Annotated in this window: 127 protein-coding genes, 1 tRNA gene and 1 other annotated feature (2 of these 129 cut by a window edge); of the genes, 22 read left to right on the plus strand and 106 right to left on the minus strand. The window is 48.5% G+C overall.

Features of this window, described 5'->3' with window-relative positions; all coding sequences use genetic code 11:
- On the minus strand, window positions 1-1,161 hold the 5' portion of the coding sequence (locus LAJLEIBI_RS09235) for an NAD(P)/FAD-dependent oxidoreductase (protein ID WP_006441546.1). The gene continues 588 nt to the left of window position 1, outside the view; only the first 1,161 of its 1,749 coding nucleotides appear in the window; it begins with the start codon at window positions 1,159-1,161; its stop codon lies off the left edge, out of view.
- A 174-nt stretch (window positions 1,162-1,335) separates the two neighbouring features.
- Here LAJLEIBI_RS09235 and LAJLEIBI_RS09240 point away from each other — a divergent pair, with 174 nt between their 5' ends.
- Window positions 1,336-1,899, plus strand: coding sequence for a TetR/AcrR family transcriptional regulator (locus tag LAJLEIBI_RS09240; protein WP_006441547.1), 564 nt, complete (start codon window positions 1,336-1,338; stop codon window positions 1,897-1,899).
- Complete coding sequence (locus LAJLEIBI_RS09245; protein ID WP_006441548.1) at window positions 1,896-2,879, plus strand: amidohydrolase family protein; 984 nt, start codon at window positions 1,896-1,898, stop codon at window positions 2,877-2,879. Before LAJLEIBI_RS09240 ends, LAJLEIBI_RS09245 begins: the two co-directional genes overlap by 4 nt.
- Here the strand turns inward: LAJLEIBI_RS09245 and LAJLEIBI_RS09250 are convergent, their stop codons facing one another.
- The 5 genes from LAJLEIBI_RS09250 to LAJLEIBI_RS09270 all read right to left on the minus strand — a co-directional run bounded on the left by LAJLEIBI_RS09250 (window position 2,880) and on the right by LAJLEIBI_RS09270 (window position 5,835).
- Entirely contained in the window at window positions 2,880-3,461 is a 582-nt protein-coding gene (locus LAJLEIBI_RS09250) for a glutathione peroxidase (RefSeq protein ID WP_334296302.1), read from the minus strand.
- Window positions 3,462-3,487: 26 nt separating this feature from the next.
- The gene (locus LAJLEIBI_RS09255) at window positions 3,488-3,922 is read right to left on the minus strand and encodes an MOSC domain-containing protein (RefSeq protein ID WP_006441550.1); all 435 of its coding nucleotides are present in this window, start codon (window positions 3,920-3,922) and stop codon (window positions 3,488-3,490) included.
- Window position 3,923: 1 nt separating this feature from the next.
- Window positions 3,924-4,901 carry a GTP 3',8-cyclase MoaA gene (moaA, locus tag LAJLEIBI_RS09260; RefSeq protein WP_040435283.1) on the minus strand — a complete coding sequence of 326 codons (978 nt, stop codon included), beginning with the start codon at window positions 4,899-4,901 and terminating at the stop codon, window positions 3,924-3,926.
- A 2-nt stretch (window positions 4,902-4,903) separates the two neighbouring features.
- A complete protein-coding gene (locus LAJLEIBI_RS09265) occupies window positions 4,904-5,428 on the minus strand; it encodes a MogA/MoaB family molybdenum cofactor biosynthesis protein (protein WP_006441552.1) in 525 nt (174 codons plus the stop codon).
- 74 nt (window positions 5,429-5,502) lie between these two features.
- Window positions 5,503-5,835, minus strand: a complete 333-nt coding sequence (locus LAJLEIBI_RS09270; RefSeq protein ID WP_006441553.1) for a hypothetical protein — start codon at window positions 5,833-5,835, stop codon at window positions 5,503-5,505.
- Between the two features lie 157 nt (window positions 5,836-5,992).
- Here LAJLEIBI_RS09270 and LAJLEIBI_RS09275 point away from each other — a divergent pair, with 157 nt between their 5' ends.
- Window positions 5,993-7,024, plus strand: coding sequence for a 3-deoxy-7-phosphoheptulonate synthase (locus LAJLEIBI_RS09275; RefSeq protein ID WP_040434601.1), 1,032 nt, complete (start codon window positions 5,993-5,995; stop codon window positions 7,022-7,024).
- Here the strand turns inward: LAJLEIBI_RS09275 and LAJLEIBI_RS09280 are convergent.
- Together LAJLEIBI_RS09280 and LAJLEIBI_RS09285 are read right to left on the minus strand one after the other, a co-directional pair.
- Window positions 7,021-7,941 (minus strand): tyrosine-type recombinase/integrase, encoded by a 921-nt coding sequence (locus LAJLEIBI_RS09280; protein ID WP_006441555.1) that lies wholly within the window; start codon window positions 7,939-7,941, stop codon window positions 7,021-7,023. The two genes, LAJLEIBI_RS09275 and LAJLEIBI_RS09280, sit on opposite strands and share 4 nt — an antisense overlap.
- Window positions 7,942-8,045: 104 nt before the next feature.
- Window positions 8,046-8,957, minus strand: a complete 912-nt coding sequence (locus LAJLEIBI_RS09285; RefSeq protein ID WP_006441556.1) for a S66 peptidase family protein — start codon at window positions 8,955-8,957, stop codon at window positions 8,046-8,048.
- Between the two features lie 141 nt (window positions 8,958-9,098).
- Between LAJLEIBI_RS09285 and LAJLEIBI_RS09290 the strand changes: the two genes are divergently transcribed.
- Window positions 9,099-9,171 (plus strand) — tRNA-Thr (locus LAJLEIBI_RS09290).
- Between the two features lie 68 nt (window positions 9,172-9,239).
- Here the strand turns inward: LAJLEIBI_RS09290 and LAJLEIBI_RS09295 are convergent.
- The 18 genes from LAJLEIBI_RS09295 to LAJLEIBI_RS09380 form a co-directional block, all read right to left on the minus strand.
- Complete coding sequence (locus LAJLEIBI_RS09295) at window positions 9,240-9,989, minus strand: GNAT family N-acetyltransferase (RefSeq protein ID WP_006441557.1); 750 nt, start codon at window positions 9,987-9,989, stop codon at window positions 9,240-9,242.
- Window positions 9,990-10,026: 37 nt separating this feature from the next.
- Window positions 10,027-10,902 (minus strand): mechanosensitive ion channel family protein, encoded by an 876-nt coding sequence (locus LAJLEIBI_RS09300; protein ID WP_006441558.1) that lies wholly within the window; start codon window positions 10,900-10,902, stop codon window positions 10,027-10,029.
- 20 nt (window positions 10,903-10,922) lie between these two features.
- Entirely contained in the window at window positions 10,923-11,756 is an 834-nt protein-coding gene (pgeF, locus tag LAJLEIBI_RS09305; protein ID WP_006441559.1) for a peptidoglycan editing factor PgeF, read from the minus strand.
- Between the two features lie 9 nt (window positions 11,757-11,765).
- Complete coding sequence (locus tag LAJLEIBI_RS09310; RefSeq protein ID WP_006441560.1) at window positions 11,766-12,116, minus strand: YraN family protein; 351 nt, start codon at window positions 12,114-12,116, stop codon at window positions 11,766-11,768.
- A gap of 31 nt (window positions 12,117-12,147) precedes the next feature.
- Window positions 12,148-12,807 (minus strand): ribonuclease HII, encoded by a 660-nt coding sequence (locus LAJLEIBI_RS09315; protein ID WP_006441561.1) that lies wholly within the window; start codon window positions 12,805-12,807, stop codon window positions 12,148-12,150.
- Window positions 12,800-13,357 carry a signal peptidase I gene (gene lepB, locus LAJLEIBI_RS09320; RefSeq protein WP_006441562.1) on the minus strand — a complete coding sequence of 186 codons (558 nt, stop codon included), beginning with the start codon at window positions 13,355-13,357 and terminating at the stop codon, window positions 12,800-12,802. Before lepB (LAJLEIBI_RS09320) ends, LAJLEIBI_RS09315 begins: the two co-directional genes overlap by 8 nt.
- A 40-nt stretch (window positions 13,358-13,397) precedes the next feature.
- Entirely contained in the window at window positions 13,398-14,246 is an 849-nt protein-coding gene (ylqF, locus tag LAJLEIBI_RS09325; protein WP_006441563.1) for a ribosome biogenesis GTPase YlqF, read from the minus strand.
- Between the two features lie 10 nt (window positions 14,247-14,256).
- Complete coding sequence (gene lepB, locus LAJLEIBI_RS09330) at window positions 14,257-14,847, minus strand: signal peptidase I (protein WP_006441565.1); 591 nt, start codon at window positions 14,845-14,847, stop codon at window positions 14,257-14,259.
- 128 nt (window positions 14,848-14,975) lie between these two features.
- Complete coding sequence (gene rplS / locus LAJLEIBI_RS09335) at window positions 14,976-15,323, minus strand: 50S ribosomal protein L19 (RefSeq protein ID WP_138263992.1); 348 nt, start codon at window positions 15,321-15,323, stop codon at window positions 14,976-14,978.
- 123 nt (window positions 15,324-15,446) lie between these two features.
- A complete protein-coding gene (locus LAJLEIBI_RS09340; RefSeq protein WP_006441568.1) occupies window positions 15,447-16,226 on the minus strand; it encodes an SDR family NAD(P)-dependent oxidoreductase in 780 nt (259 codons plus the stop codon).
- A gap of 28 nt (window positions 16,227-16,254) precedes the next feature.
- Complete coding sequence (gene trmD, locus LAJLEIBI_RS09345) at window positions 16,255-17,007, minus strand: tRNA (guanosine(37)-N1)-methyltransferase TrmD (protein WP_006441569.1); 753 nt, start codon at window positions 17,005-17,007, stop codon at window positions 16,255-16,257.
- The gene (gene rimM, locus LAJLEIBI_RS09350; RefSeq protein ID WP_006441570.1) at window positions 17,007-17,513 is read right to left on the minus strand and encodes a ribosome maturation factor RimM; all 507 of its coding nucleotides are present in this window, start codon (window positions 17,511-17,513) and stop codon (window positions 17,007-17,009) included. Before rimM ends, trmD begins: the two co-directional genes overlap by 1 nt.
- A 92-nt stretch (window positions 17,514-17,605) precedes the next feature.
- Window positions 17,606-17,836 (minus strand): KH domain-containing protein, encoded by a 231-nt coding sequence (locus LAJLEIBI_RS09355; RefSeq protein WP_006441571.1) that lies wholly within the window; start codon window positions 17,834-17,836, stop codon window positions 17,606-17,608.
- A 23-nt stretch (window positions 17,837-17,859) separates the two neighbouring features.
- A complete protein-coding gene (rpsP, locus tag LAJLEIBI_RS09360; RefSeq protein WP_040434602.1) occupies window positions 17,860-18,105 on the minus strand; it encodes a 30S ribosomal protein S16 in 246 nt (81 codons plus the stop codon).
- 40 nt (window positions 18,106-18,145) lie between these two features.
- Window positions 18,146-19,492 carry a signal recognition particle protein gene (gene ffh / locus LAJLEIBI_RS09365; RefSeq protein WP_006441573.1) on the minus strand — a complete coding sequence of 449 codons (1,347 nt, stop codon included), beginning with the start codon at window positions 19,490-19,492 and terminating at the stop codon, window positions 18,146-18,148.
- A 1-nt stretch (window position 19,493) separates the two neighbouring features.
- Window positions 19,494-19,838, minus strand: a complete 345-nt coding sequence (ylxM, locus tag LAJLEIBI_RS09370; RefSeq protein WP_242654894.1) for a YlxM family DNA-binding protein — start codon at window positions 19,836-19,838, stop codon at window positions 19,494-19,496.
- A gap of 69 nt (window positions 19,839-19,907) precedes the next feature.
- Window positions 19,908-21,347: a hypothetical protein gene (locus LAJLEIBI_RS09375; protein WP_147570414.1), complete on the minus strand. Its 1,440-nt coding sequence runs from the start codon at window positions 21,345-21,347 to the stop codon at window positions 19,908-19,910.
- Window positions 21,348-21,397: 50 nt separating this feature from the next.
- The gene (locus LAJLEIBI_RS09380) at window positions 21,398-22,309 is read right to left on the minus strand and encodes a S8 family peptidase (RefSeq protein ID WP_006441576.1); all 912 of its coding nucleotides are present in this window, start codon (window positions 22,307-22,309) and stop codon (window positions 21,398-21,400) included.
- A gap of 115 nt (window positions 22,310-22,424) precedes the next feature.
- Between LAJLEIBI_RS09380 and LAJLEIBI_RS09385 the strand changes: the two genes are divergently transcribed.
- Both LAJLEIBI_RS09385 and LAJLEIBI_RS09390 read left to right on the plus strand, forming a co-directional pair.
- The gene (locus LAJLEIBI_RS09385; RefSeq protein WP_006441577.1) at window positions 22,425-23,063 is read left to right on the plus strand and encodes a DnaJ domain-containing protein; all 639 of its coding nucleotides are present in this window, start codon (window positions 22,425-22,427) and stop codon (window positions 23,061-23,063) included.
- Between the two features lie 74 nt (window positions 23,064-23,137).
- A complete protein-coding gene (locus LAJLEIBI_RS09390) occupies window positions 23,138-23,407 on the plus strand; it encodes a hypothetical protein (RefSeq protein WP_040434603.1) in 270 nt (89 codons plus the stop codon).
- Window positions 23,408-23,463: 56 nt separating this feature from the next.
- Here LAJLEIBI_RS09390 and LAJLEIBI_RS09395 read toward each other — a convergent pair whose 3' ends face one another.
- The 5 genes from LAJLEIBI_RS09395 to LAJLEIBI_RS18075 form a co-directional block, all read right to left on the minus strand.
- Entirely contained in the window at window positions 23,464-24,315 is an 852-nt protein-coding gene (locus LAJLEIBI_RS09395; RefSeq protein WP_040435284.1) for a MetQ/NlpA family ABC transporter substrate-binding protein, read from the minus strand.
- 17 nt (window positions 24,316-24,332) lie between these two features.
- Window positions 24,333-24,992 (minus strand): methionine ABC transporter permease, encoded by a 660-nt coding sequence (locus LAJLEIBI_RS09400; RefSeq protein WP_006441580.1) that lies wholly within the window; start codon window positions 24,990-24,992, stop codon window positions 24,333-24,335.
- Window positions 24,979-26,016 carry a methionine ABC transporter ATP-binding protein gene (locus tag LAJLEIBI_RS09405; protein ID WP_006441581.1) on the minus strand — a complete coding sequence of 346 codons (1,038 nt, stop codon included), beginning with the start codon at window positions 26,014-26,016 and terminating at the stop codon, window positions 24,979-24,981. The genes LAJLEIBI_RS09400 and LAJLEIBI_RS09405 overlap by 14 nt, the downstream gene beginning before the upstream one ends.
- 138 nt (window positions 26,017-26,154) lie before the next feature.
- On the minus strand, window positions 26,155-27,066 hold the full coding sequence (locus tag LAJLEIBI_RS09410; protein WP_006441582.1) for a LysR family transcriptional regulator: 912 nt from the start codon (window positions 27,064-27,066) through the stop codon (window positions 26,155-26,157).
- Window positions 27,067-27,153: 87 nt separating this feature from the next.
- On the minus strand, window positions 27,154-27,297 hold the full coding sequence (locus LAJLEIBI_RS18075; RefSeq protein WP_167534337.1) for a hypothetical protein: 144 nt from the start codon (window positions 27,295-27,297) through the stop codon (window positions 27,154-27,156).
- A 127-nt stretch (window positions 27,298-27,424) separates the two neighbouring features.
- On the opposite strand from LAJLEIBI_RS18075, the gene LAJLEIBI_RS09415 reads away from it, so the two are divergent.
- Both LAJLEIBI_RS09415 and LAJLEIBI_RS09420 read left to right on the plus strand, forming a co-directional pair.
- Window positions 27,425-27,934 (plus strand): hypothetical protein, encoded by a 510-nt coding sequence (locus LAJLEIBI_RS09415; RefSeq protein ID WP_040434604.1) that lies wholly within the window; start codon window positions 27,425-27,427, stop codon window positions 27,932-27,934.
- Window positions 27,931-28,206: a hypothetical protein gene (locus LAJLEIBI_RS09420; RefSeq protein ID WP_138264002.1), complete on the plus strand. Its 276-nt coding sequence runs from the start codon at window positions 27,931-27,933 to the stop codon at window positions 28,204-28,206. Before LAJLEIBI_RS09415 ends, LAJLEIBI_RS09420 begins: the two co-directional genes overlap by 4 nt.
- A 43-nt stretch (window positions 28,207-28,249) precedes the next feature.
- Here the strand turns inward: LAJLEIBI_RS09420 and LAJLEIBI_RS09425 are convergent, their stop codons facing one another.
- A complete protein-coding gene (locus tag LAJLEIBI_RS09425; protein ID WP_040434606.1) occupies window positions 28,250-28,726 on the minus strand; it encodes an acyl-CoA thioesterase in 477 nt (158 codons plus the stop codon).
- Window positions 28,723-29,214 (minus strand): hypothetical protein, encoded by a 492-nt coding sequence (locus LAJLEIBI_RS09430; protein ID WP_040434607.1) that lies wholly within the window; start codon window positions 29,212-29,214, stop codon window positions 28,723-28,725. Before LAJLEIBI_RS09430 ends, LAJLEIBI_RS09425 begins: the two co-directional genes overlap by 4 nt.
- A gap of 179 nt (window positions 29,215-29,393) precedes the next feature.
- Here LAJLEIBI_RS09430 and truA point away from each other — a divergent pair, with 179 nt between their 5' ends.
- A complete protein-coding gene (gene truA / locus LAJLEIBI_RS09435) occupies window positions 29,394-30,131 on the plus strand; it encodes a tRNA pseudouridine(38-40) synthase TruA (protein WP_006441587.1) in 738 nt (245 codons plus the stop codon).
- 143 nt (window positions 30,132-30,274) lie between these two features.
- Here the strand turns inward: truA and LAJLEIBI_RS09440 are convergent, their stop codons facing one another.
- The 7 genes from LAJLEIBI_RS09440 to LAJLEIBI_RS09470 all read right to left on the minus strand — a co-directional run bounded on the left by LAJLEIBI_RS09440 (window position 30,275) and on the right by LAJLEIBI_RS09470 (window position 36,808).
- Entirely contained in the window at window positions 30,275-30,715 is a 441-nt protein-coding gene (locus tag LAJLEIBI_RS09440; protein WP_006441588.1) for an RbsD/FucU family protein, read from the minus strand.
- Window positions 30,709-31,092: a VOC family protein gene (locus LAJLEIBI_RS09445; RefSeq protein ID WP_006441589.1), complete on the minus strand. Its 384-nt coding sequence runs from the start codon at window positions 31,090-31,092 to the stop codon at window positions 30,709-30,711. The genes LAJLEIBI_RS09440 and LAJLEIBI_RS09445 overlap by 7 nt, the downstream gene beginning before the upstream one ends.
- Before the next feature lie 12 nt (window positions 31,093-31,104).
- Window positions 31,105-31,992: a 3-hydroxy-5-phosphonooxypentane-2,4-dione thiolase gene (gene lsrF / locus LAJLEIBI_RS09450; RefSeq protein WP_006441590.1), complete on the minus strand. Its 888-nt coding sequence runs from the start codon at window positions 31,990-31,992 to the stop codon at window positions 31,105-31,107.
- 105 nt (window positions 31,993-32,097) lie between these two features.
- Window positions 32,098-33,210, minus strand: a complete 1,113-nt coding sequence (locus tag LAJLEIBI_RS09455; protein ID WP_006441591.1) for a substrate-binding domain-containing protein — start codon at window positions 33,208-33,210, stop codon at window positions 32,098-32,100.
- 70 nt (window positions 33,211-33,280) lie between these two features.
- Entirely contained in the window at window positions 33,281-34,288 is a 1,008-nt protein-coding gene (locus tag LAJLEIBI_RS09460) for an ABC transporter permease (RefSeq protein WP_006441592.1), read from the minus strand.
- Window positions 34,281-35,294, minus strand: a complete 1,014-nt coding sequence (locus LAJLEIBI_RS09465) for an ABC transporter permease (RefSeq protein WP_006441593.1) — start codon at window positions 35,292-35,294, stop codon at window positions 34,281-34,283. The genes LAJLEIBI_RS09460 and LAJLEIBI_RS09465 overlap by 8 nt, the downstream gene beginning before the upstream one ends.
- Window positions 35,295-35,296: 2 nt before the next feature.
- Window positions 35,297-36,808 carry a sugar ABC transporter ATP-binding protein gene (locus tag LAJLEIBI_RS09470; RefSeq protein ID WP_006441594.1) on the minus strand — a complete coding sequence of 504 codons (1,512 nt, stop codon included), beginning with the start codon at window positions 36,806-36,808 and terminating at the stop codon, window positions 35,297-35,299.
- A 355-nt stretch (window positions 36,809-37,163) separates the two neighbouring features.
- On the opposite strand from LAJLEIBI_RS09470, the gene LAJLEIBI_RS09475 reads away from it, so the two are divergent.
- From LAJLEIBI_RS09475 to LAJLEIBI_RS09485, 3 genes are read left to right on the plus strand one after another with little or no spacing between them, the layout of a single operon-like run.
- Complete coding sequence (locus LAJLEIBI_RS09475) at window positions 37,164-38,105, plus strand: sugar-binding transcriptional regulator (protein WP_006441595.1); 942 nt, start codon at window positions 37,164-37,166, stop codon at window positions 38,103-38,105.
- Window positions 38,106-38,126: 21 nt separating this feature from the next.
- Window positions 38,127-39,689 (plus strand): autoinducer-2 kinase, encoded by a 1,563-nt coding sequence (gene lsrK, locus LAJLEIBI_RS09480; RefSeq protein ID WP_006441596.1) that lies wholly within the window; start codon window positions 38,127-38,129, stop codon window positions 39,687-39,689.
- Window positions 39,690-39,718: 29 nt separating this feature from the next.
- The gene (locus tag LAJLEIBI_RS09485) at window positions 39,719-40,057 is read left to right on the plus strand and encodes a cupin domain-containing protein (protein ID WP_006441597.1); all 339 of its coding nucleotides are present in this window, start codon (window positions 39,719-39,721) and stop codon (window positions 40,055-40,057) included.
- A 49-nt stretch (window positions 40,058-40,106) separates the two neighbouring features.
- Here LAJLEIBI_RS09485 and dhaL read toward each other — a convergent pair whose 3' ends face one another.
- The 5 genes from dhaL to LAJLEIBI_RS09505 all read right to left on the minus strand — a co-directional run bounded on the left by dhaL (window position 40,107) and on the right by LAJLEIBI_RS09505 (window position 44,085).
- On the minus strand, window positions 40,107-40,742 hold the full coding sequence (dhaL, locus tag LAJLEIBI_RS18340) for a dihydroxyacetone kinase subunit DhaL (RefSeq protein ID WP_006441598.1): 636 nt from the start codon (window positions 40,740-40,742) through the stop codon (window positions 40,107-40,109).
- Window positions 40,743-40,747: 5 nt separating this feature from the next.
- Window positions 40,748-41,749 (minus strand): dihydroxyacetone kinase subunit DhaK, encoded by a 1,002-nt coding sequence (locus LAJLEIBI_RS18345; protein WP_006441599.1) that lies wholly within the window; start codon window positions 41,747-41,749, stop codon window positions 40,748-40,750.
- A 24-nt stretch (window positions 41,750-41,773) separates the two neighbouring features.
- Window positions 41,774-42,163 (minus strand): VOC family protein, encoded by a 390-nt coding sequence (locus LAJLEIBI_RS09495; RefSeq protein WP_006441600.1) that lies wholly within the window; start codon window positions 42,161-42,163, stop codon window positions 41,774-41,776.
- A gap of 78 nt (window positions 42,164-42,241) precedes the next feature.
- Window positions 42,242-43,234, minus strand: a complete 993-nt coding sequence (locus LAJLEIBI_RS09500) for an aldo/keto reductase (protein WP_006441601.1) — start codon at window positions 43,232-43,234, stop codon at window positions 42,242-42,244.
- Between the two features lie 158 nt (window positions 43,235-43,392).
- Window positions 43,393-44,085: a GntR family transcriptional regulator gene (locus tag LAJLEIBI_RS09505; RefSeq protein WP_006441602.1), complete on the minus strand. Its 693-nt coding sequence runs from the start codon at window positions 44,083-44,085 to the stop codon at window positions 43,393-43,395.
- A gap of 174 nt (window positions 44,086-44,259) precedes the next feature.
- Between LAJLEIBI_RS09505 and LAJLEIBI_RS09510 the strand changes: the two genes are divergently transcribed.
- Window positions 44,260-45,153, plus strand: a complete 894-nt coding sequence (locus LAJLEIBI_RS09510; protein WP_195319332.1) for an NAD(P)-binding domain-containing protein — start codon at window positions 44,260-44,262, stop codon at window positions 45,151-45,153.
- Window positions 45,154-45,182: 29 nt separating this feature from the next.
- Window positions 45,183-46,595, plus strand: a complete 1,413-nt coding sequence (locus LAJLEIBI_RS09515; RefSeq protein ID WP_006441605.1) for a four-carbon acid sugar kinase family protein — start codon at window positions 45,183-45,185, stop codon at window positions 46,593-46,595.
- Window positions 46,596-46,668: 73 nt separating this feature from the next.
- Here LAJLEIBI_RS09515 and LAJLEIBI_RS09520 read toward each other — a convergent pair whose 3' ends face one another.
- The 6 genes from LAJLEIBI_RS09520 to mtnA are packed head-to-tail and all read right to left on the minus strand — an operon-like array spanning window position 46,669 to window position 52,159.
- On the minus strand, window positions 46,669-47,655 hold the full coding sequence (locus LAJLEIBI_RS09520) for a bifunctional HD family hydrolase/N-acetyltransferase (protein WP_006441606.1): 987 nt from the start codon (window positions 47,653-47,655) through the stop codon (window positions 46,669-46,671).
- 5 nt (window positions 47,656-47,660) lie between these two features.
- The gene (locus LAJLEIBI_RS09525) at window positions 47,661-48,065 is read right to left on the minus strand and encodes a secondary thiamine-phosphate synthase enzyme YjbQ (RefSeq protein WP_040434608.1); all 405 of its coding nucleotides are present in this window, start codon (window positions 48,063-48,065) and stop codon (window positions 47,661-47,663) included.
- A gap of 16 nt (window positions 48,066-48,081) precedes the next feature.
- A complete protein-coding gene (locus tag LAJLEIBI_RS09530; protein ID WP_006441608.1) occupies window positions 48,082-48,939 on the minus strand; it encodes a patatin-like phospholipase family protein in 858 nt (285 codons plus the stop codon).
- Between the two features lie 19 nt (window positions 48,940-48,958).
- Window positions 48,959-50,227 carry an amidohydrolase family protein gene (locus tag LAJLEIBI_RS09535; protein WP_006441609.1) on the minus strand — a complete coding sequence of 423 codons (1,269 nt, stop codon included), beginning with the start codon at window positions 50,225-50,227 and terminating at the stop codon, window positions 48,959-48,961.
- Between the two features lie 12 nt (window positions 50,228-50,239).
- A complete protein-coding gene (locus LAJLEIBI_RS09540; RefSeq protein ID WP_006441610.1) occupies window positions 50,240-51,070 on the minus strand; it encodes a purine-nucleoside phosphorylase in 831 nt (276 codons plus the stop codon).
- Window positions 51,071-51,085: 15 nt separating this feature from the next.
- Window positions 51,086-52,159, minus strand: a complete 1,074-nt coding sequence (gene mtnA / locus LAJLEIBI_RS09545) for an S-methyl-5-thioribose-1-phosphate isomerase (protein WP_050765452.1) — start codon at window positions 52,157-52,159, stop codon at window positions 51,086-51,088.
- 205 nt (window positions 52,160-52,364) lie between these two features.
- Here mtnA and LAJLEIBI_RS09550 point away from each other — a divergent pair, with 205 nt between their 5' ends.
- From LAJLEIBI_RS09550 to LAJLEIBI_RS09560, 3 genes are all read left to right on the plus strand, one after another.
- Window positions 52,365-53,999, plus strand: coding sequence for an ABC-F family ATP-binding cassette domain-containing protein (locus LAJLEIBI_RS09550; protein WP_006441612.1), 1,635 nt, complete (start codon window positions 52,365-52,367; stop codon window positions 53,997-53,999).
- 195 nt (window positions 54,000-54,194) lie between these two features.
- Window positions 54,195-54,773 carry a TetR/AcrR family transcriptional regulator gene (locus tag LAJLEIBI_RS09555; protein WP_006441613.1) on the plus strand — a complete coding sequence of 193 codons (579 nt, stop codon included), beginning with the start codon at window positions 54,195-54,197 and terminating at the stop codon, window positions 54,771-54,773.
- Complete coding sequence (locus tag LAJLEIBI_RS09560) at window positions 54,773-55,279, plus strand: flavodoxin domain-containing protein (RefSeq protein WP_006441614.1); 507 nt, start codon at window positions 54,773-54,775, stop codon at window positions 55,277-55,279. Before LAJLEIBI_RS09555 ends, LAJLEIBI_RS09560 begins: the two co-directional genes overlap by 1 nt.
- 62 nt (window positions 55,280-55,341) lie before the next feature.
- Here the strand turns inward: LAJLEIBI_RS09560 and trpS are convergent, their stop codons facing one another.
- A complete protein-coding gene (gene trpS / locus LAJLEIBI_RS09565) occupies window positions 55,342-56,346 on the minus strand; it encodes a tryptophan--tRNA ligase (RefSeq protein ID WP_040434610.1) in 1,005 nt (334 codons plus the stop codon).
- 19 nt (window positions 56,347-56,365) lie between these two features.
- Window positions 56,366-57,001 carry a histidine phosphatase family protein gene (locus LAJLEIBI_RS09570; RefSeq protein WP_040434611.1) on the minus strand — a complete coding sequence of 212 codons (636 nt, stop codon included), beginning with the start codon at window positions 56,999-57,001 and terminating at the stop codon, window positions 56,366-56,368.
- A gap of 202 nt (window positions 57,002-57,203) precedes the next feature.
- Here LAJLEIBI_RS09570 and LAJLEIBI_RS09575 point away from each other — a divergent pair, with 202 nt between their 5' ends.
- A complete protein-coding gene (locus tag LAJLEIBI_RS09575; RefSeq protein WP_006441617.1) occupies window positions 57,204-57,683 on the plus strand; it encodes an S-ribosylhomocysteine lyase in 480 nt (159 codons plus the stop codon).
- 19 nt (window positions 57,684-57,702) lie between these two features.
- Here LAJLEIBI_RS09575 and LAJLEIBI_RS09580 read toward each other — a convergent pair whose 3' ends face one another.
- Window positions 57,703-58,149: a GNAT family N-acetyltransferase gene (locus LAJLEIBI_RS09580; protein ID WP_242654895.1), complete on the minus strand. Its 447-nt coding sequence runs from the start codon at window positions 58,147-58,149 to the stop codon at window positions 57,703-57,705.
- Between the two features lie 78 nt (window positions 58,150-58,227).
- Between LAJLEIBI_RS09580 and LAJLEIBI_RS09585 the strand changes: the two genes are divergently transcribed.
- The gene (locus LAJLEIBI_RS09585) at window positions 58,228-58,893 is read left to right on the plus strand and encodes a YczE/YyaS/YitT family protein (RefSeq protein ID WP_006441619.1); all 666 of its coding nucleotides are present in this window, start codon (window positions 58,228-58,230) and stop codon (window positions 58,891-58,893) included.
- Here the strand turns inward: LAJLEIBI_RS09585 and LAJLEIBI_RS09590 are convergent.
- The 10 genes from LAJLEIBI_RS09590 to infC form a co-directional block, all read right to left on the minus strand.
- Window positions 58,890-59,375, minus strand: a complete 486-nt coding sequence (locus tag LAJLEIBI_RS09590) for a GNAT family N-acetyltransferase (protein WP_006441620.1) — start codon at window positions 59,373-59,375, stop codon at window positions 58,890-58,892. The two genes, LAJLEIBI_RS09585 and LAJLEIBI_RS09590, sit on opposite strands and share 4 nt — an antisense overlap.
- A gap of 12 nt (window positions 59,376-59,387) precedes the next feature.
- The gene (gene crcB, locus LAJLEIBI_RS09595) at window positions 59,388-59,756 is read right to left on the minus strand and encodes a fluoride efflux transporter CrcB (protein ID WP_006441621.1); all 369 of its coding nucleotides are present in this window, start codon (window positions 59,754-59,756) and stop codon (window positions 59,388-59,390) included.
- Window positions 59,744-60,325, minus strand: coding sequence for a GNAT family N-acetyltransferase (locus tag LAJLEIBI_RS09600; protein WP_006441622.1), 582 nt, complete (start codon window positions 60,323-60,325; stop codon window positions 59,744-59,746). The genes crcB and LAJLEIBI_RS09600 overlap by 13 nt, the downstream gene beginning before the upstream one ends.
- Window positions 60,322-61,176 (minus strand): hypothetical protein, encoded by an 855-nt coding sequence (locus tag LAJLEIBI_RS09605; protein WP_006441624.1) that lies wholly within the window; start codon window positions 61,174-61,176, stop codon window positions 60,322-60,324. The genes LAJLEIBI_RS09600 and LAJLEIBI_RS09605 overlap by 4 nt, the downstream gene beginning before the upstream one ends.
- Before the next feature lie 21 nt (window positions 61,177-61,197).
- Window positions 61,198-61,722, minus strand: coding sequence for a cysteine hydrolase family protein (locus tag LAJLEIBI_RS09610; protein WP_006441626.1), 525 nt, complete (start codon window positions 61,720-61,722; stop codon window positions 61,198-61,200).
- Window positions 61,723-61,877: 155 nt separating this feature from the next.
- Entirely contained in the window at window positions 61,878-62,354 is a 477-nt protein-coding gene (locus LAJLEIBI_RS09615) for an SAM-dependent methyltransferase (protein ID WP_006441627.1), read from the minus strand.
- A gap of 40 nt (window positions 62,355-62,394) precedes the next feature.
- The gene (locus LAJLEIBI_RS09620; RefSeq protein WP_006441628.1) at window positions 62,395-63,228 is read right to left on the minus strand and encodes a MerR family transcriptional regulator; all 834 of its coding nucleotides are present in this window, start codon (window positions 63,226-63,228) and stop codon (window positions 62,395-62,397) included.
- Window positions 63,229-63,375: 147 nt separating this feature from the next.
- Window positions 63,376-63,732: a 50S ribosomal protein L20 gene (gene rplT / locus LAJLEIBI_RS09625; RefSeq protein ID WP_006441629.1), complete on the minus strand. Its 357-nt coding sequence runs from the start codon at window positions 63,730-63,732 to the stop codon at window positions 63,376-63,378.
- A 32-nt stretch (window positions 63,733-63,764) separates the two neighbouring features.
- A complete protein-coding gene (gene rpmI, locus LAJLEIBI_RS09630) occupies window positions 63,765-63,962 on the minus strand; it encodes a 50S ribosomal protein L35 (RefSeq protein WP_006441630.1) in 198 nt (65 codons plus the stop codon).
- Window positions 63,963-63,996: 34 nt separating this feature from the next.
- Window positions 63,997-64,491: a translation initiation factor IF-3 gene (infC, locus tag LAJLEIBI_RS09635; protein ID WP_006441631.1), complete on the minus strand. Its 495-nt coding sequence runs from the start codon at window positions 64,489-64,491 to the stop codon at window positions 63,997-63,999.
- Window positions 64,492-64,822: 331 nt separating this feature from the next.
- On the opposite strand from infC, the gene LAJLEIBI_RS09640 reads away from it, so the two are divergent.
- The gene (locus tag LAJLEIBI_RS09640; protein ID WP_006441632.1) at window positions 64,823-66,196 is read left to right on the plus strand and encodes a sodium-dependent transporter; all 1,374 of its coding nucleotides are present in this window, start codon (window positions 64,823-64,825) and stop codon (window positions 66,194-66,196) included.
- A gap of 810 nt (window positions 66,197-67,006) precedes the next feature.
- Here LAJLEIBI_RS09640 and LAJLEIBI_RS09650 read toward each other — a convergent pair.
- From LAJLEIBI_RS09650 to LAJLEIBI_RS09770, 25 genes are all read right to left on the minus strand, one after another.
- On the minus strand, window positions 67,007-67,672 hold the full coding sequence (locus LAJLEIBI_RS09650) for a B3/B4 domain-containing protein (protein ID WP_006441634.1): 666 nt from the start codon (window positions 67,670-67,672) through the stop codon (window positions 67,007-67,009).
- A gap of 151 nt (window positions 67,673-67,823) precedes the next feature.
- Window positions 67,824-68,687: a DegV family protein gene (locus LAJLEIBI_RS09655; RefSeq protein ID WP_006441635.1), complete on the minus strand. Its 864-nt coding sequence runs from the start codon at window positions 68,685-68,687 to the stop codon at window positions 67,824-67,826.
- 3 nt (window positions 68,688-68,690) lie between these two features.
- Window positions 68,691-70,112 (minus strand): MATE family efflux transporter, encoded by a 1,422-nt coding sequence (locus LAJLEIBI_RS09660; protein ID WP_040434614.1) that lies wholly within the window; start codon window positions 70,110-70,112, stop codon window positions 68,691-68,693.
- A 135-nt stretch (window positions 70,113-70,247) separates the two neighbouring features.
- The gene (locus tag LAJLEIBI_RS09665) at window positions 70,248-71,609 is read right to left on the minus strand and encodes a spore germination protein (RefSeq protein WP_006441637.1); all 1,362 of its coding nucleotides are present in this window, start codon (window positions 71,607-71,609) and stop codon (window positions 70,248-70,250) included.
- A 167-nt stretch (window positions 71,610-71,776) separates the two neighbouring features.
- Window positions 71,777-72,292: a dCTP deaminase/dUTPase family protein gene (locus LAJLEIBI_RS09670; protein WP_006441638.1), complete on the minus strand. Its 516-nt coding sequence runs from the start codon at window positions 72,290-72,292 to the stop codon at window positions 71,777-71,779.
- Window positions 72,285-72,773, minus strand: a complete 489-nt coding sequence (nrdG, locus tag LAJLEIBI_RS09675) for an anaerobic ribonucleoside-triphosphate reductase activating protein (RefSeq protein ID WP_006441639.1) — start codon at window positions 72,771-72,773, stop codon at window positions 72,285-72,287. The genes LAJLEIBI_RS09670 and nrdG overlap by 8 nt, the downstream gene beginning before the upstream one ends.
- Before the next feature lie 3 nt (window positions 72,774-72,776).
- Window positions 72,777-74,906: an anaerobic ribonucleoside-triphosphate reductase gene (nrdD, locus tag LAJLEIBI_RS09680; RefSeq protein WP_006441640.1), complete on the minus strand. Its 2,130-nt coding sequence runs from the start codon at window positions 74,904-74,906 to the stop codon at window positions 72,777-72,779.
- Between the two features lie 221 nt (window positions 74,907-75,127).
- Entirely contained in the window at window positions 75,128-75,901 is a 774-nt protein-coding gene (locus LAJLEIBI_RS09685) for an ABC transporter ATP-binding protein (RefSeq protein ID WP_006441641.1), read from the minus strand.
- The gene (locus LAJLEIBI_RS09690) at window positions 75,894-76,775 is read right to left on the minus strand and encodes an ABC transporter permease (protein ID WP_006441642.1); all 882 of its coding nucleotides are present in this window, start codon (window positions 76,773-76,775) and stop codon (window positions 75,894-75,896) included. The genes LAJLEIBI_RS09685 and LAJLEIBI_RS09690 overlap by 8 nt, the downstream gene beginning before the upstream one ends.
- 36 nt (window positions 76,776-76,811) lie before the next feature.
- Window positions 76,812-77,828 (minus strand): ABC transporter substrate-binding protein, encoded by a 1,017-nt coding sequence (locus LAJLEIBI_RS09695; RefSeq protein ID WP_040434617.1) that lies wholly within the window; start codon window positions 77,826-77,828, stop codon window positions 76,812-76,814.
- 176 nt (window positions 77,829-78,004) lie between these two features.
- Window positions 78,005-78,253 (minus strand) — a binding site (T-box leader).
- Window positions 78,254-78,314: 61 nt separating this feature from the next.
- Entirely contained in the window at window positions 78,315-79,700 is a 1,386-nt protein-coding gene (locus LAJLEIBI_RS09700) for an alanine/glycine:cation symporter family protein (RefSeq protein WP_006441644.1), read from the minus strand.
- Window positions 79,701-80,200: 500 nt separating this feature from the next.
- Window positions 80,201-80,425: a hypothetical protein gene (locus LAJLEIBI_RS09705; RefSeq protein ID WP_006441646.1), complete on the minus strand. Its 225-nt coding sequence runs from the start codon at window positions 80,423-80,425 to the stop codon at window positions 80,201-80,203.
- A 105-nt stretch (window positions 80,426-80,530) separates the two neighbouring features.
- Window positions 80,531-81,688 (minus strand): CDP-glycerol glycerophosphotransferase family protein, encoded by a 1,158-nt coding sequence (locus LAJLEIBI_RS09710; protein WP_006441647.1) that lies wholly within the window; start codon window positions 81,686-81,688, stop codon window positions 80,531-80,533.
- A gap of 30 nt (window positions 81,689-81,718) precedes the next feature.
- Entirely contained in the window at window positions 81,719-83,011 is a 1,293-nt protein-coding gene (locus LAJLEIBI_RS09715) for a DUF4874 domain-containing protein (RefSeq protein ID WP_006441648.1), read from the minus strand.
- A gap of 47 nt (window positions 83,012-83,058) precedes the next feature.
- Window positions 83,059-84,045, minus strand: a complete 987-nt coding sequence (locus LAJLEIBI_RS09720; protein ID WP_006441649.1) for a glycosyltransferase family 2 protein — start codon at window positions 84,043-84,045, stop codon at window positions 83,059-83,061.
- A 12-nt stretch (window positions 84,046-84,057) separates the two neighbouring features.
- On the minus strand, window positions 84,058-85,122 hold the full coding sequence (locus LAJLEIBI_RS09725) for a glycosyltransferase family 2 protein (RefSeq protein WP_006441650.1): 1,065 nt from the start codon (window positions 85,120-85,122) through the stop codon (window positions 84,058-84,060).
- Window positions 85,123-85,126: 4 nt separating this feature from the next.
- Entirely contained in the window at window positions 85,127-86,620 is a 1,494-nt protein-coding gene (locus tag LAJLEIBI_RS09730) for a lipopolysaccharide biosynthesis protein (protein WP_006441651.1), read from the minus strand.
- Window positions 86,607-88,064 (minus strand): exopolysaccharide Pel transporter PelG, encoded by a 1,458-nt coding sequence (gene pelG / locus LAJLEIBI_RS09735; RefSeq protein WP_006441652.1) that lies wholly within the window; start codon window positions 88,062-88,064, stop codon window positions 86,607-86,609. Before pelG ends, LAJLEIBI_RS09730 begins: the two co-directional genes overlap by 14 nt.
- A complete protein-coding gene (gene pelF, locus LAJLEIBI_RS09740; protein WP_006441653.1) occupies window positions 88,064-89,485 on the minus strand; it encodes a GT4 family glycosyltransferase PelF in 1,422 nt (473 codons plus the stop codon). Before pelF ends, pelG begins: the two co-directional genes overlap by 1 nt.
- Window positions 89,482-91,137, minus strand: coding sequence for a hypothetical protein (locus LAJLEIBI_RS09745; protein WP_006441654.1), 1,656 nt, complete (start codon window positions 91,135-91,137; stop codon window positions 89,482-89,484). Before LAJLEIBI_RS09745 ends, pelF begins: the two co-directional genes overlap by 4 nt.
- Complete coding sequence (locus LAJLEIBI_RS09750; RefSeq protein WP_006441655.1) at window positions 91,134-91,880, minus strand: glycosyltransferase family 2 protein; 747 nt, start codon at window positions 91,878-91,880, stop codon at window positions 91,134-91,136. The genes LAJLEIBI_RS09745 and LAJLEIBI_RS09750 overlap by 4 nt, the downstream gene beginning before the upstream one ends.
- On the minus strand, window positions 91,877-94,096 hold the full coding sequence (locus LAJLEIBI_RS09755; protein ID WP_006441656.1) for a hypothetical protein: 2,220 nt from the start codon (window positions 94,094-94,096) through the stop codon (window positions 91,877-91,879). Before LAJLEIBI_RS09755 ends, LAJLEIBI_RS09750 begins: the two co-directional genes overlap by 4 nt.
- A 6-nt stretch (window positions 94,097-94,102) precedes the next feature.
- Complete coding sequence (locus LAJLEIBI_RS09760) at window positions 94,103-95,020, minus strand: hypothetical protein (RefSeq protein ID WP_242654896.1); 918 nt, start codon at window positions 95,018-95,020, stop codon at window positions 94,103-94,105.
- Between the two features lie 14 nt (window positions 95,021-95,034).
- On the minus strand, window positions 95,035-97,158 hold the full coding sequence (locus LAJLEIBI_RS09765) for an NAD-dependent epimerase/dehydratase family protein (protein WP_006441658.1): 2,124 nt from the start codon (window positions 97,156-97,158) through the stop codon (window positions 95,035-95,037).
- The gene (locus LAJLEIBI_RS09770) at window positions 97,155-97,541 is read right to left on the minus strand and encodes a DUF2304 domain-containing protein (protein ID WP_227055389.1); all 387 of its coding nucleotides are present in this window, start codon (window positions 97,539-97,541) and stop codon (window positions 97,155-97,157) included. The genes LAJLEIBI_RS09765 and LAJLEIBI_RS09770 overlap by 4 nt, the downstream gene beginning before the upstream one ends.
- Window positions 97,542-97,730: 189 nt before the next feature.
- On the opposite strand from LAJLEIBI_RS09770, the gene LAJLEIBI_RS09775 reads away from it, so the two are divergent.
- Window positions 97,731-98,453 carry a LytR/AlgR family response regulator transcription factor gene (locus LAJLEIBI_RS09775; protein ID WP_006441660.1) on the plus strand — a complete coding sequence of 241 codons (723 nt, stop codon included), beginning with the start codon at window positions 97,731-97,733 and terminating at the stop codon, window positions 98,451-98,453.
- Window positions 98,450-99,808, plus strand: a complete 1,359-nt coding sequence (locus tag LAJLEIBI_RS09780) for a sensor histidine kinase (RefSeq protein ID WP_006441661.1) — start codon at window positions 98,450-98,452, stop codon at window positions 99,806-99,808. The genes LAJLEIBI_RS09775 and LAJLEIBI_RS09780 overlap by 4 nt, the downstream gene beginning before the upstream one ends.
- 110 nt (window positions 99,809-99,918) lie before the next feature.
- Here LAJLEIBI_RS09780 and LAJLEIBI_RS09785 read toward each other — a convergent pair whose 3' ends face one another.
- The 17 genes from LAJLEIBI_RS09785 to metA form a co-directional block, all read right to left on the minus strand.
- Entirely contained in the window at window positions 99,919-100,260 is a 342-nt protein-coding gene (locus tag LAJLEIBI_RS09785) for a DUF4368 domain-containing protein (RefSeq protein ID WP_006441662.1), read from the minus strand.
- Between the two features lie 16 nt (window positions 100,261-100,276).
- Entirely contained in the window at window positions 100,277-101,221 is a 945-nt protein-coding gene (locus tag LAJLEIBI_RS09790) for a recombinase family protein (RefSeq protein ID WP_330362738.1), read from the minus strand.
- A gap of 31 nt (window positions 101,222-101,252) precedes the next feature.
- Window positions 101,253-101,402 carry a cyclophilin-like fold protein gene (locus LAJLEIBI_RS19765; protein ID WP_006441664.1) on the minus strand — a complete coding sequence of 50 codons (150 nt, stop codon included), beginning with the start codon at window positions 101,400-101,402 and terminating at the stop codon, window positions 101,253-101,255.
- 5 nt (window positions 101,403-101,407) lie between these two features.
- Complete coding sequence (locus LAJLEIBI_RS09795; RefSeq protein ID WP_006441665.1) at window positions 101,408-101,824, minus strand: cyclophilin-like fold protein; 417 nt, start codon at window positions 101,822-101,824, stop codon at window positions 101,408-101,410.
- Between the two features lie 26 nt (window positions 101,825-101,850).
- Window positions 101,851-102,699: an aldo/keto reductase gene (locus LAJLEIBI_RS09800; protein ID WP_006441666.1), complete on the minus strand. Its 849-nt coding sequence runs from the start codon at window positions 102,697-102,699 to the stop codon at window positions 101,851-101,853.
- Window positions 102,699-103,388: a DUF4405 domain-containing protein gene (locus LAJLEIBI_RS09805; RefSeq protein WP_006441667.1), complete on the minus strand. Its 690-nt coding sequence runs from the start codon at window positions 103,386-103,388 to the stop codon at window positions 102,699-102,701. The genes LAJLEIBI_RS09800 and LAJLEIBI_RS09805 overlap by 1 nt, the downstream gene beginning before the upstream one ends.
- Window positions 103,385-104,071 carry a carboxymuconolactone decarboxylase family protein gene (locus tag LAJLEIBI_RS09810; RefSeq protein WP_006441668.1) on the minus strand — a complete coding sequence of 229 codons (687 nt, stop codon included), beginning with the start codon at window positions 104,069-104,071 and terminating at the stop codon, window positions 103,385-103,387. The genes LAJLEIBI_RS09805 and LAJLEIBI_RS09810 overlap by 4 nt, the downstream gene beginning before the upstream one ends.
- On the minus strand, window positions 104,058-104,228 hold the full coding sequence (locus LAJLEIBI_RS09815) for a maltose acetyltransferase domain-containing protein (RefSeq protein ID WP_006441669.1): 171 nt from the start codon (window positions 104,226-104,228) through the stop codon (window positions 104,058-104,060). Before LAJLEIBI_RS09815 ends, LAJLEIBI_RS09810 begins: the two co-directional genes overlap by 14 nt.
- Window positions 104,229-104,244: 16 nt before the next feature.
- Window positions 104,245-104,715, minus strand: coding sequence for a flavodoxin (locus tag LAJLEIBI_RS09820; protein ID WP_006441670.1), 471 nt, complete (start codon window positions 104,713-104,715; stop codon window positions 104,245-104,247).
- Between the two features lies 1 nt (window position 104,716).
- Window positions 104,717-105,160 (minus strand): cupin domain-containing protein, encoded by a 444-nt coding sequence (locus LAJLEIBI_RS09825; RefSeq protein ID WP_006441671.1) that lies wholly within the window; start codon window positions 105,158-105,160, stop codon window positions 104,717-104,719.
- A gap of 17 nt (window positions 105,161-105,177) precedes the next feature.
- Window positions 105,178-106,623, minus strand: a complete 1,446-nt coding sequence (locus tag LAJLEIBI_RS09830; protein WP_006441672.1) for a flavodoxin — start codon at window positions 106,621-106,623, stop codon at window positions 105,178-105,180.
- 11 nt (window positions 106,624-106,634) lie between these two features.
- Window positions 106,635-107,333 (minus strand): flavodoxin, encoded by a 699-nt coding sequence (locus LAJLEIBI_RS09835; protein WP_006441673.1) that lies wholly within the window; start codon window positions 107,331-107,333, stop codon window positions 106,635-106,637.
- A gap of 21 nt (window positions 107,334-107,354) precedes the next feature.
- Window positions 107,355-107,708 carry a helix-turn-helix domain-containing protein gene (locus tag LAJLEIBI_RS09840; protein WP_006441674.1) on the minus strand — a complete coding sequence of 118 codons (354 nt, stop codon included), beginning with the start codon at window positions 107,706-107,708 and terminating at the stop codon, window positions 107,355-107,357.
- A 92-nt stretch (window positions 107,709-107,800) separates the two neighbouring features.
- A complete protein-coding gene (locus LAJLEIBI_RS09845; protein ID WP_006441675.1) occupies window positions 107,801-108,691 on the minus strand; it encodes a LysR family transcriptional regulator in 891 nt (296 codons plus the stop codon).
- Window positions 108,692-108,800: 109 nt separating this feature from the next.
- Window positions 108,801-109,070: a TnpV protein gene (locus tag LAJLEIBI_RS09850; protein WP_330362739.1), complete on the minus strand. Its 270-nt coding sequence runs from the start codon at window positions 109,068-109,070 to the stop codon at window positions 108,801-108,803.
- Window positions 109,071-109,483: 413 nt separating this feature from the next.
- Window positions 109,484-109,684, minus strand: a complete 201-nt coding sequence (locus LAJLEIBI_RS19770; protein WP_006441678.1) for a PF20097 family protein — start codon at window positions 109,682-109,684, stop codon at window positions 109,484-109,486.
- Window positions 109,685-109,764: 80 nt separating this feature from the next.
- On the minus strand, window positions 109,765-110,489 hold the 3' portion of the coding sequence (metA, locus tag LAJLEIBI_RS09855) for a homoserine O-acetyltransferase MetA (protein ID WP_006441679.1). The gene runs 196 nt beyond the window's last position; the window shows 725 of its 921 coding nt (coding positions 197-921); the start codon falls outside the window, past its right edge; its stop codon occupies window positions 109,765-109,767.

Consider the following 110,489-nt stretch of genomic DNA (forward strand, 5'->3'; position numbering starts at 1 on the left):
TTCCGCCGTCATCTTCTGTTTGGCAAACACTGCGTCAATGCTTTCCTGAATTGTGGCAAAGTTCTCCTTTTCATATGTCTCCTGCGCATTCGGACCTACGAGCAGGTTGCCGTGCACCGTATGGAGGATGCCCCCGCCCTTCGTGTGGGCCGTCTCCTGCCTTAAGGTCTTGACAGACGCGATTCCTCTTACTATATGGCCTGCCTTCTTATCGAGTATGGAATTTGTTCCCTTGCGCGGATGGATGGAATAAAACCGGTCGCCCGCCATAGCCGCGATATCCTCCGCGAATGTACCGGCCGCATTGACGACAATGGACGGATATATGCGTCCCCGGTTCGTACGTACGCTCTTTATCATGCCATCTTCCGTCTCCATACCGAGAACCGCTGTATCAAGGCTTATCTCTGCCCCGTTTTCTACTGCATTCTCACCGTAGGCTATCGTGAGGCCGTAGGGACATACACAGCCTGCACTTGGATTATATATGGCAAAGCAGATATCCGGGTTCAGTTCTTTTTCTTTTCTGCGCAGCTCTTTCCTGCTTAAAAGAACCGTATCCGTAACTTTGCATATATGCTTCCTGTGCCATACATAGGCAAGTACCGCCGGGTACATCCACCAGTGGGTGAACCCCACATACTGGCCGCACCGTTCAAAGGGTACGTCGAGTTCTCTGCAGATCTTCCCGTACATTTTGTTGCCGCGAAGCACATAATACTGCTTTCGTGTCCCCCTGCCCAGATCCACTCCCGGGTGCACCTCCCCGTCATTTCTGCCGGAAGCCTGCACCGCAAGGTCTGCTTCCTTTTCGACAAGCAGAATATCCAGCTTCCACTTCGTCAGCTCTCTGGCGATGCTGGCTCCCGATATCCCGCCACCGATGATGAGCACATCCGGCCTTCTTCCCTCGAGAGCTCCGTCACTTTGGACCGGCGTTCTCATACGCGGCATTGTCACACCTTCCAGGACAATGTCGTTGACCACATGCATCTTCGTCCCTTTCTGTACACACATACTGCAGGCATCCACAATATCCTGCCAGTTGGAAAGCGTCCCCGTCACACGGATGATATCCTCTTCTATACCGGCCCGGACTGCCGTCCCGTAATGTTTGTGCAGCTTTTTATTCAGCTTTTTTTCCAGTTCCTTTCTTCCCATTATGATCACTTCTTTCCCGACAGTCGTCCGCGCGACCGACTTCTTATTTTCATAGTAGCAAAGCAGTTTTTAATTGTCAATCAGAAAGCACTTTAATTTGAACGCATTCAGAAATTGACTTTACGCAAAACCGGCGGTACACTGGATATATACTAAATCATAAGGGGATATTATATGGCTGCACCTAGAAAAGAAAATGTAAAAGACCTGATAATAGAAGCTACGGAAGAACTGCTCCGGACGAAAAAGCTGTCCGACATCTCTTTGTCCGAGATCGCCCGCTTTGCCGGGATCTCAAAAGGTACTCTGTACTATCACTATAAGACGAAGACCGATATACTGTTTGACATCACGGATAAATACCTGGACCGGCAGTACAATGACCTCATTGAATGGACCGGGGACGCCTCCAAGGACACGTCCATGCACCGGCTCGTGAAATATATACTGGAGCGGGATATATCAACTGCCGGTATGAGACTTCATTTGTTTTATGACGCAATGCTCGGGAATGAAGCCATACGTAAAAAACTGCTGAACCGCTACAGTGAATTCGCGTCTGTCATCTCCGAAAAAATCAGAGAACGGACAGACCGGGTCCCCGCAGACTACTGTGCCTGGCTTCTTCTGCTTTTGTCCGACGGACTATTTATCCACCAGACGCTCGGAAACGAAGAGCTGGATCCGGCAAAGTTTATCCGGCAGTCGGAACAGTTCATACAGGAGGAATTCTTATGATCGATGCGCATATCCACTACGCCGCTTCTGTCGGACAGGATCGGCTGAATACGCTCATACACGAGGCACATCTCGAAGCGCTGGCGCTGCAGTGCATACCAAAAGGAGGCACACTGCCGGTGGAGGAAGATGCCTTTGCGTTTCAGGCACAGTGCTCTGTTCCTGTATATATCTTCGGCGGTCTTGACCGTTCTGTCTATGATACGGACCCCGCCCGCAGCGAAACCTCTCTGCTGTCCGAAAAGCTTGACAGCGAGGTGACAAGGCTTATGAATATGGGCTGCACCGGCATCAAGATGCTGGAAGGGAAACCGGACGTAAGAAAGAACTTCTGCGTCCCGGACTTTGACAGTCCGGTATGGGAGGCATATTGGGCGCGGCTGGAAACCGAACAGATCCCTGTCTATATGCACGTCAATGACCCGGAAGAATTCTGGGACGCAGAACATGTGGCAGACTATGTAAAGAGAGCCGGATGGTTCTATGACGAGACCTTTATCGGCAATGAGGAACAGTACCGTCAGATACTGTGTGTCCTTCATCGCCATCCCCGGCTCAGAATATTATTTCCTCACTTTTTCTTCCTCTCAAAACAGCTTGAAAGACTTGCCTGTATTCTCGATGCTTTCCCTGAGGTGAGGATCGATGTCACTCCCGGCATTGAGCTCTACTACAATCTGTCGGCGCAGGGCGCCAAAGCGAGAGAATTCTTCCTCACATACAAAGAGCGGATCCTCTATGGCACCGATATAGGCGCACGCGCGCTGATCAGATCAGAAAACGTACCGCTTGATCTTGATGAATGCCGGTCCCGCATTAAGCTGATCCGTGATTATCTTGAGACAGACGGCGGCTACCTTCTTGAATCCGACGGGCACTATGTCGCAGAAAGGCAGCCCGCCGTCATGCATGGACTCGGACTGCCGCAACCGGTACTTGATAATATTTATTCCCGGAATTTTCTCAACTTTATCAAATGACTATCTGCAGAGCTGCTCTACCGCCTGCTCCACTTTATCCATGCCGGCGGTCGGCTCAAAGCGGTCTACGACCGTACCGTCCCTGTTGATGAGAAACTTTGTAAAGTTCCATTTTACGTCGTTGTCGTTCTCATAATCCGGATCGTCGGCAGAGAGTATCTCATGGAGCTTTCCGCTCAGCGGATGTTCGCGGTCAAAGCCTCTGAACTCCTGCTTTTCCGTCAGTATACGGTAGAGCGGGTGGGCGTGCTCTCCCTTCACCTCTGTCTTGGAAAATACGGGAAAGCTGACTCCGTAATTCCTTCTGCAGAAAGCTTCTACCGTCTTGTCATCCCCCGGCTCCTGCTCCTTAAACTGATTGCACGGAAACGCCAGTATCTCAAATCCCTTCTCGTGATATTTGCGGTACAGCGCCTCCAGTTCTTCATACTGCGGCGTAAATCCGCATTTGCTTGCCGTATTGACGACGAGAAGGATCTTTCCCATGTACTGCTCCATATACTCCACCGTCCCGTCAATACGCTTTAATTCTATCTCATTCATATTCATCTGCTTCCATTCCTCCTCATATCTGTCTTTCACAATAGTATGAAGAGAAAACGCAGTTATTATTCTTTTATTATCTCCAGAACATCGCCGGCTTCAATGAAGCCGCCTCGGATGACTTTTGAAAATACGCCTTCTCTCGGCATGATGCAGTCACCCATCTTTTGAAATATTTCACAGCCGTGATGGCATTCCTTTCCGATCTGTGTCAATTCCAATATTACATCATTACAGGCGAAACGTGTGCCGACCGGAAGTTCGCTAAGCTCAATGCCGTCCACGACGAGATTTTCTCCAAACGCCCCGTTCCCCACAACGGCTCCCCGGCTGCAAAACTCCTCGATCTTACCGTATGACAGAAGGCTCACCTGCCGGTGCCATTTTCCTGCATGCGCGTCTCCTTTTATTCCATAGTCTTCAATAAACTCTGCACGTCCCACATTTTTCTTCTGTGTCCCCTTTTCGGGACTCGTGCAGACTGCAATGACTTTGCCCATCTCATCCTCCTATTCTGGACATTTCCATCTCTTCCATGCCGTCTGTGACCGGACTGTCAAAACTATGTCCGGCAGGCTTTCCGTACACCGCACGTCTGACCTGTTCTCTCAGTACACTGTCCGGAACCTGCCCCCGCAGCAGCGCTTTTACATCCATCCCGCCGGCATACTGGAGACACGGTTTCAGGTACCCTGCGGATGTGAGACGCACCCGGTTGCATCCGCCGCAGAACTTGTGTGAAAGAGCGCTTATGAAACCGATACGCCCCTTAAACCCTTCAAAACGTACATACACGCCGGGCCCGTTGCCGTGGTATCCCTGTACGGTCTTTTCTTCTCCATACGCCTTTCTCAGCGCCTCCAGGATCTCCTCCTGCGTCCTGCCGGCATGCTTTCGTCCAAGTCCGATCGGCATCATCTCGATAAATCTGACATCTGCCTCCTTATCTCTGGCAATGCCCGCAAGCGGCACCCATTCCCTGTCATTGACGCCGGCGAGCGGCACGCAGTTCACTTTCACCTTCAGCTGCGGACAGGAAAGCGCGGCGGCCAGTCCTCCGAGCGCGGCCCGCAGGCCGTTCCTTCTTGTGATCTGCTCATACAGCCGTTCATCCAGCGCGTCAATACTTATATTGACCGCATCCAGACCGGCATCGGCCAGCGCCGGCATGTGCTCTTTTAAAAGTGTGCCGTTCGTCGTAAGTGTCACCTGCTCTATATCCGGTATACTTTTCAGCATCGCGATCAGCTCTGGTATCCCTTTCCGTACAAGAGGTTCGCCTCCGGTCAGCTTCACCTTTGTAATTCCGAGTGATGCAAAAATGCCCGTGAGCCTCTTTATCTCATCATATGTAAGGATCTCGCTGTGCGGTATGGCCGCAACTCCTTCCTCCGGCATACAGTAAGTACACCTCATATTGCAGCGGTCCGTCACGGAGATTCTCACATAATCTATGTTACGTCCATACTTATCCCGCATCTTTACGCCTTTCCGTGCCGCTGCGCCAATGCGGCGCATTCGGATTCTCTTCCAGTAAGAATTCCAAGGCCGTGCCCAAGCGACGGCAGTATAAACGACAGATTTTCCCTGACAGCCTTCGGGCTTCCTGGAAGATTTACGATCAAGGTCTTCCCCCGGATGACCGACACACCGCGGCCGAGCATTGCTCGGGGCGTGATCTGAAGGGAAAAATAACGCATGGCATCGGCGATACCGGGCGCATTCCTGTCCGCCACGCAAAGTGTAGCTTCCGGCGTACAGTCGCGCTCCGCAAATCCGGTTCCTCCTGTCGTAAGGATCAGATCCATATGTTCCTCATCGCAAAGCCGGATCAGCTCCCGCTCGATCATAACCTGTTCATCCGGCAGAAGAATCTTTGCCGCAACGTCATAGTCTTCTGCTGACAGCAGTTCCTGAATAAGAGGAGCGCTTTTATCCTCCCGCTCCCGGCGGTATCCTTTATCGCTCAATGTGACTACCGCAGTTTTCCACCTGTATCCTTCCATGTGACTCCTCCTTTGTGCCTCTATTATAACGCGTATCCTGTCACCTGTACACACTGCTTTTTCTGGAAAACTAACTATCTGAGCATCAATGGTGTTCCTATTTTCACACAGGCCGAGACGGCTGTGAGCGTCCACGTAAGCCCCCGTTCCTTCCGTTTATCCTCACACAGGCTCTGTATGTTGTCATAGCTGTCTTTCATCCGCTCTCTGCCGGACAGAAGAGAGACCGCGATCTTGACCGCCGCCCACACCTGGCTTAATATGTAAAGTACAAGTGCCGTCTCTTTCAGCACATTCTGCCTTTTCTTTCCTGTCGTTTTGTCCAGCGCCCATATCCCTGCCGACAGACCGATAAATGTCGCCGTGTGGTGGATCCATGTACAAATTTTAAATTCGCTTTCCTTCATACCTTATGTACCCCTTATACCGATTTTCTTTTTCTCTATTATAGCTTATCCAAATGTCAAAATATAGTAAAAGCAATCGCAAGTATCTACATATTTTTACAAAACACGCCAATTGTGGTACAATCAATTCCGTAAAATACAGAAAGCAGGTGATCTAATGGGAATGACAGTAAACAAAGAACTTCCTCTGCCCGCGGACCTGAAATCCGAGGAGCCGCTGACTGCCGATATTATCGCGTTAAAGCAGAAACGGGACAGAGAGATAAGAGATATATTCACAGGTGCATCCGACAAATTTGCGGTGATCGTTGGGCCGTGTTCCGCGGACAACGAAGACTCCGTGTGCGAATATGTCAGCCGGCTGGCAAAGCTGAATGACTCCGTATCCGACAGACTTGTTCTGATCCCGAGAATCTATACAAACAAGCCGCGCACAACAGGCGCCGGATATAAAGGCATGCTCCACCAGCCCGAGCCGGACAAGGCCCCTGACCTTTTGGCCGGCATCATCGCGATCCGCAGAATGCACATACGCGCCATAAAAGAAAGCGGCCTCACTGCCGCGGACGAGATGCTGTATCCGGAAAACCGCAGTTATCTGGATGATATTCTCTCCTACGAGGCCATCGGCGCACGTTCCGTCGAGAACCAGCAGCACCGCCTGACGGCCAGCGGCATGGATATACCGGCCGGTATGAAGAATCCTACGAGCGGGGACTTCTCCGTCATGCTCAACTCCGTCACCGCGGCCCAGAGCTCACACAACTTCATCTACCGCGGACAGGATGTGACGACGGACGGCAATCCGCTCGCACACGTAATACTCCGGGGCGGCGTAGACAAATACGGCACATGCATCCCCAATTACCACTATGAAGATCTGATGCGGCTGCTTGCGCAGTATCAGAAGCGCGAACTTAACAATCCAGCGGCCGTCATTGACACGAACCACTCCAATTCCGACAAACAGTTCAAGGAACAGCTGCGGATCGTCAGCGAAGTGCTTCACAGCCGCGCCTATAATTCTGAGCTGAAAAAGCTCATCAAAGGCGTTATGATCGAAAGCTATATAGAGGAAGGCTGCCAGCCGATCGGCAGCAACCGTGTATATGGGAAATCGATCACCGACCCGTGTCTTGGCTGGGAGGATACCCGCCGGCTCATCCTGAAGATCGCAGAGGAGGCCTAAGATGCTGAAGAGCTGCCCCCGGGCGGCTCTACTTTCAGCTTCACAAGCTCATTGGCTTTCCGCATCATATTCTCCCGGTAGCTCCTGCCGCTGTACCGCCTGATCTGTGTCACTGTGATCCCGAGCTGCTTTGCCGTCTCTTGCGGCCCTGCCCCGTAGGCGAACAGCGTAAACGCGCATGAATTCTTCAGCGCCTGCGCGCTGTAGCACGGAATCCCGGCCATAAGCGTATATTTCTTCATAAGCCGGCTTATATACATTACATTCAGTTTCCTCCCGCGGCTGTTGGAGAACAGGTACTCTCCCGGCATTCTTTTTTCCATGTACCGTTCCAGCACTTCCACCGCGTCGCCCGGCACAAAACATGGTTCTTTCCGGTCTCCCGCGGCTGCATAGACTCCATCGTCGTAGGCCGTCAGATCCTCCGGGCGAAGTGCCGTGATCTCCGTTGACGACAGAGATACCCGGTACAGCAGGGTAAAGATCGTATAAGCCGTCAGATTTCCCTCCGCCGCCTTAAAAAGTGCGTCTACATGCTCTACCGGTATGGATCCGGCAAATCTTTCCTGTCTCTTAAGCGCTCCCAAAAGAGGAGAAAAACTGTCATGAAATCCTTCCTTTATTCCATATGCCGTCCTGTGTTTTTCTATAAATCCGGCAAAGGAATGAAGCTCTCTTATCTTTTTGGATACCGTCTGCGCTCCCAGACTGTTCTCTTTCATTTTTTTCTTGAGATACTGAAAATATCTTTCCGCATCCTGCTCCCCCGTGTCAAGAAAATCTTTCCCGCACAATTCCATAAATTCCTGTACATCCGCCCGGTAGGACGCGGCAGTCGTGCCGCTTTTAAAGTGCTTCACATAGTCCGGCCATATATCGTCTCTCAGCTTCACTGATGCATATTCTGTTTCCAGCATGTACTTCACAAGAACCCCTCCCCGCTTGTCCGCAAAAAGTTTTTAATTATGTTATTAGTATTATTCATACTATAACATAAAATATGATAAATAACAAGAGACGTCTATGTGACATCCCCTGCTATGATCACTCTGTTTTCTTCCATTTTTACTTCCGCGCCAAGCGGAAGCGTCAGCGGGTCGCACAGGTGTCCTGCGCGCACATTACAGACCACAGGTATCTCAACCTCTTTAAGTACCGAGCGGACGGCTTCTTCCCCGCTCCCGGGTCTGCCGGTATCGTCACATTCTGTGAGCCCTCCGACGATGATGCCGGCGGCATCCTTGAATTTACCGCCCAGTTTAAGCTGATACAGCATGCCGTGAAGACGGTACGGCTTCTCCCCCACTTCCTCCAGAAATATAATTTTACCGGCTGTATCTATCTCAAAAGGTGTTCCCATCAGCCGGCTGATCATCGTCATATTTCCTCCTGTCAGCCTTCCGTGCGCGGCGCCTTCTTTGATCGCACGAAACGGCTCACCGTTCAGATTGGACAACTCCCTGCGCTTCTTGGGCCGGGTCACCATCTCTATAAAGAGCTGGTGGGCCTTTGGTTCCACAGGGCGTTTGGGACTGTAGAGCGCCGGGCCGTGGAATGTCACAAGCCCTGTTTCTTTCTGTATGGCAGTATGTATAGCCGTGATATCACTGAAGCCGGAAAACACAGGACGGTTCTTTCTGACCGCCTCATAGTCGATCTTGTCGAGCAGCGGTATCGTCCCGTATCCGCCCCACATACAGAGCACCGCCCTGTTACGGCCGTCACGCAGCACACCGTTGAGCCGCTCTGCCCTCTCCCTGGCCGTTCCTCTCTTAAATGCCATATCCTCCGATATGACAACATGAAATCCCTCGCCCTCCAGAAAGGCCCTCGCATTGCGGACCCCCTCCTGCGTAAACGCATTGGCCGGATCGATCACACATACCTGGTCTCCTTTTCGTAACGGCCTGGGATAGATCACTCTGTTTTTCATCTTTATTCCTCATCTCATATGCTTTCATATACAGTCTATACTATATTTTAGCATATTCTGAAAAAAAATTGCAAAAAGTTCTTGCAAAACCTGACAAATACGCTATAATAATATTTGTGACTGCGGTCAAGCGGTCAGCACGCTGGAATAGCTCAGTCGGTAGAGCACTTCACTCGTAATGAAGGGGTCGTCGGTTCAAGTCCGATTTCCAGCTTATATATCAAAACAGCGCAAACCTGGTGTCAGCAGGGTTTGCGCTGTTTTTGTCTCAGACGGATCATCCTATTTTCTGAGGATTCTTTCCAGACCGGCGATATCCAGCAGATTCACCGTCTCAAACACCCCTTTATAAAATACAGCCCAGTTATTAAAAACACAGGGCAGTTCTTTCGCTTTCTGCAGCGTATCCACCTGAATCAAAGATGCCAAAATACCGTTCGTCTCACAGTACCGTCTTATCTTCTCTATATTCTGACTGACATAAGGACACTGCATATCGTAATAGATCGTCAGCTCTTTGCTCTCAATTCTCCCGTTTTTCGCATTGGGAGCAAACCGGGGCTCCTTCCCGTCAAAAGAAAGAGCAAGCAGTTCATATCCGTTTCCCGCAATGTCAACAGTCTTAAACCCGGACTTCTTTGCAAAGGACTGGTCAGAGAGCCACGCTTTCTGCTTTTCTGCTCCGAGCATACAAATGCCGGACTTTCCTTTTTCCTTCGCATCAGCGATACAATACTCCATCAGCGCCTTCCCGTATCCTTTTCCTTTGTAGCCGCCGGATACCCAGAGACAGTACAGATAATAATAATCGTCGCCATTTATGGGGACCCAGGCTGTCTCAAGAGGGGCATATTCAATAAAAACCACGGCTTTTTCGTTCAGCTTTCTGAAGACATGCCCCTCCTTAAGCCGCTCACGGAGCCACCGGCGCTTTGCTTCGATCCCCTGATGGGGCTTCCTGCTGCGTATAATACAGCATAAATGTTCTTTGTCAACGTTTTCCGCCGTCACGTTTATAAATTCTGCATTCATATGACTCCTTTCATACCGATACGTGCCGGTCCGTCCGCTATTTCTCCTGCTGTGACATGTGTACCGTCACCTGCTGGTACGGGATCTCAATACCTCTGGCGTCAAGCGTCAGCTTGATCTCCTCCAGAAGCCGCCATTTTGTAGGCCAGAAATCTTCGCTCTTCACCCACGCTCTGGCTCCGATGATGACAGCGCTCGCCGCCAGCTCATCCACAAAGACAACGATCTCTTCGTCTTTCAGGATACAGTCATCCTTTTTCAGCAGATTTTCAATAATATCTTTTGCCTTCCTTAAGTCCGCATGATATGAAATGTCAACCTTAAGGTCAAGGCGTCTCTCATCTTTGGCCGTCGCGTTGGTAAGACTGTTGTTTGTCAGCATGCCGTTCGGTATGACGATCGTCTTATTGTCTATCGTGCTCAGTTTCGTATAAAAAATCTGGATCTCTTTCACGGTCCCTTCGTTGCCGTTGGAGTCCTCTATAATATAGTCTCCCACCGTAAACGGCTTCAAAAGCAATATCAATACGCCGCCGGCGAAGTTTGACAGGCTCCCCTGCAGTGCCAGACCGATCGCCACACCGCCGGAGGCCACAAGCGCTGCCACTGAAGTGGTATCCACCCCCAGTTTCGCCGCGATGGTGAAGATGAGCAGTATATAAAGGCCTGCCTTCAGCACCGAATCCACGAACTGTTCCACACCTTTGTCCGCCTCTGAACGCTCCAGAGATGTCCTCACTAACTTTCTCACCCATTTGATCAGAATCCGTCCGACCAGAAATGCGATGAGCGCTATGACTACTTTAATTCCAAACCCGATCAGCGACGGAATATGGTCCTGAAAATACCGGACAAACTCATTCGCGTTTTCTACCGCCTCCTGCGTAACCTCTGTGACTTCATTTGTTCCCATAACTGATACTCCTCCTGCGTTTACTTAAGCGCAAGAAACGCACTTAAATTTCCCCGTTTCTCTCCTGTCGTTCTGTGAGAGAACAGGATATCCGGATTACAATGTGTGCAGACATTTGTTACCGCTGTATGTTCCCTTCGGATACCAGCCTCCGCAAAGACATATTCATTGGCCTTCCACAGATTGAGCTGATATTTTCCGTCTCCCTTATTATAGAATAGATCCGGCCAGCATTCCTCAGGAAAATTTTCCCTGAAGCGGCAGATCACATCTTCACTCACCTCATAACAGTCCTGACAGATAGAGGGACCGACGGCAGCAATCACATCTTTTGGATCAGTGCCATAGTTTTCCGTCATCTTCTCCACCGTAACCTTGCCGATACGTCCCACTGTACCCCGCCATCCGGAATGTGAAAGTCCGATGGCCCGGTGTACGGGATCGACGAAAAACAGCGGCACACAGTCGGCATAGAATGTGACGAGGCATATGCCCGGTACATTTGTCACCATCCCGTCCGTTTCCATAAAACGGGCGCCCCTGTCCTCTTCCTTCACGACCGCCACATTCGTCGTGTGTGTCTGGTGCGTGTATGTCATGTCTTCCGGCTTCACTCCGATGGCCGAAGCGATGCGCCTGCGGTTCTCCTCCACTGCCTCCGGCGAGTCTCCGCGTGTTGTGCTTATGTTCATCGTGGCACAGTTCCCGGTGCTCACGCCCCCGAGCCGTGTGGAAAATCCATGCTTCACCACGCCGGTATCCTCCAGCAGCGGGTACACAAGATACGGAACTCCTTCCTTCTCTCTGATATCAAATATGTGTGCTTCATTCTTGTATTTTATATCCAGCTTCATATGTTCTCCTCAGCATTCAAACGCATTTTTAATGTGGCTTATCTCACCGCCCAGTATCGCTATCACATCGAATCGGCACGGCGCGTCCGCCAGCTTGTTTACCGTGACGTAATACATGGCGCATTTTACGAGCACCTGCCGCTTCCTTGCATCCACGGCCTCCGATGGATACCCCTTCGATGCATCTCTTCTGTACTTAACTTCACAGAATACGAGATATTCCCCGTCTTTTGCTATGATGTCGATCTCTCCTGTCCGGCAGCGGTAATTAAAGCAGATTATTTCATATCCCTGTTCTTCCAGATATTCACCTGCCGTCTGCTCATACCGGCTGCCCTCCGCTCTTTTATTGTATGTCATCTGCACCTCTCAGTCCCGGACACCGATCCTCTTATACAAAGTTTTTAATGAATGTGGCCCTGTGTATCGGCGAAGGCCCATGTTCCTTAAGCCCCGCGATGTGAGCTTTCGTGCCATACCCCTTATTCGACGCGAGATCATAGCCGGGCAGTATTTTGTCATATTCCACCATAAGTCTGTCCCTTGTCACCTTGGCAATGATACTGGCCGCCGCGATGGACACACTTTTGGCATCTCCCTTGATGATCGGCACCTGCAAGATCTCTACCCCGGGAATCGTCACCGCATCGTTGAGCAGTATGTCCGGCTGTACCGGGAGATCTGCGATCGCCATACGCATGGCTTCGTACGTCGCCTGCAGAATATTGATCTCATCGATCCTCTGCGGGCCTACGATACCGATTCCCGTTGCCACAGCTTTCTCCATGATCTCATCATACAGCATCTCACGCTTCTTTTCCGACAGCTTTTTGGAGTCATTCAGATACAGGACAGGATCGTCTTTAGGCAGGATGACCGCCCCTGCCACTACCGGCCCGGCAAGCGGTCCCCTGCCCACTTCATCTATACCGCATATGTAACGGTACATACCATATTCTTTCTCGTACACGCTCAGGCGTTCGGTGCGTTCTATTTCTTTTCGCAGCTTCTCCTCCTGCCTGCGGAGCTTCTCCTCTTCCCGCTTATTCATGTTTGATCACTCCTATCTTGTCAAACGGATATACGCGCAGGAAGGCTCTTCCCATCAGATCCTTCCGCTTGATAACTCCTACGCTCGGGTCTCTGCTGTCTGAACTGTGGTTTCTGTTGTCGCCCATCACAAAATATTCATCTTCACTGAGCGTCACCGGGCTTGCCTCCGCCTGCATCAGCTCCGCGCCGTACGTGTCGCTTTCCAGCTTCTGTCCGTTGATATACACATATCCGTCGGTCACCTGCACGGTCTCACCCGGCAGACCGATGATCCTTTTGATATAGTAAGTGTTCTTTTCATATTTATAAGGAAATACGATGATATCGAATCTCTTCGGGTCTCTGAACCGATAGCTTATCTTATCTACGATCAGACTGTCGCCGTCACTTAAAGTCGGTTCCATCGAATAGCCGCTGACCCGCGTGCGCTGTCCCACAAAGGTAATGATCAGGTACGTCAGACCTACGATAATAAGTATGTAAAGAAGCCAGCCGCCCAGCTCCCTCAATACACTTCCCCCCACATCATTTTTTCTGCGTCTTGACATGTATAATGTCCCCCTTTTTATTGCTTACCACTGCATTTTATCATACTTCCTGCGGATATTCCAGTGTCAGGCGTCCCAGCTTTCCATTTCTGAAATCATCCGTCAGAAGCAGCGCCGCCTTCTCTGTGTCCAGCTCATTTCCGCGCACAAGACAATGCCTGCTCTCCGCTATCCGGCTTAAAGTGACATAGACATCGTTATCTTCTTCGACTGCATATTTTTTCCCGAGCACGCCCGGATAATGATCCAGCATGAAACGGATCAGCTCGGCCGCCAGCTCTTCTGTCTGCAGGACTTCATCTTTGATCGAGCCGACAAACGCGAGTTTTAACCCCACCTGCTGGTCCTCAAACTTCGGCCAGAGTATTCCCGGCGTATCCAAAAGCTCCACCTGCCTGTTCAGGCGTATCCACTGTTTTCCCTTCGTAACCCCCGGTTTGTTGCCCGTTTTCGTGCAGGACTTCCCCGCCAGACTATTGATGAATGTAGATTTGCCGACATTCGGAATGCCGACCACCATGGCGCGCACAGGGCGGTTCAGTATGCCGCGCTTCCTGTCTCTTTCTATCTTCTCCTTACATGCTTCCTGGATCACGCCGTGAATGGATTTCATCCCGCCGCCTTTTTTTGAATTCACTTTTACGACAGAAAATCCTTTTTTTCTGAAATACTCAGCCCAGGCGTCATTCCACTTTTCTTCCGCCAGGTCCGCCTTATTCAGAAGTATAAGCCTCGCTTTGTTCTTTCCAAGCTCGTCTATATCCGGGTTCCTGCTGCTTTGCGGGATCCGTGCGTCCACAAGCTCGATCACCAGATCTATCAGTTTTATATTCTCCTGCATCATACGTTTTGCCTTTGTCATATGACCCGGATACCATTGAAAATGCATATATTGTCTCCTATCCCGTAAATCCCATGTTTTTTCGCGGGGAGATCGTGAACCAGACTTCCCCGTATATATATTTTCTCTTTACATTACCGACGTCCGCATTGCGGCTGTCCTCACTGTTTTCCCGGTTATCCCCGAGCACAAAATATTCGTCCCCGCCGAGCGTGATCTTCTCTGACGCAATTCCCACGTCGTCGATGTCCGTCGTTTTGTAATCTTCCTCGATCTTTTTCCCGTTTATATAAACGCTGTTCTCGATTATCTCCACCGTCTCACCCGGCAGCCCCACGATACGCTTAATATAATAATGGGCGTTTTCGTTGCCCTTTGGCTTAAATGCTATGATATCTCCCCGCTTCGGGCTCGTAGCGTTGTAGACGATGCGGTTTACGAGCACCACGTCCCCATTTTCGAGGACCGGATTCATCGAATCTCCTATCGTACTGACCCGCTGTCCGAAATACCACACGTAGACAAAGGCCAGAAGGCAGACGACCACTATTTTAAAAACCCACTTGCCTATCACAGGAAGATACTCCCAGTTGATGTGGATCCTCCTTCTTTTCCTGGCAAAGCCAAGGCTTTTCCTTCTTCTTCTCATACCGTACAAAAGGCCGAAGCCTTATAGACACCTCCTGTCCCTAATAACAGAAAGAGGACAATACACATTATGTACTTGTCCTCTCTTCTTACCTTTTTGAACATCAGAAGTTCAAGAAGTATACGTTCTTATTTTACTAATTCTTTAACTTTAGCTTTCTTGCCGACGCGGTCTCTCAGGTAGTTCAGTTTTGCTCTTCTTACTTTACCTCTTCTTACTACTTCCACCCGCTCAACGTTTGGTGAATGCAGCGGCCATGTCTTCTCTACGCCGATCCCGTTAGAATTCTTTCTTACAGTAAACGTAGCTCTTGCTCCGCCGCCCTGTTTCTTAAGAACAGTTCCTTCAAATACCTGGATTCTTTCTCGGTTACCCTCTTTGATCTTACCGTAGACTTTAACCGTATCACCTACGTTGAATACAGGCGCGTTTTCTTTCAGCTGTCCAGCTTCAATATTTCTGATAATATCATTCATTATGTGTGACCTCCTCGTTTACTTGGACGTTCTTAATACATTTGTATCAGAGGACCATCTCTTTTCTTCACAACATGCTATAGTTTATCATATTATGTGAAGTTTTGCAAGCATTTATTTATATTATGGGCGCTGTCCCATGCCGCCTTCAAGCGTCAGCGTCTCACCGGACATATATTTTAAGTCAGGTGAACCGAGATGTACGCATACGCGGCCGATATCTTTTTCCGGATCCCCGAACCGTCCCATCGGAACCGCTTTCAGATTTTTCTCATATGCTTCCGGATAAGCCTCCTTAAAGTTCTCAAGCTGCGCCGTCATTGCCAGAGGACACACGACATTGACATTGATGTTGTCCTTTCCCCACTCTGTCGCCGCGACCCGGGAAATTCCGCGGATGCCTTCTTTCGCCGCCGCGTAAGAGCTCTGTCCCGCATTTCCGAACAGCCCCGCGCCGGAAGCAAAATTAATGACAGACCCCTGCGTCTCCTTCAGATATGGATAACAAGCCCTCATGTAATAGAATACCGCGTAAAGTCCTGAGTAGATGCCAAGGTCAAAGTGATCCTTCATGTGCATGGACAACGGGATCCCTGAAGCAGACGCCTGAGCGTTATTGATCAGCACATCGATCCGTCCGAAGGTATCCACTACTTTCTGCACGGTCTCCTTCACAACTTCCTCCGATTTCTCATCCGGGGTCACATCTGCCTGCAGAGGCAGTACCTTGATCCCATAAAGACGCTCCAGTTCTTCTTTCGCATCCAGAAGTTTCTGTTCGTTTCTTCCTGTAAGCGCCAGATTCGCGCCCTCCTTGGCATACGCTACGGCAATACCGTAACCGATCGATCTTGCCTTTCCTCCGCCCGTTATTATAGCTGTTTTTCCGTCAAATATACCCATTTTTTCTGTCTCCTTTCCTTAATATAATTTATAGTATGTGGTCTTTATACTCTGATCCAAGAATGGCTCGGGCGAGTTCTTTTTCTTTTTCGTCAAGCTCTGCCTTTTCAAGCAGATCCGGTCTGTTTCTCGCCGTGCGGATAACGGACTGTTCCCGTCTCCACTTCTCTACGTTGGCATGATGGCCGGACAGCAGCACCGGCGGCACCTGTTTTCCATGCCAGATCTCCGGACGCGAATACTGCGGATACTCAAGCAGGCTGTCCTGAAAGCTGTCAAACTCTGCCGACACGTCATTGTGCAGAACTCCCGGCACGAGACGTGAAACCGTGTCTACAACGACCATCGCAGGGAGTTCTCCCCCTGTCAACACATAATCTCCGATGGATACATAGTCTGTCACGATCTCCTCCAGCACCCGTTCATCAATACCTTCATAATGGCCGCACAGCAGCACCAACTCTTCCTCCTTGGCGAATTCTTCCGCCATCTCCTGATCAAAGGTCCTGCCCTGGGGCGACATATATACGACCCTCGGTGTTCTGCCTGCCTTTTCCTTTATCGCGCTGTATGCCTGGAAGACCGGCTCCGCCTGCATGAGCATGCCTGCTCCCCCGCCGTACGGATAATCGTCTACACTGTTGTGTTTGTTGAATGCATAGTCTCTTATATTGACCGCTTCTATCTGAAGCAGTTCTTTTTCCATCGCCCGCCCGGTAATGCTCGTACTGAGGCCGTTCATCACCATGTCGGGAAACAATGTCATTATATAAAACTGCATTATATAAGCCCCTCCATCAAGTGTATCGTCATCATTCCCTGTTCGATATCTATATTCTGAATACATTCACGGATCGCGGGTACGAGCACTTCACCGTGAGCCGGGCTGGCGATGACATACACGTCGTTGGCGCCTGTCTCCATCACATCCGCCAGCGTGCCGAACAGTTCGCCGTCCTCTGTCTGAACCTTCATGCCGAGCATGTCTGCCACAAAGTATTCCCCGTCCTCAAGCGGCACGGCATCCTGCCGTTCCACAAGAAGCGCGCATCTTTTATACCGTTCTACATCATTTATATTATCAATGCCCTTGAACTTGAGAATGACGAACTGTTTGAAGAATTTGACATTCTCGATCTCAAGCTGCAGTGTGTCTTTTCCTGTGTCCAATATCACTTGCTTCAGCACTTTGAAACGTCCCGGGTCGTCGGTCGTCGGAAATACCTTCACCTCTCCACGGATACCGTGGGTGGATGTAATAACTCCCACTTTAAGCATCTTTTCCATCTGACTTCTCCTTATCAGGGGGCTGTCCCTTTTTTCCGTACAACGGCAAAAAGGACCAGAACCTTGCGTGAACAGGGGTCTGACCCCCAAAATTAATCCATTATATCTACGATTACTTTTTTATCTTCTTTTGCCGCAGCTGCCTTCACGACAGAACGGATTGCCTTGGCGATACGGCCCTGTTTTCCAATCACTTTTCCCATGTCGGAATCTGCTACATGTACTTCCAGAACAGTTGTCTTCTTATCTTCCCGCTCGGTAACTACCACGCTGTCAGGATCGTCGACGAGTGCCTTCGCAATTACTTCCACTAATTCTTTCATGCTATACGCCTCCAGACTTCAGCCTATTTTTCAATTCCGGCTGCTTTGAAGATCTTGTTAACAGCTTCTGTCGGCTGTGCGCCAGTGCCTAACCACTTCTTGGCTGCTTCTTCATCAACCTTGAATACGCTTGGGTCCTGGTTCGGATCGTATGTGCCGATCTCCTCGATGAACTTGCCATCTCTCGGTGACCTTGCATCTGCCACAACGATTCTATAGAAAGGAGCCTTCTTCTGTCCCATTCTCTTTAATCTGATTTTTACTGCCATCTGTTTCACCTCCACTTATCTCTTTAAATTGATCTATAGGTTAAAAAGGAAGCCTGAACTTACCTTTTTTCCCACCTTTTCCCATCATCTTCATCATCTTCTTCATCTCGCCAAACTGCTTGACCATGCGGTTCACATCACTGATGTCCACCCCGGCCCCTTTTGCGATCCTGTGCTTTCTTGAAGGGTTCAGAAGATCTGGATTGCGGCGCTCTTCCAATGTCATGGAATATATCATTGCCTCCATGCGCGCCATATTCTTTTCCGCCTGGGCTGCCTGCTCATCATCGAGCCCTTTCATCTTGCCCATTCCGCCGAGTCCCGGCATCATGTTCATAATATTCCCCAGGCCGCCCATGTTCTTCATCTGCTTTGTACTCTCCAGATAATCTTCAAAATCAAACTGGGCTTTCTTGAGCTTCCTGCTCATCTCTATCGCTTTCGCTTCATCTATCTCGGCTTCAGCCTTCTCGATAAGGGTCAGCACATCTCCCATACCGAGGATACGGGATGCCATCCTGTCCGGATAAAACTGTTCCAGATCAGAAAGCTTCTCCCCCATACCTGCATATAAAATCGGTTTGCCGGTGACTGCCTTTACAGACAGCGCGGCGCCGCCCCGTGTATCACCGTCAAGCTTTGTGATGATCACACCGTCGATTCCTATCTTCTCATTAAAATCAGACGCTACATTGACAGCATCCTGTCCGGTCATGGCATCGATCACGAGTATTGTCTGATGGACGTCCACCGCCTCCTTGATCTCCTGAAGCTCCGCCATCATATCCTCGTCAATATGAAGCCGTCCGGCCGTATCGAGGATCACAATATTATTCCCGTTTTTCTGCGCGTGCAGAAGCGCGGCTTTGGCAATGTCTGACGGCTTGTGGCTGTCTCCCATGGAGAATACGTCCACTCCCTGCTTCTCCCCGTTTACCTGCAGCTGTTTGATCGCCGCGGGACGGTATACGTCACAGGCCGCAAGCAGCGGCTTCTTTCCTTTCAGCTTATACTTTCCTGCCAGCTTTGCGGTGGTCGTCGTCTTACCGGCACCCTGCAGACCCGCCATCATGATCACTGTGACAGCGCTCCCGGGCTGGAGCTTGATCTCTGTCGTCTCAGAGCCCATCAGCTTCACAAGCTCTTCATTCACGATCTTGATCACCATCTGCCCTGGATTCAGGCCGTTCATCACATCCTGCCCGACCGCTCTTTCCTGGACATTCTTAATAAAGCCTTTTACGACCTTAAAGTTGACGTCCGCCGCCAGCAGTGCCCGTTTTATCTCCTTGAGGGCTTCTTTTACATCATCCTCTGTCAGACGCCCTTTGCTTCTTAAATTTTTAAATATATTCTGCAGTTTTTCAGTCAAACTATCAAATGCCATGCTACAGCTCCTCTATAATCTCATCAGATATCTTCCGGATATCGGCCACAAGCTCCTGCGGCTCCCTCTCCTTATATCCGTCCAGCAATTCATCGATCTGCTTTACTTTTTCCTTGATACTGACGAACTTCTCTACAAGATGCAGCTTGTCTTCATAACCTTTCAGCGTACGTCCGCATCTCTTTACGAGGTCGTGCACTCCCTGTCTGCTGATGCCCGCCTCAACCGCGATCTCTCCAAGCGACAGATCTTCCAGCACAAACTGTTCGTATATTTCTTTTTGATGCTCTGTCAGAAGTTCACCGTAAAAATCATATAACAAAGCCTGTTCTAATATTTCATTCATGTTGTTCACCTGTGATATCATATAACAAAACGAAGAAGGTGTCAAGTATTTTTTCTTGACACCTTCTTTTTATCTCTCTCTCATGACATAATGGCCCAGACCATCCGGCGCGAATATGCCGCCGATATACAATATCGTTCCTTCACTGCCATATAAACCGCTTTCCTTTGTATCATAATGGCCATCGTAGTAAAAAGCATCCAGGAATATCCGGATTCTGTCTGCTTCCGGCAGCCGCCTGTTTACTGCGTCAACGAGTGGGGCAAGTCTAACGGTATCCACATAATCCATGAACCGGATATTCTGCTCCTGTGCGGCGGCCTCAAGTATATATCCAGGTATCCCCGCTTCGAGCAGCAGGCTCCAGAGGCATTCTCCATTTTCGACCTGATTGCTCCCCACATCATAACTTCTTCCCTCCATCGCAAAAATATCTCCCTCTACCTGTGCCATGGGCAGTTCTTCCCAATATGCCATTTCATCCTCTTCCAAAACAGGACTCAGCGGCAGCTCTGCCGCCACCTCACCCTGCTTTATCATCTCCGGTTCTATGACATGGATACTTACAATATAGTCCGCCAGCAGTCTCAATGCTCCCGCAGTCTTAAATCCTACATTCAGCGAACTGGCGGAGCGTGCTTTGCTTCCCGGAGGTGACTCCCGTTTGATAACGATCTGATGGCCGCTGCCTTTTCTTACCGGTCTCATGCCGGCCTCTCTCATAAATCTTTCTTCCGAATCCAGTGCAAAACCGCTGTATTTCGGATTATATATCAGTGCACCTGTAACTGACGGCAACAGCAGTACCTTCACGGTAATCTCTCTTTCCCCCTTTTCCTGCATACTTTTATGCCCCGGTTCTGAGCCTTCCGTGAGATACCTTATATTAGGCGCAAAGTACTTTTCTCCTCCTTTTCTCCCGGGCTTAAACGTGAATACAGGTTTTCTCCTGCTGACGACTGTCCTGCACAGGCCGGCATATTCATCAGCGCTTATAGAACGGTATAACGTCAGCACCGGACCTGAATATCTTTTGAACACCATATTGGCAGGATATATGGTTCCGCAAATCTGTAAACGCCCCCACATGAGCGGCTCTTCCTTATCCGCTTCCTCTGGGACGCCCGATTCCTCTGCGGCCTCTGTATCTTCTGACATCCGCGCAGATTCCTTCTCCTCTTCTTCCACAAGGTCTTCTCTTTTTAATCTCCGGGCAATTATATTATGGAATACTGTTTCACTTTCCAAATCCTCTCCATCATTAAAGATCTCGGCAACTATTTTCCTGAGCTGCGAGTCTATCTTAGACATACCTTTAGATTTCAGCCATTTTGACGCTGCTGCGAAAAGCACGTTTTCACTCCTGTACTCAGCGCCGCCAATTTTCATCCACTGTATCACAGCGCTGTAATGACTGTTTATATGAGGTTTCCTTTCTTCTCTCTTTTTCTCAATATATTCGTACATTTCACCACAAGCTTTCCCGGGGTATACCGCCTTTTTATTCATTATAACATATGATTCCTCCTCGTGAACAGTATGACAGCGGCCGCTGTTCTTTATGACAGCCTTCTGCTTCCAAGAAACTCCGGAATACTGATCCTTCCCCATCCCTGCGACTCTTCCATCCGCTTACAGCTCTCACGCAGTCTCAGCTTCACCTCAACATTGGACATGTCGCTGTACTTGGACAAGAGCAGCGCAGCTGCCCCCGACACGACCGGTGTTGCCATGGAACTTCCGCTTTTGACCGTGTAAGGCTTCTGTCTCTTTATGCCAAACCGGCTGTTGCACGATATGATCTGATCTCCCGGCGCCACCACGTCCGGCTTTACCACACATTCATGCGTCGGTCCGCAGCCGGAATAGTAGCTTACCTTTTTTACTCCGTGTGATACTGTGATATCCGAAGAGCCCACGGTTATTATCTTCTTACTCGTTCCCGGCACCGACACCGTCCCTTCCCCCGGCCCGTAATTTCCTGCTGAGGCAACCACGACAAGCCCGGCATCCCACAGCTGCTCCGCCGCCTGCTCCAGCTCCTTCCCCTTCTCATCTTCAAGACCCAGGTTCGCTCCCACGGACATATTTACGACCCGGATGTCATATGCCCTCCAGTTTTCCAGAAGCCACTGTATCCCTCTCAGAATACCGTCGACCGTCCCTTCCCCTCTTGCATCCAGCACCTTGACGCTGACAAGGTCCGCCTCCGGCGCCATACCTGCGTGGAGACCGCGGGACATTCTCCCGTTTCCGCCGAGTATCCCCGTCACATGTGTCCCGTGGCCGTTATCGTCATACATTCGGCCGCGGCCGCCCACACAGTCTTTAAATCCCCGGATCCTGTCTCTGAGGTCCGGATGCGGGACAATGCCGGTATCAAGTACCGCTATCCCAACATGCTTTCCTGTATATTTACCTGAAACAGTGTCTTCACACCTGTAATCTATCACATCTTTTACATGTTTCATGATTCTTTTACCCTTTTTCTATTAAGATATTCAGAATCTGAAATTGATTTCTTCCATATTTTGTCGTAAGATATAATAGATTCTATATCCATATATAACTTAAGGGGAGGATATTATGGAAAACCGGAATTATTATGATATATTAGGGGTTTCAACAAAAGCGGCGCCGGATGAGATCACCGCCGCCAAAAATGCACTGGCCAAACAATACCATCCGGATGCAAACATAAAAAACGGAATTGACACAACGGACAAAATGCAGGAAATACTGGAAGCGTACAATATATTGTCTGATACTGTAAAGCGTGCGGAATATGACAGGGAGATCAGCGGGCGCAGACAGGATATGCAGACCTTTGACCTGAAATCCGGTGCTTACGGCCAGGAACAGTCAGAAGAAGAGACTTTTGTTACATATTGGAAGGCTGCCGGCGCCCTGTACGAGATAATCATGGAAAGCAATGAACTGTTCCGCCAGAAGGAAGAGACAAGCAGACTGGCCCAGCTTTCCATGCAGGCGCTGAAACATATCCTTATCCTGAAAGACGCCTCCATACCGGAGAAATACTGGCATCCCGACATTATGAACTGGCTGCTGTTTACATGGTATAAAAACAGAAACATGACGGTCGCCTATCTGCTCACCATGTATGACGAATATGTAAAAAAGAGTGCCTCTCCCGTGGAAAAACTGAAATTGCAGGGTAGATCCCATCGGTTTCAGCACTCGGTAAAAAGGCTCATAAAATTTTAAAATCCAATTGTTTCACACATCAGCACCCCCCGCATATTATGTAGTGTAAATAACATATATGGAGGCTTTCAATTATGAGCGATTTAAGTGCAACAAACTGCGGATGTGGTTGTGAATCAAGATGTGGTGGAGACTGTGGCTGCGGTTTTGGCGGCAACAGCTGTATCTGGATCATCCTGTTACTGTGCTGCTGCGGCGGCTTCGGCGGCAACAACAATGGTTGTGGCGGCGGATGCGGCAATGACAGCTGTATCTGGATCATCCTGTTACTGTGCTGCTGCGGCGGCTTCGGCGGCAACGGCGGCGGATGTGGCTGCGGCAACGACTGCGGATGCGGATGCTAATCTGACATTATAATTGAATATGGAAAAGGCTGTCACATAGCGTGGCAGCCTTCTTTTTATTCGTACGGGATAACAGCTCCGTCATACTTTTCTTCTATATATTTCTTTATATCATCAGATTTGAGCACATCCACCAGCGCTTTGATGCCCGCTTTGTCTTCACTGCCCTCTTTCACTGCAATGATATTAACATATGTTCTGGCGGCTTCTGAATCAGATGTCTCGTATGCCAGCGCGTCTTTTGCCACCGAGTATCCGGCTTCCAGCGCATAGTTGCCGTTTAACACCACGTAGGCAGTCTCATCCACGACTCTGGCGATCTGTGCCGCCTCAAGTTCCACGATCTTCACATCGTAAGGATTCTCGGTGATGTCGTTCACCGTTGCATTGAGTCCCGCCCCCTCTTTTAAGGTGATGATGCCGTTATCCTGCAGGAGCAGCAGCGCTCTTGCCTCATTCGTCGTATCATTCGGCACAGCTATGCTGTCCCCGTCTTTGATATCCTTAAGGTTCTTCTTTGTGCCCGGATAGATGCCGAACGGTTCATAATGTATCTCGCCTGCTCCGGCAAGATGTGTTCCTTTTTCTTCATTAAAGCTCTCAAGATACGGCGCATGCTGGAAATAATTCGCGTCAAACTCACCGCTCTCTACTACCTCGTTCGGCTGTACATAGTCGTCAAACACCGTCACTTCAAGGTCATACCCTTTGTCCTTAAGCAGCCCTTCAGCTTCTTTAAGGATCTCAGCGTGGGGCGTTGCGGAGGCGGCAACCTTGATCACCTTATCCTCCGTATCCTTCGCCTCTGCTTTGCTCCCGCCGGATTTTCCGCAGCCGGACAGCACGCCTGCTGTAAGGACGCCTGCCAGCACAACTGATACTATCTTTTTTGTCTTAATTCCCTTCATCTTCATTTCCTCCATTTTTATTTTCTTTTATCTAAACGGGAGGCAATTGACATGCCTGCCGTCTGGAACAACTGTACTAATATAACGAGCAGGACTACGGTGGCAAACATGATATCCGTCTGGTAACGGTAGTACCCGTATCTTATGGCTATATCTCCGAGTCCGCCCCCTCCGATCGTTCCGGCCATGGCCGAGTATCCGAGTATGGTCCCAATGGCAATGGTAGCTCCTGTGATGAGCGATGTTCTTGACTCTACGAGAAGCACCTTTGTGACGATCCTCATGTTCCCGGCGCCCATGGCTCTTGCAGCCTCGATCACTCCCTCGTCCACTTCCGTTATGGAAGATTCCACCATCCTGGCAATAAACGGAACCGCCGCAACCACAAGCGGCACGACCGTTGCAGATGAGCCGTAGCTCTGTCCTGCGACCACGCGGGTGAGCGGAATGAGCAGGATGAGAAGGATGAGAAACGGGATGCTTCTGACGATGTTGGCTGTCACATCGAGTATCTTGTACAATATCCTGTTCGGCTTTATCCCTTCTTTTCGGCTCACCGCCATGAGCACTCCCGCCGGCAGTCCGAACAGATAGCCGGCGCCGGCGGACAAAAGCGTCATATAAAGGGTTTCCATCAATCCTTTTAGTATCATAAGAATAATTTCACTGTCCCACATCTTCCGTCACCTCCTCCGTCTCCAGTCCCCGCTCTGACATATACGTTTTCATTCCTTCTATATTAATGCTGCCCGGAACAAATTCCAGTATCATCTCTCCTTTCGCCACTCCGCCTATATTCTTCGTGTCCGCCCGCAGTATATTGACCGGTTCCCGGAACTTCAGGATCATATTGGCTATGACCGGCTCAAAGGCGGAATTTTCAGAAAAGACAACTCTTATCTGTCTGCCGCTGCGGATCTTTTCGTTCAGCATTCTGCTTCTTCTCTGTGTATCCTCCCCTCTGTCGCTGAGGATAAGTTCTCTCGCGGCCGCTGATCCGGGATGGGCAAAGATATCTCCCACCCTTCCCTGTTCCTCCACCTGCCCCTCTTTCATAACTGCTACGTGAGTGCATATTTCTCTCACGACCGCCATCTGGTGGGTGATCACTACAATGGTGATCCCGAACCGGACATTAATGTCCCTTAGAAGTTCAAGTATGGATGACGTCGTCTGCGGATCCAGCGCGCTTGTCGCCTCGTCGCAGAGCAGGATCTCGGGATCCGAGGCGAGCGCCCTTGCAATGGCAACTCTCTGCTTCTGTCCTCCCGATAATTGGGACGGATATGCCTTCTGTCTGTCTCCGAGACCGACCAGTTCCAACAGTTCAGCCGCCCTCTGTCTCGCCTCTTTCTTTTTCCTGCCCTGTATGTACAGCGGGAAACATACATTATCCAGAACATTTTTCTGCATAAGCAGGTTGAAATGCTGGAATATCATCCCGATGCTCTCTCTCTGTCTGCGCAGTTCCTTTTCCGGCAGACTGCCAAGAGACTGTCCTTTTATGAGCACCCTCCCCTCTGTCGGACGCTCAAGGAAGTTCATGCACCTCACAAGCGTGCTTTTCCCCGCGCCGGACATACCGATGATACCGTATATATCCCCGTCTCCGACATTCAGATTTACATGTTTAAGCGCTTCCACCGTCCCGTCTTTCGAGCGGTATGTTTTGCACAGATTTTCTATTATTATCTCTGACATCTCATCACCCTCTGCACTGCTGATTTTGTTGATATTGATACTATATCACTCTGCCGGGAAAAGTGTTAATTCATAAAAAATACAGCTGGCTATAGCATAAAGCTATATCCAACTGCATTTATAAGTTTAACCCTATCGTTAACCAAGCGCTTTATCCTGGAATTTTGCGATCTCCTCCAGATATTTCTTTCCGAGAGGACTGATATTCACGCCTTTTCTGACAAGATATCCGATGGACATCTTCTCGTTTGATGAAAGCTTTACCGTACAGTAGTCGGAACCGTACAACTCTTCACATATGATGCCCGAGCAGAGTGTGTATCCGTTCAGTCCGACCATCATATTCAATATCGTAGCTCTGTCATTTACCTTGATGATCCGCTTATACTCATACGAGCTCAGCACCTCTTCCGCGAAGTAAAAGGAATTATAATTCCCCTGTTCAAACGACAGGCACGGATATTCTTCAAGCTCTTCCAGCGCGATCTCCGTTCTGCCCGCCAGCGGGTGTCCCTTCCACATAAATACATAGATACTGCACTTCAGTATCTCATGAAATTCCAGGTTAAATTCATGGAACAGCTTTGTGAGCACTTTGCGGTTAAAGTCATTCACATAAAGCACACCTATCTCACTCCGGAAATTCTTTACATCTTCTATGACTTCATATGTCTTTGTCTCGTGAACGGCAAACTCATACTCGTCCATCCCGAACTGCTTTACCATCTCCACAAACGCGTGAACGGCAAATGTGTAATGCTGCATGGAGACGCTGAATTTCTTTTTTGTTTTTTCTTTTGCTATGTATTTGGCTTCTACAAGTTCATACTGTTCCACGACCTGTCTCGCATAGCCTATGAATTCTTCCCCTTCCGGCGTGACAGACACTCCCCTGTTCGTCCTGCGGAAAATATCTATCCCGATCTCATCTTCCAGTTCTCTGACAGCCGTGGAAAGACTCGGCTGTGATATAAACAGCTGCTTCGCCGCTTCATTCATAGAACTGGCATTTGCTGCAGTGATCACATATTTCAGTTGTGTAAGTGTCATTTTGCTTCTCCCGGTCTCTTTTTTTGATACATGTTATATTTTAAAATATAACATGTATCACCGGACAGCGCAATTCCACTCTGTCTATTACTTTCCGTTACCGTCTTTGTCCTTTTTCTTTCCGGTCCCCTCTTCTTTTTCGTCTTCTTTGCCGTCCACTCTGTTTTTCAACATGCAGTCCTCGTCTATCTCATAGATTGCATTCCCGTCAATGATCAATTTCCGGTTCATGTGCCATATCCCTCCTGTTCGATTACTCATTGTTATTATATGGAAAATGTTGAGATTAGTTTTCCCGGTTTTCATATTTTTACTCTTCGCCACATATATATTTACAACGTTATAAAAAGGAGTGCTTATGGAACATAAACCTCCAAGACCCATGACTCCACTTGACACTATGGTGACTCCTCCTTATCTGTATACACTAAAGCTGATGCTTCCATACACTCCTTCTTCTAACCAGAGGTTTCTCGCCATATACATCAAATTTCTGGAATTCCGTTATACGATGGATCATTTTCACGGCTTCCCGGCCAGAAGTTCTTCAAAAGACTCCCGGCACGGCTTTGCGCCTATGGGCATGTTTGAGGACCTGAAACCATACATGGCTCCGGAAGAAAAGGAAATGATGGATCAGATGGAAATGATGATGAATATGATGGAAATGGTCCAGAGCACTCAGGCAGCGGAAGGCGGCGGCAACGGCGCAGGCGGCTTTGATCCCATGGATATGATGATGGGAATGATGGATCCTGAGCAGCAGGAAATGTTCCAGACTTACAGCAATATGTTCGAATCGGACATGGCACAGGCATATAATAACAGTAACGAAAAACCCAAAAAAGAAGGAGAAGAAAGCTTATGAACGAATGGATGAACAATCCGGCCATGAAGAATCTTGACCCGCTGAAACTGGAGCTGATCAAGACGGCAGCCAGGCAGACCGAAGGAAAGACCGGAAAGAGTCTGGCCCCCGTGCTCATGGCCCTCATCACAAACGCGAACAAAAAGGGAATCCAGTTCTCACCGGACGAGATCACGCTTATACTGGAAATGCTCAAAGAAGGAAAATCCAAACAGGAAAAAGACCAGATCGACCAGATGCTTAAAATGGTAATGGGATACATTAAAAAATAAAAAACAGTGCAGGGAACGGATCTCTTCCTTTCCCTGCACATTTTTAAAACCCTTCTTCTTTTCTCATCATCCTGATCTCTCTTCTTTTCTTGGCCCGCTCCCATTCTTCTCTCTCTTCATCATTTTCCAGGATAAGCCTTGGCACCGGTGTCGGATGATCCTCTCCGTCCAGCGCCACCATGGTAAAAAACGCATGATTGATAGGCGTGCGTTCTCCGTCCAGTGATTCCACATAGCTGTCAACCTTTACTTCCATCGAAGTCTTTCCCACATATGTCACCTTTCCGATGATTATTATAACATCTCTCTGGTATGCACCGCGCAGAAACCGGAGATTATCGACAGATGCGGTAATAACATTCATTCTCGTGTGACGCTTTCCGACAAGCCCCGCCACTTCATCTATCCACTGCATCAGCATCCCCCCGAACAGACGTCCCGCTGCGTTTAAGTGGTTTGGTCTGACCATATGGACGGTCTCGACCACTGATTCTGATACTCTTCTGCTCTCAGCTTTCATTTATGACACTCCAATCCACATTCTTTGGCAAGTTCCGTATAGTGATCAAGTATTGCTTTATCCTCGCAGAATATCGGAAATTCCATCTTATAATTTCCCCAGATCGTCACTTTTTTATGAGCAAAATAAAAAGTGGAAAACAGCCATTCTCTGACCGTGACCTCCAATAGAAATTTCATGATCTCCCCGTCCAGACGGTAATAAATGTGCCCTTTGTCAGTTTCCATCTTCCCAAGAACAGCCAGCTGCCGGCTGTCAAGACCAAAGCAGAATATCTGTTTCTGTTCCTCCGGAAGAACCGGATAATAAAAGTCAGCGTAGGCGGCGTCCTTATTTTCCGACAGCACCCGTTCAAAAAACGCGCTCATTTTCTCTTTTCCGTCCGCGCGTATTATTGCAGCCTCATACTTTTCAAACGCCTCTTTCACCGTTTCAGCACAGAGACAGTAAAGGTGCATGAATTCCTCTTTTGACATGGAACGTACCATGTGCATTCCCCTTTCTTCTGCAACTTTCACATTTTCTTGCCAAGCCCTTTTATTATATCATAAGATTTGGTATACTTAAACTAATTTTACATGTACTGGATTCTGTACAACACACGGTGGGAAGGAACACAGTTTTGCACGAACATATATACATATAGCAGATAAGGAGCGTAAAACATATGAGGAATATTCGATTGACAATAGAATATGACGGAAGCCGTTATCAAGGATGGTGCCGTCTCGGCAAGGAGGAATCCAACAACACGGTATCCAATAAGATCATTGAGGTGCTGCGCAAGATGACCGGCGAATATATCATCGAGCTGAACTGCGGATGCCGGACTGAAGTGGGCGTGCACGCCTATGCCCAGGTGGCCAATTTTAAGACAGACTCCGATATGGATATTCTGGAGATCAAGCACTACCTGAACCGATACCTGCCGATGGATATCGCCATCACAAACGTAGAAGACGTACCGGACCGTTTTCATGCACAGTTGAATGCCACGTCAAAAACATATGTATACCGGATGACCATCGACGATGTGCCGAGCGTATTTGACCGCAAGTATACGTACCACTGTTTTAAGATTCCTGACAAGAAGCTTATGCAGCAGGCGTCTCTGCTGTTCATCGGCAAGCATGATTTTAAAAACTTTTCCACAGTGAAAAAAAATAAAACTACCGTAAAGGAGATCTTCGAGATCGAAGTATACGGGGATACGGAAGAAATGCAGATCCTCATACACGCGGACGATTTTCTTCACAATATGGCCCGGCTCGTCGTGGGCACGCTCCTGGAAATCGGGTTCGGGACGAGAAAAAAAGAAGATATCGAGGAGATCTTTGCGGGCACGAAAACCCCCAGCTCCCCTTGCGACGCAAAAGGACTGTATCTCCAGGAAGTCTCCTACTAGCAGACGTGTCGGCGTTAAAAAGGACGCAGATAACACAGATTCCGGCTACTCCGGTATCTCTGTCATCTGCGTCCTTTCCGCTTTTTCCTGCTGCCCGCCGGCCATAAAATACAGGCCGCCGCAGACTGCAGTTCCATAAGATCTTACCCCTGTACGACGCCTTTCTTAAGCATGACATTGGCATACAGGGCGCCCTCTCCTGTGGCGATGACGGCGTATGCTTCTCCCGCCATTTTCATAAATTCCTGTTTCTCTATATTTTCCACGACTGAATCGCCCCGTTCCTCATGCTTTCCGATGATGACTTTATAGATATCCCAGATCGGCGTCTTCACATCTTCTCCTTCCGGGACCTTCATGAGGCTGACCGGCTTGTCTGACGAGGCGTCCAGAGGAAACAGCTTAAGTACGGCATCCAGGATCTCAGGCACCGTATGACCGTCACACCGGATCACGATGCCGTTCTTCCCAACAGACTCTGCAGGGAAATTCCCGTCCGCGATCACGATCCTGTCTCCATGCCCCATCTCACTTAAAACCTTCAGCAGTTCAGGGGATATTATTTTTGGAATTCCTTTTAACATATGTTCTGCCTCTCTTCTTCCGGGACAATTTCTATCCAGTATCCGTCCGGGTCAGCGATAAAGTAGACTCCCATCTCCTTATTCTCAAAGCAGATGACTCCCATCGCTTTATGTTTTTCGTACATTTTACCGAAATCATCCACTGTAAATGCCAGATGGAATTCTCCCTCACCCAGGTTGTACGGTTCCTTCCTGTCATTCAGCCACGTAAGTTCCAGTGTAAAACCGCTGCTTCCGTCTCCAAGGTAGATGAGTACAAACGCGCCGTCCGGATCCCTCTTTTCTTTTACAGGGACGAGATCCAGCGCCTCTTTATAGAAAGCAAGGCTTTTTTCCAGATCCAGCACATTAAAGTTAAAATGATCAAACTTCACCATACAATACTCCCTCTACTTACTCTGGCTGCTCACGTCGAGGTAGAATTCATACGCCTCTTTATCCGTAGCCCCTTTGTGTACGATCATGTTAACAGCCTGGGCCATCACTTCCGGATGGGTGCTCTGGAAAATATTTCTTCCCATGTCCATGCCCGATGCGCCTTCCGATATTGCTTTGTAACAGAGTGTGAGCGCCTCATTTTCCGGCAGCTTCTTGCCTCCTGCAACGACGATCGGTACCGGACACGCGGATACGATCTCCTCAAAGTCTTCGCAATAATATGTCTTGACAATATGGGCTCCAAGCTCCGGCAGGATCCGCGTAGCCAGCTTGAAGAATCTGCTCGTGCGCTCCATCTGTTTTCCCACTGCCACAACGCCCATCGTCGGAATATTGTATTTCAGTCCCGCATCAACTGTTTTACACAGATTTTCAAGACTGTCCTTCTCTCCGTCCGCGCCGATAAATGTCTGCACTGCCATACAGCTTGCGTCCATCCTGACCGCATCCTCAATGCTCACGCCGATCACCTCATGGCTCAGATCCTCGTCCACTATGGAAGAGCCGCAGCTCACTCTGAGCGCGATACCCTTGTTGTTCTCTGCCGGGATACATGTGCGCATGGCGCCTCTCGTCCCCATCAGCACGTCCACGTAAGGCATGAGCGGCGGGATCACAAGGTCGAGCCTCTCAAGCCCTGCCGTAGAACCCATAAAATATCCGTGGTCGAACGCGAGCATTACCGTATGTCCGCTCTCCGGCTGGAAGATCTTGGACAGCCGCTTCTTCATCCCCCAGTCAACGTCCTGCATTCCTTTTACATGAAATCCTCCGTTTTTCGCAAACGGTTCATTCACATGATAATTTTTTGCCACCTTTAATCCATCTACATCTGCCATAATCTTTTTTGTCTCCTCCTTAATCTACGTAATACACGCAAGCCCCCCTGCGCACTGCAAAAGGACTTGCATGTATGTGAAATGCCACTGCTTTGAACAGATTATTTAGAAATCATAATCATCCATGTTGTCTGCGTTAAACTCAGCGCGTTCCGGAAGGAATACGACTCCTGAACCGTCTACATTGTCAGCGTCATCCCCTGTGATCTCGCTGTTGTTTACGATCTCAACCTCACCAATTTCAGGAATGTCAACTTTGTCGCCGATCGTCACTTTGTTGCCTGACGCAAGGTAATAAGCCATGTAGTTGGCGATAGAACCCTGTAAGCCTGTATCCCACAGTCCCCAGTTGTTCACTACGCCTGCCGTACAGAAGTCTTTCATTGCGTTCGGTGTGGCAAAGCCTGTGATAGCAACATCCTTTGTTGTCTTTCCAAGATTTTGGGCTGCCTGAGCCTGTCCCGGAAGTGCTGTAGAATCACAGCAGATAACAAGGTTGATATCCTCATGTGCCGTCAGTACGGATTCGCCTACAGAGATAGCCTTTTCAGCATCCTGCTCACTGTAGTAATTATCCGGAGCTACATTTTCCCAGTTAGGATACTTCTCGGAGATCATCTTTTCAGCTGCATCATGCCAAGAGTTCTGGTCTGTTACAGTTGCCTGTGAATAATGCCAGCAGTATTTGACCGCGTCCTTTGCAGGATCAAGGCCTGATGCCTTCAGTGCGTTCTCAGAAAGCTGAAGCAGGAATTCCCCGAGGATTTCCGGTGAGCCCTGAGATACCATGATCTGTCTTGCATCCGCAGAAACGTCAGAATCCCATGTTACTACAGCCAGCCCGGCGTCCATGGCTTTCTTCATAACTTCATCGAGTCCGGTGGCATCCACAGATGATACCGCGATACCGTCAGCGCCCTGGTTGATCGCATTGTTGATGATAGTTACCTGATCTGCGACCGCAGCCGTCGCACTGCCGTCATACTTGATCTCAAATCCGCCGACCTTTTTCGCAAATTCCTGCGCTCCGTCGTTTGCTGACTCAAAGAAAGAGTTTCCTGTAACCTTTGGTACAAACACGATCTGGAGATCGTCCCCTGATTTCTTTGTGTCGCCTGAATCCTTACTGTCAGAATCAGAACCGGATTTTCCACAACCAACTACCATAGTAGCGATCATGGCTGCACATAATAATGCGCTGATGAGTTTCTTTTTCATTCTTTTGTCCTCCTTTGATTTTTTATTATTATAATCATTTATAATAATCCTTTTTAAAACCGGCAGCCGCTTATCTGCCTCTGTTCTTTTTCAGTTTTGCCAGCAGCTTTTTATTCCCGCTTCCCGTCATGCGGAACGCAAGAACGATGATGAGCAGGATCCCGACCGGTATATCGAGATACTGTGACGCCATGCCCGACATGTTAAGTCCGAATTTCAATATGCCGATGACGCATGCTGCCAGCGCCGTCCCGATGACGCCTCCCTTGCCCCCGAGGTTTGACGTTCCGCCGAGAACTACCGCAGTGATGATAGGCAGTGTCAGTGAACTTCCAAGGTCGGACTTGGCAGACCCGAGATAACTGGTGAGCACAACGCCCGCCAGGGCCGCGCTCATACCGGACAGACCGTATGTGCTCATGATGATCGGCCTTACCCGGATACCTGAATACCGGCATGCACTTGAATTTACACCGCACAGGAATATATAACGGCCGTACTTTGTCTTGTGCAGAAGTATGTATGCAAAAATCACAAGTATGATAAATATTATGAGCTGGTTCGGTACGCCTCCTATATTTCCGGACGAAAGTTTCATGAACGAGGCCGGAAAACCGCTGATCCCTTCGTAGGCTTCAGATGACGACATATTGACGACCGCAAGCGCAAGCCCCGAATAGAGGAACGAACCTCCCAGTGTGACTACCATCGGCTGAACTCCCGTATATGCCACGAAAAATCCGCTCAGGAGACCGCACAGCGTTCCTACAAGTATACTGACGAGCACTGCCGCCCACACGTTGAAGCCTTTGTCCTGCCAGAGCAGTCCTATCGTAATGGATGTCAGGCCTACGATGGAGCCTGCCTGTATGTCAATTCCGCCCGTCACCATTACGAAAGTGACAAACAGAGAGATGATACATATGGAGATAAAGTCATTGATACTTCCCATCAGTACATTCAGGCGCAGGAATCTTGGATTGAGCTGCCCGAATACGAGGATCTCAAGAAGCAGTATGACGATCAAAAACATTTCCCAGCTGAAGACCTTGCTCTTTAACCCCTTCATCTTATTCATTAATAGCACCTCCCTCAGCTGCTGTCACTCTGGCCGACAGCCGTTCTCTTCTTGCCTTTTCCACCGACCTTCTCTGTACGAGCGCATCCACTACTACGATCACGATCAGAAGGATGCCGGTGATCGTATTGTCATAATCAGAAGAAATCTTCAAAAATACGAGCAGACGGCTGATGGACGCCATGATGATACCGCCGATGGACGCACCTATTACTGTACCAACGCCTCCGGTCAGGCTGATGCCGCCGATCACACACGCCGCGATCGCCTTCATCTCATATCCGTTTCCGGATATGGCAGTCACGAAACCTACACGGCTTACATAGAGGATCGCCCCGAACGCCGCAAACAGCCCGCACGTCATAAATGCTTTCATCTTTGTAGCCAGTACAGGTATACCGATCAGGTTCGCGCCGGCCTCGTTGTCTCCCACGGCTGCAAACCGTTTTCCTCTTTTTGTTTTTACGAGGAAGAGGAAAATGAGCACCATGACCGCCAGGTCCATCACAAAAAACCAGCTCAGGTTACCGGCCACATTTTTCTGCGCCAGCTGTTTGAAACCGGACGGAAGATTTTCCACCCATTTGCCGCCTGTGTACAGATATATAAGTCCCCGGTATATGCCGTTCGTGCCGAGCGTCATGATGATGGACGGTATCTTCAGCACCGTAACCCCGATCCCGTTGATCGTCCCGCACACGAGACCTACCAGGATACAGAGGGCGATCGCCATTCCCCAGGATGCCCCTTCCCTCAGGTACGTCGCACAGACAGCCGCGGCCAGTCCGAGCTGCGCCCCGATGGAACAGTCGATCTCCCCTGTCAGGATCACAAACGCCATTCCTATGGCGATAAGTACATATACGATAGAACCGTTAAAGCAAAGCAGTATATTCTGCGGCTTCAAAAAGCTTGGATTCACCACTCCCACTAGCAGAAACATAGCTACGAGACAGAGAAGTGAGGACAGTTCTCTGGCCTTCAGCGCTTTTTTTATCTTCTCCATGATTACTCTCCTTCCTCATACACTCCGAATGACGCCGCTGTCAGATTATCAAGGTCAATCTTTTCTCTTGTAAATGTATGATTGATATGTCCTTGGTACATAGACACCGCTCTGTCACTCAACTCTACGATTTCTTCCAGATCAGAGGATATGAGCAAAATCGCCACTCCCTGTTTTTTCAGTTTTCCTATAATAGAGTACACGTCGCCGCGCGCTCCCGCGTCTATACCTCGTGTCGGCTCATCGAGTATGATGACCTTCGGATTCGTCGACAGCGCTCTGGCTATAACGCCTTTCTGCTGATTGCCTCCCGACAGTGAGCCCATGATCTGGTCCTGTCCGGTTACCTTGATACGGAAATCACTGATGTACTGGTCCGCCAGTTCTTCCTCTTTCTTACGGTTGAGAAAGAGCCTGCTCATATTCCGTATCTGGGCAGATGAGATATTCCATCCCACTTCCCTTATCTTAAAGATTCCGTTCAGGAATCTGTCTTCCGGCACATAATTCACGCCTTTATCCAGCACTCTCCGGGTGCTCAGGCCTGTGATATCTTCACCGTCAAGGAGCACTTTTCCCGATTTCACCTTGTCCATGCCGAATATTGTTGTTGCAAACTCTGTCCTGCCCGCGCCGACGACTCCGGCCACCCCGAGGATCTCTCCTGCGTATACTTCCAGATTCAAATCGCTGAACCCGTACCCGCTGAAGTCCTTAAGTTCCAGCACCGGTTCTGCCGACGTATAGTCTATCTCTACTCTTTCACCGGCAGTTTTAAGTTCCGAATCCGGAGGCAGCAGCGCCTTGACAAGGTGGCTCTTTTCAAACTCACTCACCTCGCCGCTCAGACTCACGACGCCGTCTCTCATGATCGATACGTGTGTTGCGATCTGGAATACTTCCGTCAGTCTGTGGGTGATGTAGAAGATACCGATATTTTTCTGTTTCAGTTCTTCCACCAGTTTAAATAAGGATTCCGCCTCATTGAAGCTGAGCGACGACGTCGGCTCATCCAGAATAAGAATTCTCGCATTTCTGAGCAGTCCTTTCAGGATCTCTACGAGCTGCTGCTCCGCGATCGACAGCGTATTGGCCTTTCTTTCCAGCTTCAGATCCCATCCGAGATGTTCGATCATCTCCACCATCCGCTTATGTATCTCACTTTTCTTTTCGTCAAACCCCATTGCGACGTTCTCTTCCACTGTCATATTCGGGAAGAGCATCGGCTCCTGAGGCACAAGATATATACCATTGGCAAGCGCCGTCGAAGATTTTGAGATATCCACCTTCTCTCCGTTGATATAGATCTCGCCTTCGTCCTGCTGGTAAATACCCATTATGATCTTCATAAGAGTACTCTTTCCCGCACCATTGCCTCCGATCAGGGCTATCACTTCCCCTTCACGCAGTTCCATGTTAATCCCCTTGAGCACCTCGTTGGAGCCAAAGGACTTACGTATATCTTTCACCTTGAGCAATGCCTCGCCGCCGGATCTATTTTTAACACCCTGCATGTCTGCACCTCCATTCCAGTTAGTTGCGAAGTTTAACTTTTGTTCTTATATTAAACAATTGTTAACTTTCATCTCTGTGTTGCCACACCGGTATACCGATGTTCTGATTTAGTTTCATAATACATTTCCGTTCACAATTTGTCAACATGTTTGTTGTCCATATTTGCTGTTTTATACATTATAGTTATAATTTTATACGTTTTTTTATGCATTTTGCCTTAACATTTTACAAAAAAGATAAATTCTGTTCACGAATTAAATTGACAGTATCCCTGGATGCTGTTATAATTTACTCATAAAACATTTGCATCATAAATTTACTTTTGTACACAGTAAATTACAAAAGGAGGATACTATGTCTGATACCAGTTCCGATAACAATACACAATTTGAAAAAAATTTACTTTATAAAGCTTCCTGGTACTATTATATGGAAGGTCTTACCCAGCAGGCCATCGCCGAAAAGCTCAATATTTCCCGCATCAAGGTGCTGCGTCTTTTGGACCGGGCGCGTCAGGAAGGGATCGTACAGATCCATATCAAGCCCGACACAGATGAATTTCTCTCTATGGAGCAGGAACTGATCCACAAGTATCATCTGAAAGACTGCTATATTGTTCCCGCAGGCTCCGGCAAAGACAACCAGACCGAGACGGTGGCCAAGGCCGCGGCAATGTATATTCAGAATCACATTACCGACAACTGCTATATCAACTTCGGTTACGGCGAGACGGTGATGCGTACGCTCAGTCATCTGTCGCGCTGCGTCTCAGCCACGATCTCCCTCGTCTCACTGACCGGAGGGATCACCAACTACCTGCCCGACGCTCATTCCAGGATCTACGGGGCCAAGCTTTACCTGTACCCCTCTCCGCTCATCATGTCCTCAAAGGAGCTTGCCGCCTCTATGATGGAGGAAGCTTCTCTTACCGAGATATCCAAGATGACCGAGCTTGCCAATCTCACCCTCATAGGCATCGGAGGCATGAATACGGATGCGACGATCTTAAAGTCTTCACGGCTTACCAACAACGATTATCTTCTTCTGAAGATGCAGGGCGCTGTGGGAGATCTCATCACTCATTTTATCGATGCCCAGGGCCGGCTCGTCAACTCAGATTTTGATGCGCGTATCATCAGCACTCCTCTGGAAAAGTTGAAGTCGCTCAATAATGTTATAGGCGCCGCCACCGGCGTTGAAAAACTGCCTGCTATCGCCGCGGCCTTAACAGGCAGCTACCTGGATATCCTCATTACCGATGATATTACGGCAAAGCAACTGTTAAACAATTATTAATATTTTAAGGAGGTCTTTACTATGGCAAGTTACTTAATGGCACTTGATGCCGGCACCGGAAGCGTCCGCGCTGTCCTATTTGATACGGCCGGCAATCAGATCGGTGTGTCCCAGCATGAATGGGAACATCTCGAGGATCCGCGTTATCCCGGCTCTATGGATTTCGACTGGAACAACAACTGGGCGTTAACCGTACAATGTATCAAAAATGTGATTCGTGATACGCACATATCCCCTTCGGATATCGCGGCCATATCTACGACATGCATGCGGGAGGGCATCGTCCTCTATGATTCCGGCTTCCGTGAAATATGGGCATGCGCCAATGTGGACGCACGTTCCAACGACGAAGTGTCTGAACTGCTCTCACAGTCTGATACGCTGGAAAAAGAAATTTATTCTGTATCCGGCCAGACATTTGCACTGGACGCTGTACCGCGTATACTCTGGGTGAAAAATAAAATGCCGGAACTGTATGAAAAAACGGCTTATGTGAGCATGTTCAACGACTGGCTCATTTACAAGCTGACCGGTATACTGGCATGCGAGCCAAGCAATGGATGTACCACCGGCATATTTAATCTTGCCACAAGAACATGGGATACCGATATCGCCAGAAAATGCCGCATCCGGGATGATATCTATCCGCCGGTACAGGAAAGCGGTACAGTCGTCGGGCATGTATCACCCGGCGCCGCGTCACAGACCGGGCTGTCTGAATGTTCCGTTGTCGTCGCCGGAGGCGGGGATGCCCAGCTTGGCTGCATCGGCGTAGGTGTCGTCGCCCCGAAGCAGGCAGCCGTATTCGGCGGAAGCTTCTGGCAGTTTGAATACAACACAGATACGGTAAAGACCGATCCGGACTGCCGTGTGAGGGTGAACTGTCATGCCGTCCCGGGCATCTGGCAGTATGAAGCGCTTGCCTTCTATCCCGGTCTTGTGATGCGCTGGTACCGGGATGCCTTCTGTCAGCTCGAAAAGCAAAAGGCGGAGGAAACCGGCAAAGACCCGTACTATTATATGAATATCGAGGCTGAAAAGGTACCGGCCGGAAGCAATGGAATGCTCTGTGCTTTTTCCGATATTATGAATTACATCAACTGGAAACACGCGGCCCCTACCTTTACCAACTTTGCTCTCGATGCCGAAAAATTCAACCGTTACACCTTCTACCGGGCCATTATGGAGAATTCAGCTATGGTCACACGGGGCAACATGGAGCTCGTCGCTTCCGTGACCGGTGAACTGCCGGAAGAAATCATATTTGCATCCGGGGCTTCCAAAAGTCCTCTCTGGTGCCAGATTTTGTCCGACGTGCTTGGTATACCGGTACACGTACCGAAAGTACGCGAGGCCACCGCGCTCGGCGCAGCCATACTGGCAGGCACAGGCGCAGGTATCTACAAAGATATACGCCGGACTGCAGAGGAACTCTGTCATATAGAGAGCACTTATTATCCGGACAACTCCAACCATGATACATATGACAAACTGTATAAAACCTGGAAAGAAGTATACCGTGCCCAGCTTGAGCTGGCCGACAGAAAGCTTACCAAAAACATGTGGATAGCGCCAGGTTTATAATATTTTAATAAAGAAAGGAGATACATATCATGTTTATCATCAATGAAAACGAAAAGGAATACCGCTTCGGTGACAGCGGCCCGAAATATCTTATGAAAGGGCCGCGGAGTAATTTTGCCGTTGTACAGTTTAATGCAGGGCAGGATTTCAAGGCTCATTACCACAATATTATGGAGGAGAACTTCTTCATCCTTGAAGGCGAAGTCGACATTATCGTCGACGGCACTACCCATACTTTAAAAGCCGGGGATTTGATACATATTGAACCGGAAGAGGTACACTATGTTGTCAACAACTCCTCCGGCACGGTAAAGATGATCTCAACACTTGCTCCGTACCAGGAATCTGACAAGATCGAAGTTGACTGATCCATATGCTGCAGAATGTCTTATGTACAGACATTCTGCAGTTTCTTTTTTATCTTTCCTGTGACACATATTCATACATGGCTTTCATAATGATCCAGACACTTGTGGCGCCGGCATCCTGAAAGCCGATCGTCGTCCCCTGTGTCTTTGCCCTTCCGAACTTTGCCTCGAAGTTTTTCGTGCTCTCCACTCCTTTAAGCGCTGACTCCTGCGCTTTCTCAAGCATGGCCACAAATCCTTCCTCCGCATGCGCGAGCATAGCGTCAACAGCAGGTGAAAATGCGTCTACCATCGTCTTATCGCCCACCTCTGCCTTACCCCGCTCTTTTATGACTGCCAGGCTGTTCTTCATCATGTCTGCAAATTCACCTGCACTGATCTGTCCGGCGGGCTCCATGCCTTTTGCACCGCCCATAAACATACTTCCGAATATGACGCCTGAGGCGCCGCCCATGCTCATGAGCATGGCCTTGCCTGCCGCCGTAAAGACCGCGTACACATCGGCCGGCTCTTCCATCTTCAGCAGCTTATCCTTTGCTTTCTTAAGTCCGCCGGCCATACCGATCCCGTGGTCACCGTCCCCGATAGCGCTGTCCACTTCCGTGAGCATCGGTTTTGCCTCTATGATACAATCTGCCACATAAAGAAGCATCTCTTTCGCCTGTTGTGCATTTATTCTTTCCATGACGTTTACTTTCCTTTCTTAGCATAGTACGGACAATAACACGGCATATCATACAGTTCCCTGAGCGTGTCATCAAGCTTCAAAAGTGAGATGGAGAACCCTCCCATCTCCTGACAGGTACAATAGCTGTTGATATCTGCATCATGCACCGCAATGCCGTCCGCATCGAGAAGTGCCTTCAGCTTCCGGTATGCAATGCTCATCTCCAGTACAGTCGTACTGCCAAGACCGTTGACAAGCACACACACTTCGTCCCCTTTTGACAGTTCCATGTCCGATTTTATATTGTGATACAAATATTCTACGATCTCATCTGCCGGTTTCATCTTCGTGCGCTCGATCCCACGCTCTCCGTGAATGCCCATACCATATTCCATCTCGTCGTCGGCGATCTCAAAAGTGGGCTTATCAAGTCCCGGTATCTGTCCCGGCGTTGTCGCAACACCGATGCTGCGCACGTTATCTCTCGCACGCTCGGCCACCTTGACTGCTTCGGCAAGCTCCATTCCTCTGTCGCAGGCCGCCCCGGCAATTTTGATGACAAACAGGTCCCCGGCGATGCCGCGTCTGTCGGTCAGCCGTTCCTTCGGCGCCGACGCACAGTCATCCCACACTCTTACGTGTGCGGACTCGATCCCTTCGTCCTCCAGCAGTTCTTCCGCCATATCAAAGTTCAGATTGTCCCCCGCATAGTTGCCGTACACGAACAGAACGCCTTTTCCGCTCTCAACTGCCAGGGCAGTCTCATAAATGGTGCCCGGATCCGGCGAGGCAAACACATTGCCGCAGGCGGCCGCGTCGCCGAGGCCTTCGCCCACGAACCCGTTGAACATCGGCTCATGCCCGCTGCCTCCCCCGATGACAAGCGCTACCTTGTCTTTTCTCGGCTCTTTTAAGATGACTGCGTTTACCTCCGGGTGTTTCTCATAATAATTGCCGTAGCAGTCGGTAAAGCCTTCCATCGCCTCGTCTACTACGTCATCTGCCTCATTTATAAACTTCTTCATATAGTTTCCTCCACAGAACATTCCTTATAACTTTTCTACAAACTCTATCTCCACTTTGTTCGGCTCTTCGATCAGCATAAATCTCACACCGAGCTTGTCACTCGGCTCGGGACCTTGCAGGATCTTCACCCCATTTCGGGTAAATATATGTTTTAAACCGTCAATGTCGTCCGTCTCCAGTGCAAAATGCCTGTACACACCGCGGTCGGTAGGCGCGCCTGACCTGACTGTGCTCTCAAACTTGTATTCGATGAGTTCCAGCCGGCATCCTCCCGGCAGCTCATAGTAATACAGACGGTGGTCTCCCATATCTACCTCATTCAACTTCCTAAGGCCCAGTATCCGGCCGTAGAACTGAAAACTATTTTCCTTGTCTGTCATATTTACCGTAATATGGTCTATTGCCTTCAGCATCCGTCTCCTCCTTCGGTCTTTCCGGTTTAAAAAAGGTAATGTGCATAAAATCATTTCCATACACATTACCTTTTTGCATTAATCTTCTCTCAAAGGCGGTGCCAGGAAATCCTTTCCGACTTGTACCGGAACATGCTTTGCCACAATGGCTTCCATCTCATCACACTGTTCTTTTGTAAGGCTAAAGCCTACACAGCCAGGAATAAAATCTAACTGGTCAGGTCTTCTCGCTCCGAGAAGCGCGCAGCTGACCCCTTTTTCCAGTACCCAGCGCACGCTGATCTGCGCTACGGTCTTTCCTAATTTGGCAGCATACTGTTTCAGTTCATCTATGGCGGCCAGATGGTTGACAAAATTCTGACCCTGATATTTAGGATCTTCCTCCGCTCTCATATCACCTTCGTTAAACTTCGTATCGACGGTATATTTCCCGTGAAGCATTCCGCGGCAGAGCGCGCTGTATCCCAATACGGTGATGTTGTTCTCTTTTGCGTACGGAAGCTGGTTCTCGAACAGCTTATCCTCCAGAATATTGAAGGAAGGCTGAATGGTATGTATCGGCGCTGTTTTTCTCCACTCATCTATCATGGCGTTCGTATAGTTTGAAACACCGATAGCCCTTATCTTTCCTTCTTTCAGGAATTCACCCATGACCTGCGCCGTCTCGGCGATCGGTGTCTTTTCATCCGGCCAGTGTACCTGATAGATATCAATATGATCTGTCTTAAGCCTTCTAAGACTCGCCTCAAGCTCCTTCCTCAATGTCTCAGGACGTGAATCGCGGTAAACATTGCCGTTGTCATCCCAGCTCAGTCCGCATTTTGTAGCAAGCACACATTTTTCCCTGTATCCCGGTTTTGACAGCGCCTCTCCTACAAGTTCCTCTGAATGTCCGCACCCATAAGCAGGGGCTGTGTCTACAAGTGTAATACCCATATCAATGGCCGCTCTTACGCATTCGACCGCAGGTTCATCGACGATGCCTCCCCAGCCGGAACCTCCCATTGCCCATGTTCCAAGCCCTACTCTCGTGATCTCCAGCCCGTCTACGGCTGTTTTGAAATATTCCATAATCTGTTCCTCCTGTAATCTGTAATCTGTATTCCGGTATACCGGTTGTTTCTTGTTTTAATCATATAAAATCGTTCTCATTCTGTCAACTGTTTTTGTCAGCTTTGTGAATTATTTACATGACGCAAGTTATATTTTGTACATTTTCCACAATCGGCTTATTTATATGTTCCGAGCATGATCTCTTTTGGTCTCTCCATATGTGCAGATATGGCGTTGTTCACTGCCTCTATGTCGCCCGACTTCATGGATCTTATTATATCATTGTGCTCTTTCAGCGTCTCTGCCACACGGCCCGGGTGCATCAGCGATGAACTCGCCATGTTTCTGATGCGGTGGATATACATGCCGAACATCTCATCGAAGGCAGAATTGCCTGCATATGCCACAAGCTTCAGATGAAACTGGTTATCGTACTCGACAAAACGGTTGATATTATTCTCTTCTGCAAATTTGTTCAGCTTCCCCATAAGCCGGTCCAGTTCTTCAAACAGTTCCCCTGCCCTGTCTGATTTTGCCTCCCGCGCGGCCAGCATGGCGCAGTAGCCCTCGATCGCTGTACGCACCTGAAATGTCTCTACAATATCTCTCACTTCCATCTCATGCAGCATAAACCCTTTGCTCGGTATGATATCGATATACCCTTCCTGAACGAGTCTCTGTACGGCGTCTCTGAAAGGCGTCCTGCTGATGCCGATCTCTGCGGCGATCTTCGTCTCTGAATAGATCTCTCCGGGCGTAAATTCATTGTTCAGGATTTTTTCTTTCATGTATTCATATGCCTGCATCTGTAGTGGTTTCAGTACCTTCATCGTGGTATCCCCCTCAATATTCATTCTATAGTAAAGCATATAATAATTTCAGTTTGCCGGTCAAGTTTCTTCTGCCCGAAAACATGCACAATAATAGAGAAAGATATATGGTAAAAATTATTAAATTCGTATTTTTTCATTGACCGGTATACCGGTATTTGTTATCATGATACTAGAATGCAGATTGAATTTATAGTAGAAAGGAACAAAATTATGGATAAAATTGGTTTTATCGGCCTTGGGATCATGGGGACTCCAATGGCCTTGAATTTACTGAAGCATCAGGCGGACCTTCATGTGTACGATGTCAGAGAATCTCTTTCAGACCGTCTTGTCTCTGAGGGCGCTGTCAAATCGGATCCTTCCACGATCGGCAGTACATGCAGTGTCATTTTCCTCATGCTGCCAAGCGGCGGGATCGTAAAGGAAGTGTTGTTTGGGGAGGAAGGCGTCTGTGCCGGCCTTGTCCCGGGTACTGTCGTCTGTGACATGAGCTCCGTAGCGCCGGAGGATTCCCTTTACTGCTCCCGGCTGCTGCGGGAAAAGGGGTGCGGTTTTCTCGACGCCCCTGTCAGCGGCGGAGAACCGAAAGCCGTGGACGGCACCCTCTCCTTTATGGCCGGAGGCGATGACGCAACGTTTCAAAAAGTTCTGCCATATCTGGAAATGATGGGCTCAAGCGCGCTGCTCGTCGGGGATACCGGAACCGGCAGTATTGCCAAGCTTGCCAACCAGATCATTGTAAATATGACGATAGCTTCCGTCTCCGAAGCATTTGTCTTTGCGACAAAAGCCGGCGCGGACCCGGAAAAGGTTTATAAGGCCATCCGCGGCGGGCTTGCGGGAAGCGCGGTACTCGATGCCAAGCTCCCGATGATACTGGAGCGCAATTTCGTACCGGGAGGCCCGATCTATATCAATCATAAGGATATTAAAAATGTAGTGGAGGAAGCACATCTCATCGGGACGCCGATCCCCCTTACCTCCCAGCTCTTTGAGATCATGCAGGCAATGAAGGTAAGAGGCCATATGGGCGAGGACCACTGCGGAATCGTAAAATATTTTGAGAACCTGGCTGACTGTAAAGTCCAGAAACGCGACGATTAGGATGTGCCGGAAAGGAGAAGTGAACAGTTATGAATGCAGACTTGTTACATCAGTACCCTCTCCCCGATGAAGCTGCAGCCGGCAGACTGCTGGCAGAGGAGATAAAAATGTGTCCGGACAAGATCATCGTACTGGACGACGACCCGACCGGAACCCAGACGGTACACGGCGTCTCTGTATATACACGGTGGGATTATGACAGTATAAAAGAAGGATTTGAGGAACCTGGCGCACTCTTTTACATCCTGACAAATTCCAGAGCGCTCTCCGCCGCGGAAAGCGCCTCCCTGCACGAGGAGATCGCTCAGACGATCCACCTTGTTTCACAGAAGACCGGCATCGGATATCTCGTGATCAGCAGAAGTGATTCTACGCTGCGGGGCCATTATCCTCTTGAGACAGAGGTGCTGAGGCATACATATGAAAAAATTACCGGACGTGCGGTAGACGGCGAAGTCATATGTCCTTTCTTCAAAGAAGGCGGCCGCTTCACCGTGGACAACATTCATTATGTGCGCTCCGGCGGCGACCTCATCCCGGCGGCGGAAACGGAGTTTGCCAGAGACTCCACGTTTGGATATGCCTCCTCCGATCTGCGGCAGTACGTGGAAGAGAAAACAGAAGGGAGATACCCCGCCGGCAGCGTGATCTGCATTCCGCTGCGTATGCTGCGCGGCACGGACTTGGACGGGGTGGAGGCTCTTCTGCTCTCTGCCGTACATTTTCAGAAGATCGTCGTCAATGCCGCTGATTACTGCGACCTGAAAATATTCTCTGCTGCGCTGTACCGGGCCATGAGAAAGGGAAAGCGCTTTTTGTTCCGATGCGCCGCTTCCCTCGTCAAAGTCATGGCCGGCATTCCTGACAGGCCGCTTCTTAAGCCCGGTGAATTATCCCGCGGCTCCTTAAACCACGGCGGTCTTGTCATCGTTGGCTCTTATACCGATAAGACGACCGCACAGCTTGAAAAGCTGACGGATCTTTACGGGGTCGAGCTGATGGAATTTAACTCTGACCTGGTCGGCAAGCCGGAGGCGCTGGAGACTGAACGTCTGCGGATACTTAAGCTCGCCGGAGCCTGCATCCGTGACGGCAGGCACGCCATCATCTATACAAAACGCAAAAAGCTCATCTATGCCAACGATACAAAGGAATCTGTATTAAGGCGTTCCGTTGCCATATCTGATGCACTGCAGTCTTTTGCGTCACAGCTTGAGGAAGCGCCTTCTTTTCTTATCGCCAAAGGAGGGATCACTTCCAGCGATATCGCTACAAAAGCGCTCCACATCAGGCGCGCCACGGTACTTGGCCAGGTAGCTCCCGGCATCCCGGCCTGGGAGACCGGCCCTGAAAGCCGGTACCCCGGCATCCCTTATATTATCTTCCCTGGAAATGTAGGGGAACGTGACACGCTGAGACAAGTCGTCACGCTCTTCCTGTAACTGTGCGGGATCGTACACGTCTGTGAAAGGCCGGAAAATCTGTTGATTTTCCGGCCTTTCATTCAGGTTACGGCTATTTGCGTTCTTTTTCCATCAATACTTCCTGTCTCCGTCTGTCACGCACAAATCCATACTTCTCGTAAAACGCGCCTGCGTCTTCTGTGTGAAGCACGCCGTGGAGGCTGCCCACATCATCCATGATGCGGTCCATCAAAAGTGTGCCGAGTCCTTTTCCGCGGTATACTTCGTCGATAATGACATCCATCAGGTAAAAGGTTGTGGCAAAATCTGTGATGATCCTGGCATAGCCGACCATATATCCGTCTCTGTCATACACACCGTAACATACCGAGCCTTCCATGGCCTTTCTGATCATTTCCTCGGAACGTGTTTTGGCCCAGTACGACTGGCGCATGAGCTCTACGATCCGCTTCAGATCCAGTTTCCCCTTGTCCCTGCTCACATAAAACGCTTCCTTCTGTTCCTGACACTCTGACGCACCTTCCAGCGCCATCTTGTCGGCGCTGTCCTGTTCCACAGTCTGTCTGAGCTGTCTCGTGTACGGGAACGCCCCCGCCTCCTTCTGGCCATATGTAAGCTGAAGCTCATACTCAAGCGGCAGCCACGTGCGGATGGGTGCTTCATTGTGCTGTATGAGCGCCTCCATCTTATCGAGCGCATGCACGAGCTTTGCCTCACCGCTCACACCTTCCTTAAGTTCTGCAAGCAGGGATACGAGTCTCCTGCGCTCACCGTCCGGCAGCATCTCTGCCACACGGTGCACAGCATCCTCTTCTTCTCTGCTGTCCTTCTCCTGCTTCTCAAAGCATGGTATGTCCCCGGTGACCGCCTCCCCAAGATCGTGAAAGAGACACATCTCCATCACTTTTGTGCTGTCCATTTCCGGAAATTCCGCCTGCACAAGCCATGCAAAGACACAGAGCCGGTATACGTGTTCCGCCACGCTCTCCCGGCGTCCGCTTGACGTCCACGAATGCCTCACCGTACATTTCAGTTTTTCTGCCACCGACATAAAGTCCAATAATGTCCTGCTGTCCATATGAGCTATCCTTCCATGATCTTCACATAGAACTTCCGGTTTCTCGGGCCATCGAATTCGCAGAAATACAGATCCTGCCAGATGCCGAGCAGCAGGTCGCCGTTGTGGAGAATAAGTGTCTGGGAAGGTCCCACAAAGCTCGTCTTGATATGCGCGTGGGAATTGCCCTCCACATGTCTGTAGTAGTCTGCGTCCGCCGGCACCGCGCGCTCCATGCCGCAGAGCATATCGTGAACAACGTCCGGATCTGCATTTTCATTTATGGTAAATCCGGCTGTCGTGTGGGGAGAATATACAACTACGATCCCTTGTTCCACACCGCTTTTTTTGATATCCCCGCGGACCATGTCCGTAACCTTGGACATCTGTTCTGTTCCTTTTGTCGAAATGCTGTGCTCAAATAAATGCATCTTTTTACCTCCTATACTATCTGTCCACATATTCCATCAACGCGCCGAATTCCTTTTTCATGAGATGATAGCCATGCTCATAAAATTCCATGAGTGTGTCATAATTCTTCTCCAGTCTTGACACGGTCGGTATGAGCGGGCGGAGCACAAAGATCTTTCCCTCCGCCTCCATCTGTTCGACGAGACGCATTGCTTTGTTATATTCAAAGTTCCTCCGGATCGTCGTTCTCACGAGATTCGGATACTTCCTGTAAGCGCGCCGGTATACATTTGCCAGCGCCTTTGACGTCATCTTCTTGCGGTACCCCGGATTCCTCGTCAGCATGAGAATGATCTTCTCATTGCCGAGTTCCACAGCTCTTTTTACCGGCACCGAATCGGCAAGACCGCCGTCAAGATATGGGATGCCGTCAATATTTACGATCGGGGAGACAAGGGGCATACTGCTCGAAGCCCGGCACAGCTTCATCAGCCTTCCTTTATCTTCCCTCTCTTTCATATATTCTGCTCTTCCGGTGACACAGTTCGTCGTTACGATCTCACACTCCATATCAGAGGCAAAATAGGTCTCGAAATCAAAAGGGAAGATTTCATTCGGATACTTGTCAAACACCATGTCCATATCGAGCAGGCTCTTCTCTTTAATGAACTTCGTAAAGCCGTAGTAATAGTCATATTCCTTCTCTTTGTGTATCATACAGTCTCTCGTCCTGCCAGGCTGTCTGGACACGTAGTCCACCCCGTTGCACGCTCCCGCCGAGACTCCGATGACGTGCGACATATATACGTCCTTCTCCATGAGATAATCCAGCGCACCTGACGTAAATACCCCTCTCGTTGCACCGCCTTCCAGTACGATCGTTGCTTTTTTCATTTATACTCCTCGCTTTCTGTTACCGTATACGTTCTATGATCTCGTTTGCTCTTGCATACACGTCCTCCGGCTCTTCCCCTATGTGGAATACGCCGTTTTCATACAGTATCCTGCCATTTACCATGGTGAGCACAACGTTTTGTTTGCTGCCGCTGTATACGATGTTTTTCGTTATGTTATTCAAAGGCTGCATATTGGGCTGGTGCAGATCCAGCACGGTCAGATCCGCATATTTGCCTTCCGACAGTACGTCGCAGTCATGAAGCCCCATTGCGTGCGCCCCGTTTACCACCGCCATCTTCAGTACCTCGTCTGCATCCACGGCCGCCGCGTCGGACTCCTTAAGCTTCGCAAGTCCGGTCACAAGAAACATCTCCCGGAACATGTCAAGACAGTTATTGCTCGCCGGCCCGTCAGTCCCTATGGCTACCGGAATTCCCCGTTCGATCATCTGTTTTACCGGCGCGATGCCGCTGGCAAGTTTTGTGTTGGAACCTGGATTTGTCACCGCATAGAGGCCTTTTTCCCGGAAGATATCCATATCTTCCCCTGTCATGTACACGCAGTGGTAACCGCCTCCGCCGTGATCGTAGATGCCAAGCTCCGCCAACAGCGCAGTCGGCGTCCTGTTGTACCTGCCGATACACTGCTCTACTTCTTCTTTTGTCTCTGAGTTGTGCAGGTATACCGGCGCTTTATACTTATGGGCCAGCTCAGAAAGGCCCTCCAGCAGTTCTCTCGACGTTGTATATTCGGCATGGGCGCCGAAGCAGAAGCTGACAAGCTCGTGATGATCATTCAGCTCCTTATACCACTGTTCTTCTTTCTCAAGTGACTGGCTGAAATTATTCATGGCCCCGCAAAGTACGGTGCGGAACCCGCAGTCTGCCGACGCCTCTGCGACACTTACCGGGTCCATATACATGTCAAAATTGGCGGTGATGCCGCTTGTCAGATATTCCATGACTGCCAGTTTTGACAGATGGTACATGTCTTCGGACGTAAGCTTCGCCTCCATGGGAAAGACTTGTTTGTTCAGCCAGTCAAGGAGCGGCATATCGTCCGCATACGACCGCAGAAAGGTCATGGCCGAGTGTGTGTGGGCGTTCTTGAAGCCCGGCATCAGCACATTGCCCTTTACATCTATTTCTCTGTCCCACACCGTATCCGAAGGTCTGCCGGGCCCTCTGTAGACTATATACGGTCCTTTTACCCAGACTTCTCCTTCTTCTATGCCGGTCCCTTCCTCCATGGAAAGTATCCGGGCATTATAAAATCTTATATTCATGCTGTCTCCTCTCTAATCCAGTCTGCTCACGATCTTCGTCAGCAGGGCGCGGAACCGTCCGCTTACGACATCCTCCACATTATTTACATCTTCTGTCACATCGTGGTCAAGCACTCTGTCCGCACTTAAGTTTGTCGCCAGTGACAGGCCAAGAACATCCATCCTGCAGTGAGCGGCTGTGATCGCCTCCGGAACGGTGGACATGCCTACCATGTCCGCGCCGAGAAGGCGCATGGCACGGATCTCCGCCGGAGTCTCAAACTGAGGACCCGGTGCAAAATAGTATACCCCTTCCTGCAGAGAGAAGCCGAGCTCCACCGCCGCGTCTTTTGCCAGTCTGCGAAGCGACGGTGTATACACGTCATTCATACTGAAGAACCGCTCGCCAAGCTCCGGAATATTTTCCCCGCGCTGGGGCGACACCCCGCACAGGTTGATATGATCCTTTATGACACAGATATCACCGGTCTCATAATTAAGATTGACGGCTCCGGCCGCATTTGTCAGGATAAGCGTGCGGATGCCGAGCAGTTTAAAGACATAGACCGGGATCCTCAGTTCCTCGAAGCTGTATCCTTCATAATGATGGAATCTGCCGGCCATGCAGAGAACTCTCTTACCGCCGAGCCGGCCGCAGACGAGCTTGCCCGCGTGACCCGGCGCTGTGGAGATGAGAAAGTTTGGTATCTCTTTGTAGTAAATTTCCGTCTTATCTGTGATCTCGTGCTCGATCTCCCCGAGGCATGTGCCGAGAACAATGCCGACGGCGGGCGGTGTGCCGATCTTTTCTCTTATATATTCCGCGCTTTTTCTGTAAAATTCATAGTCTGGTTTTTCGTACATATTTATATACTCCTTCTATTCAAATAGTTTTCTTATACTTTTCTCATAAGGCGCTCTCAGTATGCCCTTCTCCGTCACGATACCGGTTATAAGGCTGTGGTCTGTCACATCAAAAGCCGGATTATAGCATGTTACGCCTTCCGGCGCCATGGGTTCCTTATAATACTTCTTTATGATCTCTTCTTCCTCTCTCAGTTCGATCTCTATCCGCTCTCCGCACGGGCAGTCCATATCTATTGTGGAGGACGGGCCAAGCACATAAAAGGGGATGTTGTAATAGTCTGCCAGCACCGCAACACTGCTCGTTCCGATCTTGTTGGCAGTATCTCCGTTTAAGGCGACACGGTCGCACCCGACGAAGCACGCCTGCACCCAGCCGTTTTTCATGACGATGCCTGCCATGCTGTCGCAGATGAGCGTCACATCGATCCCCGCCCTCATCAGCTCGTACGTCGTAAGCCTCGCCCCCTGGAGCAGAGGCCTCGTCTCATCCGCATATACTTTAAACCGCATGCCGCGCTCTGCGCCGAGTATGAGCGGGCCGAGCGCGGTCCCGTAGCGGGAAGTCGCAAGCGGACCTGCGTTGCAGTGGGTAAGAATGCCGTCGCCCTCCCGGATGAGGCCGAGGCCGTACTCTGATATCGCTCTGCACATTGCGATATCTTCTTCCTGTATCTTCACGCACTCCCGCCCGAGCGCCTCAAGAACCCCTCTGCGGCCTTTTGGCGCATGTTCTGCGGCTGTTCGTATCATCCTTCTTACCGCCCAGCTTAAATTTACGGCTGTCGGCCTGGAAGCGTTGAGATATGCCCCATACTTCTCAAGTTCTTTCAGAAAGTCCTCCATATCCTCTGTCTCTGTCTGCTGCGCCAGACAGTACATGCAGTACGCCGCAAAGATACCGATAGCCGGGGCTCCCCGCACCTTAAGCTTCTGTATGGCCCCGAACATTTCTCCGGGCGTACCAAGCTCCAGCCGTACCGTCCTTGCAGGAAGTTCGCTCTGGTCTATGATAACTACCTTTTTCCCGTCTTTACTCAGGCCGACGTTTTCGGCCATGTCAGTTTCCGCAGCTTTTGTTCCGTCCATGTCGTCGTCCACCTCCTATCTGTATTTTCAAGGTTTTTGTCCAAAATGTCAACCCATAGCTTAAGCCTTGCTATTTCCTTCCATATTTGATAATATAAGCAATGGAACGTCCGGATATACCGGCGTTATGCAGCTTTATCAACAGCGCCTGCCGGTATGGAAGGTGCGCATGGAGATCAGATAAAATATAAGGAGATAGATAAGTATGATCAGCACGAGCAATATAACACTCCGGGTCGGAAAAAAAGCCCTGTTTGAAGACGTCAACATCAAGTTTACGGAAGGCAACTGTTATGGCCTGATCGGCGCAAACGGCGCCGGGAAATCTACATTTTTAAGAATTCTTTCCGGGCAGCTGGAGCCTTCAAAGGGCGAAGTCATCATTACGCCCGGCGAACGCCTCTCTTTCCTTCAGCAGGATCACTTCCAGTACGATGAATATCTCGTACTGGATACGGTCATGATGGGGAACGCAAGGCTGTATGAGATCATGAAGGAAAAAGAAGTCATCTACGCCAAGGAAGACTTTACCGACGAGGACGGTATCAAAGCCAGCGAGCTGGAAGGGGAATTCGCGGCCATGAACGGCTGGGAGGCAGAGTCCGACGCCGCAACGCTTCTCAATGGCCTTGGCATTGACGCCGAGATGCACTATAAAACAATGAAAGATCTGAACGGACCGGAAAAGGTGAAGGTACTGCTTGCCCAGGCGCTTTTCGGCAATCCGGACATTCTTCTGCTCGATGAGCCTACCAACCATCTGGACCTGGACGCCATCGCATGGCTGGAGGAATTCCTCATCAATTTTGACAATACTGTGATCGTAGTGTCCCATGACCGTTACTTCCTGAATAAGGTATGTACACAGATCGCAGACATAGATTACGGCAAGATCAAGCTCTACGCCGGCAACTATGACTTCTGGTACGAGTCGAGCCAGCTGCTCATCCGCCAGATGAAAGAAGCCAACAAGAAAAAGGAAGAAAAGATCAAAGAGCTGCAGGAGTTTATCTCCCGGTTCAGCGCCAACGCTTCCAAGTCCAAGCAGGCCACCTCACGTAAGCGCGCGCTGGAAAAGATCGAGCTGGATGATATCCAGCCGTCCAGCCGTAAGTATCCCTACATCGATTTCCGCCCGAACCGGGAGATCGGCAATGAAGTGCTGACCGTGGACGGTTTGACCAAAACGATCGACGGGGAGAAAATACTGGACAACATATCCTTCACCCTGAACCGCGATGACAAGGTTGCCTTTGTCGGCGGCAACGAACTTGCCAAGACGACTTTGTTCCAGATACTGACCGGTGAGATGGAGCCCGACGAGGGCACCTACAAGTGGGGCGTCACCACATCACAGGCCTACTTCCCGCTGGACAGCGGCAACGAATTTGATAACGATTACACCATCGTCGAATGGCTCACCCAGTATTCCGAAGAAAAAGACGTGACTTACGTGCGCGGTTTCCTCGGCCGTATGCTCTTTGCCGGCGACGACGGTGTTAAAAAAGTAAAAGTACTCTCCGGAGGGGAAAAAGTCCGCTGCCTGCTCTCCAAGATGATGATATCAGGCGCCAACGTACTCCTTCTTGATGAACCGACCAACCATCTTGATATGGAGTCCATCACAGCACTCAACAACGGACTCATCAAATTTCCGGGCGTCCTGCTGTTCAGCTCCCGTGACCACCAGATCGTCCAGACAACGGCCAACCGTATTATGGAGATCGTACCGGGCGGAAAACTCATCGATAAGATAACATCCTACGATGAGTATCTGGAAAGCGATGAGATGGCAAGAAAGAGACAGACCTACTCCGTACAAAACGAAGAAGACAACTAAATTGTCAAAGGGGTCAGACCCCTGCCGCGGCAGGGGTCTGACCCCTTTGCAAATTCTTTAAATTATCTGACATTTCTTCTATATTTCTTTAGATTTCCCAAATATTATTTTCTTGCAATTTGAGTCTGCATATTATATAATATCTTTATATAAATCATTTATATAATATACTTATTTACGAAAGGCGGTATCTATATGCCCAGACAGAGAATCACAAAGGAAATGGTTGTAAAGGCCGCGTTTGACCTGGCACGGGACGGTGGGATGGAGAATGTGACGGTGAAGGGGATCTCACAGAAGCTTGGCTGCTCTGTACAGCCTGTCTATTGCTACTGCAGCAATATGAACGGACTGAAACAGGATGTCATTGAATATACGGGCGGCTATCTCCGTGACTTCATAAAGAAACGTCTCGATGACACGGACCTTTTTCAGAGCATGGGAATAGCACATGCAGAATTCGCAAAAACAGAACCCCACCTGTACCGTCTCTATTTCCTCCGAAAAAGAGACGGTGTCACCTCAATTGAAGACATATACAGAGAGGAGACCGACCCACAGGTGGCAGAATTTATCTCACAGCAGCTTCATCTTCCCATAGAAAAAGCACAGCAGCTTCATATGAATATGCTCATATACAATACCGGCATCTCATTTCTTCTCACAGTGCTGGGCGGTAATACGGATATCGGGCAGATTGAACGTCTGCTGACTCAGGCAAAAGAAATATTCACCCATTCCTTAATCACAGACAACGAACAGGAGATCACGTAATGAAAACACTCATCATTTATCACTCTAAGACAGGATTCACAAAAAAATATGCCGAATGGCTGTCCGAGGCATCTGGCTGTACTCTGCTTCCCTTCGACAACGCAAAAAAGGCGGACTTTGCACCTTACGACACGGTCGTCTTCGCCTCCTCGTTTCAAGCGGGCACGATACGAAAGCTAAATGCATTCAAAAATCTGAAGCTGAACGGAAAAAACAAGATCGTGATAGTAACAGGATGCACCCCGCCCGGTTCTCCTGAGGTGGATACCGCCGTTCAGAACAATTTCAAAACGGATGCAGGCGCGTATAAAGTGTTCTACCTTCCGGGAGGCCTCAGTTACGAAAGAATGGGGGCTGCCGGCAAACTTATGATGTCCGCCTTCTGCAAGATGATAAAAAAGTCCGCGGGAGAAGACAGTGAAATGTACAGCCGAATCTCCCATTCTTATGACAATACATCCAAAGAATACTTGCAGCCCGTCATAAATTATCTGAATAGTTTGTAAAAATTGAAAGGGGTCAGACCCCTGCCACAGCAGGGGTCTGACCCCTTTCAAAATTCAAAAAATTATCTGATTCTTTCTGGAAATCCTACTTTCTTTTGCACTTTTCTCAGTGTCTTATTGGCAAAATATTGTGCCTTTTCCGCATTCGTTTTTATCACGCTGTCAATATATGCCTTGTCTTTTTCAAGTCTTGCCACCTCATCCTGCAGCGGCTTCAGCACTGACACTACTGCCTCCCCGACCGCCATTTTGAAGTCGCCGTAACCTTTTCCGTCAAATTCGGCTACCACTTCGTCCGGTGTCTTCCCGGTGCATGCGCTGTAAATGTCAACGAGGTTTTTGACGCCTGGCTGCTCGTCGCGGTACAAGATGTGCGCTTCTGAATCTGTCACCGCCCGTTTGCACTTTCTCATGACCGTATCCGGGTCATCCATGAGATAGATACTGGCGTTTGGATTTTCATCTGATTTGGACATCTTTTTCGCCGGGTCCTGCAGACTCATTATCTTGGCCCCGACTTTTCCGATATACGGCTCCGGCACGGTAAACACGTCGCCATAGATGTTGTTGAACCGTTCTGCAATGTCCCTTGTCAGCTCCAGGTGCTGCATCTGGTCGATACCTACCGGCACTACATCTGCCTGATACAGCAGAATATCCGCAGCCATGAGCACCGGGTAAGTGAACAGCCCTGCATTGATATTGTCCGCGTGTTTGGCTGATTTGTCCTTAAACTGTGTCATGCGGTTCAGTTCACCCATATACGTAAAGCAATTCAGAATCCATGTCAGTTCCGCATGTCCGGATACATGGGACTGGTAATAGATGCAGTTTTTCTCCGGATCAAGCCCCGCCGCGATATACAGCGTCAGCAGCGCCCTTGCCCGTTTTCTCAATGTGGCCGGGTCCTGGCGCACCGTGATGGAATGCATATCCACCACGCTGTAGAAGCATTCATATTCATCGCTCAGCGTCACCCAGTTCTTGAGCGCCCCCAGGTAATTTCCAAGTGTCAGGCTTCCCGTCGCCTGCATGCCGCTGAATAATACTTTTCTGTCCTTTATCATCTCTTCAAATCCTCCCTGTCTATTCTTCCCATGGTGCCACTTCATCGTTATAGTACACCACATTTTCCGCTATGATACGCGCCCCGGAATCGGACACTTCCACTTCCGTGACCGCGCAGTTTTTGTGGACACCCACACCCCAGTAATCACAAAGCGGTCTGCCTTTTATGTTGTTCAGGATCCCTGCAAGCGCAGCCCCGTGTGTCGTTACCAGTACAGAAGCATCTTTCAGATCCTGCCTTTGAAACAGTTCTTCCAGAAACTCTCCTGTCCGCTTTTTTACATCCGCAAATCCTTCTCCTGCGTCCGGTACGATATAATGCTCCGGATCATCAAAGAACCGCTGGAATTCCCTCGGAAGCTCCCATCCCTTCTTAGAACAGCATTTTCCCTCATACTCTCCGAAGGCCATCTCTTTGATGCGCGCATCCTTGATCACAGGAACCGCCCTGTCCCCCAGTATGATCCGGGCTGTCTCAACCGCCCTGTCAAGCGGACTTGTATAACATATGTCAAAGGGAACCTCTGCAAGTCCCTTCGCCGTCTCCTCTGCCAGATGTCTCCCAAATTCATTCAGGGGAATATCTACCTGTCCCTGGATACGCCTCGCTTTATTCCAGTCAGTCTCCCCATGTCTTACAAAATATATCTTCATGATCTGCCGCCTCCTGTGCGCCCGAACCGGCGAAAAACAAACGCTTCTGCCTGACAGGGCTACTTTGATAGTATAGCACATCTCCTGCTGTTTTTCATAGAAAATTACAAACAAAAGTGCTATAATACGCATAGTACCGGCAGGCACGCAGACGCGCCGCCCCAAAGCAGCCGGCATCATATAAGCAAAGGAGAATATATATATGGAAAAAATCACAAGCTTTACAATAGACCATACGAGATTACTCCCCGGAGTGTACGTATCCCGGAAAGACCATCCCGGCGGACAGACGATCACTACATTTGATCTCCGTATGACAAGACCGAACCACGAACCCGTCATGAACACCGCGGAGATGCATGCCATCGAGCACCTTGCGGCCACTTTTCTGCGCAACCATGCCAAATACGGAGACCGGACGATCTATTTTGGGCCCATGGGCTGCCGCACCGGTTTTTACCTTCTTCTCTCCGGAGATTATGAGTCCCGGGATATCGTGCCTCTTATGAAAGAACTGTTCGCCTTCATCGCGGACTTTGAAGGCGAAGTGCCGGGCGCCTCCGAAAAGGACTGCGGCAACTGCCTGGATATGAACCTTCCGATGGCAAAATATCTTGCCGGCAGGTATTTGAAGGAAGTGCTGGAACAGATCACAGACCGGCAGCTTATCTACCCTGAGTGATACCTCCTGTAAATGCCTTTCACTCCAGGACGTACCATCCGTCTTCCGCAGTAAACCCGTACGTTTCATACACCGGCCTTCCCGGTTCCGAGGCCAGAAGCCGCACCTCACCCGCACCGGCTTTTCTGGCTTCGTCCACGAGCAGATCCATGATCCTGCATGCCAGTCCCTGTCTCCGGTGATCCAAAGCAGTGAACATATTCGCAATATATGCGACTTTGCCGGAAGGATTGGAAAAACTGGGCGGATAGTCGTAGAAGATGACCGCTCCTGTCGCCGCCACTGTGCCGTTATCTTCCGCCAGTATCTGTACGATCCGGTTGTCCGCAAATGCATGTTCAAAAAATGTTCTCAGTTCTTCTCTTATTTCCACTTCTTCATGCGCCTTCTCGTGGATCAGCTGCACACGCCGGATCTCGCTTATCAGATCAATGTCTTTTTCTGTTGCTTTTCTGTACTCCATCATTGCCCTCTCATTTTTCTGCAGTTGCGCCAACGCACTTTTCTTTCTATAATAAATGTAGAACATACAAAGGAGAATGCTATGGCTGTTTCATATATCAAACGATTCATCCGCCTTCTGGCGGGATTATTCTTATTTGCCCTCGGCACCTGCTTCATCGTCCAGGCAGACATTGGTCTGGCGCCATGGGATGCCTTCAGCATGGGGCTTTCCCTCGCCACAGGACTGTCTTTTGGCGATATCGTCATCGTCACCGGCATACTGATCCTCGTCGTCGACTATCTCATGCACGAACAGCTCGGATTCGGAACTATATTAAATGCCCTTCTCATCGGAAAATTTATTGACTTGCTGCAGTGGTCCGGTATTGTTCCCAGAATGGAACACTTAAGTTCCGGCATTGTGATGCTGCTGGCCGGAGAGATCATCATATGTCTCGCCACATTTCTGTACGTCGGAACCGGCCTCGGCTGCGGCCCGAGGGATGCTCTCATGGTAGCCCTCGGCAAACGTTTTCAGGAGAAACCGATCGGCCTCATCCGGGGCATCATAGAAGGCTCTGTTCTTCTGGCCGGCTGGCTGCTCGGAGCGAAAATAGGAATCGGCACCGTTATCGCTGTGTTCGGGATCGGCTTCATCCTCCAGTTTACGTTTAAGCTTCTGCGCTTTGACGTCACTTCAGTCCGCCATGAAAGTATACTGGACACACTGCGGATATGGAAGGGCAGAAAAGACAAAACGTCTTAACGTTCTGCGGCCTGTCTGAGCGTTTCCCCTGAAAGCCTGTAAACGCTCCACTCATCCATCTGTTCTGCCCCGAGCGACCGGTAGAATTCAATGCTCGGTTCGTTCCAGTCCAGACATGACCATTCAAGCCGGCCGCACCCCCGCTCTACGGCGATTGCCGCAAGCTTTTTAAGAAGCGCCTTCCCGTACCCCCTGCCCCGCTCTTCCTCCAGAACGAACAAGTCTTCCAGGTATAGGCCCGCCCTTCCGAGAAAGGTGGAGAAATTGTGGAAAAACAGAGCAAATCCAACTTCTTTTCCTTCTGACAAGGCAAAGAGGACCTCCGCCTTTTCCCGTTCAAATATCCACTCTCTGAGCAGCGCTTCCGTAGCTACCACATCCTCCTCCATATGTTCATACTCTGCCAGCTTCTTTATAAAACCCAGTATAAGTCCCGCATCTTCCCTTCCGGCGAACCGGAATGTAACTTTTGAATCCTTCATCTTTACCTCCTGCTATATCATTCTGCTTCCCGCCCTGCGCCCGAGCCACGCGCCGCACAGACATCCCGCAACACTGAGCAGCACATACGCCGCCGCATACAGCCGGTTCCCCCGCTCTATCAAAGTGATGGTCTCCAGCGAAAAAGCAGAAAATGTAGTGAACCCTCCGCATACTCCTGTCTTCAGAAATAACAGGAGATTCGGTCTCATCGTCCCGCTGCTCTGTGCGATCCCGGTCACGAGCCCGATCAGCAGCACCCCTGCCAGGTTCGTGATAAGCGTAAGTACAGGGAATTCCCCCCTCCACGGTATCAGGCTTAATGCGTACCGGCACATGGCTCCGAGCGCTCCGCCAAGGCCGACAATGATCATTTTGTCCATCCTGTCCTCCCCAATATCTTCTCCAGCGTGTCTCTGTCAATCTCATCTGCGCGCACGACCGGCTCCGGCTTTAGAGGATGCCCGCCAAGCATCTTCTCCATCCAGACCATATCGTACCATCTCCCCTGCTTGTAGCCGCATTTTGTGAAATGTCCGGCTGTCTTATACCCCATCCGCTCATGAAAAGAGATACTGTCCGGATTCGGCCATGCGATACAGGCATTCAGATTAATGATATTCTGCAGCTTCAAAATCTCCTCCAGCGTCTCATACAGCCTCCTGCCCACACCGAAAGACCGTTTCTGCCGATCTACATACACAGTCGTCTCCACCGCCCAGTCATAAGCCGCCCGGTCCTTAAATGCCGACACATATGCATATCCGCATACTTCCCCGTCCTCCTCCGCCATAAGATACGGATACTTCTCTTTTACGCTACGCATGCGCCGGGTGAATTCCTCCGTCGACGGGACCTTATATTCAAATGTGACTGCCGTCTGCTCCACATAATAAGCATATACAGCAAGCAATGCGGCAGCGTCTTTCTCTTCCGCCATCCTTATCTTCATCTTCTGTACCTCTTCTTTTTTCCTCTGCCGCAAAACAGCCTAAGAAGCAGATATACGGCGAGCAGTGCCGTCCCTGCGGCCAGCAGCCATTTTCCGCTGCCTGCGAGCGTATCCGCAGACACTGTTATTTGGCTTCCCATCATCTGCCGGCCCAGTTCATCTGCCGCCGCAGAAAGCACAGCAGGAAAGATACAGCCGGCAGTCGATCCGGTCAGTATGCCGCAGAGTCCCAGGTGAAAAAGGAAATGTCCCCCGGAAAGCCTTAACAGCACGATGCCAAGCACACACATACCGGCGATCGCCACTGCCACCATGCGCACAGTCTCTGAAGTCATAAATCCATACATTTTAAATATAAGCTTCTGCCCGTCTGTCATACCGGATAACGCCTCATCCGCCGCCGTCCCAAGCTCTGTTTCCATCTGTTCTCCGACAGAAGAGAGCGCGCTTTTCAAAATACTCCTGTGCAGTTCGTTAAGTTCAACTCCAAACGCCTTCTCTAAACTGTCTATATTGTCGTCCACCGCCTCGTTTATATATGAAGACACATCCGGAGACTGAAACGGTGTGCCGTCTGCCGACGCCTCTGCCACCGCGTCCAGATAGTCGCCGACCAGCGCCCGAAGGTGTTCGTCTCTGCTGATTTTATCTGCCGCGTTTTCTATCTGCTCTTGAGTGGCCCCCGGAAACATGGTATGGATCCCGTCTGCCGCAGCAGAAGTGGCTGCCTGTTTTATCACCGCCTCCGTCACTGCCTCGGCGCATATCTCCTTTACCGCCGCCCCGGTCAGTACAAATACCGCCGCCAGTACAAGAACAATATCCAGTATAACACTCATTAATTTTTTCATATAATACTCGCAGTCCCCCGTCTATTCATTCACGATGCTGACCTGACACACCTTCATCGCTTCCAGCGCCTGCCGGTGGCTCTGCGGCGTCACTCCGGCGCAGCATGACGCATCTACGATAAGTTCCGTCTCAGGCAGAAATGCTTTTACGACCAGTACGTTAGAAATGACACATATATCCGTACAGAGGCCGACGAATGTCACAGACTCCACCTTTTCTTCCTGACTGTCATAAGCTTTGAGCACCTGCCCAAGCCCGACACTTCCAAACGAAGGTTTATCGATCGGAGTCTCCGAGCAAAGCGCCTCGATCTGCGGACAGATCTCCCACCCTTTTGTCCCTCTGATACAATGTGGCACCGGCAGCTTCTTTCCCTCCTGTGTGTCCATGTAATCACTTTCATGCGTGTCCCGTGTATAGAGCACACGGCCTTCAAAGTTCCTGATCTTCTCCGCCACAGCCGGCACGATCCCCACAGCTTCCTCTGTTCCAAGCGCGCCATCCACAAAATCATTCTGCATATCAACTACAACGAGTATTTTCATAACAGCATCTCCTTTTCACATCCTTCACACATTGTCTGTTATATAATAGCATATACGAACGGCAACTTCCAGACAGCAGAAGCAAAAACAGCAGCGCGGGATGGATCAACGTACTGTATCCCTCCTGCGCCGCTGGCAAAAACTACACTCTTATATTAAAAGTTAAATTCATCTTCCCAGTCAAACTGAGCCGCCCCTTCCAGACTTTTCGGCCAGTGGCCGCACCAGTCCGGCACATGAGGATCTTCCACACGGTCAAGGCTTGGTGTGTAAGGTTTAATGTCCAGCACAGGACTGCCGTCATCTGCATCCGTATAAGCGATGTCTATAACACCATTCTCATAGTCTATGCCGATGACTTCTGAGACAGTGAGCGCAACCGGATTCGGGCGGATCGGTGACCTTGTCGCAAAGATACCCATGTCAGCCGGGGCTTTCTTATACGGCTGTTCTGTCTCCAGCACAGTCCGTGCCTCCTCATAGTCAAACTCACTGAACCACCAGATCACATTAATGTGGCTGAACCCATCCAATGCCGTAAGCGCCGGAATATACTGCCTTTCCAGCTTTATACATGTTCCTTCCTCTGTGCTGCTTATTTTTCCGACAGGACGTACTTCAAATACAGTCATAATATTACCTCCATTTATATTATTATAATTTGCTGTACGTCTATTCTGGACCCTGACACCGTGTGAGAGTCAAGCATGGAATCTGTATCTCGGTCAGATATTTCTCTTCTATCTCTTCATTCCATGGTCCGCGGTGCACGATCTGGCGGCTCTGCCCGGTCATCCTGTAGAGACGGTTCTGCTGCAGCCACTCTGCCAGGGCGGCATATGCTCCCGCTATATTGGAAAATGCTCCGTACACCATCGTACATGCCATATAGGGCACCTCCTCCACCGTCCGGAATGAAAACGCACCCGTGCCTCTCCCTGGTTTATCTACAGGCGCACAGATCTCCACATCCACGTCCCTTTCTTTATATTCCGTGTCATGATAGATGGAAAATGTCTCTTCCGACACCGTGATCTTATGACTCTTTGCAAAGACAGACAATTCCTCCCACAGTTCACCTTCCGCGTAATATGTTGGTATGACCTTTCTAAGCGACAACACACTGCACGGCGGTATGGACTTGATCGACACATTGTAATGCATCCTGCCGCCATAGGACAGTTCTTCCCTGGCCAGTTTTATTCTTTCCAGCCTCATCTGCTCCTCTTCGATCCTCCCAGTGATCTCGCCGTACTTTTTGTCAAGCTGTCTGATGATAAACTTGTCGTCCCCGCTGTTTACAGCTTCCATTATCTCTGCCACGCCAAATCCGCTGTCCCTTAAATATATGATTCTGTTAAGCACAGGTATCTGCGCGGCAGAATACATACGGTAACCAGTCTGCGGGTCTGTTCTCTCCGGCTTCAGAAGCCCTGCGTCATCGTAATAGCGGAGCATTCTGACAGACACCTGCGTAAGCTTTGAGAATTCACCAATTCTGAACATATCGTTTCTCCCTGTAATCCAATTGGGGACGGGGTATTTTTAAAAATACCCCGTCCCCAATTGATTTGACGGCATGTCCTCCAAGGACTATGCCGTCTGTGCAGACCGTCGCCGGTCTTCTTATATCAATATCTTCTGTAAGATATATTATGCCACCTTGCTTTTTGCAAGCTCTGCAAGTGTTGCGAATCCAGCAGCATCATTAACTGCCATCTCTGCCAGCATCTTCCTGTTCATGTCGACATCAGCCAGTTTCAGGCCGTGCATGAATTTGCTGTAAGATAATCCGTTCATTCTTGCAGCTGCATTGATACGTGCGATCCAGAGCTGACGCATCTGACGCTTACGCTGCTTTCTGCCCGCATATGCGGATGTAAGAGCTCTCATGACAGACTGCTTTGCAACTCTGTACTGTTTAGAGCGTGCTCCTCTGTATCCCTTTGCCAGTTTTAATGTTCTATTATGTTTCTTCTTAGCGTTCATTCCGCCTTTAATTCTTGCCATCTCTTATTTCCTCCTTCAATACGTTCCTTATCTTACAGATATGGTAATACTTTCTTCATATTCTTAACGTTAGTTGCATCTGTAACAGTCGGTTTTCTAAGATTTCTCTTTCTCTTTGTAGATTTCTTAGTCAAGATATGGCTCTTATAAGCTTTGTTTCTTACTAACTTTCCTGTACCTGTTTTTTTGAAGCGCTTTGCAGCCGCTCTATTTGTTTTAATTTTTGGCATGATAATATTCCTCCTTAAGTTTAAATTTATATTTTTAACGTTTTTCAGTTAAAACCATGCTCATGCTTCTGCCTTCCATCTTGGCCGGTTTTTCTATCGTGGCCACATCTGCGAGCTGTTCTGCAAAATCATCAAGTATGTGTCTGCTCTGATGTACATGTGCCATTTCCCTTCCTCTGAAACGCAGAGTAACCTTAACTTTATTGCCTTTTCCGATAAACTTCTTGGCATTGTTGATCTTCGTATTCAGGTCGTTTGTGTCAATATTTGGAGAAAGACGCACTTCCTTCAATTCAACGGTCTTCTGCTTTTTCTTCGCTTCTTTTTCTTTCCTTGCCAGTTCATATTTGTATTTGCCGTAATCAATAATCTTACAAACCGGCGGCTGAGCCTTCGGCGCAATCTTTACGAGGTCAAGCTCCGCCTCCGCTGCAAGCTTCATTGCGTCCCTTGCCGCCATGACTCCTAACTGCTCTCCGTCTTCGCCAATCACGCGTACTTCCTTGTCTCTGATTTGCCCGTTAATCATTAAATCGCTAATAGTAGTGCACCTCCATCATAAAATAAACATAAAAATAAGTGAACAGCCGTCAGACTATCCACCAGTATATCTGCATACGAAGACCATATATTTATATAGTTCGTTCATATTTCAATATCAAACCGATAGTCACCCGATCGTGCTATGGTGAGAGTGGATACTCTGCTTTGTTTTTTGCTTCATGCAAGGTATAATCTAACACACTTGCCGCGGTATGTCAACACTTTTCATATTTTCTTCTTGAAAACAGTGTCTATTCATGTAATAATAGAGCATAATCTATTTTAAATGGAATGTTTTAAAACATGAGGAGGTTTTTATGCAACAAAAGAGAAGTAATTTTTCCAGCAAGCTGGGATTCGTGCTGGCTGCTTCCGGTTCCGCCGTAGGTCTGGGGAATATATGGCGGTTTCCGTATCTCGCGGCAAAGTACGGCGGAGGTACTTTTTTACTTATTTATCTCATACTTGCAGTCACATTTGGGTTTTCCCTTATGATCGCAGAGATCGCCATCGGAAGAAAGACCGGCTTAAGTGCCATCGGCGCTTTTAAAATGCTGGACAAACGGTTTGGATTTCTCGGGATCCTGGCATCTGCCGTACCGATCGTCATCTTCCCCTACTATTCTGTCATCGGCGGATGGGTGGTCAAATACTTTACCGTATTTATAAGCGGAGGAGCAGGCGCCTCTGCGGCGGACGACTATTTTTCCACTTTTATAAGCGGTACTTTTGAACCGCTCGGCTGGTTCTTTATCTTCCTTGCCGTCACAGCGCTTATCGTCTTATGCGGCGTAGAAAAAGGAATCGAGAAAGTCAGTAAGATAATGATGCCCATACTCGTCGTCCTGACGCTCGTTATATCTGTATACGGACTGACACGCGAAGGTGCCATGGAAGGACTTGTATACTATATCAAACCGCACATGTCCGACGTATCGGCCAAAACAATACTTGCCGCCATGGGACAGCTCTTCTATTCCATGTCCCTTGCCATGGGTATCATGGTTACCTACGGCTCTTATATGAAGAAGGACAACCACCTTGAAAGCTCCGTCCGCCAGATCGAACTGTTCGATACTGGAATCGCCTTTCTGGCAGGTCTCATGATCATCCCCGCCGTATTTGCATTTTCCGGCGGAGACGAGAGTGCTTTAAGCGCCGGCCCGGGACTCATGTTCATCACGCTTCCGAAAGTATTCGCCAGCATGAAGCTTGGCGGCGCGATCGGTACTATTTTCTTCCTGCTCGTCTTCTTCGCGGCGCTTACATCCGCGATCTCGCTGATGGAGACTATCGTATCCATCTTCCGGGACAAGTTCAACTGGAGCAGAAAGGGAGCCTGTATCTTTGTCGCTGTGCTGGCACTTATCATGGGCGCGCCGTCTTCACTCGGCTTCGGGCCGCTCAGCTTCATTAGCTGGATGGGCATGTCCGTACTTGACATCATGGACTTCGTAAGCAACAGTGTGCTCATGCCTATCGTGGCGTTCTTCACCTGTATCTTCGTCGGATTTTTCATCAAGACAAAGAGCATTTCAGATGAAGTCAGGGTGACAGACGGAAAATTCAAAGCAGAAAAACTGTTCACAGTCATGATAAAATGGGTCGCGCCGATCTTTCTGCTTCTCATACTGCTCAGCTCAGTAGGCGGTGCCCTCGGCATCGATTTCCTCCAGGCGCTAAGTGTATAAATGGGAATTTTTGTTGGATGATTTTTAGGGATGGCGGTGTACGGCGGAGGAAAGGCAGTCTAAAGCTGCGGGACGGTCAGTGCGCTTGCATTCCGTAAGTGAAAAGGACACGGTAGTAACAGACACCGACAGAATCGACAGGAAATCTGGATGATTTCCTGTCTCAGCTGTCTCATAAACTGCACTTGTAGTGCAGTTTATGGCCTGTTTCTACCGTGTCCTTTTCACTAACGGAATGGCAAAGCTCCCTCCAACGCCCCTCAGCTTTTGACTGCCTTTCCTCCGCCTGTTACTCCTCCAATGCTCAAATAGATTCAACACGTAAGATTCCCTGGGCTGCCATAATGGATTTACACCACAGGCAAAGACTCCGTATCTCCCACCTATATCTCCAATGCTCCCTCGCTATCCCCTGAACTTACTACTCCAGCCTTCAGGATACATCTTCACCCATCGAGACATACCTGGGAATCTCTCCCGTTTGGAATGTTTATATTTTTGAGAGATGAACAGGCCGAGGAGCCGGGTGTGCAGGGTGGCGGCAGGGCGTTCGGAGGCAGGTGTGGAAGCCGTTGCTGAAGAACGAGCCGGAAACAGACACGGGAATGTTATCACAAATAACATTCCCGAGAGCCTCTGAGGGAGGAAATCCCTTCAGGATTTCATTCCGAATAGGCTCGGTTGTCTGCTTCCGGCTCGTTCTGCAGTTACGGCTTCCCGCCTGCCGGAGCGCCCTGCCACCGCCCTGCGCGCCCGGCTCCTCGGCCGTCCACCCCCAAAACTTCAAACATCCCCAAACAAAATTCCCAACTACTCCACAACCCAGCACTTTATTTCCCTGGCTCCGGCGTATTTCTCCATGTACGCTCTGCCATACTCGAGCGCTTTCTCCAGATCTTTATTGTCGGAAAAGGAATAGATAAGTGTGAGGACTTCCTCTGCGCTTTCAGTTATCATCGCCCGTTCGGAATCGCTTGTGGAACTGCCTACCGCTCCTTTTTCGTCTGCCAGCACGGGAAGGTTTTCGATGTTTACCTCTTCCTTTCCGATTCCTTTGTACGTCTCCTTTTCTCTGCCGATACGGAAGATGAGCTCATCGCCTATATTGGCCGTATCGTAGGATCCGACCGAGAACCCGGATTCTATGGAGATCATATTGTTGACATCCACCACCGTGTTCACTTCATACAGCCCTTTCCCCTGGCCTATCCTGCGTATGAGCGCCTCGGAGGACACACGGTACCTGCTCGGGTCCTTGCCGAATGCCTTGTAGGCAAGACGTGACTCCCTGATGTTTGGAATATCATTTATGCCGTGATCGAAAATATTATCCTTGGCTTTCTTAAATATATCTTTTTTCAGATATGACCACATCTCTTCGTTCTTCTTTTCTACTTTCACTTTGTACTGCATGCATCCGACTCTTACGGAAGGCCACAGTTCTTTCATACGCGCGTCAATAATCAGTTTTTTCATTATGCTGCATCCTTTCTTTCACTTTATGTACCGTTACATCTTTCCAACCGCTCTATCCGGTCCAAAACTGTAATTAAAAAGAGACAGATATAGATCCGTCCATGAATTGCCGGAAATACCTGCCCCTCTCACTCATTTTATTTAAACGATGCTACCGTTTATTCCCCATATTAAACACTGCCACCACTCCGGGGCCTGTATGGCTTCCGATCACAGTGCCGATATTATTAATGAGGATATTATCCACACCCATCTTCTCCCGCACGAGAGACGCCACATATTCTGCCTCGTCAACGCAGTCGCCGTGCGTGATCATGATTATATCGTTCTCCCATCCTCTGGACTGTTCTGCCGCCATGTCTACAATATGGTTCAGAGATTTCTTGCGTCCTCTTTCCTTGCCGACTACCTGCAGGGTGCCGTCATTGTCCATATGGATGATCGGTTTTATCTTTACCATCGTTCCCACTACCGCAGTCGCCTTGGATACACGGCCGCCCCGGTGCAGATGGTTCAGATCATCCACCGTTACATTATGGCATACGTGAAGCTTATTCTCCTCCACCCACTGCGCCGTCTCGTCAATTGTCTTACCGGCTTCTCTAAGCTGAAGCGCTTTATATAATAACAGTCCTTCCCCCAAACATGCACACAGTGTATCTATGGCAATCACCTTTGCCTCCGGATACGCTTCTGACAATTCTGCTGCTGCGATCTGCATACTGTTGCACGTACCGCTCAAGCCCGATGAAAAGCCGAGATGCAGTACATCTTTTCCTTCTTTTATGATAGGCTCCAGCGCTTCTTTTGCCTCCTCAGGATTTACCTGTGAAGTCACTGACATCTTTCCTTCCCGCAGCTTGTCAAAAAATTCTTTGGAAGTCAGTCCTTCCATGTCGGGGTAAGTCTGTCCATCGATCGTATAATGAAGCGGTATTACAGGTACATTTCTTTCCTGCAGCCATTCCTTCGGTAAATCAACGGTACTGTTTACAGTTATAACATAGTCTCTCATACCCTAGTCCTCCTTCTCCTTGCCTGCACTCATCATACCACTTTTTCTCATGTTAAGCAAAACGTTTTTAAATGTAAACGCAAACAATACCGATGTCGTAAGCACGGATATGATATCCGCGACCGGCTCTGCCCTGTATATGCCCATGACTCCCATAAACTTCGGAAGTATGACCGCCAGCGGTATGAGCAGGATCACTTTACGCAGCAGCGCGATAAACAGCGACACCTTCGCCTGACCGAGCGCAAGAAATGTAGACTGACACGCGGACTGGATCCCAAATATCATAATTCCGAAAAAGTATATCGGCATTACCCTGCACGTCAGCGCAACGAGTTTGTCATTGTTTGTAAACAGACTGGCATATACTTCCGGTACTGTCACCGCGATTCCGGCAAGAAGTAAGGTGCCTGCAAAGCATACGAGCAGCATTCTTATAAACGCGCCTTTTACTCTCTTTCTGTTTCCGGCCCCGTAATTATAGCTGATAATGGGCTGGATCCCCTGAGTGATTCCCTGCACCGGTATGACGATGAGCTGCATCACGCTCGTCATGATGGACATTGTCCCCACATACAAGTCTCCTCCATATCTTTGAAGTCCGGAATTCAGCGTAATACTTACGAGGCTTTCCGTACTCTGCATGATAAAGGGAGACACCCCGAGTCCTGCTATGTGTTTTACGATATCCCCCTGAAGCTTCATATACTTCACTCTGAGCCTTATGACGCTCTTTTCTGACAAAAGAAACCGCAGCACCCACGCGGCACTGACCGCCTGAGAGATAATGGTAGCCAGGGCGGCGCCTTTCACGCCCATATGCAGGGCAAAGATGAACACCGGATCCAGGGCAATGTTGATCACCGCGCCGATCAGCACCGAGAGCATGGCGATCCTGGCCTCTCCCTGGCCGCTTATGAACGTATTCAGTCCCACGGCGATCTGGACGAATACCGTGCCTATGAGATAGATGGCTATGTACGACTCAGCATAGGATATTGTCTGCCCGCTGGCCCCGAATGCATACAGTATCGGTGTCTTGAATATGGAGAAAAAAACGGTCAGCACAACGGAAAAAATGATCAGCAGTCCGGCCGAATTGCCGAGGATCCGCTCCGCCTTGTCATGATCCTTCTTCCCGAGCTGTATGGAAGCAAGCGGTGCTCCTCCCATACCCGCAAACGCGCTGAACGCTGCGATAAGCATGATGATGGGGAATGTAACTCCCACGCCGGTCAGCGCCACATCCCCGTAGCCGGAGATATGTCCGATGTAGATCCTGTCCACGATATTATAGAGAACATTGATGAGCTGGGCCGCAACCGCGGGCACTGCCATCCCTGCCATGAGCCGGCCGAGAGGCGCTGTGCCGAGACGTTCGTCTCTCCCGCTGTCATTGTTTTTCTGTTGATTCTGTACCTCCATATGTAACCTCCTGATATCATTGAGAAAAAAAGTATCCCCGCCTGCAGGCATACATTAAGACCAAGAGCCCGGCAGGCCGGCCTCTTGGTTTATTTTAACTCTTGTCATATACTCTTTTTCTTATTATAACACATTTTAATTCAGTTTTATATTCAAATAATTTCTGCCTGACAAAGTCTTGTTAAAGCAGATACTGCACACGATTATGATGCATCCGGCCGCAAACCCGATCCAGTTGAACAGAGCCGTGAGCACAAGCAGAAGCAGCCGCATGAACTTTAGTGCATAACCAAGCTCAAAGTTCGGCTGTGTATAATTTGCCACAGCGACGAACGCCATGTAAAGCATGACTTCCGAATTGAACCACCCTGACTTCACAGAGAACTCTCCCATTACAAGACCTGCGATAACACTCAGCGGCGTACTCAGCATGCTCGGCGTATTAAGCGCCGCAAGCCGCAGGCCGTCGATGGCGATCTCAAGGATGAGCAGCTGGAAAATAAGAGGGATATTTACCATATCTTTTACCGCCACAAACGCAAACGCGTCGGGCAGCCAGTTCAGATTCTGCATAAACAAAAGAAAGAGCGGCGTCAAAAATACAGTCATGATCGTGATCAGCGCCCTGGACACCTTCAGATAGATTCCGGTCAGCGTCGGAAAATAATAATCATTTGCCTCCTCTATCATATCCAGTATGGAAGTCGGCAGGATCATGGCGGACGGTGAATTGTCGACAAGAATAACGACCTTCCCCTCCAGCAGACAGGCTGCCGCTGTGTCGGGCCGTTCGGTAAACTTGAACTTCGGGAACGGATTGAACCACTTTCTCTTATACAGACATTCTGCAAGACTCTGCTGGTTCATCCTCAGGTCGTCCGTCTTGATGGACTTTATTCTCGTCATGACCGTGTTCAGAAGTTCTGTGTCCACCCGGTCTTTCATATAACAGATCGCCACATCCGTGCGCGAACTGTCACCCACCTCCAGCATCTGCATTGTAAGGTGCGGATCCCGGATCCTCCTTCTCATCAAGGCAGTATTAAATACAATCGTCTCAACAAATCCGTCCCTGGATCCGCGCAGTGATTTATCTTTGTCCGGCTCCTCCACACTCCGCGCCGGATATGTTCTGCAGTCTATGGCGATACAAGCCTCGTAGCCCTCTATAAACAGACAAGTAACACCGGAGAGAATATTGCGCAGTACCTGGTCAAAATCCCCGATGATATCTACTTCCACATAAGGGATGCATTCTCTCGCAAACGCCGTTGCGTCTGCAGGCATATCTTCCTCCGTCACCTTAAACATGGAATCCATGATCTTCAGCATGGATTCATCTTTCGTAAATCCGTCGATAAAGTAAAAGGACGCGACCCTTCCCCCTATCATCATATCCCGCTGTATAATATCAAAACTGTCCTGCACCGGCAGAACCTTGTTCAAATATTCCGTACTTTCTTCTCTCGATGCAGTTACTTTCTTCTTTTCCGGCATAACAGTCCCTCCATGAATGTGATAAGATAATATTCCACGGTTAGACTGCCCCGAAAACTCAGAAAATATACTATCGGGGACAGGGCAAAAGCCGGTTGGGGACGGGGGTTTTTTAAAAAACCCCCGTCCCCAACCGGCTTTTGCCCTGTCCCCGACCGGATCTTGTGTTAATTTGAAGTGCTCCCAAATCCGCCGTTCCTGATTTCGGTCACATCATCGTCCATTGTAATTCCATACTCGACGAAGATTCCCTGCATGAATCCTGCTCCGGCTTCCAGTTCAACTGTTTTTTCCTCATTTGTATCATTTGTTATTTTTGCAAAAATATGCCCTTCGTTGTCCGAATAAAAATAATCGCTGTCTATAATGCCTACCGTATTGTTGAGCTGCAGCCTGTATTTGAATCCGAGCCCGCTTCTCGGGTAGCATTTCAACACCCAGTTATCCTGCATCTCCGCGCGTATCCCTGTAGGGATCTTTACAGTCTTTCCCGGATGGAGCACGACCGGAACCGGGGTAAAGAAATCGTAGCCGGCCGAACCGGCCGTCGCTCTTTTAGGCAGACGGACCGCATCGTACACTTCCTGTATCTCCTTATCTTCAACCGCACCGAACGTGTCTCTGAAGTCTTCTTTAAACTGTTCAAAACTCACTTTGTGAAACTGCGCAACTCTCTTAGCCATGTAGCACTATCTCTCCTGTCTTCTTTGTATTTTTAACATCGATCACCATCTGGTTGCTGCTTCCTTTCCAGTGGAGCGTACTGTCTTTTTTCTCTTCAACAAACTCACCGTCCACGAGCACATCCACATAATCGAACACTTCCAGGTCTTTGATCTCATCCCAGACGCTGCCTGTATAGAGCCAGATCGTCTTATCCGGATACTTCTCTTTGACCTCTCTCGCCAGATCTGTTATCTCTTTTATATTTGCTTCATGGAGCGGATCCCCGCCTGAGAACGTCACTCCGTTCACATAATCCTTTCCAAGCTCCGCATATATCTCCTGCCTTGCGTCTTCATCAAAGAGCAGGCCATCGTCCGGGTTCCACGTCACCTGATTGTGGCACCCTTTACAGCCGTGGGAACATCCGGATACCCATAATACAACGCGCAGGCCGTCACCGTTGAGCATATCATCCTTCGTAATATTATGATACCGCATCTTCTACATACTTTTCCTTTCTGCTATTTCTGCCATCTTGGCCGCATTGAGACGTGTGTCTCCCTTGACTCTCGAGTAAGAAAGATATCCGTTCATACGGTCTATCTTCGTCAGATTCTTGCTGCCGCACACCGGGCAGACATCCATGGACAATTCTTCATGCCCGCAGTCATCACAGTAGGACAGAGAGAGATTTACCCCCTCGTAAAATCCTTTTTCCATCGCCCGTCTCACAAGCGCTTTTATCGCCTCTTTGTTGTAGTTGACCGGGTACTTTACATACTGGATCTTCCCGCCGTTGCTCAAATTCCAGAATCGTCCTTCCAGATCCTGCTTCTGGATCGGCGTGATCTCCTCCGACACATGGCAGTGAAAACTGTTGCTTACATATTCCCGGTCAGATACATTCTCAATAATACCGTACTTTTTGCGGAACTGCTGTATCTGCACGCCGCACAGGTTCTCTGCCGGAGTACCGTAGATGGCATAGAGATGCCCGTCTTTTTCTTTATATTCATTGATCTTGTCGTTGATGTGCTGCAGCGTATCAAGCGCAAACTGCCCGTCCTGCGCAAGTGACTTCTTATTATGTAACTGCTGCAGCTCGTTCAGCGCTGTGATGCCAAATGACGCGGTAGCAGACTTCAGTAGAGGTTTGATCTTGTCGTAAAGTCCGAGATGCCCCCCGTAAAATCCTCCTTCGCAGTACGCAAGCGGATTTGTGGACGCCTTCATCTCACCGAGATACTCATACGTCCGTATGTGCAGCTGGCGGATCAGCTCCAGATAATAGTCCAGCACCTCGTAAAATTCTCTGCTCTCCTGCTTCGCTTTCGCGTAGATCATCGGCAGGTGCAGGCTGATCGCTCCGATATTAAACCGCCCCACAAATACAGGCTCATCCTGTTCATCCGCCGGCTCCATCCCCCCGTTTTCATACCACGGGGAAAGAAAGGCGCGGCATCCCATCGGGCTTATGATCTTGCCGTACTTTTTATACATACTGGCAACATAACCGTCTCCGGTCAGGCTCAGCCAGTCCGGATACATCGTCTTCGCAGAACATTCTATGCCCGCCTCAAACAGATCCTCCAGCGGCTTTCCCGGTCCGTGAAGGTTCTCATCATACAAAAATACGATCTTCGGAAACAGCACCGGCTTTTTGTGGCCCTCTTTGCCCTGTCCGCTGCCGCGCACTTCCAGCATCTTCTTTGTCGCAAGCTTGCCGTACTTGTCTGTCACAGTGCCTGCCGTGACAGTGATAAACGGATAGTCTCCCCTGCTGGAGGACACAGAGTTGAACTTGTACTCCCATCCCTGAAAGCCCTGTTCCATCTCCTTTTCCAGATCTGCCCATGCGATATTCTGTACGGTCTCTTCCTCAAGACCGAGCCCCCTGTATTTTTCGATCAGCTTCCGGTGGGACTTCTCAGCGTAAGGCGCCAGGATCTCATCCACGCTTGGCACGGTAAAGCCGCCGTACTGCTGGCTTGCGGCGCTCAGTACGATGTCGCCGATCACATCGAATGCCGTGTCCAGTGTCTTCGGCTCATTGTACCAGAGATTCCCCATCTCAAAGCCGCCGTTCAAAACTGCCTTAACATCAAAGAGACAGCAGTTCATCGTATCACGCCTTGCGGACATGTCGTGAATATATATGTATCCGTCCCTTATGGCCTGGACTTCCTCCACCGTGAGAAAGAACTTCTTGTACAGCTCCTTGTTCAGCTCATTGAATATGAGACTTCTCTTCGTGGATACAAGCGCACTGTCGGTGTTGCTGTTCTCTTTATCCCCAATGTACATGATCGACTGGCTCTTCTTGTACACTTCATCCAGCATCTGGACGAAATCCTGCTTGTAATTCCTGTAATCCCTGTAGCTTTTGGCGACGACAGGATTCACTTTTTCAAGCGCGCCTTCCACTACATTGTGCATCTCAGCGATCGGAATCTCGGCAACATTTCTGGCGTCCACCTTCTCCTCCACGAAGCTGCAGATGAATCCAAGCTCCTCCTCCGTAAATTTTACGAGCGCCCGGTAGGCGGATTTGTTCACAGCCACCACGACCTTCTGCACGTTAAACTCTTCTTTTGTACCGTCCTTTTTTACTACTTTTACCTCATTTTTCATTCAGGCATACCTTCCTTCTCTCTGATGTCATCCTATATTTAGTATAGCCGTCAGGCATCATCACAATATCATGTGTTTCAACTCACCTATTAATATTACCATTCCCCATGTGGAGCGTCAATGACACCTCAGGAAAAATAATTCACAAAAATAGAGCCCGCAAAGGCTCTGCAAATTGTATATATTTATTTCCGTCTGAAAAGGGCCATAGAATGCGGCTGTTAATTGCCGCATTCTATGCTTATCTCATTGAACAGCTTCAGTATGTCATCCACTGTAATGCTCTCTTTTTCTTCTTCTTTTTTGTCCAGGATAACTTCCCCCTGATGCATCATCAGAAGACGGTTTCCATATTCCACCGCATACCGCAGGTTATGAGTCACCATGATCGTCGTGAGATGCTTCGCCTTAACGATCTTATCGGTCAGCTCCATGATGAGCTCTGCTGTCTTCGGGTCGAGAGCCGCCGTATGTTCATCCAGAATGAGGAACTCGATCGGCGTCATCGTGGACATAAGCAGCGCCATCGCCTGTCTCTGCCCGCCGGACAGTGACCCTACCTTTATATCCATCTTATCCTCCAGGCCAAGACCGAGCTGGCTCAGCTGTTCCCTGTAGTAGCCGATCCTTGCCTTATTCGTCCCTCTCCCAAGCCCGTACAGCCTGCCTTTATTATCCGCCAGCGACATATTCTCCAGGATCGTCATAGACGGACATGTCCCCATGGCCGGATTCTGGTATACCCTTCCTATCCGTTCATTTCTGCGGTATTCCTTTTCCTTCGTGATGTCCTTGTCATTGATAAGTATTCTGCCCGCCTCAAGCGGTATGCTGCCGCAGATGATATTCAGCATGGAAGTCTTCCCCGAGCCGTTGCTCCCGACAACAGAAAGAAACTCTCCCTGCTCTATCTTCAGATGAAAGTCGTGAAACAGACACATCTCATTGATCGTACCAGGATTGTAATATTTCTCGATTCCTCTAAGCTCAAGCATTCTTATTCACCTTCTTCTTTCTCTCCATACTTATGATAAGGATAATAAGGAACAGCACTGCGGTGATGAGCTTCATCGCCTGCGGTTCAAAGTTCTTAAGCGCGACCGCCACACATGCTTTATATATGACAGAACCGGCCAGGACTGCCGTCGTGGCCTTTAAAAACGTCACCTTCTTGAATATGCTCGTTCCGATGATAACACTTGCCAGCCCGATCACTATGGCGCCGGTTCCCATGGAGATCTCAAACACTCTCTCCTCCTGGGCAAACACACATCCCGCCAGCGATACAAGCCCGTTCGCGATAGCGAGGCCGAGGATCTTCACATTGCCCTGGTCTTTCGCAAGGGAGGTGACAAGTGTGTCATTGTCTCCGACTGCCCGCAGCAGATATCCAGACTTTGTTTTCAGATACAGATCGAGCAGCACCTTGCTGATCAGCGCCAGGATCAGTATGACGATCAGTGTCGTGTACGGCTTAAGCGCCTCCGGCACAATACTGCTGATCATATCATTCTTGAAGATCGTCTTCTGCGAAAACAGCGGTACGTTGGATGTTCCCGCGATATAGAGATTTACCGTCCAGAGCGCCGTCATCATGATGATCCCGGACAGCAGATCCCTTACCCTGCACTTTACATGAATGAGCCCGGTGCAGACACCTGCGAGTACGCCGGCCGCAAACGCCGCCAGTAAAGCCACGTACGGATTCACTCCCCGCGTAACGAGGGCGGCCGTGATCGCCGCCCCCAGCGGGAAACTTCCGTCAACCGTGAGGTCCGGAAAATCAAGTATTTTGTATGTGATATAGACCCCCAGCGCCAATATCCCATATATAAGCCCCTGTTCAATAATAGTTACGATCAAGTTCATGAAAATGCCTCCCGCATACGATTTATACTTTCTCTGTTACTCTGTTATCTCGTCAAAGCTCTCGACCGCATCTGCCGACAAAGTCTCCGGTACAGAGATTCCAAGATTCTCAGCTACTTTTGTATTTACATAAAATCCCGGTTCCGTGATGAGTTCAAAATTCATCTCAGAAGCTTTCTTTTCTCCTTTCAGCACCTGCGCTGCCATTTTCCCCGTCTGTCTGCCAAGCGCGATATAGTCAATTCCTTCCGCCGCAAGGCATCCGATCTTCACCTGCTCGATCTCGCTGCCAAACACCGGGATCTTCTTGCTGTTCGCTTTCTCAAGGATAGTCGGAAGAGACGCTACGACCGTGTTGTCCGTAAGGTTTGTGATACAGTCCACCTGGCTTAAAAGGTCGTCTGCGGCAAGGGATACGTCCGCTGTCGCCGTGATTCCTTTCTCCACAAGTTCAAAGTCATATTTTCCGACCAGTTCTTTGTATTCTGCGATCGCGGATACGGAATTCGCCTCGCTCGTTGTGTACATGATCCCTATCTTTTTTGCATCCGGAAGCATCTCCCGGATCATTTTCAACTGTTCTTCCACCGGAAGTTTATCGGATGTTCCGGTCACCTCTCCGACCGGTGTTCCCTCTTCATCCGCAAGCTCTGCCGCCACCGGATCGGTAACCGCGGTGTACACGACCGGGATCTGGCTGTCCATTGCCGCGTTGTATGCGCTCTGCGCCGTCGGTGTCGCTATGGCGCAGATCAAGTCTACTTTGTCAGACACGAAGCTGTCGGAAATCTGTCCTGCCGTTCCCATATCTGCCGCCGCGTTCTTATATTCAACGGTAAGATTATCACCTTCTTTGATGCCTTCGTCCTCCAGTCCTTGCAGAAATCCTTCCCTGCAGTTGTCCAGAGAACCGTGCTCTGCAAACTGTTCGATACCGATCGTGTAGTTCTCTTTCTCCGCGCTGCCGGATGATTTGGAAGAATCCCCGCATCCTGTCACTAATACTGCCGTCATCGCTGTTACCAATAATCCTGCTGTTAATTTCTTTTTCATTGTTCTTTCTCCTTTTTCTTTGATAGATTTTTTGTTTCTGTTAGGAGAGAAAATATTAGAGCGTACTGCGCGGCCTGCCGCAGGCATTTTGTGGCTTATGTTCTCTCAGCCGCGGGTGTCCTGCCTGGAATGTCCGCATTCTCTGCCACGCGCAAAAAACCGCCCCAAACCTTTAGGTTTGAGGCGGTAATAATTTACTCTTATTATCGCGGTACCACTCAAATTGACGAATCGTCCACTTTTCTCATGTACTAACATACACTCCTGATTGATAACGGGTTCGGTTCCCGACACACCATACTCTCAACTGATTTCAGGCTGCCCTCGAAAGTCCATTCAACTATCTCCTTCATACGGCAATCGCACCACCTGCCGCTCTCTTGGATGTTGTAAGATAATCTACTCCTCTTTCTCAACGGTTTTTCTTATTTACAACTTATACTTTAATTCACCAAAGTGCATTTGTCAAGTCAAATCTGATTTTTTCTAATCTTTGATAACCGGTACCGGTGTATCGTCTTTCGCGTCGAGGTCGTTTATGTACTTCTTCGTCTCTTTCACGATAACATTGGACAATAACAGTACCGCAACAAGGTTTGGAATAGCCATCAGCGCATTCAGCGTATCGGCGATCAGCCATACAAGGTCAAGAGCTATGATCGGAGCGATCGCTGCAACGAGCAGATAAATTATACGATATACGAACATAACTTTACTGCCTGCAAAATATTCCACACAACGCTCTCCGTAATATGCCCATCCAAGAATCGTAGAGTAGGCAAAGGAGATGATGCCAAGTGTCAGAATAACAGGTCCGAGGTACGGAATCTGGCTAAATGCCATAGATGTAAGAACACCGCCATTTTCAATCGTATCTGCGTTAATAGATGGATTCTTCATGATCGTCGTAACGAGTACAAGGCCTGTCATAGCACAAACAACTACTGTATCCCAGAATGTACCTGTGGATGATACGAGCGCCTGACGAACCGGGTTTCTCGTCTGAGCTGCTGCCGCCGCGATAGGCGCAGAACCCATACCAGACTCATTAGAGAATAATCCTCTTGCAGCACCCATCTTCATGGCTATCATAAGACCGCCGCCCACAAGACCGCCTGCCGCGGAGCCAGGTGTAAACGCAAGTCTTCCGATCGTTGCAAGTGCAGGGATGATGAAATCATAGTTCATACATAAAATAACAATACATCCGATGACGTAGAAGATAGCCATAAAAGGAACTAACTTCTCACATACTCTGGCGATAGATTTGATTCCACCGAAGATAACGATTCCGGTAAGAACTGCAACTACGATACCAACCGGCCATTTTGGAATGCCGAGGTTTTCGTTACATACAGTTGCGATCGCGTTAACCTGTGTCGCACAGCCGATACCGAAGGATGCAAATCCTGCCAGCACCGCAAAAGTAACACCGAGCCACTTCATGTTAAGTCCGCGTTCCAGAGCCCACATGGCACCGCCCTGCATACGGCCGTCTTCTGTCTTCACTCTGTACTTGACTGCGATCAATGATTCAGAATACTTTGTCGCGATCCCGAATACACCGATGAGCCAGCACCACAATACTGCTCCTGGTCCTCCGATCGCAATGGCCGTACCTACACCGATGATATTACCGGTTCCGATAGTCGCTGCCAGAGCGGTCGTAAGTGCTCCGAACTGAGATACTTCACCTTCTGCTTCCGGGTCTTTTGTCACCGACAGTTTAATACCCTTTGAGAGTGTCTTTCTCTGGATAAATCCTGTACGGATCGTCATAAATACATGGGTACCAAACAGCAGGATGATCATGAACCAGCCCCATACCCAGCCATTGATGGTTGTTACGAAAGAATTAATAGCATCAAACATATTATTCCCCCTTCTCTTTCCTTTGATTTTAGTATGCACTTTCTGATATAAATAGTACTACGATAAAAACAAACAGGTGTCGACATCTGTTGTCGACCGCCCCCCTGTATCACCTAAAAACATTGTACATGAATTTGTAGAAAATAGCAACTATCGTTATAATATTGACATTCAATTCGTCATAATGACGAAATAATAAAGATTATTCTTCATTTTTCAAATCGTTAAATAAATAACTAACGAATTTATCTCACAATTTGCGCGGCTATTTCCTGCCGACAGCAAAACAAAAAGACCCCGAAGGTATATTCCGCCTTCGGAGTCTTTGTATATTCTGTATAGGCTGTACAATGCAGTACTATATATCGTATGTTACGAAATCATATTAACATATAATTCCATTTCCTGCAAGCCCGTTTCGCATGATCTCTTTATACCGCCCTGTACTTTATATACCTTTTGCAGTATCTTTCTGAAGATGATCTTCCGTCTCTGAATACCTATGTACTTTGTCCTTCCTCAGCGTTGATAATATCGGCAGCTTCCTGTACGGTAAGATGATTCTCCCGAAGCAGCTCATATAAAGCTTTTAACTCCTGTTCCTGCTGTCTGGCAGCCACCTCGTCCCTCTGCCGGCAAAGCGCGTCCAGCCTGCCCTGGACCTTTGCGATCTGTTCATCCAGCGCCCCGAGCTGCTCTTCATACGATTTTGTCCGTCTGGCCATTTAATACTCCACTCCTTCGTCCATATTTTAGATTATAGGTAAAATATATGGACAGACTCCGTCAAATATGACCGAATCACTGCAAAAAAGCGGGTATCCGTATTTTTACTTTATTTTCTCCAGAATGATATGCGCGATCACTTCTGCGCCGCGTCCATCCTCCCTCATATCTGTCCGCTCCATAAAGTCTCTGCATTCTTCCCGGTATTTTCCGGCATCAAAAGACAGGATCCGGCAGGCAAGCTCCTCTTCGCTGCGTGCCGCAGGAAAGGGCAGTTCGTCGAATGAAAAATACAGCTCTCTTTCTTCCTCCACATATTCATTCAAGTCTTTTGCGAGCAGAAACACCGGCTTCCCTGTCAGCATAAACTCAAACATGCTCCCGGAATAGTCCGTGACAAGTAAATCTGCCGCCGCCATCAGTTCCTGCATATCTGGATAATCCGTCACCTCCCTCACCCGGTCTCCTTCCTCTGCCTCAGATACAAGGTCCGCCACATTTGGATGAAGTCTCTCAAAGCATACATACTTTCCCCCGAACCTCTTTTCACACGCTTTAAGGCACGGCCCGGCGCAGAACCGGTATACTTCCCTGTCCGCCCTGCTGCGGAAGGTGGGCGCATACAGCAGGATCCGTGTATCCGCCTCCAGACCGTAAGCCCCTCTCACCATATTCCGGACCGCTTCCGGCGGACGCATCAGAACCGCATTTCTCGGATGGCCGCAGCGGAGCACCTCACCGTTATACCAGAACCTTTTCCGGTATTTTTCCTCTCTGAACCCATTGTTGGAATACATAAGATCTGTGGCCGCCGCATCCTTTCTTGCCCGTTTCACATATGAGCGGTCCAGCTGCGCCGCGTCTCTTTCATTCTTTTTAAGTCCGAGAGACGAATGCCATGTCTGAATATAATACTGCTCCTCCTTTTTTGGAACACGCATTGCACTTTTAAAATTATCTACCCATACGCCGGCTGTAGCCAGCTCATAGAGCGCCCTCGCACCTCCGTACTTCACCGGCCGGATTCCCGGCGGAAATTCTTCTGTCAGGTCGCGTGCCAGCCAGACCAGATCCAGTGCTTCTTCGCTCCTTAACAGTTCAAGTGCGATATACTTCGGATCGCATCCGAAGCCCCGCCCGCCGAAATTGTCAAACACTACTTTATTCTTCTTTGCCGGAAGTACGGCCAGCCACCTTAATGCATATTCACAGACAGCGCTGTACACCTTCCGGAGCCATCCCCGCCCAAAATATTTTCTCATTCCTTGTCTCCTTTATGCCATATCCTCATTTTACCTCTTTGGACATATAAGAAAGTTTATCCCGTTCTCGTACACGATCTTCTCATTTGCCAGGCGGAGACAGTAAGGCTCTTTTATCTCCTCTTCACTTTCCCTGGAGATCTGTATCCCTACGGCAATACCTTCTTTCTCCCCTTCCTCCCCTGCAAACGGATTATCGGCTGCCGCACGGAAGGTTCCCTTTTCTTTGTCTTCCATACCGCCGCCGGCTTCCACCTTGACGGTCTTCTCCCCGCACTTCAGAACAAAATATACATGGTATGCCGGGCTGAGCATGGCAAATCCGCTGTTCCTGACATCCGCCTCTATTTGTATCGTCTCTTTCCGCTCATAATGCCTGTCTGTTTTTAACGTCTTGACCCACGGCCGGCATCCCAGATACATCTTAATATAGGCATCGCCCGGCATGCCCCTGTATTTTTGCCCGCCCCACAGTTCCCACACTTCATAGTTATACTCCTGATTAAGATAAGAAAGACTCAGCTGGCGCGCTTCTTTTACTACGTTGCCAATCTGTGAGAACCCGCTCACGAACGGCATCTCTCCGCCGTTAAACGGAACCTTGATATTCTCTGCCGACCAGATGAGGTCGTCCTCTCTGCCGTAGTCTTCCCGGTATGTGCCCAGATCGCTCTCACTGGAGAAGAGCCCGTCATTGTATACTCCAAGTCTTTCTGTATCAAGTCCCCGCTCTTTGGCCTCCCGGATAAATTTCTGACGCCGCACTGAAATGGGAATGGCACGGTCCAGTGTTTTTTCCCACTCTTCCACCACTTCCATCCGGTAGCGCTTCTCATCCATGTATCTGCTCTGCGTCCACTCGCCAAAAGCTCCTATCATGCCGGCCTGTACGCCCGCCAGACAGCTTTTGTGTTCATTCAGCACTTCCCCGATCTGCCGGATATGCGCCAGCATTATCTCAAATGCAGGATCCTCATACTCGCCGGCAAAGTCATATGCTGCCCGGAAGATAACGGAAAGCTTAAGTTCCTCCGCCTTATCAAGAGCCCTCGAAAGCTTATTAAGCTTATCTTCCGGGATCACATCAAGCTCCCTCTCATCGTCCAGATCATAAGTGAGCAGAACGACCCGGTAATCCGGATGCCGTCTTACCACATCACCCAGTCCTTCCGCATCCCCTGCGCTCCATTGGAAATATGCCCCTTGATAAGGATTTGCCACCATATCTTTTGTCTCCTCAAAATAAAACGTGCGGACGGCATTATACTTTGACAGCATCAGAGCCCCGGCTGCCAGCAGGACTATGGCCGTCAGTATCCACACGTTTCTTCTCCTTTTTGTTCCCGAGTTTCTTCTATTCACGTGCTGTCTTACACCTCCCGGAATATTTTTTCAAAAATGCCGGCGATCACCCCATACATCCTGGGCGATGCGCGATATATCTTTAGCGCCGCCCGGTCCGTCATTTTTACAGCGTCTTTTATATTCTCCCGGTATGCCCTGTAGCCGGCCAGCCATTCTTCTCTCAGACGCGCCGTCAGATCCTTTCTCTCGGGCAGAAAGACGGACACCCTGTACCATGCGATGGAAAGCTGGAGCAGATACCGTTTCTCGGCATATCTTTCCAGCTCTTTGTCTCCCTCTTTCCGGAAGTAATCAACCGCTTCTTCGAGGGCGCGTATCTTATCCAGCCGTCTTTCGCTGTAGCTGCTGTTCATAATACTGTCCCCGCGCTGGAGATAACCGTATAATTCCTGCGGCGATATGACGACCTTATCCGCGATATACAACACACGGTATGTCACAAATTCATCCTCGTGCGTCCTCCCCTGCGGATACTCTAGCAGCGGTTTCAGCCGGGCATGGTAAAGCTTCCCCCACGCGGTGATCATCTTTCTGTCATTCTCTGCCACGATTTTGTACACCGCTTCTCTTCCTGTACAGATCCGGACGGATGTTTTCACTTTTTCGGGACGGCTTTTTCTTCCCCTGTCCTCCCATACGGACCGATAGCCACAGACTGACACCTCCGCGCCGTATTTCTGTGCATTTTCAAAGAGCACTTCCAGATAATGCGGATCTACGCTGTCATCACTGTCGATATAAGTGATATACTCGCCTGACGCCCGTGCCAGCCCCGCGTTCCTCGCCCCGGACAACCCCTTATTTTCCTGGTGGAACACACGTATCCTGCCGTCCTTCTTTTTATATGCATCACAGATCCCGCCGCTTTTGTCCCTGGAACCATCATCCACCAGAATAAGCTCAAAGTCCCGATACGTCTGATCCAGAATAGAACAGATACATTTTTCTAAATACTTTTCCACATTATAAACAGGAACGATAATACTGATCATTCATTTACTCCTTTATTTAAGCACTGACGCGGCATATCTTTTCATCACAGGATAAAAGAGATAGAACAGCATACAGATCCATTCCACCTTTCCCCGTCTTACTGCCCGCAGACAGAGCGTATAGAACAGGCGCTGAGGGAGAGACGGAAGTTCCCTGAGATACATGGACGCTCTGCAGTTTTTCACTGTTTCGCTTATCTTTTCTTCCTCTGAAAAAGTACATGCTCTGCGCCTGAGCGCCGCCAGACTTTTCCCTTCATATGGTATGTTCTTGATGAGCGACCAGCAGAAAGTACGCGCGGTCAGAGGAATGACCATATCCAGATTTTCCTCCAGCACGCCGTTCTCCTCCAGATACAGGATAAGCTCCCTGATCATAGCCGCGCTTTTCGTATGTACGTCACTGTCCGGCTTTCTTGTCGTGGACGGATGTTCTGTCACGTAATAGCAGACCGGACAGTCCATGCAGTAAAAGACAGGTCCCCTGCTCCATACTTTCAGGTTAAACAGGAAATCCTCCATGTTCACCTTCCTGATATCGTCCATGGCCAGATGGTTGTCGGTCAGGAATTTTCTCCGGTACAGCTTGTTCCACACATATCCGAAGGCACTTTCCGTCTTGACGCAGTGGTATCTCTTCACCTCATCCGGGCGCCCTTTTCGTCTGATATAGCCGCTGCCGGGCACGTGGACCTGTTTTGTCCCCGTCTTTTCCACACGGTAATATCCGCCCATCGTGACATCCGCCTCTGTTTCTTTTGCCTTCTTATACAGCCTGTAGACTGCTTTTACGTCCACCCAGTCATCCGCATCCGCAAAACAGACATATTTGCCCGACGCAGCCTGGAGCCCGCAGTTCCTCGCAATACCCTGTCCGCTGTTTTCAATGTGTATGATCTTGATCCGCGGGTCATTTTTTGCTGCCCGGTTTAAAATATTCCATGTATCATCATCGGAGCCGTCGTCAATAACAATGATCTCTATTCTTTCATCTTTATTCCACTTCCTGATCTCACCGATACACTTTCCTACGCACGCCTCTCCGTTATATACCGGTATAATAAAACTGATCTCCATAAACTCACCCCTGTTTTTTTCTTATCATTCGCAGCGCCAGATAAAAGAGTATGTAACAAATATTTGCCGCTGCGGCGCACGCCGCCCCCTTCAGGAGAAATCCCCCTGTTCCGCTCCCTGAAAAGCAGCCGGACACAAGCCCGGCAGCCATAAACGAACATGCCATCTGCAGTAGTGTAAGCACCTGATAATAGAGTTCATTTATGTAACTTTTCTTAAAATATCTGTATACTACAAGCGGTTCATACCAGAAGAGTGTTACAGCTGACGATATGGTCGTCGCAGTCAGAATTCCCGCAAGTCCCCACATTTTCCCCATGATAAAAGAAAGAACAATATTGAGAAGCCCTTTTATAAGTATCATCTGCTTTATATTGCGGAAAAGCCCCGCCCCTTCTCTGTACATCTTTGTCGCAAACCTGCACGTTTCCAGATAATAATTCACGATAATGATAAGGATGATCTCCTTGGTCAGCTGCGGCACAGAGCCCATCCACAATTTCAGGAAATCCTGGACGAGATAATAAAAACATACGACAGTCGCTCCTGTCATCCAAGAGTTCAGAAACGAGTAGAACCTAAACTGCGCATACTGCTCCTCCGTTCCCTTTACGGAAAGCATCTGGCCCACCCTGGCCGTTATCGCCTCGTAAAACGCAGATACAAGACTCGTGATGCCGGCAATGATAAACTGATAATTAGAGTAGACTCCGACCATGGCCGTGCTGATGAACCTGGAAATAAATATATTATCTGTATTGCTTATAAGCACCTTGCCAAACCGGTACATCACCATGTCAGATACATTGGACTTGATCCGTTCTGTCTCCGCGCTGCCCAACGGCTCTGTATATACGAAAAGAAACGGATAGCGGCTTTTTAAGTACCGGCCGAAGATATGGTTTATGAGTAGATTTTTAAACAGAATGCAGATGACAAACGCCTCATAGCTTCTGAAAAACTTCAGCACAAGGATCTCGGCGGCAAGCGCCGCAGCGTCCACACCGCCTGTTACAGCCGCCACAAAATACCTCCGCTGGTCTGCCTGTATAAAATAATTTCTCACCATGTACCTGTTATAAAGGACAATGGAGAGCATAAACGTCAGAAATGTGACCGCCACCTCTGTGTCTTTGATAGAAGCATTGACTGAAAAAACAGCAGGCAGCGTCGTCAGAATACCTGCTCCTGTAAGTATCCAGGTCATCTTTTTATAGATGTTGTCATAGTGTCTGTAAATAGCTGTAAGCTGCGCTTTGTCGTTCCTCGCCAGCGGCCCGTAAAAGCTGAACAGCATTGCTGTGCCTGCGCCGAAATAGGCAAACGATAACACGTCACAGAAGTTAGAATACAGGCTCTGGAGCCCCAGATACTCCACGTTGAGATAAATACAGATCACCCGTTTTGAGATCAGATTAATAATGAGCGAAACAATCTGGCTCAGCATACTGACGATGATATTCCACTGCATTAATTTTCCGTCTCTATCCTGCCGCATTATTCTCCTTCTTTCGATAGATGATTTTTCCTTTGCTCGATGATTTCATCGTGTCGATCACCTTGTAATCGCAGAAGATAAACGTATCCAGATTACGTTCTATCCATCGGATCCTGAAAAAGCTGTACGTCCATCCTGCCAGCATGCCGAGAAACACGCCGGCGCCCCAGAATGGGACAGACCACGTACTGGAGAGCAGGCTTGCGGCCAGTGTGACAGCAAAAAACAGCGCTCCTGTTATCACAGCCCCTGTCATATCTGCAAAATAGTAAAGATATATGATATTGCCGTACATCATGAATATTCCGAGGAACGCCACGACAAGTACCGGATATATGGCCATCGTGACACTGTCAAACCCTATCTTCGTGCCAAAGAGGATGAGGAACAGAAATATGACTGAAGTAATTGCCATCTGAGTACCGAACACCTGGATGATCTGCTGTGACAGCGTGCGGAACAGCTTTTTCCTCGCCTTCACGATCATCTTGTACGTACCGCCGATCACTCCCTCCATATATTCCTTATAAGCATTGTGGAACCTTGTCTCCACCACGACCATAAATGAAATCATGACTGAAATATTTGTGAACATTGCAAGGCATGAAGCCATATCATACGCCTGGTGGCTGTAAAATGTAGACGCCACAAACAGACGGCTCGGCGCGGTCCAGAACACAAAGTTATGTACGTAAAGCCCCAGAATGTAGAAAAGATTTGCCGCCAGCAGTTTCTTAAAGATTCCAAGATAAGGCAGACATTCTCCGTAAGCCCGGGACACACTCCGGAAGTATCTCTTAATATAAGAGAAATCCAGCACTGCTATGAGGAAAAACCCCAGCGACAGACCATATATAATGGAGTGTACCGCGTCCTGGTCCAAAAGCTTATAAAAAGCGAAGGCCGACAGGAAGCAGACAAACATACCGATGAAAAAAAACAATGCGATAATTTTATAGTCCTTCGTAGCATGAAGGTAGGTGATCGCAAAAAACAGGATGACGAGGGATATCCACTGCACGTAAGCCGCAAGAATAAAAGGAATGTCGATCCCTCCCCTTACTCTCAGGCTCCATCCGACCGGAAGAAACAAAACCGTCGCCAGGATACAGCAGATCGAATTCCCGGTATAATAGGACGCCAGTATGTTGGAATATTCTTCCGTATAAAATTTATCCGCCAGATACCGGGAAAAGACAACGTTAAACGGAGCTGTCAGTATGACAGAAAAAATAAAAGTGTACAAAATGGTGGAAGACAAAAGCTCTCTGTCCGCATAGGACACCTTCGTCATGCCGAGAAAAAAGTAGAGCAGCAAAATAGCGGCGATGACCATGAGCATAGGTCCCACCGTAACGACAGAACTGTACACGACCCCGAGCATCCCCCTTGATATACTTTCTTTTCTGTAAATCTTTTTTAACTCAAATCCGATACCAGCCATTATCTGCCCTCCCTGCTCTTTGTCATCTCTTCATAAAGACTTCGGTATTTCCCGAATACTTCTTCTTCGTCATAATACGCTCTGACCCGTCTGTATCCGGCCTCTCCCATTTTCCTGCGCTCTGTCTCATTCTCTGCCAGTCTCAGTATGGCCCTCGCGATTTCTGAAACGCCCATCACAGGCACGATATAGCCCGCATGTCCATAATCATCCCGCTCCCCTTCGATGAGCCCTCTGCTGTTTCCTACATTCGTCGCTATACATGGACGTTTGGCAGCAAAGCCTTCCAGTATGGACAGCGGCTGTCCTTCACTGATACTTGTCAGAATAAGGAAATCCATCTTTCCGATGTATTCTTTTACATCGATCGTCCCTGTAAAGACCACATTTTCTATCTCCATGTCGCGGACCATGTCACGGCATTCCTGCGCATATTCTTTTGCCTCTTCCATGCTTCCCATGATCCACAGCTTAAGCTTCGGATTCTTGTTCCTTGCAAGCGCAAACGCGCTGAGCATCGTCTTGACATCTTTGATCGGCGTAACGCGCAGTACCGCGCCGATGTTGATGCCCCTGTCACCTGCTTCTTTCCCGGGGATGTCCTCGTACTTGCGGTAATCCACCCCGTTTGGAATCACCACTGTCTTTTCCTTTGCACATCCAAGTTCGATCTGAAACGCCCTCGCGTCGTCAAAAAGTGACACTACCCTGTCTGCATATTCGTAACAGCATTCCCCTATCTTTTTGAACTGGTCGATCCATATATCTTTATAGATCCCGCTCACCCAGTCGGCTTTTATGATCTCCTCCTCCCTTTCTCTTGTGTACAGACCGTGCTCGCTCATCAGAAAAGGCGCTCCGTGAAGGCATTTCTGCATGCTTCCCCAAATTCCGGCATAACCGCTTGATACGGAATGATACAGATCTGCTCTTTCTGTCCTGGACTTAAGTATGGTAAACAGCGGCAGATAAAGAGAACGCATCGTCCAGAGGAAATCCGAAAAGACGACTCTCCTGAAATTGGCATTGTAATAGTCAAGGGACATCTTAAAAAAGTCCTTCCCTGACAGCAGAGCGTTCAATGAGACGTCCTTCTCTGCAAAAAAGCGGATGATGACGCTCCAGTCCGGACTGCTTTCAAACAGCAGATTTTCAAATGCATCGTATTCTTCCCCTGTGAGGGAGACCTTTTTCTGTGTCCGGTTATCCACATAATCATCATCCAGCAGATATACTTCCTGAATCTCGCTGACATTGGACGGTATTTTATATTTGAACTGCTGCCTCTCATCGGGGGACGCAGCTATCGTCTGGACGACAAACTCCACATCCGGCATACTGAGCATAAGCCCCTGCACCCAGCTGGACACTCCTCCTGTAACATATGGATACGCACCTTCAACAATTAAGCAAACTTTCATCTTTCCTTCTCCTCATATTCAATACTCACATGTTCATCTGCTGCTTCCACGAGATAGAAGCCGTCATACAGTTTTGTCAGCTCTGCATTTTTCACCGTTTTTACAGTTCCGGGCAGCGACAGGTAAAAATATGCCCTGCCTGTAAAATTACCGATGTCAGCATCTATTCTTGTACCGGAGTAATCGATCTTTGGCTTCATCATGTCAAAGGCCTTCACCCTGTATATCGCCTCGCCCACAGTGACCCGCTCAAGCCAGGACAGATGTTCTTTCTCTACTCCAAGTACAGTTTCCATACTGCGGCAGAAGTCCACCCAGTCATCTTCCTCCTTTTTCTCCGGTTCTCTCAGGAACGGCTTTACATCTGCGTAGACGGCGTTAAATCCGGCTCCCCTGCACAGCCCCAGATTGTCGAAGATCACATTGTCGTATTTCTCATCTTTTATAAGATTATACGGGAGGCACACTTCCCGGCTCTCATCATCCGTCCACTGAAAAGAGGATGTCCACAGCGCAAGTCTGTTGCCAAACGGTGAGTCTACCGTCTCTTCTGCGCCGGCTGTTCCTATTTCGTCCTTTTTTTCTTCTATCCCTTCCAGATGGTACTTAAGCAACTCATTCCCTGTCTTTTTCAGTTTCTTCTTATCGGTACTGTACCAGGTCGTCTCCGCCCCGTAGCGTTCTTCACACCGCTTGAATTCCGGAAAGAAGATATCGTTTTGAACGCCAAGGCTGTCTCTTTCATATTCTTTGTCCAGAAACTCTGACGAGAACTCATCTGTATAAGGCATTCCTGACACGGCAAAGCAGTACGCGTTGATGACCGGATACATATATACCTGATACAGATCTGTAAACAGAAAGCTCACGGCTGCATACCCGACGGGCCCGCTCATCAGCTGCCGGTCCGCCACATAGACACTGCCGCAGCTTACATTTCTTTTATACCGCCAGAATACGGGCGACAGATTCTCACTTTTAACGTCTCCCTTTTCCAGGGCCGATGCGTACACTTCTGTCTGGGGCTTTAACGTCACCGCTTTAAGAGAAAACTTTTCTTTATTCTCAGTTATACTGCCAAACAAAAGCTTTTCCGTCAGACGGATCCCCGTCTTTTTCTGCATCCCTTTATACCTTTCTACCCCTGTCAGACTCCTTACTCCCGCGTCTTCCAGGGCTCCCGCATCAGGTATATTTGTAAAAAACAGCGTCATCCCCGCCTCATTATACCGGCGCAGGAGTTCGATCTCATCCTGCTGGAAAAAAGTCCGGCACACAAACAGGATCTCGGCCCGCCCGCAATCCTCAAGCTGCTCTTTTACCTGGAACTTTTCTTTCATATTCTGAAGCTGAAGCGACGCCACTTTAAAGCCGCCGCCCTGCCCCCATATCATGATATCCGAGGCTTCCTTCTGCCGGTTTTCTGCCGGAGCGTTCTCCTGCTTTCCGGCAAGCCTGACAACCTTTTTGTATTCCGCGCGCTGGTCCACTTCCAATTCATCTTTCGCCTGCAGGCTCCTCCAAATATTGTTCAGGTTCCCCATAAAAAGGAAGACGCACAGAAGACAGAAAAGTATGACGACCGTGTAGACAAATATATATCTTCTGAGCTGATTATTTTTGGAAAAATCTAATTTATTCAGCAGCTTCATGTTCTGCTCCCTGTCTTGCACCGCACATAAGCATTCCATGTGCCAAGCAGCATTAAAATCATGTATTTTCCTGCTTTCAGCCAGCTTGAATGCATGGATTCACCAGCCGTGCGCTCACACATTACCGCCGGCACTTCCTCGATTTTGAATCCAAGGAGAAGCATCTGTACGATCATGTTAAGATCCGGATATTTCAGGTCAAAATTGTTGTATCTGGAGTAAAAAGAAAATGCCCGCCTGTTCAGTCCCTGCAGTCCGCTTGTCGGATCGGTCAGGCTCTGTCCCGTCACCCGCCTGATGATCCATCTGAAACAGCTGATGGCGCACTTCTTCATCGCAGAAATATGAAAAGACTTGCTTCCTTCCAGGAATCTGGAGCCGATGACAATATCCGGATGTCCTCCCTTTTCGCTGCCAAAACAGCCAAGCCGTTCACACACGGTCTTTATGTTCGACAGATCATGCTGTCCGTCCGCATCTATCTGAAGCAGATATTCATAATCGTTTGCCGCCGCGTACTTATACGCAGTCTGAAGCGCCGCGCCGTATCCCATATTAAAGATAAGCCGTATGACCTTAAAGCCGGAATCTTCTGCGATCTGGGCTGTGTGGTCCAGGGATCCGTCATCGATCACGAGAACGTCCATGAACTCTTTTATTCCCATAACGCTCATTCCATTGAGGAGTAAACCTATATTCTCCTCCTCATTATAAGCCGGTATAATTATCAGTATTTTCTTCATTTGATCTCACCTGCGCTTTCCTTTGCCAGTTGTTTATAGTCTACGGACAGGTTTAATGTAAAATAGGCATCCTGCTCAATTTTATACACTGTGACCTGTTCGTCACTGTAATATTCCGATACATGGTTCGGATATATCTGCCTGATCGTCTCCATCCAGAAATGCAGTTTGGACATTACAATATTCCTCTGAAAATAATACGGAGCATCCGCGCCGTGCAGCGCATCCTCACTCACATCCCAGTCCACATCCTGAAGTGCCAGGACGCCGCTGATCTCACCTGTATTTTTCGGCGAAGCGGCATCGCTTCTGTCAATCTCTCTGCGGTCATCTAAAAATGATATCGGATGGTGTTCTGTCACCACATAGATATCCGGTGTCGGTATATAGATCCGCTTTTTGCCCCTGTCTATTTCTTTCAGCAGATCAACGATCTCATAGTGGAAGCCGTTATATCTTATGACCGACAGATCATTCGTAGGTGACAGGACGGTCCACGTATTGTCCTTATGCTCTTCACACAACTTGAGGCAGACCCTCATATCCCCTTCCGAGATGGTGATATTGAAATACCGCTCTTTTTTTATCCTGCCGGAGTTTATCAGCCCTGCGACGCTGCCAAGCACGATAAAGGCAAGTAAGAATTCCGCATGCCTTTCCTTTACGCCGGCCTTCCTGAGAACACAGAAGACTGCTTCAAAAGGCAGGCACAAAAGCGGGATCGTAAAAAATGTCAAAAATGTCGCCATACGTTTTACTTCTATTACAGTCGGTAGGTTCAGATAATACGTACAGGAAAGGAATGCGCACACCTGCCACAGAACTGCCCAGAAAAGATAGCCGAGATATTTAAGCTTTGCTCTTCGCGACAGGATGATCCCAAAGAGGGCGTATGCCGCCAGCGCCATAAGTCCACGTACCGTTTTTTTGTCCGTCCCATAATTTGCAGTCAGATAGCCGGTCTCTGCGTCAAGCAGCTCCTTCACAAGACCTGCGGCGTTCTTCTGATTCCTGATGTCTTCTGCCGTGACGCCCTCTTTCTTCTTATCAGCCGGAGCATCCCCGCTCTCCGACACAGCGGTCGTATCTACAATTCCAAGCGCCCATGCGATAGAACGTTCAAATTTATAGCCGTTCAGCAGACCGTAGGCGTACGGGGCGCACGCCAGTATAACTCCGGCGAGGCCGCCGGCAGCGAGACAAAGCAGCAGTTTCTTTTTAAGAATAGGAACTGCAAACAAAAGGCCAAAGCACAGACAGATGATCAGACATAAGATGGTGATGTAAAAATGGGCCATCAGCGTCCATGCGATACACGCCGCAAATAATATCAGATCCTTTCTGTCCTTTTCTCTTATATAGGAAAACAGGGCGTATACCATGCCAAAGGCAGCTACAAGGCCAAACTCCATCGGAAAGGAGAACTGGAAACGCACATACGATACCGATGAGAAAATGTCGGCCAGAACAAACAGACTCCAGCCTCCCAAAGCTGCAAATCTATTCGAGAAGCATTTCCTAAACAGCATGTAGGCCGCCGCAAATATCAAAATGACAGACAGGACCGAAAAGTTCAAATACACTCTCACGAAATTGAGCGGCATCAGAACCCCGAGCGCCGCATTCAGAGTATGTACCCCATGTGGATACATGCCCGCGGGAAAAATATCCCCGTGTATGAGCGAACCGATCCAGTACAGATGTGTCTCTTCATCCGTATGTCCATAAGCCGTATTGTGCAGTTTATACCAGCCGTAAAACCACACGATCCATGCCATGACGAGACCAAAAAGAATCATTTCCAAAAGATTACCGTTCAAAAGTCTTTTCTTTTCAGCCAGATATGATCTTATACGGCTGTTTACCCTGGCACGCAACACATGAAATCCATACGTGCCGATGATCAGCTCCTTCAGCACTTTGATCCACTTCCTGTACCGGACGGCTATTCTCTTCCTCTCTCTCACCGCGGTCAGCGACAGCGGCAGAAGTACAAGTGTAAAAAGCAGAGACGCAAAGTTGACAAAATGCAGAAAGCCAAGCAGCAGAACTATGTAATTGATATAAAGGTTTCCCAGACACTGGTAACAGAAAAAGCGGAAGGTCCGTTCCTTCTGCGCCACATATTTCCCAAGGCATACCGACGGCAGCACGAGCGTTAGAAAAAGATAGCCCGCCATGCTCCATATGATCGTCCATACATTCTCCCATATCATCAGTATCTACCATCCTGTCCGGCCGTAAAAACGCACCCACTCCAGAGCTTCCCCGTCCAAAATCAGCGGGGATTCCCGGATCTGTTTTAAGGCTTCCCTGAATCTCATCTCATCCCCCGAGGCAAAGTAATATTTCAGCACCGCTTTGACCGCGGGCAGGTCCGATTCCATATATTCTCCGGCACGCTCCGCCCATTTGCCGGCACAGGCACCGTCCCCGATCTCCATCCAGAGTCCTATAATATCGGCCAGCATATCGCCGCTCAGCTTTTCTTTGTCTTTTCTGTAAAGTTCCTCCAGATAACCGTCAAAATAAACGAGATATATCCTCTGTTCAGGAACACTCAGCACATGTTTGTGAAGCATGTTACTGCAGAACCTGAGATAGATCAGGAGGGCATCCGCATCTTTGCTTTTTTCATATATTTCTCTAAGCCTCTTCTCTGTCTCTTTGTACCTGGCGATCGCATCGGTAATGTAGGAGGCAGCATAGTGGACGACCTCTGAGTCTCCCTGCGCCATGGCGCCCCGGATCCTCTGCATATAATCTTCTGCGTCAGGCCGCTTCAGCACTTCCAGAAATGACTGTCTTCTGTTCGCTGTATCCGATATTATGAGCGCCTCTTCCACCGGCACCCGGTCCACTTCCTTCTCGATATCATCGCTGATGATCATGCGGGTCCTCTTCTTACTAAAGCTCAGTTCCTCTTCATTCAGTAGTCCGTCTCTGCGGCGGAATAACACGATGTTTACTGCCTCGCTGCCGGCCAGAAAAACCGCCCCGGCCAGCGGCGTAAAAAACATAAACGCAGCCAGCAGAGCCGCCTTTCTGTATTCTTTTCTGACGACGCCCCTGTAAAGAAAATATATGAGCGCTACACACGTATTCACAATAAAAATCCATAAAAACAATCTGTTATTCAAGCTCTCTACTCCTATCATCCGACTATACTGTCTACTTGTATCCCGGCATTCTGAAATCTGCTCATAACGTATCCTGCCTCATCCCGGCTTGTATTCGCCAGGATTATGTACAGGTCTCCTGCTTTTTCACCGAGTATGTCTGTCTGCCTGACGAGGGAACATACCTTTTTATATACTGCTTCATTCCGACCCGCCATCAGTTTTCCCGGAACTTTCAGCATTGCATACTCCAGCTTGTTCTCTGCCGCGCCTCCTTTATATATCTCCTCGATTCTGTTAAATTCCTCTTCTCTTAGTACATCCGTTCCTTCTATGTATTGGTCCGCAAGCATGTTCCAGTAGGTCGTCGCATGGTTCATGGACGACTCGATCAGCCTGCATATGAGCGCAAGTGTGTTGGCTTCATAAAGATTTACTTTCGTGAGGTCTTTCGTCCAGAGCATGATGACCGCGCTGAGCTTATCTTTTTCATAGATTCCGCACGCATATGCGGGTAGTTTTGAATCTATTTCACGGTTTCTGTACACGGTTCTTTCAACGAGCTCCTGATGCATAAAGAAATCACTGCCCGCGTACAGAGACTTGCCAAGCTCTCTCGCCCTCTCTGAGGAGGCTGCTGCCAGACGCATATAGTCAGAATTTCCTCCTGTGATATAGACAGCGGCATCTTCCATCTCCATCAGTTCGCTCACCACGTCGACCGCCTGGAAAATAACTTTCTGAGGCTCCCAGAAGTCCAGCCTGCTGGCAACTTCATATATTCTGACCATACTGTTTTCATAATTTACAAGACGTTTTTCATATATTTCCTTCACATATCTGTTGCCGTCATATATTCTCGTCATGTCGACAAGCTCGCTCTCATAATACTTCTTCTCATCTTCCAGATCGCCGTTGCTTCTTTTGTATTTGTCCCGCATATAGCCGACGAGAACGCCAATGATGAGAATCTGCAGAAGCCCCGTGAACGCCGCATATTCAAACGTCTCTCCCACAAGAAACACTTCCCCTATTCTGGCCAGCAGCGTAAGAAGCGCCGCAAACAGAGAGTGCGCACAACCGTATACGACTGCGATGACAACGACATAAATAAGATAAAAATCCAGAATACTGCCAAGCCACGTGTCTTTAAACAGGTAATATAATATTGTAACAATGAAAAAAAGTCCTATATTCTCCGCAAGCGGGATAAGCTTTTCCCGGACTACGGACTTTTTCGTCTCTTCTCTTATTTCAAGCTCTTTTTCCTTTTCATAGATCTTAAATAACTCCCTCAAACCGTCTTCCAGGCTGTACTTTTCGTATGATCCCAGCTTTTCATTACTGTCTTTTCCTACGGCCGGCAGCGCTCCCTTTGTATATTCAAGCTCCCGGACATCTGTCTTACGTCCCTGTACGACATTCTCCACCGCTTCCAGGATCTGTCTCTCGGTATATACGGTTCCCGGAATGAGATAACAGGATTCTTTCTCTTCCTGCATAAACACACGTACGAGCACATCCACCGCATCTTTTACATACAGTATCCTGTGCTGCCGTTCTGCCTCTATCTCCACTGCCGGACTTCCCCAGAAACGCTCCATAATACGGGAACACACATTATAATCATGGGTTTTGTAGTCTCCGTATATCTCAGGATAACGGATAACACTGATCTGAAATTCACCCGGCCGGTTTTGTTCCTCACACATATATTCTGTCTGGATGACAGTCTGCATGAGCACAGAACCTGCTTCAAACTCTGTCTCATTGTCTATCATCCCGCCGCCTGTATTTTCGTAGACTCCAAGGGAGGAACAGTAGATCACCTGACGGATCCCCGCTTCTCTTGCACTCATCAGGAGATTTGTGACACCTGTGAGATAACGTACGGATTCCTGTCCGGTGTCCCTCCACGTATATTTCGTGTCACAGATCCCGAGGATTATCATAATATCTGCCTTAATATTCTTCATGACAGTACATACATTTTTGCTTCTGTAACTGAAATTATATTCCTGGAATACTCCGTTTCTCGGCTTTTCCCGGCGGTTCTTTTCCGAGCCTGTTATAACAAATATGTCATGGTTCTCCTTCTTAAGCCTTGTGATCAGCTCTCTGCAATAAATTCCATACTCTCCACATATCAATACTTTCATGATTTCTCCTGCTCTCCTTTTGTCTTACGTTCTATCTTTGTTTTCAGGTCCTTATTCTCGTCTTTCAGCAGTGTCAGCTGCATGGCCAGTTCTTTTATCTCTGTCTCCATCTCGGAGATCGTGATCGTGTGGCGCAGGATGATCAATATGATCACTACCAGCAAAAAGAATATGAGGGCTGCCGGCGGCCACCATATGCCGAGAATATCTGCCGCCCATGGCAGAATCTGCGGAAATACCGAGAGCAGAAGGAGGCCGAGAACACCGCCGAGCCAGAGTACCGCCTGATTCTCCGACAGGTTTCTCTTTTTCATCTCCAGACACAGCCCGTAAAACATGAGCAGACAGACCACTATTGAAATAATTTTTAATAAAATGCTCAATTATGTATTTCCTCCCCCTCTTTTCATATAATTTTCCTAATTATTCCAGAAGATGAATTGAAAAACAACAAAAACCCTCATGAACCGTTTTTTACAGCCTTAAGCCGGAGTATAATGGTATAAATTTCCTGATATAATTACCTTTATAAACTTGCTGTGACGAGTCCGGACAAAATAGGAGGAATTGAAATGCAGGCTATAATATGTGATGATTGCGCCGCTGACCGGCAGCTTTTGATAGACTACTGTGCAAGATATGGGAAGGAAAACCACCTGTTGATCGCAGCTGCAGGTATGGAAAATGCGGGCATGCTGCTTCGCAGCCGGAGGTCAAGAAATGCTGATGTACTGTTTTTAGATATCTATATGGAGGGGGCGTCCGGGATCGATGCCGCCCGTATCCTGCGCGGAAAAGGCTTTCGGGGCGCGATCGTATTCACGACAACGAGCAGGGAGCATTATGCCGATGGTTTTGATACCGACGCCTCCCACTATCTGCTGAAACCTGTATCCTGGCCATCCTTCTGCGAAGCCATGCGCCGCGTCCGGACAAGGCTCAATGTATATGACAGAACACTGCACGTGACCTCGGAGCGTATGGCGCTTGATATCGCGGTCTCCGGGATCCAGTATATTGAAGTATACGGACATAAGACCATTTTACATACGTCAAAAGGAGATATCACTGTGAGCCAGTCTTTGTCTTCTCTGGAGGAGGCACTCGGCGGCATCCCTTTTCTCAGATGCTACCGCTATTTTATTATCAATATGGATTATGTACAGAAAATAATGGAGGACAGTTTTCTCATGAAGGACGGAAGAAGAATCCCCATGTCCCGCGACAGACGGGCCCAGCTCCGCAGTTCTTACATGAGTTATATTTTTCAGAGAATGGAGGGAAAAAGAACATGATAGGTAGTATAAGCCATTTTTTTGTCATTTTTGTCCAGACAGCGGCCACTGCCTGTTTTTGTTTTTATATCTTTCACGACATGCTCAAAGCATGTTTTGCGCGCCTTGCAGTATATACTTTTTTTCTGTGCTGCTTCTGCGGATTTCTGTCTCTCACTGTATGTGAGATCTGCTCCCGCCTTCCGCTTGACGTTGATTCTGAACTTATTTCTCTGTTCATAATGTTCATCATCGGATACTTCTGCCTCCGTTCAGTCGTTTCTGAGAACAGCAACCGTATTTTATTCGTCCTTTATCTGTCGCTGCACGTGCAGTACCTCTGTCTGAGCGTCACCTATCTCGCCTATGCGGCGTGGTTTCCGGCACTGTCGGTCAATTACGACTATGTCCCGGCAGACGTACCCGGCTACACGCTGCCCATCCTTCTGCTCGGCCCTCCTTTTGCCGTCATTACCCGCAGGATCTATACGACTCTCAGACAGGCCGATGATACCGTATATCATCGTATCTGGTTTATCCCGCTGCTGTTTCTCCTGCTCTATTGTGTTCAGGTTCTGTTCTATCCGGTATCACAAAAGGACACTCAGGCAGAGGCAAACCTAATGAGGCTCATCATCTCAATATGCGCTTTTGTGACATATTCACAGATGGCAACGGCAGTCGCCCAGTCTGCAAAAGCCACAAAAGAAAAGGAAATACATACCCAGCTTGCCCACCAGCTTGACCTGCAGCGCTCCAGAATGGAAGACATCGAGACCCACGCGGAGGAAATCCGCCGGATACGGCACGACCACCGCCAGCACATGCAGGTACTCAAAGGATTGCTGGAAAACGGCGATACCGGCAAGGCTCTTGATTATCTGAACGGTTATGAGACAAGTACCGCCGCAAATATCCAACCGGTATTGTGCGAAAACTTTGTTGTCAATACACTCTGCTGCCGTTATGAAACGCTGGCACTGCAGTCGGACATTGCCGTGACCCGCAAGCTGAAGCTCCCGCAGGATATAGCGATCGCAGGCTGCGATCTCGCCGTGATCGTGGGAAACCTCTGGGAAAATGCCGTGGCAGCCGCCCTGGACGCCGACAAGGAACACCGGTTTATCAGTCTCCACATCCAGGAACGGGACAACACCGTGTTCATACGTATGGAAAATGGCTACGGCGGTATCATCTATCAGAAAGACGGCCAGATCCTGTCCACCAAACCGGACCGGAACAAAACGCCGGGCGTCGGCATAGCCAGTATCAAGTCTGTGGCGGCCAGATATGACGGCATGGCAGATTTTGTTTACACACCGGAGATTTTCACCGCGTCTGTTCTGCTATATACAGGAGTAAAATCAGCACTGTAGAAATTTCAATAAAAAAGGAGCTGCTAAAAAAGATAACGCCCCATAAGGAAGTTTTTTATGTAAGGTACGGTGTAACCTCAGAAATGGGGTTGCACCGTTTCCTTTTGTCCTTATGCTACAAAACGGAAGTCCTGCGGATTTTCCCGTATTTCTTCCATCATAGCAAGAATTTCCTGTTCAGTAGGAATATCTATCATTCCTGCCGCCGTAAAGTCAATATCCACCTTTACATAGCAATGACTGCTTGATTTATCGTTGTTGTGTACTTCAATACGCTCAATAAGCGGAGTTACAAGGGTTGGTGTAAGCTCTGTAATACCCGTCATTTCACGCAGGGTACGGAGTAAAAGCCTTAAATCTGTAACTTTCTGATTTGCTTCCTGTAAGGTCTGCTGACTTTCAGCTACATCCTGCGTCAATGCTTTCTGTTCTTTTTCGTAGTTTTGAAGCATTTTTGCAAAGCGTTCATCAGACAGTACGCTCTTGATTTCGTGTCATACTTTTAGCGGCGGCAAAGTGCAGTTTTGCTCCGCAGTCTGCACAATATACCAATCCCGAAAAAAGACTTGTTCTGCCTGTGGCGGTGGGTCTGCGGCGGTGTTCTCTAAGTTCCTGCACCCTCAACCATTGTTCTTCGGATATTATCGGCTCTTGCATATTCGGAATGATTTGGTATTTTTGAGCGTGCGTCCTGCCGATACTTTCATAATAGGCAGACAGAACAAGTATTTGTTCTTCCTCTAACTGTCTTGCAATCTGTGACGGTCCTCGTCCTGCAAGGCAGAGGTCATAAATCTTTCTTACAATCTCTGCGGCTGGTTCGTCAATCATCCATTTCTCTTTTTCGTCAGGGTCTTTCATATACCCAAACGGAACAGTAGAAGAAACACGCTTTCCGTTATCGGCTTTCGACTGCCATACGGCACGGATTTTCTTTGAAGTCTGGGCCGCATACCATTCGTTGAATATATTGTAAAAAGGAAGCATTTCCATACCCTCGCCTGTAGTACTGTTCACATTTTCCTGTATGGATATAAATGTGATACCGAGCGACGGATAGACAATCTGTGTCAGTCTGCCTGCTTCCACCTGTTCTCGCCCGAAACGGGACAGGTCTTTTACAATAATCCTGCAAATCTTTCCTTCCTCGGCCATTCTCTGCATACGCTGAAAATCGCTTCGGTCAAAGCTCGTACCCGATATGCCGTCATCTACAAAGAACATTGTATTTTTGTAGCCCTGCTTCTTACAGTAATCAAGCAATATCTGTTTTTGATTGGATATGGAGTTGGACTCATCTTCGGTATGCTTTTTCCCGTCTTTCATATCTTCTACGGATAGACGGCAGTAGAGGGCCGTGATGAGTTCTTCGTTTGTTGCCTGCCCGTTTAATTTGTTTGTTGCTGTCGTAATTCTTTTAAATCTTCGATTATATTAACCACACTTATTTTTCAAGAGTTACAGAAAAACCACCCTGCATATTTGAAATCACCTCCATACCTGAATCAATATGTCCGAGGGAGATTAGTCCGTTTGAGTTGCGGAAATCCTTGTAGAAGATTGATAAATTGCCCCACGGCGCATACAGGCACAAATCACCTACATCGGGGCAAACTCGTCCGGCTCTCCCTCTGTGGGAAGTTCATTATCCATATAAGCAATTTTTTCAATGCCGTTGAAATCCCCAAAAATGAGTTCAAGGGGCAGCATATCATAAAGTGCATTGACAGCAGGGGTATCATATAATGTTACATCAAATTCTTGTCCGTCTATTGTCAGTTTCACTTTTCGTTCTCCTGTTTCGGGTGTTTCCGATGTTTCGGCATTGCTCGAAGATGAAGACGGTTTTTGTGAATTAACGGATTGATTTTCAGAAGTTTCAGAACTGTTTTGCATATCTGACTGCTCCTGTGCAGAACCTTGCTCGGAAACAGATGGCGTTGTTTTCTGTTCTGCACAGGCGGCAAGCCCGAAACACAGCAGTACACTTAAAAACAGTAAAATACCTTTTTTCATTGCTGTTCCTCCGTCCCTATTCGTTGTTATTTTCCGCTAAACACAGGGAAAAAGCTGTATTCGCCGTAATCCTTAAAATTCAGTGCCTTTAATGTTTCCATATCCTCATTTGAAATTTTAAAATCCAAATTGGCGTTATTCTGCATATGCTCTGCATTGGCAGTTTTCGGTAACGCAACCGTCCCTAAATTCAAGACATATTTAATGCACAACTGCGGAACGGAAACACCGTATTTATTAGCCATAGCCACAATGGTTTCGTTTTTCAAAGCCTCGCCGTGAGCAATCGGAGAGTAGGCCTCAACAACGATATTCTGCTGCTTGCAGAAATCAATTAGTTCCGTCGGTGTATTTCCGATATGAATAAGAAGTTGGTTTACCATTGGCTTGATTTCACAGTGAGCAAGCAAATTATCCAGATCGTCTATAAGAAAGTTTGAAACGCCGATCGCCTTTATTTTACCTGCTGTATAGGCGTCCTCCAGTGCTTTCCATACCTGTATGTTTTCTTCAAAATAGCGTTTGCCGCCACGCCATTCTGCCCACGGCTGGGGGCTGTGTATCAGCATAAGGTCAATATATGTGAGCCCCATTTTATCCAGCGTTTTATCAATAGATTTTGCGGCTGCGTCATAGGTTTTGGCTTCTGCCGCCACCTTGCTTGTAACAAAAAGTTCTTCTCTCGGAATACCGCAGGCTTTGATTCCTGTACCAACGCCCCTTTCGTTACCATAGGCTTGTGCGGTATCAATATGACGATAACCAATTTTTACAGCAGAAATAACCGCGCTATCCGCATTATCATCATCTATAAACCAAGTTCCAAGCCCCAATACGGGAACTTTTATACCATTTCTTAAAATTTTAAATTCCATTATGATTCCTCCGTTTTCTTCTTAAATTTCCGTATGAGTTTTGTGCTGTAATATGCAATAAAGATACAAAGTCCCATAAGGGCCAAATAATCTATGTAAAACAAAATTTTCGGTTCGCTGTAATTCAGAAATATGAACTCGCTTTTCAAAAACAGATAGGTTGGAAAAGCTCTGCTGATAAATGTCCAAACTCCATATCCGGCGATAGCCAATCCTATGATGAAAGCGATAATACTACGAACTTTTGAACTGCTTTTAATCCTTGCCGATTTTCGCAACACTCCCAAAATCATATTCCAATGAAGTCCCAAATGCAGGCTCATCAAAAGAAAGCCCCAGTATGATCCGAGAATATGAAGCCGGCGAGCCAAAGACATACCGCCACCAAATGGCAGGAAAACAAATACATAACGGGACATCACAATACCGCTATACATTTGAGCCAGCATAGATACAAGCACAAGGGAGGTGGTGCAAAGCGTTAAAATACGCAACGCATTGTATTTCCCTTTGAATAATGTTTTGTACCAATGCCCGTTTAGAATGTGGTGAGCGATAAAAAGGAGCAACATTCCGGCGCCCACCCATTCGTGAAGCGCCTCTCCCCACAAATGATAGCCCATTAAGAAAAGCAGCGCCAGCGTCATTAACATATCGACAGCTAATTTGATAATGGCTTTCGGTTTCATTGTTCCACCGCCTTGTTAATGCAGGTAACGGCGTTTAAGCTGCGGGGGTAGCCGATATACGGCAAGCACTGCGAAACAACACGAATCAAAAAGCCCTTGTCATTTCCCATATTCATATTTCCTTCTGCGTGAGCAATAAGCTGCGGTTCACAGCCGCCCTGTGCCATAAGAAAACAAAAGGTAATGAGTTCACGCTCGGAAAGATCAAGACCTTTTCGGGTATAGTAGTCGCCGAAACAGTTTGCCGCCAGCCAACGGTTGATATGTCCTGCTTTCCAAGCCTCTTTCATATGTTCGCCAAAGATTTCTGCCTGTGCTTCAATTCCTTTTTCCAGTCTATCATCAAGGGTGGTCGTTGCCTGTCCGTCAAGCGGAAGATCTATTCCGTTCTCGGTCAATATTTCATTAGTAACATTCAGAAAAGGCAACATTCTTCCATAACCCAAATAGTCGGTCGCTTGATAAACGATCTCCTTTGCGACTATCGGCGTAATACCGTTTTCCAACGCTTGGGGGATCATTTCTTTATAGGCATCCACACCTCCGCAGCCGATTAGTGTTGCCAAAATCGCCATATAGAGGGTAAAGGGTTCTAATTGCTGGTTTTCTTCGTTTATAACTTCATCAAATGCAAAATGCTCCAAGCGTTCTGCAAATTCGGGGTCTGTTTTATGTAATTCCATTTTTGTTTCTCCTTTCAGATTTTTTCAGTTCCATATTTTCGGCAGACAGACTGTTATATACCCGCATAAGGTCTTTTGCATTATTGCTCAAACGGCGAAGTTCTGAATCTCTTGTATCATAAAACTCGCCGCAGAGCATTTTCTCTTTTTCTGTCATAAGTCCGTTCCCTTGCTTAAAGACTATTCACCCAAGTAATAAGTTCCTGATCGGATACCCGGTTCAACATTTTGCCTTTCTCCCAGTTTGCGGTCGGGCAGAGCGATTTCAGCACTTCTACGGTCTTGCCCATTCCGCTGCCGCCGCTGGTTGCAAAGGGAACTATGGTCTTTCCCGAAAAATCATAGCTTTCCACAAAAGTGTTGATAATGGCAGGCGCAACATACCACCAAATCGGGAAACCGATAAACACGGTGTCATAGTCCCCCATATTGGGAAGTCGTTCAGCTATTTGAGGGCGAGATGTTGGGGCGCTCATTTCAACGGAACTGCGGCTCTTTTTGTTTGTCCAATCAAGGTCAGCACGGGTATATGGAACAGCAGGTTTAATTTCAAAGAGGTCGGCACCTTCCGCCTTTGCCAAACGCTCGGCTGCAGTTTTGGTAACACCGCTTGCCGAAAAGTATGTAACTAACTTTTTACTCATTTTATTTGTCCTCCAATTTATTGTATTCTTCATCGTTTACAGGCTCACACCATTCATTTGAGGTGTTCTCGCCCGGCACTTCTACGGCGATATGAGAGAACCAGCTATCTTTTTTCGCTCCGTGCCAATGTTTCACCTCTGCCGGAATGGTAATTACCGTTCCGGCGGTGAGAGAAACAGGCGGTTTATTTTCTTCCTGATACCACCCCTCGCCCGCTGTGCAAATGAGAAGCTGACCGCCACCACTTTTGGCGTGATGAATGTGCCAGTTGTTACGGCAACCCGGTTCAAAGGTTACATTAGCAAGGAAAACGGCTGTTTCCTGCGGATTTGTCAACGGGTTTAAAAAGGATTTGCCTATGAAATATTTTGCAAATGCTTCGTTTGGATTACCCGTTCCGAAAACATTGATTTTTTCAAATTGCTTTTTATCCAAAACTTTCATTGTTCAAAGCACCTCCTTTATTGAATCCCATTGCTGTTCAGCCATTCAGTAACATCACCCGAAAGCTCCGAACCACCCGAATAGTGAATAGAAAGAGCTTCACCCATTGTAGCGTCCGGCGCAAGTTTGGTAATAGCCGTCAAGCTTTGTCCGAAGCGACCGCCGCCGTGAGAGCAGAACGGAAGTATCGTTTTACCCGAAAAATCGTATTCTTCAAGAAAAGAAGCAATCGGCATAGGAATTGAAGCCCACCAGTTGGGATAACCGATCATAACGGTATCGTATTCGTCCATATTATCTATATGGCTTGTAAGCTCCGGGCGGGCTTGTGCGTTCTGATCTCGCTGTGCTTCGTCCAAAACGGTGTTATAATCACTCGAATATGGATTTACCAATGTGATTTCAAACAAGTCTGCGCCCGTCTGATGCTTGATTTCTTCGGCAACGCCCTTTGTATTTCCGCCCCAAGAGAAATATGCAATCAAAATTTTACCGTCGCCGTTTCCTCCTGTGATTTGTGAACCTATGCCGGATACGCTACCTGTCCCGGGCGTAGCATTTCGCACTAAACGAATCCCAAGATTAAAACTACCCTTGTTCTGTTCCAGCGTGGCACGGTAGGCAGAACGCATATTTTTTGCAAAGTCATTCCAACCGCCGCCACGATAAACCCGCAGAGTGCCGGAAACGGGGCCTGCGGGGTCGGTTTGTTCTTCAACTCCATATTCGCCGTAATAATCCCATACCCATTCGCTTACATTGCCGTGCATATTGTAAAGCCCGTAAGGATTTTCGGGAAAACTGTCTATCGGGACGGTGGTTTCTCTGTACTCACCGGGTTTTACTTCCAAATTACCTTGTGAAAAATAGTTATCCTCTATTTCATAAGGGTAATGGCTGTAATAGTTTGCGTCCTCGGCACTCGGAGAGTTTTCCATATAAAACGGTGTCGTCGTCCCGGCTCGGCAGGCATATTCCCATTCCGCTTCGGTGGGTAGGCGGTAGCCGTTTGCACTTCTGTCCCAAGAAACATTCTGTCCGTCAATTGTATAAACCGGGGTTAAGCCGTCCTTTTCGCTTCGGGCGTTGCAGTAAGCTACTGCGTCGAGCCAAGAGATATTTTCGAGCGGCAGATCATCTCCTTTGAAATTGCTGGGATTATTGCCTGTGATTTCTTCATATTCCTTTTGCGTCAGTTCGTATTTGCTCATATAGAAATCGCTGACTGTAACCAAGTGCTGTGTTTCATCAGCACTACGCCACGCTTCGGAATCGGGGCTGCCCATTTGGAATGAACCGCCTTTAATTAAAACAAAGTTTTCGGGAACCTGCATATCTGTTACCTCCAAAGAATTGCTTTCAGGCGGCTGTTCTGAACCTGTGTCAGAATCTTCCGACTGACTGCAAGCCGCCAGAGAGAAAATGAGGGAAAGCGATAAAAGCAGAGATACAAATTTTTTCATAAAATGCCCTCCTATTTCGCAAGTCCTATATTATTTAACCACTCGCTGACTGCATTATCGGGATTTGACGATGAACCGCTGCCGATATGAAATCCCTCCGTTACGGTAGCGTTAGGCTCAAGGGATTTTACCTCATTTACTGTTCCAGAAAGCCCGCTGCCTCCGCTGGTGCAGAATAGGGCAACCGTCTTGCCGGACAGATCATAAGTATCAAAAAATGTGTAGAGAATCATCGGCATATCGCCCCACCAGTTCGGAAAGCCTACATAGACTACATCGTACTGCTCAAAGTTTTCGATGTTGCCGGAAATTGCAGGGCGGGCATCGTTTCTCTGTTCCTCCTGTGCCAAATCCACAACAGCATCATAATCGTCGCTGTACGGTGTGGCGGGTACAATTTCAAAAATGTCGGAATCCGTTTGGCTCTGAATAGACTTTGCGACATTTTCGGTATTGCCCGACCAAGAGAAATAAACGACTAATGATTTAGAACCTGTTTCGGTAGGTGCGGAAGAATTACTTGGATTATTCGATTCTTCGACAGGCTGGGAAGAATCGTTTTGACTATTTGATTCTTCCGCAGGCGTAGAACTTTGGTCGCTTGATTGCTGTGTGGGAGAGGACGATCCCTCATTCGTTGTGCTGTTGCTGCAAGCTGCAAGAGAGAACAGCAGGGTAAGAACCACAAGAATTGAAAATACTTTTTTCATTGTGAAAACTCCTTTCAAGTTTTATTTTTGATTGCTTTTTTGTATTTCAAACCGAAGATAATCCAAGCGGTCTAATTGCTTTTCCTTAAAGTGAATTTCATCGAGTGTTCCGTTTCTTTTTTCACCGAGCATTTTAAGCCGTTCTTTTTCGGTAGATTTTCCTTTTAACAGTAAACGCATATATTTTTTCACCTCATCGTTGGTGAATCCGATGTCGTGAAGCGTCATAATGGTACTTAATCGTTCAATATCGCTTTCATCATAATGCCACGAACCCATAACTTTTTTGACTTCTCCGCACAATCCCCAGCTTTCATATTCCTGCAAGATTTTAAGGGGGATTTTATATCGTTCACTTGCTTCATTGATTGTCATATCAAACTCCCTTTCTTATAAGGATAAAAAATAAAGGTGCTCCGTCTTGGAACACCTTTATTATAAATCTGGCTATTTGAAATGTCTAACGCTTATATTCTATCGTCAGAAATGCTTTTCAGGTATTGAGTTGCAAAATCTATAAACGCAGAAGTTGTGGCAGAAAACATTTGCTCTTTTTTCCACGCCAATGCAGTATCAATTTTGAGAGCAGGTTTAAGAGGTATAAATCGCAATCCGTCGTAGTTACAATTCAATTTGATCCCGATTACTGCACCGATATTGCTTTGAGCCATCATTGCCTCATTATATAATAAGTTTCCTTTTGCAATAATATCGATCTGTGTAGCATATTCACCAAACCACTTGCCGATATTACTCTGTGCAAAATCTCCCAAGGGCAGGATTAGCGGAATTCCAACCAAATCCTGCGGTACAATGAACTCTTTCCCTATAAGCGAGGAATCCTCTCGTACCAAAGCTCCCCATTCTTCTTGAATGGGCATACTGATAAACTCATATTTCCGTATGTCAATCGGTTCAGACATCAAGCCTATATCCAAAAGACCTCTTCCTATGCGATCGCGAATGTTTTCGGCATTTCCGCTGTAAAATTCATAGCGTACAAGGGGGTACTTTTGACGAAACTGGGCAATGCAATCTGTCAAACAGCGAGTAGATAAAAATTCACCGCTACCAATTGATATAATGCCTTCCAGATTTTCATCCTTTTGCAGAAAATCCCGTTTCGTTTTGTCTGCCAAAGATAAAATCTCCTGTGCTCGGCGTTTTAATATCATTCCGTCCTCGGTTAAAATAATATTGTGATTGCTACGGACAAATAGCTTAACTCCAAGCTCCTGTTCCAAATCGGCAATTTGGCGTGATAGTGTCGGCTGTGTCAAGTGAAGCTGTTGTGCTGCTTTTGTAAAATTTTCTTCTCTTGCAACTGCCAAAAAATAATTTAATACACGAAGTTCCATACAAGCACCTCCGTAGACAGTATATCATGGGAATGGTGCAAAAACAATATAGCTATAAATTAGAAATGCCTAATTAGCATATCAAATGTTTTCAGTCTCTGATTTCCGATTAGATGTAAATCAAATTGCCATTTACAATCTCTATCGTTCGATTATGGATATTGTTCATCTTCTGTACCCACAGCATTTGATGTTCAGTTTTTAGTTTTTCTGTCACGCCCTCTTGCTCGGCAAGTTGATCTACCAGCCGAAAAAACATATTCTCCGCTTGCTCCTCAACATCAGCAAGATAGCTATTCAACTTGCCTCTTGTCAGCAAATTCATATACAAAACCTTATAGTTTTGCTTTAAGTATCTTGCCTGCTGTTGTCCCCATATTCATATGAACCTTATTCCATTTTCAGGCAACTGTAAATTAGGGATAAAATAATCTGTAACTTGTGTGTATGTACCGACCATTTCTTCAAAGATTGATTTTGCCATTGCGTTGTCCTCCTTATATGACTTTGAATTTCTTTTTCTTGGCATTTGTATATTTTATGAGCAATTCATCTACTGCGTCTGTATTTTGTTCTCGCATAGTTTTGACCTCCTTGAGCATATTGTAAACAATTAGGAGAAGAATTACGAATGTGCGATTTGATTTCTTTTGCATAAGAAAAAGACACCGAGAAAAGTATCTCTACCTTTCTCGGTGTCTTTCGCCTTTGCAACACCCGTAATGGTTAGTATTCTGATGTGTTTTCAAATTACTTCCTTATCGGGCGTTAGCAAATCTAACAGCTCCTTTTTTATTCTTTTAACTTAGATATTAATATCTTACAGTTATCACAATAATATGCCTCGATAAACGGGCGGTCCTCTATAATTGATGTCAGCCTGATGCCTCCTCCAAACGGAAATCTCCGCTCTGACGGAACCCATTTAAGGGCGTACCGGTCTTGCCATATTTTACCTGGCTTCATGTTTTTATTACAATAAGGACATTTCATATTATTAATAGTTTTCTTCCTAATTTTGCTGGTTTCCAGTTACATTTTGTAACGTGTCGGCCGCAGGCTTTATCAAAGATTTAAAACGGTGTCCCGTCCAGATCGTAAGGGGTCACCTGATACACGTAATAATTGAGCCAGTTCGTATAAAGATTGTTGGCATGCGCTCTCCACGTGAGCAGCGGCCTGTTCTCCGGATCGTCGTCCGGATAATAGTTTACAGGACATTCTATCTCCAGCCCTTTTCCGACGTCCCGCTTATATTCTCCGTCCAGCGTGATCCTGTCATATTCCGGATGTCCCATCACAAAGATCTGGCGGCCGGCCTGCGCCATCACCAGAAACGCCCCGGCTTCCTCAGATTCCGCGAGCATTGTCAGCCTCTCATCCGCGTGTATCTTCTCCGCCGGTACGTCCGTATGCCTGGAATGAGGCGCATAAAATACATCATCAAACCCCCGCACGAGCGGTATCTTCCGGTTCATCACTCTGTGGCGGAACACGCCGAAGCGCTTGTGCTCAAGAGGCACCTTGTCGATGCCGTAATGATGGTACAGCCCCGCCTGGGCTCCCCAGCACAGATGAAGCGTGGAAGTGACATGTGTTGTCGTCCAGTCCATGATCTCCTTTAATTCCTCCCAATAGTCCACTTCTTCAAACGGCATCTGTTCCACCGGCGCCCCGGTGATGATAAAACCGTCGAACTTCTGCTCTTTTATCTCCCCGAAAGTCTGGTAAAACTTGTTCAGATGGCTTGTCGGCGTATTCTTCGACTCATGGCTCGAGACATTGACAAATATCACGT

Origin of the sequence: [Clostridium] hylemonae DSM 15053 (assembly GCF_008281175.1) — a bacterium.
GTDB lineage: Bacteria > Bacillota > Clostridia > Lachnospirales > Lachnospiraceae > Extibacter > Extibacter hylemonae.

Excerpts from the sequence above, each read along its gene's own strand:
- LAJLEIBI_RS09240 (WP_006441547.1), top strand. The coding sequence starts at position 1,336 with ATGGCTGCACCTAGAAAAGAAAATGTAAAAGACCTGATAATAGAAGCT.
- LAJLEIBI_RS09245 (WP_006441548.1), top strand. The coding sequence starts at position 1,896 with ATGATCGATGCGCATATCCACTACGCCGCTTCTGTCGGACAGGATCGG.
- LAJLEIBI_RS09255 (WP_006441550.1), bottom strand. The coding sequence starts at position 3,922 with ATGGGCAAAGTCATTGCAGTCTGCACGAGTCCCGAAAAGGGGACACAG.
- moaA (WP_040435283.1), bottom strand. The coding sequence starts at position 4,901 with ATGCGGGATAAGTATGGACGTAACATAGATTATGTGAGAATCTCCGTG.
- LAJLEIBI_RS09265 (WP_006441552.1), bottom strand. The coding sequence starts at position 5,428 with ATGGAAGGATACAGGTGGAAAACTGCGGTAGTCACATTGAGCGATAAA.
- LAJLEIBI_RS09270 (WP_006441553.1), bottom strand. The coding sequence starts at position 5,835 with ATGAAGGAAAGCGAATTTAAAATTTGTACATGGATCCACCACACGGCG.
- LAJLEIBI_RS09275 (WP_040434601.1), top strand. The coding sequence starts at position 5,993 with ATGGGAATGACAGTAAACAAAGAACTTCCTCTGCCCGCGGACCTGAAA.
- LAJLEIBI_RS09280 (WP_006441555.1), bottom strand. The coding sequence starts at position 7,941 with ATGCTGGAAACAGAATATGCATCAGTGAAGCTGAGAGACGATATATGG.
- LAJLEIBI_RS09285 (WP_006441556.1), bottom strand. The coding sequence starts at position 8,957 with ATGAAAAACAGAGTGATCTATCCCAGGCCGTTACGAAAAGGAGACCAG.
- LAJLEIBI_RS09295 (WP_006441557.1), bottom strand. The coding sequence starts at position 9,989 with ATGAATGCAGAATTTATAAACGTGACGGCGGAAAACGTTGACAAAGAA.
- LAJLEIBI_RS09300 (WP_006441558.1), bottom strand. The coding sequence starts at position 10,902 with ATGGGAACAAATGAAGTCACAGAGGTTACGCAGGAGGCGGTAGAAAAC.
- pgeF (WP_006441559.1), bottom strand. The coding sequence starts at position 11,756 with ATGAAGCTGGATATAAAATACAAGAATGAAGCACACATATTTGATATC.
- LAJLEIBI_RS09310 (WP_006441560.1), bottom strand. The coding sequence starts at position 12,116 with ATGACATACAATAAAAGAGCGGAGGGCAGCCGGTATGAGCAGACGGCA.
- LAJLEIBI_RS09315 (WP_006441561.1), bottom strand. The coding sequence starts at position 12,807 with ATGAATAAGCGGGAAGAGGAGAAGCTCCGCAGGCAGGAGGAGAAGCTG.
- lepB (WP_006441562.1), bottom strand. The coding sequence starts at position 13,357 with ATGTCAAGACGCAGAAAAAATGATGTGGGGGGAAGTGTATTGAGGGAG.
- ylqF (WP_006441563.1), bottom strand. The coding sequence starts at position 14,246 with ATGCATTTTCAATGGTATCCGGGTCATATGACAAAGGCAAAACGTATG.
- lepB (WP_006441565.1), bottom strand. The coding sequence starts at position 14,847 with ATGAGAAGAAGAAGGAAAAGCCTTGGCTTTGCCAGGAAAAGAAGGAGG.
- rplS (WP_138263992.1), bottom strand. The coding sequence starts at position 15,323 with ATGAATGATATTATCAGAAATATTGAAGCTGGACAGCTGAAAGAAAAC.
- LAJLEIBI_RS09340 (WP_006441568.1), bottom strand. The coding sequence starts at position 16,226 with ATGGGTATATTTGACGGAAAAACAGCTATAATAACGGGCGGAGGAAAG.
- trmD (WP_006441569.1), bottom strand. The coding sequence starts at position 17,007 with ATGCAGTTTTATATAATGACATTGTTTCCCGACATGGTGATGAACGGC.
- rimM (WP_006441570.1), bottom strand. The coding sequence starts at position 17,513 with ATGGAAAAGATGCTTAAAGTGGGAGTTATTACATCCACCCACGGTATC.
- LAJLEIBI_RS09355 (WP_006441571.1), bottom strand. The coding sequence starts at position 17,836 with ATGAAAGAATTAGTGGAAGTAATTGCGAAGGCACTCGTCGACGATCCT.
- rpsP (WP_040434602.1), bottom strand. The coding sequence starts at position 18,105 with ATGGCAGTAAAAATCAGATTAAAGAGAATGGGACAGAAGAAGGCTCCT.
- ffh (WP_006441573.1), bottom strand. The coding sequence starts at position 19,492 with ATGGCATTTGATAGTTTGACTGAAAAACTGCAGAATATATTTAAAAAT.
- ylxM (WP_242654894.1), bottom strand. The coding sequence starts at position 19,838 with ATGAATGAAATATTAGAACAGGCTTTGTTATATGATTTTTACGGTGAA.
- LAJLEIBI_RS09375 (WP_147570414.1), bottom strand. The coding sequence starts at position 21,347 with ATGAATAAAAAGGCGGTATACCCCGGGAAAGCTTGTGGTGAAATGTAC.
- LAJLEIBI_RS09380 (WP_006441576.1), bottom strand. The coding sequence starts at position 22,309 with ATGAAACATGTAAAAGATGTGATAGATTACAGGTGTGAAGACACTGTT.
- LAJLEIBI_RS09385 (WP_006441577.1), top strand. The coding sequence starts at position 22,425 with ATGGAAAACCGGAATTATTATGATATATTAGGGGTTTCAACAAAAGCG.
- LAJLEIBI_RS09390 (WP_040434603.1), top strand. The coding sequence starts at position 23,138 with ATGAGCGATTTAAGTGCAACAAACTGCGGATGTGGTTGTGAATCAAGA.
- LAJLEIBI_RS09395 (WP_040435284.1), bottom strand. The coding sequence starts at position 24,315 with ATGAAGGGAATTAAGACAAAAAAGATAGTATCAGTTGTGCTGGCAGGC.
- LAJLEIBI_RS09400 (WP_006441580.1), bottom strand. The coding sequence starts at position 24,992 with ATGTGGGACAGTGAAATTATTCTTATGATACTAAAAGGATTGATGGAA.
- LAJLEIBI_RS09405 (WP_006441581.1), bottom strand. The coding sequence starts at position 26,016 with ATGTCAGAGATAATAATAGAAAATCTGTGCAAAACATACCGCTCGAAA.
- LAJLEIBI_RS09410 (WP_006441582.1), bottom strand. The coding sequence starts at position 27,066 with ATGACACTTACACAACTGAAATATGTGATCACTGCAGCAAATGCCAGT.
- LAJLEIBI_RS18075 (WP_167534337.1), bottom strand. The coding sequence starts at position 27,297 with ATGAACCGGAAATTGATCATTGACGGGAATGCAATCTATGAGATAGAC.
- LAJLEIBI_RS09415 (WP_040434604.1), top strand. The coding sequence starts at position 27,425 with ATGGAACATAAACCTCCAAGACCCATGACTCCACTTGACACTATGGTG.
- LAJLEIBI_RS09420 (WP_138264002.1), top strand. The coding sequence starts at position 27,931 with ATGAACGAATGGATGAACAATCCGGCCATGAAGAATCTTGACCCGCTG.
- LAJLEIBI_RS09425 (WP_040434606.1), bottom strand. The coding sequence starts at position 28,726 with ATGAAAGCTGAGAGCAGAAGAGTATCAGAATCAGTGGTCGAGACCGTC.
- LAJLEIBI_RS09430 (WP_040434607.1), bottom strand. The coding sequence starts at position 29,214 with ATGGTACGTTCCATGTCAAAAGAGGAATTCATGCACCTTTACTGTCTC.
- truA (WP_006441587.1), top strand. The coding sequence starts at position 29,394 with ATGAGGAATATTCGATTGACAATAGAATATGACGGAAGCCGTTATCAA.
- LAJLEIBI_RS09440 (WP_006441588.1), bottom strand. The coding sequence starts at position 30,715 with ATGTTAAAAGGAATTCCAAAAATAATATCCCCTGAACTGCTGAAGGTT.
- LAJLEIBI_RS09445 (WP_006441589.1), bottom strand. The coding sequence starts at position 31,092 with ATGGTGAAGTTTGATCATTTTAACTTTAATGTGCTGGATCTGGAAAAA.
- lsrF (WP_006441590.1), bottom strand. The coding sequence starts at position 31,992 with ATGGCAGATGTAGATGGATTAAAGGTGGCAAAAAATTATCATGTGAAT.
- LAJLEIBI_RS09455 (WP_006441591.1), bottom strand. The coding sequence starts at position 33,210 with ATGAAAAAGAAACTCATCAGCGCATTATTATGTGCAGCCATGATCGCT.
- LAJLEIBI_RS09460 (WP_006441592.1), bottom strand. The coding sequence starts at position 34,288 with ATGAATAAGATGAAGGGGTTAAAGAGCAAGGTCTTCAGCTGGGAAATG.
- LAJLEIBI_RS09465 (WP_006441593.1), bottom strand. The coding sequence starts at position 35,294 with ATGGAGAAGATAAAAAAAGCGCTGAAGGCCAGAGAACTGTCCTCACTT.
- LAJLEIBI_RS09470 (WP_006441594.1), bottom strand. The coding sequence starts at position 36,808 with ATGCAGGGTGTTAAAAATAGATCCGGCGGCGAGGCATTGCTCAAGGTG.
- LAJLEIBI_RS09475 (WP_006441595.1), top strand. The coding sequence starts at position 37,164 with ATGTCTGATACCAGTTCCGATAACAATACACAATTTGAAAAAAATTTA.
- lsrK (WP_006441596.1), top strand. The coding sequence starts at position 38,127 with ATGGCAAGTTACTTAATGGCACTTGATGCCGGCACCGGAAGCGTCCGC.
- LAJLEIBI_RS09485 (WP_006441597.1), top strand. The coding sequence starts at position 39,719 with ATGTTTATCATCAATGAAAACGAAAAGGAATACCGCTTCGGTGACAGC.
- dhaL (WP_006441598.1), bottom strand. The coding sequence starts at position 40,742 with ATGGAAAGAATAAATGCACAACAGGCGAAAGAGATGCTTCTTTATGTG.
- LAJLEIBI_RS18345 (WP_006441599.1), bottom strand. The coding sequence starts at position 41,749 with ATGAAGAAGTTTATAAATGAGGCAGATGACGTAGTAGACGAGGCGATG.
- LAJLEIBI_RS09495 (WP_006441600.1), bottom strand. The coding sequence starts at position 42,163 with ATGCTGAAGGCAATAGACCATATTACGGTAAATATGACAGACAAGGAA.
- LAJLEIBI_RS09500 (WP_006441601.1), bottom strand. The coding sequence starts at position 43,234 with ATGGAATATTTCAAAACAGCCGTAGACGGGCTGGAGATCACGAGAGTA.
- LAJLEIBI_RS09505 (WP_006441602.1), bottom strand. The coding sequence starts at position 44,085 with ATGCTTTACTATAGAATGAATATTGAGGGGGATACCACGATGAAGGTA.
- LAJLEIBI_RS09510 (WP_195319332.1), top strand. The coding sequence starts at position 44,260 with ATGGATAAAATTGGTTTTATCGGCCTTGGGATCATGGGGACTCCAATG.
- LAJLEIBI_RS09515 (WP_006441605.1), top strand. The coding sequence starts at position 45,183 with ATGAATGCAGACTTGTTACATCAGTACCCTCTCCCCGATGAAGCTGCA.
- LAJLEIBI_RS09520 (WP_006441606.1), bottom strand. The coding sequence starts at position 47,655 with ATGGACAGCAGGACATTATTGGACTTTATGTCGGTGGCAGAAAAACTG.
- LAJLEIBI_RS09525 (WP_040434608.1), bottom strand. The coding sequence starts at position 48,065 with ATGCATTTATTTGAGCACAGCATTTCGACAAAAGGAACAGAACAGATG.
- LAJLEIBI_RS09530 (WP_006441608.1), bottom strand. The coding sequence starts at position 48,939 with ATGAAAAAAGCAACGATCGTACTGGAAGGCGGTGCAACGAGAGGGGTA.
- LAJLEIBI_RS09535 (WP_006441609.1), bottom strand. The coding sequence starts at position 50,227 with ATGAATATAAGATTTTATAATGCCCGGATACTTTCCATGGAGGAAGGG.
- LAJLEIBI_RS09540 (WP_006441610.1), bottom strand. The coding sequence starts at position 51,070 with ATGTACGAAAAACCAGACTATGAATTTTACAGAAAAAGCGCGGAATAT.
- mtnA (WP_050765452.1), bottom strand. The coding sequence starts at position 52,159 with ATGGACGGAACAAAAGCTGCGGAAACTGACATGGCCGAAAACGTCGGC.
- LAJLEIBI_RS09550 (WP_006441612.1), top strand. The coding sequence starts at position 52,365 with ATGATCAGCACGAGCAATATAACACTCCGGGTCGGAAAAAAAGCCCTG.
- LAJLEIBI_RS09555 (WP_006441613.1), top strand. The coding sequence starts at position 54,195 with ATGCCCAGACAGAGAATCACAAAGGAAATGGTTGTAAAGGCCGCGTTT.
- LAJLEIBI_RS09560 (WP_006441614.1), top strand. The coding sequence starts at position 54,773 with ATGAAAACACTCATCATTTATCACTCTAAGACAGGATTCACAAAAAAA.
- trpS (WP_040434610.1), bottom strand. The coding sequence starts at position 56,346 with ATGATAAAGGACAGAAAAGTATTATTCAGCGGCATGCAGGCGACGGGA.
- LAJLEIBI_RS09570 (WP_040434611.1), bottom strand. The coding sequence starts at position 57,001 with ATGAAGATATATTTTGTAAGACATGGGGAGACTGACTGGAATAAAGCG.
- LAJLEIBI_RS09575 (WP_006441617.1), top strand. The coding sequence starts at position 57,204 with ATGGAAAAAATCACAAGCTTTACAATAGACCATACGAGATTACTCCCC.
- LAJLEIBI_RS09580 (WP_242654895.1), bottom strand. The coding sequence starts at position 58,149 with ATGATGGAGTACAGAAAAGCAACAGAAAAAGACATTGATCTGATAAGC.
- LAJLEIBI_RS09585 (WP_006441619.1), top strand. The coding sequence starts at position 58,228 with ATGGCTGTTTCATATATCAAACGATTCATCCGCCTTCTGGCGGGATTA.
- LAJLEIBI_RS09590 (WP_006441620.1), bottom strand. The coding sequence starts at position 59,375 with ATGAAGGATTCAAAAGTTACATTCCGGTTCGCCGGAAGGGAAGATGCG.
- crcB (WP_006441621.1), bottom strand. The coding sequence starts at position 59,756 with ATGGACAAAATGATCATTGTCGGCCTTGGCGGAGCGCTCGGAGCCATG.
- LAJLEIBI_RS09600 (WP_006441622.1), bottom strand. The coding sequence starts at position 60,325 with ATGAAGATAAGGATGGCGGAAGAGAAAGACGCTGCCGCATTGCTTGCT.
- LAJLEIBI_RS09605 (WP_006441624.1), bottom strand. The coding sequence starts at position 61,176 with ATGAAAAAATTAATGAGTGTTATACTGGATATTGTTCTTGTACTGGCG.
- LAJLEIBI_RS09610 (WP_006441626.1), bottom strand. The coding sequence starts at position 61,722 with ATGAAAATACTCGTTGTAGTTGATATGCAGAATGATTTTGTGGATGGC.
- LAJLEIBI_RS09615 (WP_006441627.1), bottom strand. The coding sequence starts at position 62,354 with ATGACTGTATTTGAAGTACGTCCTGTCGGAAAAATAAGCAGCACAGAG.
- LAJLEIBI_RS09620 (WP_006441628.1), bottom strand. The coding sequence starts at position 63,228 with ATGTTCAGAATTGGTGAATTCTCAAAGCTTACGCAGGTGTCTGTCAGA.
- rplT (WP_006441629.1), bottom strand. The coding sequence starts at position 63,732 with ATGGCAAGAATTAAAGGCGGAATGAACGCTAAGAAGAAACATAATAGA.
- rpmI (WP_006441630.1), bottom strand. The coding sequence starts at position 63,962 with ATGCCAAAAATTAAAACAAATAGAGCGGCTGCAAAGCGCTTCAAAAAA.
- infC (WP_006441631.1), bottom strand. The coding sequence starts at position 64,491 with ATGATTAACGGGCAAATCAGAGACAAGGAAGTACGCGTGATTGGCGAA.
- LAJLEIBI_RS09640 (WP_006441632.1), top strand. The coding sequence starts at position 64,823 with ATGCAACAAAAGAGAAGTAATTTTTCCAGCAAGCTGGGATTCGTGCTG.
- LAJLEIBI_RS09650 (WP_006441634.1), bottom strand. The coding sequence starts at position 67,672 with ATGAAAAAACTGATTATTGACGCGCGTATGAAAGAACTGTGGCCTTCC.
- LAJLEIBI_RS09655 (WP_006441635.1), bottom strand. The coding sequence starts at position 68,687 with ATGAGAGACTATGTTATAACTGTAAACAGTACCGTTGATTTACCGAAG.
- LAJLEIBI_RS09660 (WP_040434614.1), bottom strand. The coding sequence starts at position 70,112 with ATGGAGGTACAGAATCAACAGAAAAACAATGACAGCGGGAGAGACGAA.
- LAJLEIBI_RS09665 (WP_006441637.1), bottom strand. The coding sequence starts at position 71,609 with ATGCCGGAAAAGAAGAAAGTAACTGCATCGAGAGAAGAAAGTACGGAA.
- LAJLEIBI_RS09670 (WP_006441638.1), bottom strand. The coding sequence starts at position 72,292 with ATGGCTAAGAGAGTTGCGCAGTTTCACAAAGTGAGTTTTGAACAGTTT.
- nrdG (WP_006441639.1), bottom strand. The coding sequence starts at position 72,773 with ATGCGGTATCATAATATTACGAAGGATGATATGCTCAACGGTGACGGC.
- nrdD (WP_006441640.1), bottom strand. The coding sequence starts at position 74,906 with ATGAAAAATGAGGTAAAAGTAGTAAAAAAGGACGGTACAAAAGAAGAG.
- LAJLEIBI_RS09685 (WP_006441641.1), bottom strand. The coding sequence starts at position 75,901 with ATGCTTGAGCTTAGAGGAATCGAGAAATATTACAATCCTGGTACGATC.
- LAJLEIBI_RS09690 (WP_006441642.1), bottom strand. The coding sequence starts at position 76,775 with ATGAACTTGATCGTAACTATTATTGAACAGGGGCTTATATATGGGATA.
- LAJLEIBI_RS09695 (WP_040434617.1), bottom strand. The coding sequence starts at position 77,828 with ATGAAAAAGAAATTAACAGCAGGATTATTGGTAACAGCGATGACGGCA.
- LAJLEIBI_RS09700 (WP_006441644.1), bottom strand. The coding sequence starts at position 79,700 with ATGTTTGATGCTATTAATTCTTTCGTAACAACCATCAATGGCTGGGTA.
- LAJLEIBI_RS09705 (WP_006441646.1), bottom strand. The coding sequence starts at position 80,425 with ATGGCCAGACGGACAAAATCGTATGAAGAGCAGCTCGGGGCGCTGGAT.
- LAJLEIBI_RS09710 (WP_006441647.1), bottom strand. The coding sequence starts at position 81,688 with ATGAGAAAATATTTTGGGCGGGGATGGCTCCGGAAGGTGTACAGCGCT.
- LAJLEIBI_RS09720 (WP_006441649.1), bottom strand. The coding sequence starts at position 84,045 with ATGATCAGTATTATCGTTCCTGTTTATAATGTGGAAAAGTATTTAGAA.
- LAJLEIBI_RS09725 (WP_006441650.1), bottom strand. The coding sequence starts at position 85,122 with ATGGAGATCAGTTTTATTATACCGGTATATAACGGAGAGGCGTGCGTA.
- LAJLEIBI_RS09730 (WP_006441651.1), bottom strand. The coding sequence starts at position 86,620 with ATGCGGCAGGATAGAGACGGAAAATTAATGCAGTGGAATATCATCGTC.
- pelG (WP_006441652.1), bottom strand. The coding sequence starts at position 88,064 with ATGGCTGGTATCGGATTTGAGTTAAAAAAGATTTACAGAAAAGAAAGT.
- pelF (WP_006441653.1), bottom strand. The coding sequence starts at position 89,485 with ATGAAAGTTTGCTTAATTGTTGAAGGTGCGTATCCATATGTTACAGGA.
- LAJLEIBI_RS09745 (WP_006441654.1), bottom strand. The coding sequence starts at position 91,137 with ATGAAGCTGCTGAATAAATTAGATTTTTCCAAAAATAATCAGCTCAGA.
- LAJLEIBI_RS09750 (WP_006441655.1), bottom strand. The coding sequence starts at position 91,880 with ATGAAGAAAATACTGATAATTATACCGGCTTATAATGAGGAGGAGAAT.
- LAJLEIBI_RS09755 (WP_006441656.1), bottom strand. The coding sequence starts at position 94,096 with ATGATATGGGAGAATGTATGGACGATCATATGGAGCATGGCGGGCTAT.
- LAJLEIBI_RS09765 (WP_006441658.1), bottom strand. The coding sequence starts at position 97,158 with ATGAAAGTATTGATATGTGGAGAGTATGGAATTTATTGCAGAGAGCTG.
- LAJLEIBI_RS09775 (WP_006441660.1), top strand. The coding sequence starts at position 97,731 with ATGCAGGCTATAATATGTGATGATTGCGCCGCTGACCGGCAGCTTTTG.
- LAJLEIBI_RS09780 (WP_006441661.1), top strand. The coding sequence starts at position 98,450 with ATGATAGGTAGTATAAGCCATTTTTTTGTCATTTTTGTCCAGACAGCG.
- LAJLEIBI_RS09785 (WP_006441662.1), bottom strand. The coding sequence starts at position 100,260 with ATGCTTCAAAACTACGAAAAAGAACAGAAAGCATTGACGCAGGATGTA.
- LAJLEIBI_RS09795 (WP_006441665.1), bottom strand. The coding sequence starts at position 101,824 with ATGAAAAAAGGTATTTTACTGTTTTTAAGTGTACTGCTGTGTTTCGGG.
- LAJLEIBI_RS09800 (WP_006441666.1), bottom strand. The coding sequence starts at position 102,699 with ATGGAATTTAAAATTTTAAGAAATGGTATAAAAGTTCCCGTATTGGGG.
- LAJLEIBI_RS09805 (WP_006441667.1), bottom strand. The coding sequence starts at position 103,388 with ATGAAACCGAAAGCCATTATCAAATTAGCTGTCGATATGTTAATGACG.
- LAJLEIBI_RS09810 (WP_006441668.1), bottom strand. The coding sequence starts at position 104,071 with ATGGAATTACATAAAACAGACCCCGAATTTGCAGAACGCTTGGAGCAT.
- LAJLEIBI_RS09815 (WP_006441669.1), bottom strand. The coding sequence starts at position 104,228 with ATGACAGAAAAAGAGAAAATGCTCTGCGGCGAGTTTTATGATACAAGA.
- LAJLEIBI_RS09820 (WP_006441670.1), bottom strand. The coding sequence starts at position 104,715 with ATGAGTAAAAAGTTAGTTACATACTTTTCGGCAAGCGGTGTTACCAAA.
- LAJLEIBI_RS09825 (WP_006441671.1), bottom strand. The coding sequence starts at position 105,160 with ATGAAAGTTTTGGATAAAAAGCAATTTGAAAAAATCAATGTTTTCGGA.
- LAJLEIBI_RS09830 (WP_006441672.1), bottom strand. The coding sequence starts at position 106,623 with ATGAAAAAATTTGTATCTCTGCTTTTATCGCTTTCCCTCATTTTCTCT.
- LAJLEIBI_RS09835 (WP_006441673.1), bottom strand. The coding sequence starts at position 107,333 with ATGAAAAAAGTATTTTCAATTCTTGTGGTTCTTACCCTGCTGTTCTCT.
- LAJLEIBI_RS09840 (WP_006441674.1), bottom strand. The coding sequence starts at position 107,708 with ATGACAATCAATGAAGCAAGTGAACGATATAAAATCCCCCTTAAAATC.
- LAJLEIBI_RS09845 (WP_006441675.1), bottom strand. The coding sequence starts at position 108,691 with ATGGAACTTCGTGTATTAAATTATTTTTTGGCAGTTGCAAGAGAAGAA.
- LAJLEIBI_RS19770 (WP_006441678.1), bottom strand. The coding sequence starts at position 109,684 with ATGAAATGTCCTTATTGTAATAAAAACATGAAGCCAGGTAAAATATGG.